Consider the following 112574-nt stretch of genomic DNA (forward strand, 5'->3'; position numbering starts at 1 on the left):
GGACCGTGAAACGACTCCACGCCGATGATAGTGCGGATTCCCGTGTGAAAGTAGGTAATCGTCAGGCTCCCCAGCATGTCCAGAAACCCCACCCCGCAAAGGTGGGGTTTTTGCGTTTACGGCGCTATTTCTTCCCGAGCAAAAACATTGCCGCGATCGGCGGCAGGCCATAGATACCACACAAATGGCCCGCCACTTCGCTATCCGCGTCACCGCCTTGAGCGGGCACGGCCCGTTCTTCAGCTTCAAAATCTGCGTCAGTTCGCAGCGACGTCTCCGTCCCCAATGCCGGACGCGCCCACAGGTGCCACGCCATCTGCTGCATACATCTGGCCGACTTCTGCAAGTAATGCCTCGTCGCGCGCAATCACCTTCGGCAGATGCGTACGTAAGAATTCAACCCACGTCCGCGTCTTCGCATCAATGAATTTGCGTGACGGATACAGCGCATAAACGTTCATCTTCTGCAGCGTATATTCAGGCAACACGCGGATCAGCGTCCCGTCACGCAACCCTGCGATCGCTGCATAGAGCGGCACCATGCCAATGCCCATTCCCTCGCGAATCGCGACGATCAGCGATTCCGCGATATTCACTTGCACGGGGCCGTTCACTTCCATCATCTCGCTGCCGTTGGGGCCGTCGAGCACCCAATCGTGGGGTGGAAATGCTGGCGTGTGCAAGATCAGACACTCGTGATGCGCCAGGTCGCCTGGCTGTTGTGGCGCGCCATGAGCACGCAAGTAAGCAGGCGATGCGCACAAGATGCTGAACGTTGTACCAAGCGGGAGCGATACAAGGTCGGAATTCGGCAGAGTCAAGGCGCCGACAACCGCGACGTCAGAACTGCCTTCGAACAGGTCGGGCATGCGTTGCGACAACGTCAGTTCGACGGTCACCTCGGGATAAAGCGCGCGATAGCGCGAGATGGCCGGCAGCACGTAATGCTGGCCGATGCTGGCAAAGCTGTGCATGCGCAACGCGCCGCTCGGGCGTTCGTGCGCGCAACTTGCTTCTTCTTCCGCCGTATCGACATCCGCAAGGATCTGTTGAGATCGCTTCAGGTAACGCTCACCCGCTGTGGTGAGTGCGAGTCGCCGCGTCGACCGGTTCAGCAAGCGCGTACGCAGATGAGCTTCGAGTTCCGAGACTGCGCGGGACATCGCGCCAGTCGTCGAATTGAGGGACTGCGCGGCAGCGGTAAAACTACCGGCTTCGACCACGCGCACGAACACTCGCATATTTTGTAACGTATCCATCGATCCTTCTATTTCACGGCACAAGCCGTATTGTCCGCCTGTCTCGCAAGCCTATTGTTGTTCGTTCTGGAAGGGACGTTCCGCGCCCTTCCTATTAATGCGCGCAGCGCATGCTCCTACAATCGGCGCCTTGCCAGCCGGTGTGCGCAGCGTTCACCGGTGCCTTTTTCAGCGACAAACCGGGACGCGTTGCTTTCTGATGAAACGCCAACATGCGATCAAACCGACGGCGGATTCCCACCGGCAGTGGAGCGGCATGTTGCCAACGCTCAGTCCGGCCATTCGCGACTGGATGAGCAGCGATGGTCTGATCTGGCTGCATCTGCTGAAGACGGCCACTGCGGGGCTTCTGGCGCTGGGTATTGCCATGTTGCTGGATCTCCAGCAGCCGCGAATCGCAATGACCACGGTGTTTGTGCTGATGCAGCCGTTCAGCGGCATGGTGCTCGCCAAGAGTTTCTATCGGATTCTCGGTACCGTGGTGGGTACGATCGCCGCACTGGTGCTCGGCGCGCTGTTCGTCCAGCAGCCCGAGTTGTACATGCTCGGCATGATCGGCTGGGTGAGTGCCTGCATTGCGGCAGCGGTTCGGTATCGGCATTTCAGATGGTACGGCTTGGTGCTGGCAGGTTATACCGCCGTTCTGATCGGCATTCCGAATGTCATGGTACCTCACGACCTGTTCCTGGCGGCGCTCACGCGCGCAGCGGAGGTGGCGGTCGGCATCGTGTGTTCGAGCGCGGTGAGCGCACTGATCGTGCCGCAGCGTTCCAGCCTTGCACTGCGGCGCGCGCTCCACATTCGATATACAAATATTACTGCGTTCGCTGCCGACGTGCTGGGTCGAGGAATCGAGCGTGGCGAGTTTGAGCGGCGCTTTGCGAATCTCGTCGACGAGATCGTCGGCTTTGAGGCGACGCGAACATTTGCTGCCTTCGAAGATCCGGCTATGCGGTCGCGCAGCCAGCATCTCGGCCGTCTGAACGGCGAGTTCATGGACGTATGCGCGCGGCTGCATGCGCTGCACCAGTTGCTCAAACGTCTGCGCCTGGGCGGACCGAGCCGGATAGTCGACGCCATCACGCCGTACTTCCACGAGCTGTCGGGGCTGCTGGGGGCCACCCAGGACACGAACTCCGATGCATCGCGCGTAGCCGCCGGTTTGCGGCTCTTTCAGGCGAGTTTGCCAAGGCGCGTGCGCGAAACGAGACGACCGCTGGAAGCCGCCCCTGCCGAATCGCTGGCGGACTTCGATACGGCCGCGGAATTACTGTATCGGTTTGTCGACGAATGGATCCGTTATTCCGAGACGTACGTGTCTTTGGCGCGGCGCAAGCCGGAAGCCGAGCGGCGCACCACCGGGCGATACGTGAGTAAGACGAACGGCTTTGCCGTCGCGTTTACCTTTGCGAGGTCGGCGGCGGTCATGGCGATCGTCAGCTGGTTCTGGATCGCCACCGACTGGCCCAGCGGCGGAATGGCGGTAATCGGCGCGGCGCTGGGCTGTGCGTTGACGTCGACTGCACCGAACGCATCGAAAATGGCCGTGCAGATGGCAGTCGGTACGGTGCTGGCGACCATGATGGGCTACCTTTTCACGTGTTACGTGTATCCCAACGTCGACGGATTCCCGCTGCTTGGCGCGATGCTCGCCCCGGTGCTTGCCCTCGGCGCCTTCATCGCGTCGCGCAAGCTCCTGGCAGGGTATGGAATCGGCTTTTCGGTGTTCTTCTGCCTGCTGGCCGGGCCGGACAACGTCGTCACGTATGCGCCCGATTTGCTGATCAACAACGGTATAGCGATCACGGCGTCGCTATTGCTTGCAGCGATCGTTTTCGCAGTGGTGTTTCCTGCGGATATGCCGTGGCTCATCGAGAGAATCAAGGGTGATTTGCGCGCGCAAGTCGTGTCTGCGTGCATGGACGAACTGCCCGGACTCAATCAGCGCTTTCAGTCAAGCACGCACGATCTCGCCTCGCAGTTGCGCATGCTGCTGACGCGGCGTTCCCGACGCCGCCGTGATGCCTTGCGCTGGATGCTCGTCACCCTCGAAGTAGGGCACGCCATGATCGATCTGCGCAATGAAGTGGCGCGTGCCGGCTACGCGCAAGCCCTTCATTCGCGCTGGAGCAGCAGCCTCGTGCGGACTTGCGACGACCTCGCGCGGCTTTTCAAGCAGCCCGACGCGCGTGCTCTCGAACGATCGCTCGTATCCGTGCGCTCGGCCACGTGGGTCGCGCAGGACGTACTGGCAACCGTTCACGCCGACCGCGACAAGCGGCACGACCTGCAGCGCATCCTGAGTTGCCTGCACTTCATCCGCACAGCGTTGCTCGACAAAGACGCGCCTTTCAAGGCGCGTTGACCCATGCACGTTGGATCCCGCGTGCACTTCGATCCTTCTGCCAGATGGAAAGATCACTTCCGTCTAGCCCCGTTTATCTGCGCAGGTGACAGTCATATAGTTTGATCACTGCCCCGCAGTCCCCCCGAGGGGACTTCCTACGGGGAGCCATCGTAAGTATTGGAGAACGAAATGAACGTGTTGAAGATTGCCCTGGTTGTCTGCTCTTTGTCTGCTGCTGTCGCTCATGCGCAAACGGCGCCGGCCGCTCGGGAACAACAGGTCGCGCAAGCGAATGCACCGCGCGCCAACAACGTCGCCGCGCAAGACCGCGTCGTCGCACCGAAGGTCCAGGCTGAAGAGTGCGTCGGACCTGTGAGCTTCTGCAATATCTACTTCGGCAGCTAAGCAGCGCCACGAGCAACACCTGCTGTACCTGCTGTACCTGCTGGACCTGTCGCGGGAATTTTGCGCGCGACGAAACGCCTGGCCGCGACGCCGTTCCATCGAGACGCCGCGGCTGGTGCGACACGCTGGCTACTGAGCGAAACACACCGCAGAAGTGCGCGTCGGTAGACTGAACTAGTGACCATGGAGAGACTCAGTTTCATGTACCAAGACCGGATTCGCTGCTCCGCGCTGCGCGGAAAAATCACTTCAGCCGCCGAAGCGGCGCGTCTGATTCACGACGGCATGCACGTCGGCGCCAGCGGCTTTACGCGCGCGGGCGACGCCAAAGCTGTTCCCATCGCGCTCGCCGAGCGGGTCCGTCAGGAAGGCAAGCCGCTGCAAATTACGTTGATGACCGGCGCGTCGCTCGGTCATGACGTGGATCGCATGCTCACCGAGGCGCATGTGTTGGCGCGCCGCTTGCCGTTTCAGGTCGACAAGACCCTGCGCGAAGCGATCAATCGTGGCGAAGTGATGTTCGTCGATCAGCATCTGTCCGAAACCGTCGAGATGTTGCGCGCCAATCAGCTCGGCAAACTCGATATCGCGATTATCGAAGCCGCCGCGATCACCGAGACTGGCGGCATTGTGCCGAGCACGTCAGTCGGCAACTCGGCCAGCTTCGCGATCCTCGCCGACAAGGTCATCGTCGAAATCAATCTTGCCCAGCCGCTCGCCCTCGAGGGACTGCACGACATCTGGATTCCGGGCCGCAGGCCGAATCGCGAACCGCTGCCGATCGTGCGTCCGCAAGACCGCGTCGGCACGCAGGCCATTGAGATCCCGCTCGACAAAATCGCGGCGATCGTGATCACAGATAAGGCGGACAGCCCGTCCACGGTGCTGCCGGCGGATGCGGAAACCGAGCTGATCGCGCGCCATCTGATTGAGTTTTTCCAGCACGAAGTGTCGCGTGGACGCATGCCACGGCACTTGCCGCCCTTGCAGGCAGGCATCGGCACGATTGCCAATGCAGTGCTGGCCGGCTTTGTCGATTCGCCCTTCGACGCCTTCGAAATTTACTCAGAAGTGCTGCAGGATTCGACCTTCGATCTGATGGACGCTGGCAAGGTGACGTTTGCTTCGGGTGCGTCGATCACGTTGTCGGCCGCGCGTCAGGCGCAAGTGTTCGGTGAACTCGAGCGCTATCGCGATCGCCTCGTGCTGCGTCCGCAGGAGGTCAGCAACCATCCTGAAGTGATTCGCCGGCTCGGTCTGATCGCGTTGAATACCGCATTGGAGTTCGACATTTACGGCAATGTGAATTCCACGCACGTCGGCGGCACGCACATGATGAACGGCATTGGTGGCTCGGGCGATTTCGCGCGCAATGCGTCATGCGCGATCTTCGCGACGAAGTCGATGGCGAAGGGTGGCCGTATTTCGAGCGTGGTGCCGATGGTGCCGCACTGCGATCACAATGAACACGATGTGGATGTGGTCGTGACGGAGCAGGGTCTGGCCGATCTGCGCGGACTGGCGCCGCGGGAACGCGCTACGCTGATCATCGAGAACTGCGCGCATCCGCTCTATCGCGATCTGCTTCGCGACTACTATCGGGACGCCTTGCAATGGGGTGGGCAAACGCCGCATTCGTTGGACCAGGCTTTCGCCTGGCATACGCGGCTGCGTGATACCGGCTCGATGTTGCCGGCAGTGGATGCGTATCTCTAAACACCGGGTAAAGCCGGCGTCAGGTGGCACTCGCCCCTGACGCCATAAGACATCAGGTGCTACGCTCAGGTGCCGCGCCGGACGAGCCGGATAAGAAACAGCAGAATGACTGCGCCGATCACAGCGGTAATGATCGAACCGAGCCAGCCGCCGCCGAGCGAAATGTGCAGCACACCGGCAAGCCAGCCGCCGATGAATGCGCCGACAATCCCGACGATGATGTCGACGATCAGGCCGAAGCCGCCGCCCTTGACGAGCACGCCGGCCAGCCAGCCGGCGATCGCGCCGATGATGAGCCATGCAATGATGCCGTGTTCCATATTCGAGACTCCATGGTTGAGTGTGAAAAAATCACGGTGACAGAGCTTAGTCGAAGGTTATGGGACAGTCCATATTCAGGACGCGGAATTAACATTGTCTAAATCTATTGCAAGCTAAGTGTAGACGATGCGCGCGAATATGGGGAGCTTACACAAGATGACTCACTCCGGTGTCGGCTCCGCATCTGTGGCCGTCCAGCTGACGCTCGATACGCTCTTTTCCATGCTGATGCGGCTCGCCATCTGTTCGAGCTTCGGCTGATCTTTCGGATGCAGCTTTAATGTTGCCGTAACGCGAATGCGTCCCGAGTCGTCTTCGACGTCTTCGCTCGTCAGGCTCTGGAACGACAGCGGTGTCGAATACATCGAGTTGGATACCGCGGTACGAATGTGAATCTCATCGGCCTCCCGGCAAACAATCGTCAGCACATACTCGCGCACGAGGTCGGCGTCCGAAACGGGCGCCGCGTTGATGGCACGGCTTACTTCGCGCAGTACCGTATTGGTCAGCAGCACGACCGCGGTGCCGGCGAGCGCCGGGCCGAAATGCCCCGCACCGCACAATACGCCGACCGCCGCCGAGCACCATAAGGTCGCGGCGGTGTTGATCCCCTGAATCGAGCCCTTGTCGCGCATGATCACACCGCCGCCGAGAAAGCCGACGCCAGACACGACATACGCGGCAATTTGCGTGATGCCGGCGGTGCCGTTGCCGGTCAGCACGCCGAGCGTGACGAACAGGCACGCGCCGCTGGCGACCAGCGTGATGGTGCGCAGGCCGGCGTTGCGCTGGCGCATCTGCCGTTCGAGGCCGATCGCGACGCCGCAGCTGAAGGCGGCAAAGAGCCGCCAGACGAATTCAATGGTCATCGGTAAGAAAGGTTGAGACGCGTGTTCGCACAGTATGAACCCCACGCGTGACAGCATCGCGTATCCGAAGATGGAACGCGGGTGCGCTCAGGCGTGACGAGGCATGCGAGCCGGGGCTCGCGGCGCACAAGTCATGGAGCAAGCGCAAGGCGTCGAGCCGTGCGGCGCTTCACTGGCAGTACGAGGGCATAGACGATGTGCACCGTCGGGCCCGAAGGCAAGACGGCGACAGGCAAAGGCTGGCGCGGAAATCTTGCCGATCAGGCGATCAGGCGATCGGGCGAATCGAAGCTCGACTGGTACGACTGCTGCTGTCCACGATCGTGATTCCGGTTAAATGAACTGGGCGAATTTTAGGCAGCTCTGCAAAGTTAAGTCGAGCCGAGATGAGCCGAGCCGAGCCGAGCCGAGCCGAGATGAGCCGAGATGAGACGGGACGGGACGGCGGAGTGCGGTGTGGGATGCTTGCGGAATTTCCCGTGGCAAGCTCGGAATTTTCCTTATATAAATACGGACTCCGAATATTGACGGCGTTCATCCCGGAAAACACACTGTTTGCACACTTCGAAACACGTCGTGCGGTTTTGGTGCTCTATCCGCGTTTTACATCTCACGGTTTCGCCCAGAAACTTTTTGGTTGTCCTTGTGCCATGTCAGGCGCATCCGATCCGCTCGACACCGTCTCTTTTCCGCTGTTCACCCAATTGAGGAATGTATGAAAGATAAGGCTCTTGGCATCGTTGCCGGTGCGTTGATTGCTGCTGCTCCGCTCGTATCGTTCGCCGCCGGTCTGCCCGCGCCGTTTGAAGGCAGCAGCACGCTGCAGGCAGATGGTGTCGTGAAGTCGGTCGACCAGGCTAAACATTCGGTGACCGTGCTCGATGCGCAGGGTGGCGAAGCGTCGTTCAATATCACTGAGACGAGCAACCTGGCGCAGATCAAGCAGGGTGGCAAGGTCCACATCCGGATGATGCGCAACGCCATGGTCAGCGTGACGCGTGGTGCCGACGGCCACGGTACGGCTGCTCAACCGGTACAGCAGAACACTGCGCAGAACGTGAGCGCCGAAGTTCAGGCCATCGACCACGCGTCCGGCATCATGGCCCTGAAGGGCTCGAATGGCGCGGTGTTTCATATCCAGGGCCGCGAGCCGGCAAAGGTCGCCGGCGTGACGCCGGGTATGCAAGTGTCGGTGGCATACGCACCGCAGGTCAGCGTGGCCGTGGCGCCTGCGCAGTAAGTCTGACTAGCTGAAACGGCGCATCAGCGCCGGGGCGCGGATGTCCTTTATGGACGTCCGCGTTTCTTATTGCGGCGTAATCCAATATGACTTCGGTGGGGCGATGTTTGGCGCGTGCTTTGACGCTTCAGTCGGGCTCGCCGGGCACGAGGCGCAATCGCGTGATCTCCGAGGGCGCCCCCAGGCGCTTCGGCGGTCCCCAATAGCCAGTACCGCGACTCGTGTAGACCCACAAGCCGTTCAGCCGCGCGAGACCCGCTGTGAACGGCTGCTGCAAACGCACAAAGAAGTTCCACGGAAAGAACTGGCCGCCGTGCGTGTGGCCCGATAGCTGCAGCGTAAACCCTGCTGCTGCGGCTGCTTCGGCGGAACGCGGCTGGTGCGCGAGCAGTACTTTGATCAGCACGTCGCCAGGGGCACCTGCGAGGGCCGCAACCGGGTCGCTGCGATGCAGCGGGTCATGATGACCCGCTGAGTAATCAGTCACCCCGGCAATCACGGCGCGCGCGCCGTCGTGTTCCACGATCACATGCTCGTTGAGCAGAACGTTCAACCCCAGGCGCCGGAATTCGTCGATCCAGGCGTTCGCGCCGGCGTAATACTCATGGTTGCCGGTCACAAGGAACGCGCCGTGACGCGCACTGAGCCGCGACAGGGGCTGCGTGTGTCTGGTCAGTTGCGGCACGCTGCCGTCTACCACATCGCCGGTAACGGCAATCAGATCCGGCTTCAGACGATTCACCGCGTCGACGATCGCATCCACATAACGGCCTTTGATGGTCGGGCCGACGTGGATGTCGCTGATCTGGACGATCGTGAAGCCGTCGAGCGCTGCCGGCAAATCGTCGATCGGCACCTCGATCGTCACCACCCTGGCGCGGCGCCGGGCGTTGAACAGACCGACGAGTGTCGAGAGCAACGCCAGCAACGGGACGGCTGCCGCCGAGCCGATGCGCCAGTGCGCGATTGCAATCGTGCTCGGCCAGATTGCATCGACGGTGAGCAGCGAGGCGAGCGCCAGGTCGCGCACGAACGTCAGAACCAGCAGCGACGAGAAGAAGCCCATCGCCAGCAGGCCGACCCACGCGAGGCGGTCGCTGAGCGGCTGCTGTTTGATGGTGCGCGCCAGCATGCCGAGCGGGATCAGAAAGATCGACAGCACCAGCCACAACGCGCACAGCCATCGGCCGGTGGCATTGACCGGCATGTCGGGAATCAGACGAAAGCCGACGTAGATATGCAGCAAGATGCCAATCAAAATGAAGCGAACAAGAAACGATGAGCGGCGCATAGAGAGGATCGAGGCGGGAAGGGGCCGACACGAGCGGAGCAACGGCGGCAGCTCGCCAGGTGCAACCATGAAATAGCGGGCGAGCCCGATCATTCTACCGAGATGTGCTCCCCATTGTGGACAGCGCCAGATGTGCTCCCGCGGGGGCGGCCGAGCATGTTCATGCTTGACGCGGCAAGCGGATATCGCATTGCAGCAATTCCCGTTGCCGCATGCCCCGTCCGAGTTGCTGCGGCACTCTAATTAAATGGGCTTTGAATGGTGTTTTGTGTGCACTATTCTCAAATAGAACCGTGTCGTCTCAGGGCCATCGCGGCCCAGCGGCGGTTCGTTTTGTCGTCGGTTGAGGGCGAGGCAGGAGGCGCATCATGAAACTGCTTGGATCGGGTAATCACGTACGCCACGTACTTCATGGACATCACGTCGGACGAGAGGGCAGCCACGTCATGCTGCCGCTGGTGGGCATGTCGTTGATGGCGCTCGCCTTGTACTTCGGCGTGCGCAACATCGACTTCTCCGAGCTGGGCAAAAGCGCGTTATTCGACGTGGTGATGGTATGCGTTGCGCTCGGCATCGCAGGGCTGTTCGGCGCCGTCGGCGCGTGGTTGCGCTCCAATGGCGACGACGCCGAGGAAGGCTTCTGCTTTGTCGGCGCGGTGATCGGCGCGGTAGTGTTCTACGTGGCGCTCTTCGGATAACCGCACCGGCGCGGCCAAAGCTCTGTCAGGCGATCCGGGCGGCTTCGTCGAAGGTGAAGCGCGGGCTGCGCGGGAACAGTTTCGCCGGGTCGCCGTAGCCCAGATTGATCAGGAAGTTCGACTTCACGGTCGTGCCGGCGAAGAAAGCCTCGTCGACCTTGGCGGCGTCGAATCCCGACATCGCACCCGTGTCCAGACCGAGCGCGCGGGCCGCGAGAATCAGATAGCCGCCTTGCAGCGTCGAATTGCGAAAGGCCGTATCCGCGATCGCCTTGTCGTTGCCCGCAAACCAGCTGCGCGCGTCGGCATGCGGAAACAGTTTCGGCAGATGCTCGTAAAACGCCATGTCCATTCCGACGATCACCGTGACCGGCGCCGCCATCGTCTTCTCGAGATTGCCTGGCGACAAGGCCGGACGCAGCTTCTCTTTGCCTTCGGCCGTTTTCACGTAGACGAAGCGGCCGGGGCTCGAATTGGCCGAGGTCGGCCCGAGCAGTACGAGCTCGGTGAGTTGCTTGAGCACGGCGTCGTCGACCGGTTTGGCCTGCCAGCCGTTATGGGTGCGCGCTTCGCGAAAGAGCTGATCGAGAGCCTGATCGGAAAGAATCATGGTGGAAACCCGTTGAAGTAGGAGAGTGAAAAAAACGGATGACAGCGCAAGCCGCAGGCGTGAGCGTCGTCGTCGTTGCCGCCATAATAGCTAGGTTCTCACTCGCGCACGTATCGCACACGCAATCGCATTCGGGCAATCTTATGACGGACCTTTTCGATGACCTTCCGGCGCCCGACGTCGACTGGTATCCCGAGTGGCTGGCGCCCGAGGCCGCGGCGCGCGCTTTGGCTCAACTCATCGGCGAAGTGGAATGGCGTCAAGACATGATGGGCACGCCTGCCGGCCGTGTGCCGCTGCCGCGGCTGACCGCCTGGCAGGGCGAACCGGACGCGGTCTACGTCTACTCCGGCATTCGCAACGTACCGCAACCATGGACCCCGATCGTCGCGGAACTGCGAGCCGCGGCGGAGGCAAGCTGCCACGCGCGCTTTAACAGCGTGCTGATCAACCGCTATCGCAGCGGCATGGACAGCATGGGGTGGCACGCGGATCGCGAGCCGGAGCTCGGCGTGCGGCCGGTGATTGCGTCGATCAGCCTGGGCGTCGCGCGCACTTTCGACTTGCGGCACAACAGGACTGGCGTCGTGCAGTCGTTTTCGCTGAAGGGCGGCAGCTTGCTTGTGATGAGAGGCAACACGCAGGCCGACTGGCGGCATCGTGTGCCGAAAGAGCCACGCGTGGCGGGCGAGCGAATCAATCTGACGTTTCGCTGGGTGACGCCGCGCGCGGCAGCCCGCTAGCTTGCGGGCTCGCCATCGGCCGCTTTGCTCCTGAGCCGAAACCTGGCGCCCGAAAGCCCGAAAGCGGGTCGCTGCCTGCCCGAAGCCGTGTCGAGAACCTAAGCGCATAAAAAAGCCTCTCCAACGTCGCGCTCCATCGCCGTCCGTGCTCGAGCGAATCTCGCAGCCTGGGCCCATATCGTCTATCCGCGCACGCTACCGATTGCCGTCACCGTCCTGTTGTTTTGCGCGCTGTCCGGCGTCGGCATTCTGGGCACGATTCAGACACTGATTACCTTCGATGGCACGCTCAGTTCATGGTGGACCCGAATCGCGATCGGCGCCCTGCTGTGCGCGTTCTGCTTGCTGCAACGGCTGATCGAACGGCATGCAAGATCGGTGCGAGGTTCCGGCGGCAGCGGCGCTGTTGTGGCGCCAGGCCGTGAGCGCGGGCGGGGCGAAGCGGCGGCGTCCGACTCACATGCGATCGGACGCGCGCCGGAGCAGGCGTTATAGCGCGAACGCGCGGTAGCGCGGCAGGCGGGCAACGAGCACACAAAAATACGTCATTCGTCTTATGCCATTTGCCGTGCTACACTGTAATAACATTGTGTTTACTTTATTGCCTCGACCGCTTAGGATTCCACTTCAGGTTCAGCCATGAAAACAACCATCCGTAGAATGGGTAATTCCCATGGTGTACTGATTCCGAAACCGATCTTGACCCAACTTGGGCTGGAGGACGAAGTGGATATGCAAGTTGAAGGAAACGCTCTGGTGATAAGGCGTCCGCAGAAAAAAGCGCGTGCGGGATGGGCGGACGCGGGCCGTTCGTTGGCAGCATCGAAAGACGACGCACTGGTGATGGGCGAATTTCCCAACGCCGATGACGCGGGGCTCGAGTGGTAGCGCGAGGCGACGTCTGGCTGGTCGCGCTGGATCCAACCGTTGGCAGCGAGATTCAGAAAACGCGTCCTTGCGTGGTTGTGTCGCCGGCCGAATTGCACGATCACCTGCGCACTGTGATTGTGGCGCCCATGAGCACTGCCGGTCGCGCGGCGCCTTTTCGTGTTCCACTCACGTTCTTGCGCAAGAAAGGTTTGATTCTGCTCGACCAGATTCGCACGGTTGACAAGACGCGGCTCGTAAAGCGAGCCGGCGCAGTGTCGGATGCGGCGCTTTCGAATGCGTTGTCGACCTTGCAGGAAATCTTCGTTGAGTGAGCAATAAAGCGTGCGTCGGCTGAACGGCGGCGTGCTTGTGCTCAGTCTGGCTCGAGGCGCCGTCGGGCAGTCGCCACAAGTCTGTCGAACGAGAAGCTGCTCGCAGCGAGCGCGGCGGTATCCGGAAAATTTTCACGCACAATGTCCGTCAACACCTGGCCCGGCGGGGCTTCAATCAGCACGCGCGCGCCCATTTCCTGCATGACGGTGAGCGCGTCGAACCAGCGCACGGTGTAGCGCATATTGGTCGCGAGATCGTCGCGAATGGCGTCCGCTGTGTACAGAGGGCGGCCGCCGCGATTGCCGATATAGGTGCTTTGCGGCGTGTGAAAAGGTACTTCCTGTGCGTATGCAATCAGTTCGTCCGTGGCGTGCGCGAGCAGTTCGCAATGTGACGGCACGCTTACCGCAAGACGGATGGCTTTGCGGGCGCCTGCCGCCAGCGCGCGTTCGATGAACCTGTCCAGCGCACCATTCGCTCCGGCCATGACGATCTGACGCGGCGCATTCACATTGCCAACATAGACGCGTTGATTGCCTGCATTTGCTTGCAGAGCGGCGAGCGTTTCGAGTTGGTGTTCGGTCAAGCCCGACACGGCCGCGAGACCGTAGCCCGACGGGTACGCCGCCTCCATCAATTCAGCGCGCTTTCGAACCATCCGTAACGCGTCGCCAAAGCGAATCGCGCCGCAACTGACCGCCGCTGTATACGCCCCCACCGACAAACCCGCGCTGATCTCCGGCGTGAGCTGTTCATCTGCCAGTGCGCGCGTGATCGCCACGCCCGCGACGGTCAAGCCGACCTGAACCGCTATGGTCGAGCGCAGCGCGTTTGGTGTGTCGAGTGTGAGTACGTTGGTGTCGAGCACCTGAGACGCTTCTTCCAGTGTCTCAGTCACAGCTCGGTGCTGCGGCAGACGGTGCAGGAATCCATCCGACTGCGCGCCCTGGCCGGGAAACAGAAGGGCCAGCATCAGGCATCGCCGTGAGCGGGCGCCCACGGATCGGCAACCAGCTGCGGGCCGCGAGCATGGCGCGCCATCACGCGTGCTTTATCCGCTGCCCACTCGGCCAGCGCAACGCCGCCTGCGGGCGTTTCCAGTTGAGCATCCACGCGAATGCCGGCGCGCTGTGCGATTGCTTGCAGATGGTTCAGCAACTGAATGGCCGCGCCGTGCGAGAGTTTCTCCGGCGCGCGGATCAGCAGATCGAGATCGCTCGAAAAAGTGACGGCGGGTGCCTGAGTTGCCAGTTCGAAGCCCGCGCTGCCGGTTGGTCCCCAGACGAATTCAGCCAACGCGCCGGCGGTGTCGCCTTGTAATGCGGCAAGGGCCGCGAAAGCAGGCAACGCATTGCGCTCCGCAAGAGGGCTGCGTCGCGCTAACGCTTCTGGCGGCACGGCGGTTTCAATATCGTCTCGATGCGCCCATGTGCCGTAACGCTGCGACCGTTCCCTACCGCGCAAGCCGATCGCCACGAAGCCGTCAGCGGCCAGCGCGCGTCTTACGACCGCATACGGGGCGCGCTCGAACGACCCATGAAGCCACACCGGTTCGCCGTCAGACTGCCGCAAACGGTGCAAGCGCAGCAGGTCATGCGGTTGCCAATGCGCGTCGCACGACAACGCGTGATCGCCTGCAAACGGCGGTGCTGCGCAGACCCGCATTACACGGCGTCCCATTGTTCGGCGAGACGACGCCGCACTTCGATCGACGCTGCGCGATTCCTTTGCGCCGCCGCCGATTCGAGACGATGCGACAGACCGCGGCTGCCATCGCGCGCGTTGCGAATCTGCCCGGTCAACACCTGACGCACGCGCTCGATTTGCGCGGCATCCGGCGCATCGGCGTCGACACCTTCGATTAGTTGATCGAGCAGGCCCAATTTGGCAAACGACGCCATCGAGTACGACATCGGCACAATGGTTTCGCCGAGCGCGTCGAGTGCTTCGACGGTGCGCCGCGTGACCCGGGCGGCCGCTTCCTTGCCCATTGCGTGAACCATCGTGCCGGGCGCGTCGAGTGCGACGATCCGGTTGGCCTGATAGCCGTGCGCGAGGAACGCGCCCGACATGGCCGGCCCGACGATCAACGCGATCACCGGATGGCCGGCGTCGCGCGCCGACGCGTATGCATCGACCGCCGCGGCGCAAGCGAGGTGAATGCCGAGCATTTCTTCGCGGTAGCCGTACGCCTGGCTTTTGACATCGACGATCGCGACAATCGGGCGGCGCGTACCGCTCGCTTCGTCCTGCGCGATGGCCTCGCGTACTGTGCGCGCGAGCTGCCAGCCTTGCTCGAGACCGACGACGTTATCGGTCGCACGGGGAAAGCGGTTGTCGGGATCGGGGACGACAGCAATGAAGCGCGCGGTCTCGCTGCCGAGCGGCGCATCGCCGCTCCATACGGGTGCCTTGCCGGACGGTTCGCCAGCTAACGCGTGGAACCAGCGCGCGCCGCGGCTGAGGGGGGTATCGCTCATGCCTGCTCCTTGCGCGCGTTGTTCCGCGCATGTGGGTTGTACACATCGCGCATCGTGTCCGGCGTCACGCTGGCCGGGTCGATCTGCGCGAGGCGGTTGAGGAAGATGTCGACCTGTTCGCTGCGATGCGCAACCGGCACGCCTTGTGTGAATGCTGAGCGCACGGCGGCGCGCACCGCGTGCGCATCGTCGTCGACCAGTTGATCGGCGAGCGCGGTCGCAGCCCGTTGTTCGCCGCCAATCAATTGCCACACTCGGCGCCGATCGCTCGCGTCGAGTTCTTCGATACCGGCTTCCTGTTCGATCACTTCGGGGCCGTTCATGCCGAGCCGCCCCTGCTTCGTCACGACGAGATACGAGCACAAGGCCGCGGCAAGCGACATCCCGCCGAAGCAGCCCACCATCCCCGCAATCACGCCGACTACCGGCACATGCCGGCGCAACGCGACGATCGCGGCCTGAATCTCGGCGATCACCGCGAGGCCGAGGTTAGCTTCCTGCAGCCGCACGCCGCCGGTTTCGAACAACACGACAGGACGCACGATCTTGCCGCGTTCGCAGTCGCGCAAGGCCATGTCCAACGCGGCGGCGATCTTGCTGCCCGACACTTCGCCGATGCTGCCGCCCTGGAATGCGGATTCGATCGCGGCGACCACGGCGGGTTCGCCGTCGATGGTGCCGCGCGCGATCACGCAGCCGTCATCCGCCTGGCAGACGACATCTTGCAGCGGCAGCCACGGCGACTCGATCTTGTCGAACGGTCCGAGCAGTTCGCGGAACGTGCCGGCGTCGAGCAGCGAGCGGGTGCGTTCGCGCGCGGGCAGCTCAATGAAGCTTTCGCGCAGCATGGGCGCAGGGCGTGCGGTAGCGATTGTGTTCACGCGCCGTCTCCCAGTTCCGCCGCTTCGATGGCTTCCGCGAGCCGCAGCGCCACCACGCCGGGTGTCGCGCCAAAGTCGTTGATTTCGATTTGCGCCGCGCCGTCATAACGGGTGAAGAAGCGGTCGAGCACGCTCTTCCAGATGTGGCTGTAGCCGTCGACGCTGGTCCGCACGACCACATGCGCGGTCAGGGCAGGGCCGTTTTCAGCAGGCGACAGCAGCACTTCCAGGTCGCCCGAACCGACCACGCCGACATGCGCGCGGGTCGTGACGGCGCGTTGCGCCGGATAGTCGAAGGTCAGATGTTCCATGAGGCGGAGCTCCCGCTGGCGTCGTGATGTGCCAGCATGTCGAGAAAGAGGGTGGCGGCGAGCAGATCGGCTGCGCCGCCAGGGGATGCGTTGAGCGACAGCAATGCGTGTTCGAGTGCAACGAGGGCGGTGTACCCAGCGGGCGTGGAACTTCCGCCGGCTTGCAGTACAAGGCGCGCGCCTTGTTGCGCCGTCCGCAAACCAGGCAAACCCGCGCGATGCAGCAGGCAGGTGTCGTCGAGCGACACCATGATCGAGAGCAGGGCGTCGATACGCGCGGCGTTTTCGTCGACGCCGTTGGCGCGCGCTGCGAGCAACGCGGGCAAGCCGATATCGATGACGTGCGGGAAACCGTCTTGTGCCTCACGGCGTGCTCCGCCTACCTGATAGCGCCGCCGCGCGCGCTCGCCGTGACTATCGGCGGGGGCGGCGAAGCGATCCGGGAAGCACGCAATCTGCGCGGCGAGCGCGCAGACGCGCGACGCGTTCAGATGCGCGGTGTCGCCCGTCATCGACGCGCCCGCCACGAGCAGGCCGACGATCCAGATCGCGCCGCGATGGGCGTTGCTGCCGCCGGTGGCATGCAACATGTCCTGTTCACCGGCGCGGCCGATTTGCGCGAGTTCGGCACGCAACAGCGCGGATGGTTCACCACGGCGGCACGCTGTGCGTGCGAGCGCCGCGAAGGTCGGTTCGAGCGCGTGTGCCGAGCGCAGCATGGTGGCGAGATCGAGGTCGCGATGCGCGCCGCTGCCGCGCCGGTCGACCAGCGCGGGTTTCGGCGTGAGTTGCGCTTCTTCGATCAGCGCGGTGACGGCATAGCGTGCAAGTTGGGCATCGGACAGCGCCCTGTGCCGCGCCACCGCAGCGCTGATTGCCGTGCTTGCCTTGCTTGCCGCATGCGCCACCGTACCTGTGTAGCGTGCTGGTACGACGGGCCAGCGCAGGACGGCTAGTCCAGCTTCCGCCTCCTGCTGCGGTGCGCCTTCGACGGCACGCTCGAGCAAAGCTTCGCGGGAGCCCATCGTTACCAGCTCCTGAAGCGGGCCGGCGGCGCGTACAGGCCACCCGACCACGTCACCAGATCGTCGATGCTGCGTGCCGCCAGCAACGAACGCTTTGCTTCGCCGCGGCGAATGCCGAGATCTTCCGGATACGCAACGATGCCACGCCGGCGCAACTCAGCCGTTTTCTCCGGCTTGGCGCGCAGCCCGATCGGCGTCACGCCGGCCACCGCGGCCAACGCCGCACGCCGCTCGTCGATCCCTTCGGCCTTGTGTAAATACGCGATGCCTTCCTCGGTGACGACATGGCTCACGTCGTCGCCGTAGATCATCACGGGGGCAATCGGCATGCCGCTTTTCGCGCCGACGGCGACCGCATCGAGTTCGTCGACGAAGGTCGGCTCGCCCCCTTTCTTGTACGTCTCGGCCATCTGCACGACCAGCTTCTGCCCGCGCGAGACCGGACCCTGGTCTTTCAGCAGCTTGAGCCACGCTTCGCTCGAATGACGCCGGCCGCGCGGATCGTGACCCATGTTCGGCGCACCGCCGAAACCGGCAAGACGCCCGCGCGTGACCGTCGACGAATTCGCGTCCGCGTCGATCTGCAAGGTGGAGCCGATAAACAGATCGACACCGTATTGACCCGCCAGTTGGCACAGCACACGGTTCGAGCGCAGGCTGCCGTCGTTGCCCGTGAAAAACACGTCGGGGCGCGCCTCGATATACGCCTCCATGCCGACTTCACTGCCGAAGCAATGGATGCTGTCGACCCAGCCCGACTCGATCGCGGGGATCATGGTGGGGTGCGGATTGAGCGTCCAGTTGCGGCAGATTTTGCCTTTCAGACCGAGCGATTCGCCGTAGGTGGGCAGCAGCAATTCGATCGCCGCCGTATCGAAGCCGATGCCGTGATTCAGCGAACTCACGCCGTACGGTTCGTAGATGCCGCGAATCACCATCATCGCGGTGAGCACCTGCAGGTCGCCGATATGCCGCGGGTCGCGCGTGAACAGCGGCTCGACGGCAAAGGGCCTATCGGCCTCTACGACCACGTCGACCCACGAACCCGGAATGTCGACGCGCGGCAGTTCATCGACGATTTCGTTGACCTGCACGATCACGATGCCATGCCGGAACGCGGCGGCTTCGGCGATGGTCGGCGTGTCTTCCGTGTTCGGTCCGGTGTACAGGTTGCCGTGACGGTCAGCCTTTTCCGCGCACAGCAATGCGACGTGCGGCGTGAGATCGACGAACATCCGCGCGTACAACTCGACGTACGTGTAGATCGCGCCGATTTCCAGTTGGCCGTCTTCGAGCAACTGCGCGACGCGCAAACTTTGCGGTCCGGCAAACGAGAAATCGACCTTATGCGCGATGCCGCGCTCGAACAGCGTCAGATGTTCAGGGCGGCTGATGCTCGAAATCAGCAGATGCACGTCGTGGATCTTTTGCGGATCGACCTTGGCAAGCGAACGGGACAGGAAGTCGGCCTGTTTCTGGTTGTCGCCTTCGAGTGCGACGCGGTCGCCCGGTTGAATCAGTGTTTCGAGCGCATCGACGATGCGGGTGGTCGGCAGGATGCCGTCTTCCAGCCACGGTGCAATGGCCGCGAGGCGACGGTTCTTTTCGTCGCGGCGGGTGGTCCAGGACCGTGCAGTGGTGGAAGCTTCGGCGGCTTCGGCGGGTCGGTTCATCGGCGGATTCAGCTCCCGGTGGTGGTGCGCATGCGTCTGGCGCGCGGCTTGGGTTGGTTTGCAAGCGCGGCTTCCGCCTGCGCGCGTTCGGTCAGGAAACGATGCAGCAAGTCGCCGGTGCCGAGCAGATGCGCGACGACCAGGGACTGTGCAGCAGGAATATCACGGCGTTGTACCGCGTCGAGCAAGGCGGCGTGTTCGTTGTCCGACTCGCCCTTGTACGACGGCAAGCCGAACTTGAGGCGTAAATACCGTTCGCCGCGCCGATGCAGCGTGCCGATCATGTCGTCGAGTTGCGGACGGGCGGCCGGTGCATACAGGCTCATATGGAAGGCCACATTGCGCGCGACATACAGCGACGGATCGGACTCGCGCTCGGCGGCACGGCAGAGGCTGGCGGATTCGCGCAGCGTGGCAGCAGTGTGATTCGGAATCGCCAGGCCGATGGCGAGGCTCTCCAGCGCGGAGCGGATCTCATAGATTTCGCGTGCTTCATCCGCCGACAAGGGCGCGACGGTCGCGCCTTTATGCACGGCGGCTCGCGCCCAGCCTTCGCTTTCGAGCTGGCGCAAGGCCTCGCGCACAGGAATTGCGCTGACCGAAAAATGCCGCGCGATCGCGTCCTGCCGCAGCGGCGCACCAGGTGCCAGGGTGCCTTCGACAATCGCCGCGCGCAGCGCCTCCGCGATGACGTGGGACATGCTCTCACGCGGCGCCGCCGCGGGTAGAAGCGGGGTGCGCGCCGGAGCGTCCAGGGGAAAACCATCTGTTGCATCGTTCATGATATCAAATATTATATATGAAAATGTGCCAGTTAAAGACGGACAAACCCGGAAAGCTTTTCACCACCGGCGGTCTGCGGTGCCCTCTTAATAACGTTATACGAGGCGCATCGGTTCACTAACAGGCGCGCCATCCAGTCGTTCCCTTTATGTCAGCCACGTACGCCACGTACGTCAACCGCAGGGCCGGAGGAGCATGATGAGTTCACTAACCGAGCGCACGTCGGTCGCGCGGCGCCGCACGCCGCTCAATCGTTCGCAGATCGCAGGGTTTTGGGGAGCGTGGGCTGGCTGGACGCTCGATGGGATGGACTCGTTCATCTACGCGCTTGTGTTGACGCCGGCGTTGACCGAGTTGTTGCCGCGCTCGGGGTACGCCGCGACGCCCGCGAATGTCGGCCTCGCCGGTTCGATTCTGTTCGCGCTGTTTCTGGTTGGCTGGGGGCTGTCGTTCATCTGGGGGCCGTTGGCGGACCGCTTCGGCCGCACCAAGGTGTTGGCGGGCACTATTTTCACGTTCGCCATTTTCACGGGACTTGCCGCGACTTCGCACAACGTCTGGGAGCTCGCCATCTACCGTTTCATTGCCGGGGTCGGCATTGGTGGCGAGTGGGCGCTGGCGGGGACGTACGTGGCTGAATCATGGCCGGAAGATCGCCGCAAGATGGGCGCCGGGTATCTGCAAACGGGCTACTACGCCGGATTCTTTCTGGCGGCCGCGCTCAACTACACGATCGGTGTGCATTTCGGCTGGCGCGCGATGTTCCTGACCGGCGCCGTGCCGGTCGTGGTCGCGATTCTGGTGCTGCTGCGCGTGAAGGAGTCGGAGAAGTGGCAGAAGGCGGAGGCGCGCACGGAGCACGTCAAACCGCTGCGCGAAATCCTCGGGCCGGCGTACCGGCGCCGCACGTGGGTCGCGTGCATTCTGCTGACGATCGCGATTATCGGTCTGTGGGCGGGCGCAGTGTACGAGCCATCGGCTGTGATTCAACTGGCGACGAAGGCCGGCATGGCGAAGAACGATGCGATCAGGACGGCTTCGCTGGCAACCGGCTTGCTGTCGATTGCGACGATTCTCGGCTGTCTCGCATTGCCGCCGCTGGCGGAGCGGATCGGCCGCAAGAATACATTGGCGATTTACTTCACCGGCATGGCGGTGGCGATTGTCGGCAGTTTCGGCTGGGCGTTCTATTTGCCGAATGGGCTCGCGCCGTTTATCGCGTGGCTCTTCGTGCTGGGCTTCTTCGGCGGCAATTTTGCACTGTTCAGCTTGTGGCTGCCGGAGCAGTTCGAGACCCGCGTGCGGGCCACGGCGTTCGCGTTTTGTACTTCGTTCGGACGGTTCGTCGGGGCGGGTGTCAACTTTTTGCTCGGCGCGGCGGTGCTGCATATGCATACGCTGGGCGTGCCGGTGGCGCTCACGGCGCTGGCGTTTGTCGTCGGCTTGTTCGTGATTCCGTTTGCACCGGAGACGAAGGGGGAGGTGCTGCCGCAGTGAGACTGGCCGTTTGGCTGAGTGGCGGGCATGGTCGCTAACGGGCATGCTTCCTATCGGTTGGACGACGTGTTCCTACGCAGTTTTGGGTTTGCCGGTATGTACAGTACTCTGTACAATGATTGCGGCGGCTCAGCTTGATTTTTGTTGCTGCGAGCCGCCACCTCATTTGGCAGCCTCCCGGGTACAAGTACTCCGTTTGGCGGTGGAAACGTCTCTAACTTTTTGACAGGAGCGACTGGAGGGAAACCTCTCAGATCGAGAAAACGAATGAACGTCCTTACTTATAGCGAGGCCCGCGCCGGCTTTAAGCAAGCGATGGACGACGTTTGCCGCGATCACACGCCCATGCTGATAACCCGGCAGAGCGGCGAAAATGTGGTCATGGTTTCGCTCGATGATTTCAATGCGATGCAGGAAACCTTGTATCTGTTGAGTTCATCGAAGAACGCCCAGCGGCTTGCCAAATCTATCGCTCAGTTGAATGCCGGCGGTGCGACTTCGCGCGACCTGCTGACCGATGAACAAACAGAAAAGTTGCAACGAGGAGGCCGCAAAGGCTGATAGTGTCTTTATGTTCACGGACGAAGCGTGGGTCGACTACCTGTACTGGCAGGAGACTGATCGAAAGGTCTTACACAAGATCAATACGCTGCTAGAGGAGTGTCGGCGCGATCCCTTTCGCGGTACTGGAAAGCCAGAAGCGCTGGTGGGCAGCTTAAGCGGTTTCTGGTCGCGACGCATCACTCACGCTGATCGACTGGTTTATTTGCCGAGAGACGGAAAGATCTATGTGATCGCTTGCCGTTTCCACTACGACGACTAAAAAAAACGGGCGCGGGTGAATGGGAAATGCACGCGAGGGCAAATCTCAATCCGCGTGATGCCGCACCTGTCCGCGGGGACGCAACATCGACAATAGCGGCCAGCCGAGATTCACGCCGAGGCTCGCAATCACGATCAATGCCATGCCCGCGAGTTGCGGCAGCGACAGCGCCCGCCCATACACAACGGCATCGACCACGATCGCCGTCAGCGGATAGACGAACAGCAGCACGGCGATGATCGGCGTGCTCAGCTTCGGCAGCGCTCCGTAGATCAGCACATACGACAGCCCCGTGTGCAGCACGCCCATGCCGACCAGCCAGAACCATTGCATCGGCCCGATATGCACGGCAGTGAGCGGCGCAATGAAAGGCAGGCACACCACGCCGACCGCGCATTGCGCGAGTGTCAGCAAATGCGGCCGCAAATTGCCGAGTCCTTTGGCGATCAGCGTAACGCTCGCGTATAGCACCGAGCCCGCCAATGCCTCGCCGATGCCGATCAGATAGCTCGCGTGCCCCTGCAGATTCCCGGCCGCCGCAACGCCCGAGGCCAACACAAGCCCGACGAACGCGGTCGCGATCCAGCCAAGCCGGTCGACGCCGAGGCGCTCGTTAAACAGCGCCGCGCCCATCAGCACGACCCAGAACGGCTGCACATGAAACACCACCGTCGCCACCGCAATGCTGGTGCGATGAATCGCATCGAAGAAGCCAACCCACTGCGTGACCATCAACACGCCGGAGATCAGCGCCAGCGCGACGGTGCGCCGCGTGAAATGCGCTCGTGTGAAGAAACCTTTCCACGCGCAATACGCGGCGAGCGAAAGAAAACCGAACAGGCAGCGAAAGAACACCAGCGTCAACGCGCCGAGCCGCGCTTCCTCGACGAAGATGCCGAGCGTGCCCATCAAAAGTCCGCCGCTGGCCAGCGTAATGGCGCCTTGTTGACGTTGGGTGAGGGACATGCGAAGCCGCTCCGAAAATGGGTCACATAAGGTGGAGTCACAAGTATTACGCGGCTTGCGCGGTACCGACAAACGAATTAAATTGAGTAATTCCATAAGCTGGATTGATAAATCATGCACCCGGAATTCGACGTCGATTTGCTGCGCACCTTCGTCGCGGTGGTGGAAACGGGCAGCTTCACGAAGGCCTCGACTACCGTGCACCGCTCGCAGGCGGCGGTCAGCATGCAGATCAAGCGGCTCGAAACCATGCTCGGCACCACGCTGTTTGCCCGCAACACGCGCAATCTCTCGCTCACGCGGCCCGGCAATACGCTGCTCGAATACGCGCGGCGTGTGTTGGCGTTGCATGAGGAGGCGTGGTCGGCGATCGTGCGGCCCGAGGTGACCGGGCGCGTGGTGCTGGGCGCACCGGACGATTACGTGTCGTCGCTGCTGTCGCCGGTGTTGCGGCGCTTTTCGAATCTGTATCCGCACGTGGAGATCGAGATCGTCTGCGCGCAGAGCACGTCGCTCGCGCCAATGCTGGCCGATAACAAGATCGATCTCGCCTTCGTCACGCGCGACCGCAAATTGCGCGGCGAATTCGTGCGCAGCGAGCCGATGGTATGGGTGGGGGCGTCGGTCGATACGCCGGTGCTGGCGGCATCGCCATTGCCGGTCGGACTTTACGAGCCGGGCTGTGTCGCGCGCGAGCATACGCTGGCGGCGCTCGACGGCGCACATATCCGCTATCGGGCGGCATTTAGCAGCGCAAGTCTGATGGGTTTGGTGGCGACCGTGGATGCGGGGCTTTCGGTGATCGCGCTCACGCGCTGCAGCGTGCCGCCGCGGCTGGCGATACTCGGCGAAGCGCAAGGTTTGCCGAAGATCGCGCCGCTGGAAATCGTGGTGGCGCGCAGCGCCAAATCGGACCGGCCGACGTGCGATTATCTGGCCGCGCAGATGGTGCAGGATTTGTCGCTGCGCACGCAAACGCGCGGGGCGGCGGCGCCGGCGTGATGACGCAGCGACGGAAGCGCGCCCCTCAAGGGTGTTGCTTCGATACGCCGCTTACGCTCCGCTCAGCCTTGCGGTTCAACTTTCAGGCTTAACTTGCGCCGCTCAACCCCGCGGATAAGCGGTCACTTCACCATCCACCGCGAGCCGCACGTGTTCGCCCGGCCGCGGCGACAGATACCCCGGCACGCGCGCGCGAACCACCGTCCGCGCGCCGGACTGCAATTCCAGCGCGACGCCCGCATCCTGCCCCTGAAAGATCACCTCCTGCACGATGGCGTCATGAGACACCACGCCGTTCGGCATCGTTTCTTCGGCACGCAGCAGACGGATCTGTTCAGGCCGCACCATGACGTCGACCGCGCCGTTGCCCATCGGCTCGCACAGCGGCAAATCTCCGAGCTCGCAGTTGACGCGATCCCGCTTGACCACGCCCGGCAACAACACCGCTTCACCGACGAACGACGCGAGTTCACGCGTCACCGGCCTGCGGTACAGCGTCTCCGGCGTCGCGGTCTGGATCAGCCGGCCGTTCCACAGCACGGCGACCTCATGGCCGAGCGACAGCGCTTCCGATTGATCGTGCGTGACGAGCACGGCAGTCGCGCCGGCCGCGGCTAACGCACTGGCTACCGCCTGGCGCGTTTCGAGGCGCAATGCGGCGTCGAGCGACGAGAAGGGCTCATCGAGCATCACCAGTGTCGGCGACGGCGCGAGCGCGCGAGCCAGTGCGACACGCTGCTGCTGGCCACCCGACAACTGCTGCGGCGCGCGCGCGCCGAAGTTCGCCGGCAAGCCGACCAGCTCCAGCAATTCGGCTACACGGTGACGCGCGCGGCGCTGCGTACGCGGCAAGCCGAACACAATATTGTCCGCTACGGAAAGATGCGGAAACAGCGCGCCTTCCTGCGGCACATAGCCAATGTGGCGCTGCTCGGAAGGCACATGCAGGTTGTCGCCGGCAACGAGGCGGCCGTCGATTTCGACGCTGCCTCTATCCGCGCGTTCGAAGCCGCACAACAGGCGCAGCAAGGTGGTCTTGCCGCTGCCGGACGGTCCTAGCAGCGCGAGCAGCGTGCCGCGCTCGACGGAGAGATCGATGCCGTGCAGCACCGGATGGCCGTCGAACGATTTTTGCAGTCCGCGGATACGAAGTTCGCTCATGAAAATCCGATGGAAAAAGCGTGCGACAGTGCGCGACGTTCAGCTGCGTTCGCCAAGCAACGCCGATTTGCCGAGCAACGCGAATAGCAGGCCGGAGGCGAACAGCGAGATGCCGGTGAGCAGTGCCGCATAGGGTGCTGCGGCGGCGAACGCCATCGTCGAAGTATCGGCCCAAACTTGGGTGGCGAGTGTTTGCGTGTCGATCGGGGAGAGCAGCAGCGTCGCGTTGAGCTCGGTGACGACCGAGATGAACACCATCGCCGCGGCCGCGCCGAGTCCCGGACCCGCCAGCGGCAACACCACGCGCAGGAGGGTCTGCGACCAGGTCAGGCCGAGCGCGCGTGCTGTCTCTTCGAGGCGCGGCTGTGCCTGCATGAAGGCGGCGCGCACGCTCACCAATGCCACCGGCATGAACAGCATCGCGTAAGCGATCACCAGCAGCGTCGCGCTTTGGTAAAGCGCTTGCAGCGCATGCACCGCGAGCGACACGATGGCCAGCGCGATCACCAGCCCCGGTATGCCTTGCGCCAGAAACACGGTGCGTTCGAACAGCGTCGCGAAACGCGTCGGATAGCGCACCAGCAGGAACGCGAGCGGCACGACCAGCAGCGTGGTCAGCAGCGCGGCGGCGAGCCCGAAGCCGAGCGAAGAGATGGTCGCGTTGAACAGCAGTTCGGGCGACACGTCGGCCGGTGTGACGGCAGCCGCGCCCGGTTGCGTGAGCCAATAGCCGATCATGCCGAGCGGCACGCCGAGCGTTGCGATCGCCAGCGCGGCGAAGCCGGCAACGACGATCCAGCGCCATGCGCCGAGGTCGTAGCGCAACACCGCACGGCGGGTGCCGCGATCGACGCGTTCATAACGCGCCGCGCCGCGCACCCGAAACTCGAACGCCAGCACGATCAGGCAGATCACGATCAGCAGGCACGCGAGCAGCGAAGCGCCACCGCCATCGAAACTGGTGCGGTATTCCGCGTAGATCTGCGTGGTGAAGGTGCGAAAGCGCAGCAGCGTAAACGCGCCGAATTCGGACAGCACGCCGAGCGCCACCAGCAGCATGCCGCCGAGCAGCGCAGGGCGCAGTTGCGGCAGCACGACGCGAACGAACGTGGTCCAACGGTTGCAGCCGAGCGCGCGCGCGCTTTCTTCGAGCGCGGGGTCCATACTGCGCAACGCCGCGGCCACCGGCAGATAAACGAGCGGGAAATAGGCGGAGCTCAGCACCAGCAGCGCGCCGTTGAAGTCCTGCAAATCCAGACTCAGCGACACCCAGGCATAGCTCGAGATGAAGGCCGGCATTGCAAGCGGCGCGGCGGCGAGCACGGCCCAGAGGCGACGCCCCGGCAAATGCGTGCGTTCGACAAACCATGCGGCGGCCGTGCCGACGACCGCGCAGACGAGTGTGGTCGATACGGTGATCAACAGCGTGTTGACCAGCAGTTCGCCTACCAGCGGCCGGAAGATCAGGTCGACGGCCTCGCCGATACCGAAGCTCGCCGCGCGCCAGAAGGTAAACGCAATCGGCAGCAACACCAGCAAAGCGCTGAGTGCTGCTGCCGCGAACAAACCGCGCGGCGCGCGCGAATGGGCGCGCGCCGCGGCGGGGGTTACAGCCGGAGGGCCGGCTGACATGGCATCGCTCATTTACAGCAAACCTGCCTGACGCAGCAGCTTGCCGGCCTGGCTGTCGTCGCCGAGTTGCTGAATGGTCAGCGCCGGCGGGTTCAGTTCAGCGAAAGGTTTGAGGATCGGGTCCGGTGCAACGCCTGCGTGCAGCGGATATTCGAACATGACGTGGCTCTTCGCCATCAACTGCTGTGCGCGTTCGCTCACCAGGTACGCAAGAAACTTCTGCGCGCCGTCCGTGTTATGGGCCGACTTCAGTACCGCTGCGCCCGACACGTTCACCATCGCGCCGACGTCGCCGTTGCCAAAATGATAGATCGCGCTGCGGGTTTTCGCATCGCCGAGTTCAGCGTGCAGACGCGCCCAGTAGTAGTTGTTGATCAGACCGGTCGCGACGCCGCCGCGATTGACGGCGGCCACCACGCCTTCGTCGTCGTCGAAAATCTGGGCGTTGGCTTTCAGGCCCTTCAGCCATTGCACGGTTTGCGCTTCACCCTTCAACGCGAGCACGGCGCTCACCAGCGGCAGGAAGTCGCTGTCGCTCGGTGCGATGCCGACCTTGCCTTTCCATTCCGGCTTGGCCAGATCGAACAGCGATTGCGGCAGTTGCGATGCCTGCAGCCTGGCCGTGTTGTAGGCCAGCACGCTTTCGCGTGCGGTCACGCCCACCCATGCGCCGGTCGGCGAGTTGAAGCGCGCCGGCACGGTTGCGAGCGTCGCACCGTCCACCTTGTTCAGCAGGCCTTTCTCTTCCAGCAGCATCAGCTCAGGCGAATTTTCCGTGAAATACACGTCGGCGGGCGTCGCTGCGCCTTCCGCCACGATTTGCGCAGCCATCGCCGGGCCTTCGCCGTTGCGGATCTTCACCGAAATGCCCGACTGCTTCTCGAAGTCTTTGGCGAGCACATTGACGACCTGTTCGTGCTGTGCGTTGTACAGCGTGATCGAAGCAGCGTGGGCCGTCGACGGCACGGCCGCGAACGCCGCGAGCGTGAGCGCGGCGGCGCTGCTGACGAGGCGCAGGCGGGTGCCAAACCAGGAATGAGCCATGATCCTAAAATCCGTTAAAGATGGTGTTGTTGATCTTCGATGCACCGCCGGCCTCCCGGCCGGCGGCTTGCTTCGCGGCTTGCATTACGTCTCGAACAGCCCCGCGCCGATATACGAACCCGGCTTCGCGCCCGGCGGCACAGCGAATATCGCGCTGCCGACGTGCGTCGTGAACTGGTTCATCATGTCGAACTTCGCGAGCTTTTCGTTGATCGGAATGAAGCCCTTGCGCGGGTCGCTCTGGTGAGCGAGGAAAATCAATCCCGCGTCGTACTCGGTTTCCTGGCGCCACGGCGGCCAGCGCTCGATGTAAAAATTCGTGCCTTCGTTATACGAGTACGAACGGCGCAGAATCTGCGCGCCGTTGTTGCTCGCCTGATTCGACAGACGCACGTGCGAGTTTTCCGGAATGACCGGATTGCCGTCCTTGTCCTCTTCCTTCAGGTCCACCGGATCGAACTCGTTCTTCTTGCCGATCGGCGCGCCGCTGTACTTGTGACGGCCGAACACCTGTTCCTGGAAGCCGACCTCGGTGTTGTCCCAGTGCTCGAGCGTGATGCGGATGCGCCGTACGACGGTGTAGGTGCCGCCTTCCATCCACGGTGCGTCGGCGGTGGCGCCGGCCCAGACGAATTCGTTCATCAGCTGCGGCTTCGCGGTCGACGGATTGTTGGTGCCGTCCTTGAAACCCATCAGATTGCGCGGCGTCTGACCGCGCGGGCCGGACAGGAAACCGGACTGGCCCCAGCGCATCGCTGCGGTGCCGTACGCGAGACGCGCCAATTGCCGGACCGCATGAAACGCGACCTGCTGGTCGTTCGCGCAGGCCTGGATAAACAGGTCGCCGCCGGTTTTTTCGGCGATCAGCTGATCGCCGTTGAAACGCGGCAGATCGACAAGTGCGGCGGGGCGGCGCGAGGCGAGGCCATAGCGGTCCTTGCCGTCCTTCGTGAACAGGCCCGGGCCGAAACCGAACGTGATCGTCAGGCCGCATGGGCCCAAGCCGAGCACATCGCCGGAATCGGGCGCGGCTTTGGCGTTGGTCGGGCTGTAGGCCGTGTCGTTCGCCTTGGCGTCAGCCTTTGTCTCGACCTGCGTATCAATCTTTGTGTCGGCCAGTGCTGTTTTCGCAGCCGCGTCAGTCGGCAGCGGTCCGGCCGTGGCGCCTTGCGTCAGGCGCGCGGCAGCGTCGGTCCAGGCACGCAGCAGCGCGATCACGTCATCGCGTTTCTCAGTCGTGAGATCGAGGGCGGCGACATACGTGTGACTTTGCTGCGGCGTGACGATGCCGCCTTGGTGCAGGCCGTAGAACGGCTCGACCGCCATGGTCGGATCGGCGGCGTGCGCCGGCGTCTTGCCAAGCGCGGCCTGGGCGACGCCGGTCGCGCCGAGGCTCGCGCCCGCCGCGACCGCCGCACTGCCGGCCTTCAGAAAACCGCGCCGTGAGGGCCGCGGGGGTTGATCGTTTGCCATGGTTCCTTCACCTTCGTTTGGCCGTGGGGTGTGCCGGTGTTGCGTCCGGCTCGGTGGCCGGATCTGCGTCCGTCTTTGCTTCTTCTTTTACTTCGCGAGCACCAGGGTGTTCACGTCGTCCTGCACGTAATAGAAACCGTCGCCTTCGGGCGTCATCGCGAGACCGAACAGGTCGCCGTTGCCCGGGGGCGATTGTGCCTTGTCGGTGTCGATCCAGCGAGCGTAGATCTGTTTGCCGCTGGCAGGATCGATTTCGACGATCTGGCCGTTCAGCGCGTTGGTGACGAGCAGGTGGCCGTTCGGTGCGGTGACCATGGCGAGCGGGCGGTGCAGCAGGCCGTCGGCGGTCAGTTGACGGCCTACGCCGGCGCTGGTGTCGCGCGTCATCGGTTCGTCGATTTCGGTGACGCGGTTGCCGATTGCATCGGACACGTAGAGCAGTTTCTGATCGCCCGACAGCGCGAGTCCGGTCGGGCCGACGAGGAACACGCCCTTGTCGGCCTGCGCGCCGAAGCCGCTGCCCACCACGGTTTCCTTCTTCACGACCGGCGGCTTAGCCGTAGGCACGTCGAGGTCCAGACGCAGCACGGTGGCCTGCTTGAACACCGGCGGATTGCCGTCCGCGCCGCCCACGCCGAAGCCGGCGTTGCTGACGAACAGCGTCGCGCTCGTGCCGTTGTCGACGACCGCCATATTGCCCCACGGATCGTTGATGTTCGGGCTGGTGATGGTCGACGCGACCTTGCCGTTCGGATCGATCACGATCAGACAGCCGGCGCCCTTGGTGCCGGTGGTGCCGTCGTTGCTCGGCGTGCTGCCGACGATCACGTAACCCGACTTGAGCATCGTCATCGCGGTCGACAGACCGATGCCGCCCGGACACTCCTTCAGATCGCGCGGCACCGTCGCGAACACCGTCATCTGTTTGGTGTCCGGGTGATAGTTGACGATCGTGCTGCCGGTGCCTTGCAGATTGGTCGAGTTATTGAAGTTGCCGACCAGCACGTCACCTTGCTTGACGGTGCCTGCCGAGACCGGCGCGACCACCACCGCGTACGGATTCTGGTCGCCGTTTTCCGGCACGGTGTTGATCAGCGTGGTGTGATGCTTGACGGTTTCGAGAAAACCTTGCGGCTCGGCGTGCGCGAGGCCAGCGGTCGCGAACGCGGCAGCGCCGACCGAGGCGGCGATCAGGGCCCGCGCGGCACGCGGCGAAAATTTGCGCGTGGGATTGTTCATGAGTGAGCCTCCGTGCCTGCGCACAAAGCGGTGGTTGCGGTCATGATCGAAAGCATGGGATTCGATGTGTCTTGAGCGTGTGTGGTGAGGGCGAACGGCATCAATCAGAACGTAATGTTGGTCCGCACGCCGACGACGAACGTGTTGCGCAGCGGCTGCGTCGGGTCGCTCGGGTTCTGGCCGGCGCCGGCATTGAACGTGTATTGCGCATCGGCTTGCAACTGCCACCACGGGTTGACCTGGTACTGGTAGGTCGCTTCGAGCGTGGTTTCGCTGGTGCGCACGCCGTACGGGCCGCCGCTGAAGGCGAGGTTGTCCTGATCGAGGCCGTTGGCGTGGTTGCCGATCTTGATGTAGGTAAGCGCGATGCCGGCGCTGTCGTTGTCGCGGCCGGCGAACGGGGCTTTCAGTACGACGCCCAGGTTGGCGGCGACGCTCACCAGGTTGCGGTCGCCCGGCGCGCCCATCACACGCGCGAAGACGTTCAGGCTGCGCGGCTCGTCCGGATCCGGGCGCCAGATCATCTGGTCGGCTACCGCGTAGAAGCTGTAGTCGCCATGATGATTCTGCGCAACACCGGTGCTCGCCGGGTTCGCAAGCGAGAGGCCTGTGTTGTCAAAGCGCTGATCGGCGAAGCTGCCGTTGTTGTACCAGACGCCAAGCTTGTACGTGCCCGGCAAACCGCCGCCGCCCGCACCGACCATTTCGCCGTCGGCCGGCTGGTTGATCGCGTACTGCAACTCGCCGATGAACAGCGTGCTGTTATGCAGGTTGAAGTTGGTGCCGCTCTTGTTGTTCGGGTTGTTGCCGAGCGGGTCGCCATCGAAGACGCCGGCGAGTGCCGTCAACGAGGGCGTGATCTGCCCGCGCACGCGCACGCCGAGGTCGGCCAGCGGGTAAGCGGGGCCGCCGGACGGCATGTCGTAGGACGGCAGGGCCGGCCAGCCGAACATCGTATTCACGAACAGTGCCGAATTCGTGCTGGTGATGAATTCCTGGTCGATACTTTGCTGCCCGATCTTGACGTCGATGCGCTTGTTCAGGAACGACTGCTGGTACCACAGTTCCCACAGGCGGGTCGTGTCATCGGCTTCGATGCCGCTCGCCGTATTCAGCGTGCCCAGCTTGTTGGCGCTGAGGTTGGCGCCGTGGATCTGCAAGGCGCTGACGTTGAACAGGCCGCCCGGTAGACCGAACGCCTTTTGCGTATCCATCTGCACGGTCGCGGTCGTCAGGCCGTCGTAGTCCGCGCCGCGCGAGAGGCCGCCGCGGACGTTGGCGAGCACTTCGCTGGTTTCGGTGAGCGCGAACGTCACGCCGTATTTGCCGAGCCAGGGGCGCAGGCCGCCGATGTCGCCGAGCATCGTCGGCCGATTCCAGAAGCCGGTCCATTGGTTCGTTTGCGTCGCCTTGATGTTCAGGTCGGCTTCCGGCGCTTCGGGTGTGGCATCGGGATTGGCTTCGGCCATGGCTGCGCCGGCGGTCAACGAGGCCCAGGCAAATGCCGTGCAGAGCGCGGCGCGCCGCATCGACGGCAAACGCGAACGGCGCGTGGCGCCGATGTACAAAGCGGAGTCGCGAAGCGAACGCGCCTGGCCGGCGGGTTCAGCTGTTTGGGCGAACTTCATCGAAATCCTTGTTGGTGTTGTATCGACTGATCTAACTATCGCGGCGCGACATCACCGTGGGCCTGCGATGTGCTGCATCGGTTCGCGACGCCTGATGCAGCAGATGGCGAGATCGTACGCATACGGAATGGGTGCGTCAATACTAATGAGAACGATTCGCATCAATATTACTGGCGTGTAATTGTGAGCTTTACGTACTGCTGCTAAAGGTTGTTTGCGTGTAGGTTAAATGGAATAAAGGCGTAATGTTTTAGTATGCATTTGTTAATGCCGAACCGGTGCAGTTCGCGTCGAGTCATGGGATTAGTGTTTCGTCGATCGCGACGTCAGTGTTGAAGGGATAGTAGTGAGCGTTCTCCGAAGTTGGCGCCGCCCCGCACAGCGGTGACGCCAATAGATCACCGCCAATAGACCGCAATGGTCCACTACGAAAACAAGGAAGGGCGGCGTGCTGGGCGGACAATAAAAGAAGCTATGATCGTCTTCCAATGCCGCGCTGTAGCACGAAGCCCTGAAGTGCCCAGCCGCCAAACCATACCGGGACGACACCGATGTCACACATAGTGAATCTGGAAAACTACTTCACCCGCATAGGCTACCAAGGGCCCCGCGCGACGACGTTGGAAGTACTCCAGGAACTCCACAAGCTGCACCCCAGATCGATCCCCTTCGAGAACCTGAGCCCGCTCACGCGCCGCGCGGTAAAACTCGATCTCGAATCGGTCGAACACAAGCTGATCACGCAAAAGCGCGGTGGCTACTGCTTCGAACAGAACGCACTCTTCGCGAACGTCCTGATGCAGTTAGGCTTCAACGTAACGCCCCTGCTGGGCCGGGTTCTTTGGGGCCGCGAATCCGACACGATCCCGCCGCGCACGCACATGGTCTTGCGTGTCGACATCAAGAACGAAGCATGGATTGCCGACGTCGGTTTCGGCAGCATGACGCTCACAGCACCGCTGCGCCTGATCGCCGGCACCGCGCAGTCCACGCAGCTAGGCACGTTCCGCCTGGCCGATGCATCGCACGGCGCGCTCTACCTCGAAGTGCAATCTCTCGATGAAACCTGGGCCCGCATCTACCGTTTCGACTTGCATCCGGTCGAATGGATCGACTACGAGACCTCGAACTGGTACACCTCGACCGCGCCAGATTCAGTTTTCCTGAACAACCTGATCGTTTGCCGGATCCTGCCGGAATCGCGCCTGACCTTGCTCAACGACCAACTGAGCGAACGCGCGGCAGATGGCCGGCTCATCAGCGAGCGGCAACTCAAGACCGCGGACGAACTCGCGGCCTGCCTGCACGATCAATTCGGTCTGAACACTGGCGACATCGACATTGCGGACGTATTCGGGCGCGTGCGCTCACCCGCGCTGGCTTCCGCCTGAGGCGAGCGCGTAACGGGCACCACCAACCCCCAGCCCCCACCAACGAGCGCCACGACCCAACCATGATCACGCGACTCATCCTGCAAACGGCGGTCTGGCTGGCATGCATGGGCGCGCTGCTGTTCGGCGCCGCGGGCACGCTCGCGTGGCCTGCGGGGTGGTGGTATCTGATCGAGACTGGCGGACTGAGTTTATGGGTCGGTTTCTGGCTGGCGCGCCACGATCCCGGCCTGCTTGCCGAGCGTCTCGCGCCGATCGTTCAGGCGCAACAAAGCCGCTGGGACCGCTTCTTTATGGTGGGCGTGGCGGTGATGTGGTGCGCCTGGCTCGTCCTGATGGGAGTCGACGCAATGCGCTATCGCTGGTCGGCGCCGTTGCCAGTCTGGCTGGTAAGCCTTGGCTCGCTTTGCATCTTCCTCTGTATTTTCATGTGCCTGATCGTCTTCCGGGCCAATAGCTATGCCGCGCCGGTCGTGAAGATCCAGGCAAGCCGCGGTCATAAAGTCATCGACACCGGCCCGTATGCCCACGTTCGTCATCCGATGTACGCGGCCGCGCTGTTGTTGTTCATCGGCACGCCGTTACTGCTCGGCTCGTGGTGGGGCCTTGCCTGCGTGCCGCTGCTGGTGATCGGTATCGGCTGGCGGGCTGTGCGCGAGGAGCGCGTGCTGGCCGCGCAACTCGAGGGCTATACCGACTACACCACGCGCGTGCGTTATCGCTTCGTGCCGTTCATCTGGTAGGGGGGCAATGCGCCAACTCGAAGCTCGTCAGCGCTTCAGATACCAACCTGTCTAGACAAAGCGCACCACGCTGGCGCACACAGCCGCCACCGCATTCCATCTTTCTCCATTCAAAATTCCCTTAAATTCCCTGTCGCACGGGGGCTTATAGGGGCTTACCCGATGATTCCCGCAATTTCGAATAAATCTTCTTGCGACGGCTTTTTGACTGATGCAGACTTGTCTATACAAATCAAGCGGCGGTTAAAAAATCCAGTTCGACGGTTTCCTCAATCCAAGGAGTTTCGACGTGAAAATGAAGCGCACGACGTTAGCAAAAGCATTGATGGGCGCTGTTCTCGGCGCCGCGACGATTTTCGCGGCACCGGTGCAGGCCAAAGACTGGAAGACGGTGACGATCGCGCTGGAAGGCGGTTACGCACCGTGGAACCTGACCTTGCCGGGCGGCAAGCTGGGCGGCTTCGAACCTGAGCTGGTCGCCAATCTGTGCGAGCGCATCAAGTTGCAGTGCAACCTCGTCGCGCAAGACTGGGACGGCATGATTCCCGGTCTGCAAGCCGGCAAGTTCGACGTTCTGATGGACGCGATCTCAATCACGCCGGAGCGCGAAAAGATTATCGCGTTCTCGAAGCCGTACGCCGCCACGCCGGCCACGTTCGCCGTGACCGACGCGAAAGTGCTGCCCAAGGCCGTGCCGACAGCAGGCGTCGTCAAGCTGTCGGGCGATCCTAAAACCGACCAGCCCACCGTCGACGCCCTGCGCAAGCAACTGAAGGGCAAGACCATCGGCATTCAGTCGGGCACGGTCTACACCAAATTCATCAACGACGGTTTCAAGGACATAGCCACGATCCGGGTCTATAAAACCTCGCCTGAGCGCGACCTCGATCTGGCCAACGGCCGTATCGACGCCTCGTTCGACGACGTGACCTACTACGCCGCCAACATCGACAAGAAAGAGACCGCGTCGATCGTCATGGCAGGCCCGAAGATCGGCGGCCCGATCTGGGGTCCGGGTGAAGGCCTCGCGTTCCGCAAGCAGGACGCCGACCTGAAAGCGAAGTTCGATACCGCGATCAGTGCCGCGCTTGCCGACGGGACCGTCAAGAAACTCTCCACCAAGTGGTTCAAGACCGACGTCACGCCTTGATTCGCCCAAGCGCTCCGCTGTAGCGGTCTGCGCGGTTTCGCGCCGCGCAGGCCGGCTGGTTCGATCCGCCGTAATGGATGAGGGATAGGGAATGGCTCTGATAGAGATGCTCGGCTTCGGGCCGGAAGGCTGGGGCGGCGTGTTGCTGCTCGCGGCATTGATGACGGTCGCGCTCACGCTCGCAGCGCTCGCGGTCGGCGCCGTGTTCGGCGCACTGGTCGCGGCGGCCAAGCTGTCGCGGTTTCGCACGCTGCGCGTGATCGGCGATGTGTACACCACCGTGTTTCGCGGCGTGCCTGAACTGCTCGTCATCTATCTGTTCTACTTCGGCGGCTCGACCCTCGTGACCACGATTGGTCAATGGTTTGGCGCGGACGGTTTTGTCGGCGTGCCGCCGTTCGTGGTCGGCGCGCTCGCGGTCGGCATGATTTCCGGTGCGTATCAGGCCGAGGTGTATCGCTCGGCGGTGCTCGCGGTATCGCGCGGCGAACTCGAGGCGGCACGTTCGATCGGTATGCCCACCCTGACCATGGCGCGCCGCATTCTGATTCCGCAAGTGTTGCGTTTCGCCTTGCCGGGCATCGGCAATGTCTGGCAATTGAGCCTGAAAGACTCGGCGCTGATTTCCGTCACGGGGCTGGCCGAATTGCTGCGCGCCAGCCAGGTGGCGGCGGGTTCGACGCATCAGTACTTCACGTTCTTCGTGGTGGGCGGCGCGCTGTATCTGCTGATGACCAGCATCTCGAACCGGGTCTTCAACCGCGCCGAAGCGCGCGTAGGCCGATCCTTCAAGCGCAATTTCGCGCGCAACTGACGAGGACCGGACATCATGCATTTCGACTTCGATTTTCTGCTCGACACGCTGCGGCAACTGATCGCGGCCGTGCCGACCACGCTCGGGCTGTTCTTCTGCTCGTTGATTCTGGGCGGCCTGCTTTCGCTCGTGATCGTCACGATGCGCGTGTCGCCGCACTGGCTGCCGAATCGCTTCGCGCGTGCTTATATTCTCGTGTTCCGGGGCTCGCCGCTGCTGATCCAGATGTTCCTCGTCTACTACGGGATGGGCCAGTTCGGCGTGATTCGCGAGAGCTTCCTGTGGCCGGTGTTGCGCGAGCCGTACATGTGCGCGGTTTTATCCCTGGCGTTGTGCACCGCCGGATATACCGCCGAGATTATTCGCGGTGGCTTGATGGCGGTGCCGGTCGGTCAGATCGAAGCGGGCTATTCGATCGGCTTGTCGGGTTTCGCGCTGCTGCGCCGCGTGATCGGTCCGATTGCGTTGCGCCAGTGTTTGCCCGCGTACTCGACCGAGGCCGTGCTGCTCGTCAAATCCACCGCGCTCGCGAGTCTCGTCACCGTGTGGGAAGTGACCGGCGTCGCACAGCAGATCATTCAGCAAACGTATCGCACCACTGAAGTATTCATCTGCGCCGCGTTGATCTATCTGTTCCTGAATTTCGTCATCGTGCGTTTGCTCGGTTTCCTCGAGACACGCCTGTCGCGCCATCTGCGTGCGGCGCCCGCGCAGAGCTCGCCGAGCCGGCCGGTTTCAACCACGACCGAAGCACGCCGCGCCGCGCCCTGAACGGTCGCACATCTTGCAGAATCTGGAGAATCCCATGAACGCTACGGCACCTGTTGCACTGTCGGTCAAGAACATCCATAAGTCGTTCGGCGACCACCACGTGCTCAAAGGCATTTCGCTCGACGCCCATCAAGGCGACGTGATTTCGATTCTCGGCGCGAGCGGCTCCGGCAAGAGCACGTTCCTGCGCTGCCTGAATCTGCTCGAAACCCCGGACGACGGCTCGGTGTCGCTCGGCGGCGAAGAGCTGAAAATGAAACGGCGCGGCGACGGCAAGCTGCAACCGAGCGACCGCCGTCAGGTGGATCGGGTGCGCTCGCAACTCGGCATGGTGTTTCAGAACTTCAATCTGTGGTCGCATATGACCGTGCTGGAGAATCTGATCGAAGGGCCCATGCGCGTACAGAAGCGCAGCCGTGCCGAATCGATTGAAGAAGCGGAAGCGCTGCTGGCGAAAGTCGGTCTCTCGGAAAAGCGCGGTCACTATCCGGCGCATCTGTCCGGCGGTCAGCAGCAGCGTGTGGCGATCGCGCGTGCTTTGGCGATGCATCCGAAGGTGATGCTGTTCGATGAACCGACCTCGGCGCTCGACCCCGAACTGGTCGGCGAAGTGCTGCGCGTGATGCGTTCGCTCGCCGAAGAGGGCCGCACGATGCTGGTCGTCACGCACGAGATGGGTTTCGCGCGGCATGTATCGAATCGCGTGATGTTCCTGCATCAAGGTCAGGTGGAAGCCGACGGTACGCCGGACGAAGTGTTCGTCGAATGCAAGTCGGACCGTTTCCGCCAATTCGTGTCGAGCCACCAGGATCGCACCACTAACTAATCGATCAGCCTTGGCTGGTTGCCACTTCGTTACTCCACCGTACAGAGCACTATCATGGCCGTGATCCGTTCCGATCGTCCTCTCGACTGGGTTCAGGTGGCGGCGATCGCCGCCGGCGAACCGCTCGAGCTTTCCGCCGATGCCCGCTCGCGTATCCGTGCGGCACGCGTGCTTGTCGAACAGATCGTCGAGCGCGGGATTCGCGCGTATGGCGTGAATACCGGCGTCGGCGCGTTGTGCGATGTGGTCGTGTCGCCGTCCGAACAGCGCACGCTGTCGCGCAACATTCTGATGAGCCATGCGGTAGGCGTGGGCGCCCCCCTCGGTGTTGCCGAGACGCGCGCGATCATGGCGGCAGCCGTCAACAATTTTGCACACGGGCATTCCGGGATTCGCCTCGAAGTCGCGGATCGGCTGGTCGCGCTGCTCAATGCCGATTGCCTGCCGGAAGTGCCGGCGTTCGGCTCGGTGGGTTATCTGAGCCATATGGCGCATATCGCGCTTGTCTGTATCGGCGAGGGATACGTGCACTATCGCGGCGAACGCCTCAAAGGGCGTGACGCATTGCAACTGCTCGGCCTCGAACCGCTGGTGCTCGAAGCGAAGGAGGGGTTAAGCCTCGTCAACGGCACGCCGTGCGTGACGGGTCTCGCCGCATTGGCCCTGGCGCGTGCCGCCCGTCTGCTGGACTGGACCGACGTGGTCGCCGCAATGAGCTTCGAAAATCTGCGCGGTCAGCTCGTGGCTTTCGATGAAGACTCGCTGGCGCTGCGCATTTCGCCGGGCCTGAACCTGGTCGGCGAACGCATGCGTACCGCACTCGCCGATAGCGGCATTCTCGCCGCGGTGGTCGGCCAGCGCACCCAAGACCCGTTGAGCATGCGGACGATTCCGCACGTGCACGGCGCCGCCCGCGACGTGCTCACCGCGACCGCCGACGTGGTCAATCGCGAACTCGCCTCGATTACCGACAACCCGATCGTCGCTGGCACGCCGGAGGACCCACGCGTCTATTCGCAGGCGCATGCGGTGGGGGCGTCGATCGCACTGGCGATGGACAGTCTCGCCACTGCGATCGCACAAGTCGCGGCGATGGCCGAGCGGCGCCTCGACCGCCTCGTCAATCCGCTCGTGAGCGGCTTGCCGGCGTTTCTCGCGAAGCCGGGCGGCACCTGTTCCGGTTTCATGATCGCGCAGTACACGGCGGCCTCGCTGGTTGCGCAGAACCGGCGCCTCGCGATGCCCGCGAGTCTCGACGGCGGTATCACGTCCGGCCTGCAGGAAGACCACCTGTGCCATGCCACGCCCGCTGCGCTGAAAGCGCTGGAGATCGTCGACAACGCCGGACGCATTGTCGCGATCGAATTGCTGGCGGCGGCACAAGCCTACGATCTGCAAGGCGTCGATGCATCGCGCGCACCGCACACTGACGCGCTCTGGCAACGCGTACGCCGCGTCGTGCCGACCTATCGCGACGACCGGCCGCTTGCGGACGACATGACGATCGCATTTCGCATGATCGCCGATGGAATGCCGCCACCGTTGCCAAACCCGGGTAATATTCGGCCCGGGCCGGATGCTTCAGTCAGCGGCGCGGGTCTTGCCGCATTGGCGAGCGTGACAAGCGTGACTAAGGTTGCCGCCGCGGACAAGCTCGGCGCCGACCCGGCGGCCAACGATGGCCGGGCGGCTGTCCACGCGGGTTGAAGGACTCGGCTGCGGGGCCCGGTTTCCGGGCTTGATTTGATGGACTCGAATAGACGGATCCGAATTGATGGAGACAAAAGCCGGTGAACGGGCTTACCCGCCGGCAAACCGGCCGAATGCCACCCGCGTACCACCCACGAGGTCGACGTGAACACTATTACAAACACAAACGCGCAAACCGTAGACAAGCAGGACCATCCTGGCCGCACCCAGGAGACACCCGCCAAGGCCATGCCCGCCTATGAGCAGATCAAGCGCTATGTGATCAGGCGCATCAGCGAGGGCGACTGGAAGCCGGGCGGCCTGATCCCATCGGAAACGGAGCTGGTCAAGGAATTCGGCGTCGCGCGCATGACGGTGTCGCGCGCACTGCGCGAACTCACCACCGAACGTGTGCTGACGCGCGTGCAAGGTTCCGGCACGTTCGTCGCGCCACAGCGCTACGAATCGACGGTGCTGGAAATCCGCAATATCGCCGACGAAATCGCCGCGCGCGGCCATCGCCATTCAGCGCGTGTATTGACGCTCGAACCCAGCGACGATCCGCACGCGCTCGAAGCGCTCGGCCTCGCCAGCGGCCCGGCGTTTCATTCGTGCATCGTGCACAGCGAAGAGGGTGAGCCGATTCAGTACGAAGATCGCTACGTCAATCCGAAGGTGTTCCCCGACTACCTGCAACAGGACTTCACCGTCGAGACGCCGAATCACTACATGGTTCGGCTCGCGCCGATCCAGCGCGCGGAGTTTCGCATCTATGCGCAGAAGCCCGACGCGTATGTGCGGCGGCATCTGACGATGGATATCGGCGAGCCCTGCTTGCAGCTATGGCGCCGCACATGGGTGGGTGACGATGTGGCGACGTCGGTGCAGCTCTGGCATCCGGCATCGCGTTTCCATCTGGCGGGCAACGTGTGAGCGGCAAGACGAGGGCGAGGGCGCGGCGTTCGCACCGCTAGCCGCTTGCCGCTAGCCCTGGCGCTGCGACAGATCCGGCGTGAACCGGCAACCCAGACGGTACCGCGAGCCCGGATGCACGAAGCGCGCGAACGTGACCGCAACGCCGCTCGTCCATGTGCGGCGCATCAGCGTCAGGCATGGCTCGTCGGCGCGAATTTCCAGCAACTCGGCTTCGGCGCGCGTCGGCAGGCCCGCGTCGACGATATGCTCGACGTCGTGTGCCGGGACGGTCTGGAACAGATACTCGGACGGCTTCGTCGCGGAGAAATCCTGCTTCAGGAAATCGGGTGCCGTTGCCGGATTGACGTAACGGTCTTCGAGCTGCACCGGCAAACCATTCTCGCGATGCACGCAAATCACATGAAATACGGAAGCGCCAGGCGCGAGCCCTAACGCGTTCGATACCGTCACCGGCGCGGTTTCGCGTTGCGACAGGAGCGTGTCGTAGCTGTATTCGTGACCGCGCGAGCGGATCTCGTCGCCGATATGGGCGATCATCAACAGCGTCGATTGCGGCTTGGTTTGCGCGACGAAGGTGCCGACGCCGGACACGCGGGTGACGAGGCCTTCGTCGGCGAGTTCGCGCAGCGCGCGGTTCGCCGTCATGCGCGACACGCCAAGTGCCGCGACCAGGTCCTGCTCGGACGGCAGACGGTCGCCCGCTTGCCGCGCGCCCGATTCGATGATCTGGCGGATATGGTTTTTGACCTGTTCGTAGCGGGCGGCCGGTGCGTCGGTCGACACGCGCGCGGTTTTCATCGCGGCTCTACATCGTCAGGACCGCGCGCCCAGAACGCATTGCGGTCGAAATAGTTTTGCAGGAACTGCCGCAAACGCGGCTGCCCCGCATCGTGAAAGACTTCGCGCGGCTTGCCTTGCACGGCGATGCGCCCCTGGTCGATGAACATGACCTTGTCGGCGACCTGCGCGGCAAAGCCCATTTCGTGCGTGACCACGGCCATCGTCATGCCGTCGCGCGCAAGCTGCTTCATCACCTGCAACACTTCGCCGACCAGCTCGGGATCGAGCGCCGAGGTCGGCTCGTCGAACAGCATGATGTGCGGCTCCATTGCCAGCGCGCGCGCAATGGCCACGCGCTGCTGCTGGCCGCCCGAGAGTTTCGACGGGTAGGCATCGCCCTTATGCGCGAGGCCGACTGTTTCCAGCATCGCATTGGCGCGGCGGCGCGCTTCGTCACGCGACAGATGGCGCACGCGCAACAAGGCTTCCATCACATTGCCGAGCGCCGTCATGTGCGGCCACAGATTGAATTGCTGAAACACCATGCCGACGTTGCGCCGCACGCGATTGATCTCGCCTTGCGACGCTCGCACGCGTTTTCCATTGCGCTCGCTATAGCCGAGCAGTTCGCCTTCGATGCGCACGTCGCCCTGATCGTAGGTTTCGAGCGCGGCGAGGCAGCGCAGCAGCGTGCTCTTGCCCGAACCCGACGGGCCGATGATGCAGACCACTTCGGAGCGGGCGATCTCGAGATCGACGCCGCGCAGCACTTCGACTTCGCCGAAGCGTTTCTTCAGGTCGCGCACTTCGATCAGTGGCGCGCCGGCCGGCGTCTCGAAGGCAGCGGTGGACGCGGAGGAGGGCATGTCGGCGATGGCGTTCATAGAGTGGTCCAGATTCCGTTCAAGCCATGAAGCGCGCGATGCGGGTTTCGGCCCACATGCCCACGCGCGAGGTCAGTTCGACCAGCGCGAGATAGCACACGCACAGCACCAGCAGCGTTTCGACGAAAGCGAAGGTGGCCGAGCCGATGCCGGTCAGCACGAACGTGAGTTCGGGGACGGTGACGATCGACAGCACGGCGGTTTCCTTGCTCAGCACGATAATCAGATTGGTCAGCGCGGGCACGATCAGCACCAGCATTTGCGGCACCTGAATGCGCAGGACGGCTTGCCAGCGGGTCAGTCCGAGACAGGATGCCGCTTCGAGATGGCCCGGCGGCACCGATTGAAAGCCCGAGCGGAATGCTTCCGCGAAATACGCGCTGCCGTAGAGGCCTAAGCCGAGCACGCCGGCCGTCATCGGTTCGAGTGTGAGGCCGAAGGACGGGCCGCCGTAGTACAGCAAAAATAGTTGCACCAGAAACGGCGTGCCGCGAAACAGTTCGATATAGAAGCGCAATGCGCCGCGCACCCAGCGTCCGCAAAAGAGCTGCAGCACCGCGATCAGAAAACCGATCAGGATGCCGATCGCCACGCCCGCGGTCCAGGTGCCGAGCGTGGTCGCGAGACCGGCGGCGATCGGCTGCAGATTGTGCGTGATGACGGTGGGGTCGAGCTTTTGCATGGCTTATCCGATCTCAAGCTCAGCGGCGCTCAGGCGTGCTGTAAACGGTATTCGGCGGCGTGTGCGGCGAGCGCCAGGCTCCCGCAGATCACGAAGTAAATCAGCCCGGCGGCGAGGTAGGCTTCAAGCGGCCGATAGGTGCTGGCCGCAATGTTCTGCGCGGTGCGCGTCAATTCGGCTACCCCCACCACCGAGATCAGCGACGAAGCCTTGATCAGCAACACCATTTCATTGACGAGCGAGGGCAGTGTCAAGCGAAACGCCTGCGGCACCAGAATGCGCCGCAGCATATCGAACGGTGAAAGCCCGAGCATGCGCGCGGCTTCGATATGACCCGGCGGAATGCTGAGGAAACCGCCGCGCAGAATTTCGGCGATATAGGAAGCGGAACACAGCGACACGGCGCTGATTGCCGCGACGATGGGCGATACATTGATCCCGGCGAACGGCAGCAGGTAGTACACCAGCAGCAGTTGCACCAGCATCGGCACGCCGCGAAAAAAGAACACGTAAGCGCCGCCGAACATGCGCGCGGCGCGCTTCGGCGAGAGGCGCGCCGCACACACGCCGATCGCGACGAAGAAACCGATCAGCAGACCGGTCAGCGAAATGCCGACGGTGGCGAGCGCCGCATGCAGCAGCAGCGGCAACCCCTGGACGAAGACGGTCGTGCTGAACATAAACGTCGCACTCGCTAGATCAGTGCATCAATAGTTCGGCGTCGGCATCGTTGTCGGCGCATCCATCGCGACACCGAACCACTTTTTCTGCAAGGCCGCGAGGCGCCCGTCGTTGTGCATTTTCACGAGCGCCGCGTTGAAGGCATCGGCGAGCGGCTTGCTATCCGCGTCTTTACGCAGGCAGTAAGCAAAGTACACTTTCGCGCCGAACGGCGGCTGCACGACAGCGAAGGTTTCGGGGCGTTGTTTGGCGACGTACGCGATGTTGGTCATCGAGTTCGCGACCGCCGCGATTCGGCCGGCAGCGAGGTCGGCGTAGGCCTGATTGTTGTCGACGTATTCGCGGATTTCGGGCGGCTTCGGCAAGGTGGCGACGTACGTCTTCAACTGGTCGAGCTGGGCCGAGCCCTTGCCCGCGCCGACAGTCTTGCCGGCGATATCCGACGATTGCTTGACGGAGGCGTCGTTGGCGCGCTTGAGCAGCGCGTCGGTGGCGTCCGCGATCGGCAGGGTGTACGTGTAGCGTTCCATGCGCGCCTTGGTGACCGTCAGCGGGCCGCCCACCATATCGAACTTGCCGGCTTCGAGACCGGGCAGCACGCTCGGCCACGGCAAGTCGATGAAGCGCACCTTCACGCCCATTTCCTTGCCGACCTCGGCGAACAGATCCTTATTGAAGCCCGCTTGCTGGCCGTTTTCAAGGAAGTCGAAGGGCGCGAACTGCATCTCGGTGCCGACCACCAGTTCGCCGGCTTTCTTCACTTTGGCGAGCTGGTCTTCCGCGTGGGCGGTGACGCTTGCCGCGCACAACGCCAGCATGACCAAACGACACTTCCAGCCTGCAAGGATGCTCATGGGATTCTCCGGTTTGGCAAATGCGGTGTCGCGCGAAAGCGGTTCGTCAGCGGGCCTTGCGCGAGTCATGCGAGGCAGTATATACCGCAGTTTCGGTGCGAAATAAATAAACGCGCGAGTAGAGAAAAGCCCTTATGTGAGGCCCCGAGAAGCAACTTGCGGGTGCGCTTTTGGCGGTATATACAACGAGGATGCACGAAGCGCGCGAGCGTGCCGTGAGTGATTCGCAAGCCTCGATTTTAAAGCTCATTCCTCAGTTGAATTGGCCGGCCTTTCAGGGAGCAGCGCAATGCCCGTGACCCGCATTCCGATCATCGATCTCGCCGGCGTTCGCGCGGGCGACCCGCAGGCTTTGACGCGCGTGGCGCACGAAATCCGCGAAGCGTGTACGACGATCGGCTTCTTCTACATCGTCAATCACGGCGTGCCGCAAACGGCAATCGATTCCGCCGAGCAGGCGGCGCGCACGTTCTTTGCGTTTCCGGTCGAGACGAAGCGGCGCGCGGCGGTCAATCAGCGGCATCGAGGTTTCAACGCGCTCGGCGACGCCACCATGTATCAGGCGAAGCGCCCCGACTACAAGGAGTTCTTCAGCATCGGCCTCGAGTTGCCGGAGGACGATCCCGATGTGCGAGCGGGCCAGGCGCTGCGTGGACCGAACAACTGGCCGGATTTCATGCCAGAGCTGCGGCCCGCGCTTTACGGTTATTACGAAGCGGTGGCCGCATGCGGCGCCGATCTGCTGAGGGCGGTGGCGGTGAGTCTCGGTGTCGGCGAGCATTTCTTCGCGCCGCGCTATACGAAGCGGATGCAGCGCACGCAGATGGTCTACTATCCGCCGCAGCCGCCCCTGTCGGACGCGGATCAGTTCGGCGTCGCGCCGCATACCGACTACGGTTGCATTACCTTGCTGTGGCAGGATCAGGTGGGCGGCCTGCAGGTGCGTGAGATCGCCAACGATACGTGGGTCGATGCGCCGCCGGTCGAAGGCAGCTTCGTGGTGAACGTAGGCGACCTGCTGGCACGCTGGACCAATGACCGCTTCCGCTCTACCTTGCATCGCGTGATCAATGCATCGGGGCGCGAGCGCTATTCGATCGCGACGTTTTATGATCCCACTTACGGCGCGATGGTCGATCCGCGCGAGCTTGGCACGAGCGAGGCCGACCTCAAGTACCAACCGGTCGCCGCGGGTGACTACATCCTCGGGCGGATCAACGATTCGATGGGTTATCGGAAGAAGGCCGCAGTTGAAGGAACGCAAGGGACCACTGCATGACAGATAACAGGTTGGCAAACGGCGTGGCGAGCCGTGCAGGTAGCAGCGCAGGCAGTAACGCAGGCAGCAACGCAATCCACAGCGCCGCGCCGCTTTCCGCAACGCTCGATGCGCTGCGTGCCGCGCTCGGTGCCGACGCGGTGCGCGTCGGCGAGCAGATCGGCGAACGCGCGATGACCGACTGGACCCGCCACGATCCGACGCGGCCCGCCGCGCTGCTGTTGCCGCGGAGCACGGAAGAAGTCTCGCGCGCGCTGGCGATTTGCCATGCAGCGCATCAAGCGGTGGTGCCGCAGGGCGGCATGACCGGCCTCGCAGGCGCCGCGATTGCGCGCGCGACCGATATCGCGCTGTCGCTCGAACGGCTCACCGGCGTTGAAGAGATCGATACCGCCTCGGCCACGCTAACCGTGCGCGCCGGCACCACCTTGCAAAGCGCGCAGGAAGCCGCCGCCGAAGCCGGCTTCGAACTCGCCCTCGATCTCGGCGCACGCGGCTCGTGCCAGATCGGCGGCAATCTGGCGACCAACGCGGGTGGCAATCGCGTGATCCAGTCGGGCACCGCGCGCGACCAGGTGCTCGGCCTCGAAGTCGTGCTCGCCAACGGCGACGTGCTGACTTCGCTCGGCAAGATGGTCAAGAACAATACGGGCTACGATCTGAAACACTGGTTCATCGGTTCGGAAGGCACGCTCGGCGTGATCACGCGCGCGGTGCTGCGGCTTCATCCGCCACGCGCGGCGCGCCATACGGCGCTCGTCGCACTTGACGGTTACGATGCCGCCGTGAACCTGCTGCGCCGCCTGTCGAGGCGCTTTGGCAACGACATTGGCGCGTTCGAGATCATGTGGGCGGATTTCTACGAATTCGGCGTGAAGCTGACGGGCACGCGTTCGCCGTTCGCCGACTCGCACCCGCTCTATGCACTGATCGAACACGCGAGCTTCGACGCAAGCGACGACGGCGAACGCTTCTCCGCCGCGCTGACCGAAGCGCTCGACTCAGAAGCGATCCGCGACGCCGTGATCGCGCAATCGGTGGCCGACGTGCGGGCGTTATGGGCGATTCGAGAATGCACCGCCGAGTTTCCGGTGCGGCTGGATGCGATCAACTTCGACGTGAGCTTGCCCATCGGCGAGATCGGCGCTTTCGTCGAACGTTGCCGCGCGGCGCTCGATCAGCGCTGGCCGGGCAACGCGTCGTATTTCTTCGGCCATATCGGCGATTCGAATCTGCATGTCACCGTCGACGGTCATTCGATTCCCGGCGTCGATCACCACGCGGTTTATGCGTTCGTCTACGAGATGCTTGGGCCCTTGCACGGTTCGGTGTCGGCGGAGCACGGGATCGGTTTGCTCAAGCGCGAGTTCTTGCCGATCTCGCGCTCGCCAGCTGAATTGGCGGCCATGGCCGCCATCAAGCATGCGCTGGACCCGCACGGCATTCTGAATCCGGGCAAGCTCTTTTGAGCGCGGCGGCAATGCCGACTAGCATCAGCGGCGCCGACACGATGAACATCGTGCCGGCGATTTGCCAGAAATGCGTTTTTCAGCAGCGATCGGGCGAGCGTGCCTCAATGCGCATTCAGATACCGCGCAATCACCGGATAGACATCCACCGCCGCGTTCTTGCCGAAGATACAGTCGATATGCCCGTAGCCGGGAATCAGATGCCGCTCATACGGCTGCTCGGGGAAGTGCTTGACCAGCATGTCGTACGTGAGTTCGGTGCTCTTCGGCAGATAGGTTTCGTTTTTCTCGCCGTGGATGAAGCCGATCGGCAGGCGCATGCCCTCCAGACCTTTCATGCCGTCCCTACCCGTCAGGTAAACGTCTTTGCCTTTGGCATCGACAACCTTGCCCGCTCGTACCATGGCGGCCAGATGCTTGAACACCTCGACGTCGTGCACGCCGAGCAACTCCTGCAGATTCGAGTGAAGCGTCTCGTTCAACTGTTCATGTTCGTAGAGCAGGCCGTAAAGAAAGGTCGCCCGGTGGCAGATCGGGCTGCCGCAACCCTGTTGGTGATTGAGCGGGTAGAGCCGCAATGCTTCATCGAGCAGGTTCTGGGGCCATGACCTGTGTTCCGTAAAAGCGGTCAGGTCGAGCACGCCGAGATGCTCCATGATGTCCGGGACGTGCAACCCGCATTTGATCTTTTCCAGCGTGCCCGGCACCGGATGCGCCGAGACCTGCGATATGACCGCCGAGCGCACGCCCTCGAGCCCGAAGAGCAGCGACATGGTCAACGCCAACCCACCCATGCAGTGGCCCAGTACCTGAATGTCCGGCAGCCCGGTCAACTCCCGCACTTTGGCGACCGCGGCCGGAATGTCCTCGCGAGCGACCTTGTCGACATTGGTCGGCACCAGCACGCTCGGCATTTCGATGCTGACGCGCAGATCGACGAGCCACACGTCGTAGCCGGCCGCACAGAGATACTCCACCAGGTTGGTCCCGATCAGATCGGTGGAATAGATCCGGCTCGACACGCCGGAGCCGTGGATCAGCAGCACCGGACGCAGTGGTTTGCTGGTCGGCCCGGCGTAGCGCGTGAGTCGAAGCGTGGTCCCGTCGGGCGTGTCGAAGAAGGCCACTTGCCGCGCGGGTGTGCGCAGCGCGCGCTTCGGGCGCGGCGGCAGCTTCGGATCATAAAACTGCAAGGGCGCAGCCACGCCGCCGTATTCGGCGAACAGCACACCCGCAAAAAACTTGCCGAACTTCAGGGTCCATTCAAGGCGCGTTTTCAGATCGGGTGTGTTAGTGACTTCAAGCGTGCGTTGCTGCTTGAGGAAATTCTCGGGCGTGATGACCAGCGTTGCTTGACCGATCGCCGGCGCGTCCGCTTGCAGCGACTCGCGGATTTCGGCATAGAGCGTGTTGGTCTGTTCCCATAGATTGACCGGCGACGTACGCGTGATGATCTTCTGTCCGCTCAGGTAGTACGTCTTGTCTTCGGTGGAATTGAGCGTCATGCGGTAATTCATGTTGCGCTCGTCCACGTCCGACTCATCGACCACGAACAGGTTGAAGGTGCCGTCAGTGATCGTCATGGCTTGCGCGGAGAGCGCGGGGCAAGTCAGCGTGCCGGTGGTGTGGGCCAGATGTTGCGGATTGCTCAGCATATCGGCCAGGTTGTCCGATTCTACGGTCAGCGTGAATTCGATCGGACTGGTGGCGGCAACGCCCGCGACGGCCGGGGTATAGGTGCCGATCATCGTTTCGGTGAAGCGCAGGCCGATCTGTTGGGGCGCCGGTGCAGCGGCGGTGCCCTTGGCCAGATAGTCGATGTTCCAGCCTCGCGCGTTGGCGAGCAACGCGCAATTGCGTTCCGCTAGCGCCGAAATCGTCAGCAGCGGATTGACGCCGAGCGACATCGGCATGACTGCGCCATCCATTACGTACAGGCCTTCGTGCACCGCAGGTCCTGTCGTGCCGCTGAAAACCCGGCCCTGATGGTCGACGACGCCGCGCTCCGCGTCCTCGCCCATCCCGCAGCCGCCGAGCGGATGCACGGTGACGGTGCGGTTCTTGAGCATTTTGGTCGAAATCGGGTTGCGCACGTATTTGCCGCCGAGTGGCGCCTGCGCTTTTTCTAGCGTTTCTTCGACGGTTTGGAAGATCGACTGCTTGCCGGCGTTCGGCCAGTCGATGCGCGGCCTGCCTTTGTCATTCACGCTAATCTGGCCGTTTTCGTCGTCATGCGCCATCACCAGGTAGGTTTGCGTGTGGTTGAGGGCGCCGTAATAGGGCCCGCGCAGGAAGCTTTCGATCACGCGCGCGTCGTAACCGAGTGGTTCACCAGCGGCGCGCGGGGCGGGAATGTCGACGCCTTCGAGCGGCGCGGCGCCGCCGAGCAGGGCGACCATCGCGGCGCCGACCGGCCCGGCGAGCGAGCCCTCTTCGATCACGAAGCCGTCTTTCACGTTGGGGGTGTTGCGGTGGTCGATGATGCCGGTAATGGTCGGCCCGACCGGCGGGATCTCGCCTTGCTTGTGCGCACCCCAGCCGACGCAGTTGATCACCTCCTCGGTGTTGTACGCGAAGGCCAGGACGTCGCCGTTCCCGGTGAAGTGTTTGCCGAGCATGTCCGAAACGGTGAGCCCCTCCTGGCGCGAGCGCAGCAGCAGAGCGGTCGAACCGATCGTGCCAGCCGACACGATAACGATATCGGCGCTCACGAACAAATCGGGCGCCTGATAACTCTCGCGGCCCAGCTTGACCTCCTGAAAGCGCACGATCCACTTTTGCGTGGCTGTGTCGCGCAACACCGAATGCACCGCTGCGCCCGTGAAAATATCTGCGCCGTGCGAGACCGCGTCGGGCAGATAGTTCATGTGCGTCGAATTTTTGGCATCGTAATTGCAGCCTGAGTTGCAATCGCCGCAACCGACGCAGGCCTTCTGCTCGACGCCCGCGGCGTTGATGCGGTCCTCGAAGGTGACGGTGACCGGCGGGGGGTAAAAGCGATCCGCCATCTCGAGCGCCTGCGCGGATTGTTTGAGCGCCTGCAGTTTCGGCAGCTGCGAAAAATCGCCGGACACCGGCGACGGCTGCAGCATGGCGCGGGCAAGGTCGTAGCCCTTGTCGCGTCCGGCCTTGTCGGCGCGTAACGCCTCGGGCCAGCGGTCGTCGTCCCACAACCGCGGTTCGGCTTCGAGCGCGACGTTCGCGTTGATCAGCGACGTGCCGCCCAGTCCGCAGCCCACCACCGCATTCACGTCTTTATTCAGGTGTACTTCGAGCAGCGCGAGCGGCGAGCCGACTTGCGCGAGGGCGGTGTTGTATTGCACCTGCGCGGCGCCTTCGATCGGCGTGCGCGGAAAATCGCCGGCCATAAATTCGCGCCCACGTTCCAGCACGCACACGCTTCTGCCGGCCCGCGCCATACGGCTCGCGGCAATCGCACCGCCATAACCCGAACCCACCACCACTACATCGTAATGCGGCTGCATTGCTGTCAGGGCGCTCGATAAGCGGTTCATGAGGACCACCTCGTCAGAAAGGGGATGCCGGGTAGGGGAACCCGGACTTCGGAGGGAAGACGGCGTACGGCTGCGGCTTTTTTATCGTAGGTGGTGCGCGATGACAAAAAAAGGCGCATCGTACGTGGCGCGTGGCGCGTGGCGCGTGGCGCGTGGCGCGTGGCGCCTGCGTGAAGTGTGCTCGATTTGCGGGCAGGAGAAAAGAGCGGCCGGCGGCCCACGCGAGTCTGCCAATGCGATATTAGGCGGCCGCTTCATTCATTTCGCTGGCGCTCGATTCGGCAGCGAGCAGATTCAACGCGAGCAGAATCGCCGCGCGGTTGTCGATGTCGATCTCGATGCCGAGCACGTCGCTCAGCCAGCGGCCGATCTTGGTATTGGAAAATTCGTCAGCCCCGGCCGTCTTTTTCATGGTGACGCCAAGTTTGACGGCGCGATAGTGATACGAGGGCACACGATGCTGAGCCGCGACTGCCGACAGGCCGCCTTTTTCTTCCGAGCACCAGCCGAGACTGCCGGCCAGCACGATGCGCTCCGGCTCGTCGAGGCTGTCGATAAAGGCGCGCGCCGCGAGCCGCACGCGTTGCTCGTCCAGACCGTATTGCAGCAACACGCTGTCGACAGGGTCTTCCAGCGCGTGTGCGTGCAGATCGATTTCCTGCGCCATGCCTTCGTTTTCCATCGACACATTGCGTTGATGGCCGGCGCTGCGCAGGCAGTCGATCAGGTAACGGCGAAAATACGCGCACAATGCGTAGCCGTTGGACGGCGCGCTGTCGGCGCAGGCATGAGTCTCCGTGTGGCCGGGCGCAAGGCGCAGCACTTTCGAGTAAATGAATTGCGCGACCAGTTCTTCCTTGTCCTCGCCGAGCGCCTGCAATTCAAGCGGGTGATAGGTGCGCAACGCCCGCTTGACCAGATCGACCATCGACACCATTTCGTCGGCGGACAGCTGGGTACGCCGGCGCCACAGGTCGGGCAGGATCGCATCGTCGAGATTGCGGACGAACGCGTGGCTCGGAACTGCGCCCATGAAAACCTCCATAAGGGGAAAGGCCGGGAGCGCGGGGAGCCTCGACTGCAGGCAAAGAAGGGGGTGTTGGAGCTGTTAAGCCGCGCTGGAATGTGAACTCAGTATGGTTTCCGGCGACGGCTTCGACTATATGGATTAAGTGGTAGCTGATGGGTAAACTGCCGGGTAAACCGTCCGGTCGACAGCTTTGCATGGGACCGGAGTAAGCGCTATGGGACCAGAGTAAGCGCTGAAGCGCTAACTCTGGTCGACACGCTAACTCCGGTCGACAAAGGAGACCGCATGATGCGGGCCGCCCCGATCCAGCGCGCAATCGATGAAGACCTGGTGCGCGTGCTGTACGCGCAAGATCCGATCGCCTTCTTTTCGCACTGGTTCTCGATCGCGGTGCTGGTGGCGATTTACTGGCCGAACGTCCCGTCGCCGCGGCTCTTCATTGCGTGCTTCGGGTTCTATGCGGTGGCCAATTGCGGCGGCCTTGCGCTATGGGTCTGCAATCGCCGCTACCCGCACCTCGTCACGCCGCGCAGCTGGATCAACCTGCATGCGGTGCGCGGCGTGCTGCTGTATAGCGCGCCGGGGTTGGCCGTGTGGTTCGCGTTCCAGAGCCCGCAAACCGATTTGCCGCTGCTGCACACAGTGATGCTCGTCACGCTGGCGGCTGGCGTGTTCATGTCGAACGGCTTCGATCTGCTGAACTTTTCGACCGCGATTCCGTTTCTGCTGTTTCCCACCATCGTGCTGCATTTCGGCACGCATACGTTCGACCGCACGATTCTCGCGATCGTCCTTGCATTCTTCTTCTGCGCGATCAACGTGTATGCGCTGAGCTATCGCAAGCTGTTCCAGCAGGTCGTGCAGGCGCGTGTCGATCAGCAGTACCTGGCGGAGTCGCTGGCGGCGCAAAAGCGGGTCGCCGAAGAGGCCAGTCTCACCAAAACGCGCTTTTTTGCCGCCGCGAGCCACGATTTGCGTCAGCCGCTGCATGCGATCGGCCTGCTGGCGGCTTCGCTCAACGACACGGCGGCGACGCCCGTGCAGCTTGCGAAGACGGCCCAGCACATCGTTTATAACGTCGAGGCGTTGAACCAGCTGTTCAACCAGGTGCTCGATCTCGCCAGGCTCGAAAGCGGCGTGACTCAGGTGATCCGCTTGCATTTCCGGCTGTCGGAGCTGTTCGAGCGGGTCGGCAGCCAGTACCGCCCGCAAGCCGCGGCCAAGGGCCTGGCGTTGCGGATCGCGCCAACCTCGGTGGTCTTGCATGACGATCCGGTGCTGCTCGAACGCGTGCTGAGCAACCTGCTCTCGAACGCGGTGCGCTATACCGAGGAAGGCGCGATCTGGGTAGGCTATCGCCGCGCCGGGCGTCGTTCGGGCGGCTATATCGAGGTGCGCGATTCCGGCATCGGCATTCCGGTGGAGGAGCATGAGCGCATCTTCGAAGAGTTCTATCAGGTCGCCAATCCGCAGCGCGACGCGCGCCAGGGGCACGGTTTGGGCTTGCCGACGGTGAAGCGTCTGATCGAGATGCGCGGCGGCGAGTTGCAGCTGCGCTCGGCGCCGGGCCGCGGCTCGGTGCTCCGCTTTCCGGTGCAGGCGGGCGACGCCGGCGGGATCGTCGCGAGCCTGAACGAGGCGGTGGCGGGCGGGCCGTCGGCGCAAGGGCGGCGCGTACTGTGCATCGACGATGAACCGTCGATTCTCGAAGGCCTGACGAGTCTGCTGGGACGCTGGGGTTGCATCGTGCGTGGCGCGCGCGACGAGGTCGACGCGCTGGTCGCGCTGGAAGACGGCTTCGTGCCGGATGCCGTGTTATGCGACTACCAGTTGGCGAATCACCGAACCGGCGCGCAAGCGCTGTCGGCCGTGCGCAATGTGCTCGCGCGGGCGGGGCACGAAGGCGTGGTGACCTTGCTGATCACGGGCGATATGGCGTCGGCGGAGCTGGCGGCGCTGGCCTTGCAGGGGATTCCGGTGCTGCACAAACCGGTCACGCCGGCGCGCTTGCGGCGTACCCTGGAAATGCTGTGGCAGCAGGCGGAACTGGATAAAGGACGGGCGGCATGAAGGGCGGCATGAGCGCCGCCCGTCAATCCGTTATTACAGCGTTTTCCCGCCCTCGAGCCAGCCGTTGATCACGGCGATCGCCGTGGAGCGGTTGTGCACGCCGAGCGCCCGGAAGATCACCGACAGATGGACCTTGACCGTCCCTTCCGCGACGCCCAGTTCACGCGCGATCATCTTGTTGGTCCAGCCGCGATGCACGAGCCGCATGATGTCCTGCTGTCTGGGCGACAGGTTCTCCAGCAAATGCTGCTGGTGTGGCTGCAGCGCCTGGATTTGGGCGATCGGTTCGGTGAGCGCGGCGCCGCCCTGAGCCGAGGCTTGGGCGGCGCCCTGAGCGGCAAGCTCGGGCGCCGCTTCGGCGCGCGCCGGTGCGGCTTGCGTCTCACGCGAGCCCAGCAGGCTGAGCGCTTCCATCGGCACATAGGCGCCGCCTGACAGAACCAGTTCGATCGCCTTGAGCATGACGCTGGCAGGCTGCCGCTTGGGCACGAAGCCGAGCGCGCCGGCGGCCAGCACCGCGCGCATTTCGTCAGGCGATTCTTCCGCGGAGAGCACCACGACCGGCAACGCAGGGTTCGCCTTCAACAGCGCTTCAAGCGACGAAGCGCCGCTCATGCCCGGCATATGCAGATCCACGATGGCGAGGTCGTGGTCGGCGTCGGGCCGCGCGGCGGCGGCGAGTGTTTCCCAGCTATCGGCTTCGTCGAATTGCGCGTCGGGATCGAGGCCGCGCAGCAGCCCTTTGACGCCTTGCCGGATCAGTTCATGGTCGTCGGCCACAAGAAACTTCATGATGTCTCCGCGAGTCGGGCCTGCGCGTTGTGGACTACCGCCGCCGTGCTGCTGGCTTTACTTCCCGTTTTACTTCTATTCTGGAATCGCGTCATTGCCGGCTACCCCGCGATCATATGCCGATCGGTGGCGCGGCGCGCCTTCCGGTTTGCCGCATAAGTGACTATCTGTTTGTATGATCGCCGGCTGCTTTGCTGCACCAGCATTATGCGTAAGGTAGGTCTCCCGCGCATAGGTTCCAGCATGTTACGAAGACGAGCCGCACACCGCAATTTTTGAAGCCGTCCACGCAGGAATCCGAAGGTTATGCGCACCAGATGAAATCACGCACATGCGCGATTCATTTGACTGCAAATAACGTCGCATTCATCAGAAGCTTGAACGCGAAACCGAGCGACATCGCCGAGGCCACGCCGAAGCACCACAGCGCGACGAACCACAGCCAGCCGGGCAGCCGGCGCACTGGCGTTCGAGACGCGCTGCGGGCGGCGTTGGCGCCCGCGTCCTTAGTGATAGTGATGTTGGTCGTCATGACGCACCTTGCCACGAAATACCCAATAACCCATCGTCGTATAGGCGATGATGACCGGCAGAATCACCGCTGCGCCGACTAGCGTGAACATCTGGCTCGAGCGCGGCGCGGCGGCTTCCCAGAGCGTCATGCTCGACGGAATCGCATACGGCCACAGGCTCACTAGCAGCCCGGCGTAACCGAGCAGCACCAACAGGAGCGCCAGCACGAACGGCGTGTTGTGATGCCGCGCACGCACCGCGCGGTGCATGAAGAATGCGCACACCGCCACGAGGAATGGCACCGGCAGCAGACGGTAGAACAGGTTGTCGTGGAACCAGCGTTGCGCGATATTCGGATCTTGCAGCGGCGTCCACAGGCTGACCATTGCGATGAACCCGAGCAGCATGAGCGTCAGCGGCCACACCACGCGATGCAGGCGGCGTTGCAGATCGCCTTCGGTCTTCGCGACCAGCCAGCAGCAGCCGAGCAGCGCATAGGTGATAACCAGACCGAGGCCTGTCAGCAGACTGAACGGCGTAAGCCAGCCGAAGGCGTCGCCCGCATAGCCGCCGTCGATCACCGGAATGCCTTGCAGGAACGCGCCCAGCACGATGCCCTGAAAGAACGTCGCGCCCGCCGAGCCGCCGATGAACGCCAGATCCCACAGATGTTTCGTGCGTGTGGCCTTGGCGCGAATCTCGAACGACACGCCGCGGAAAATCAGGCACACGAGCATGAAGATCAGCGGCAGATACAGCGCGGACAGCACGGTCGAGTAGACCACCGGAAACACGGCGAACAGCGCGGCGCCACCCAGCACCAGCCAGGTTTCGTTACCGTCCCACACGGGCGCGACGGTGTTCATCATCAGGTCGCGTTCTTTCTCATCGGGGAAGAACGGGAAGACGATGCCGATGCCCAGATCGAAGCCGTCGAGCACCACGTACATGAATAGGCCCAGCGCGATGATCGCGGCCCACGCTACGGTTACGTCCATTTTCTTTCTCGCAGGCAGAGAGGTTAGGCGGCGTCGATCATATGATCGACGGCGGACAGCGGGCGGCGCGCGGTCTGATTCGGCGTGTGTTCAGGCACACCGTGCGGCGTTCGTCCCGGCAATGCCGGACCCGAGCGCATCAGCTTGAGCATGTAGTAGATGCCAGTGCCGAACACGAGGAAGTACACGGCCACAAACGTCATTAGCGAAATGCCGACCTGCTGCGTGGTGAGCGGCGACACCGCCTGCGAGGTGCGCATCACGCCGTACACCACCCACGGCTGACGGCCTGCTTCAGTGGTGACCCAGCCCGCCAGCAACGTGATAAAGCCAGTCGGGCCCATTGCCACGGCGACGCGCTGGAACCACTTCGCTTCGAACAGGCGTTCGCGGCGGCGCAGCGCCCATGCGGCGATAGACATCAGGATCATCAGCACGCCGAGCCCGGCCATGATGCGGAAGCTCCAGAACACCACCGTCGAGTTCGGCCGGTCTTGCGGCGGGAATTCCTTCAGGCCGCGAATTTCGCCGTCCCAGCTATGCGTGAGGATCAGGCTGCCGAGATGCGGAATCGACACGGCATAACGCGTGGTCTCCGCTTGCATATCAGGAATGCCGAACAGATTCAGCGCGGTGCCGCCTTGCTCGGTTTCCCACAGACCTTCGATCGCGGCGATCTTGGCCGGCTGATACTTGCGCGTGTTCAGACCGTGCTGATCGCCGACGAACGCCTGAATCGGCGTGAGGATCAAGAGCAGCCAGAGCGCCATCGAGAACATCTTCTTGACGGCAGGATCGCGCCGGCCGCGCAGCAGATGCCATGCGCCCACCGCGGACACCACCAGCCCCGCAACGATGAATGCCGCCAGCGCCATATGCGCGAGCCGGTACGGGAACGACGGATTGAAAATGATCTTGAACCAGTCGAGCGGCACGACATGGCCGTTTACGACTTCGAACCCTTGCGGCGTTTGCATCCAGCTATTGGACGCGAGAATCCAGAAGGTCGAGATCAGCGTGCCGATCGCCACCATCAGCGTCGCGCCGAAGTGGGCGCGGGGACTTACGCGCTGCCAGCCGAACAGCATGATGCCGAGGAAACCCGCTTCGAGGAAGAACGCGGTCATGACCTCATACATGAGAAGCGGTCCGGTGATCGGCCCGGCGAAACTGGAGAAGCCCGACCAGTTGGTGCCGAACTGATAGCTCATCACGACGCCGGACACGACGCCCATACCGAAGGCGACCGCGAAGATCTTCGACCAGAACAGGCAAAGATCTTTGTAGTACGCCTTGCCGGTTTTCAGCCAGCGCCATTCGAGTACGGCGATGAAGCTGGCGAGGCCAATGCTGAGCGCCGGAAAAACAATGTGAAACGAAACGGTGAACGCAAACTGAATGCGGGCGAGATCGAATGCCGAAATTGCGGAGTTCATGAGCGTGAAGGTCGTGATGCCCGCGAGGGCGGACTACGCGCGTCGACCGTTGTCGGTGCGCACTGCGCTGGGCAGATGTCGCAAGAGTAGGGGAAGGGACGGCTTTTTGCTGCGACGCGACGTGCGTCAAAAAACCACGTTGTTTCGCGCGGATTTCCGTTTTTGAGACGGCAAATGCTTGATAGGTATCAAGTTTTCTTTATTGCGTGCTTAGGTGTGTTTCTCGCGGTCGGCGCGAAACTGCGGCAATAGACCGCGCTGCAACAACGCGGTAGCCGACCTGCCGAACGCATACAGAAAATTCAGAAGACCCATGCAGCCGAATGGATGCGTGTGAAGCAGGCGATCAAGGCGCAGGAACAGCAGGAACAGCAGGAACAGCAGGAAGCGCAGGAAGCGCAGGAAGCGCAGGAAGCGCAGGAAGCGCAGGAATGAGCGACGCGAACGCTCAGCGCTACGGGCACGCGGGCTACGCGATCGAGATAAACAGTTGCTTGCCGCACGCGGCCGCGTATCTGCGCAACGTGTCGATAGAAGGCGAGTGCTGCCCCGAAGCAAGCGCCCGTTCGAGCCGGGTGATAGCGGGCGCTTTCGTGCCCATGCGCTCCGCGACTTGCGCCTGCGTCAAGCCGGCTTCACGCCGCGCGGCGAGCATCTGATCGAGCAGCGCGAATTCTTCACGGTTCAGCCGCTCGTATTCGGCGCGTACTTCGGGATCGGCGAGCGCCCGTTCGCGCATTGCCTTATACGTTGCCATTTCTGATCTCCAGCAGTCTTTTGCGCGCCACGTCCAGCTCGTTAGGCGGCGTTTGTTGTGACTTCTTCACGAAACTGTGAAGCATGACGATTTTGCGTTCCACGATCGTGCAGTAGAACACTCTGGCGATACCCTCCGCGCCTTTGAGGCGCATCTCGAACAGGCCGCCACCCATTGATGCAGTGTGCGGCTCGCCGAGATTCGGGCCGTATTCCTCCATGCGATCGGCCAGCGCGATAAAGCGCGCGAGCAGCGTTTTCGGCAATGAGGCAACGTTCACTTTGACCTTTTCGTTGTAGAAGTCGATCGTAAATGCCATTGGAATCCATAATAACAAATATGTTACTTTTGCGCAAGCGGGCGACCTTGCCAGTTGTTGCTGTAAATCGGCAAAAACCGGGGGGGCGTTGCCTGGCAGGGGATCGAGCGACGGGAAGAGGGCGAAGGCAGGACCGCGATGAGCGGTTACGACGGCGTTGGCGCAACTAGCGGTTCGGCTGGGTTGAGTCGTGCAGGACGCGATTGCGGGCGCTCGGCGAGGTGGCTGGATAACGCATTGCTCACGTCCTTATTCGCACGTCTTGTTATACGATGTCGCATAAATAGAATTGTCGCAGGCGGTTGTCTATAAAAGGCAATTCTCCTGACAGATAGCGAAAATGCGGGTAAATGCCGGGTTGAAATGCGCCTTCCTATCTACGATAGTACGTTATCGTACAACTTCCGGGCGTTCCCGGTTCACTGCCGCCACGGCTCGACTCCCTGCCGTCCCCCGGCTCCCATCGCGCGCGGCGCTGTAAAGGAACCTTATGAAAAAGATTGCCCTGAGTGGGGCCGGTGGCCAGCTCGGCTCGGTAGTGCGCGCGGCGTTGATCGCGCGCGGGATCCCCGTACGTTCGGCCGCGGGCTCGAGAGCCCTGGCGCCGCTGGTGGACGGCGAGGACGTGATGCATGGCGATCTGCGCGATCCTGCCGTCGTCGATCGCCTGCTGGAGGGTGTCGACGTGCTGATTCACTTCGCCGGCACGAGCGTGGAGCGCCCGCTGCCGGAGATCATCGACAACAACCTGCGCGCGCTGGTCGAGGTATACGAAGGCGCGCGCCGGCAAGGGGTTCGGCGCGTGGTGTTCGCCAGCTCCAACCACGCGATCGGCATGTATCCGGTCACCGACCCTCTCGGTCTCGACTGCGCGCCGCGCCCGGACGGTTTCTACGGCCTGAGCAAGGTGTGGGGCGAAGCGCTCGCGCGCATGTATTGGGACAAGCACGGTATCGAGAGTATTTGCGTGCGCATCGGCAGTTGCCTCGAGCGGCCGACCGAGCAGCGGCACCTGAGCACCTGGTTCGGTCATCGCGACCTGATGCATTTCCTTGACTGCTGTGTCGAGGCAGAGGACGTCGGGTTCATCACCGTGTGGGGCGTCTCGGCCAACACACGGAGCTGGTGGGACAACAGCGGCGCCGAGCGTTTGGGTTATCGGCCGACGCAGGACGCCGAGGTCTATGCCGGGGAAATACTTGCGCTGCCGAATCCGCTCGACGCCTTGGGTCAGCGTTACCAGGGCGGCAGCTTCGTCGGCATCGATTACTCACGCGACGACACCGCCAGCCAGCCGTTCTGATTGGTTAAGGAATACGAGGAGACACAGTCATGAAAATCAAGGGCATCCGCTGGTGGATGGTCAGCCTGATCGCGGCCGGGCTCATCATCAATTACCTCGCGCGCAATACGCTGTCAGTGGCGGCGCCGACGCTGATGAAGGACCTCAACATCACGACCGCGCAGTATTCGCACGTGGTGGTGGCATGGCAACTTTGCTATGCATTCATGCAGCCGGTCGCGGGCTACGTGCTCGACACCGTCGGCACCAAGATCGGCTTTGCGGCGTTCGCGATTGCCTGGTCGCTGGCCTGCGCCGCGGCGGCATGGTCGACAGGCTGGCGCAGCCTGGCGTTCTTCCGCGGCGTGCTCGGTATCGCCGAAGCGGCGGGCATCCCGGCCGGCGTCAAGGCGACGAGCGAGTGGTTCCCGGCCAAGGAGCGTTCCGTTGCGATCGGCTGGTTCAATATCGGCTCGTCCATCGGCGCGCTGTTGGCGCCGCCGCTGGTCGTTTGGGCGTTGTTGCACGGTCAATGGCAATGGGCGTTCCTGATCGTCGGCGTGGCGGGGATTGTCTGGAGCGTGCTGTGGATGCTGCTTTACAAGCACCCGCAGAAACAGAAGCTGCTGAGCGACGCCGAGCGCGATTACATCCTCAGCGGACAGGAGGCGAAGCACAGCGAAGCCGGCGCGGTCAAGCGCAGCTGGATTGCCATGCTCGGCAGCCGCGACTTCTGGGCAATCGGCATTCCCCGGATTCTTTCCGAGCCGGCCTGGCAGACCTTCAACGCATGGATCCCGCTGTACATGATGACCGAGCGGCACATGAACCTGAAGGAAGTCGCGCTGTACGCGTGGATGCCTTTTCTGGCCGCGGATATCGGCTGTGTGCTCGGCGGCTACCTCAGCCCGCTGTTTCATAAATACGCGAAGGTCTCGCTGTTCACGTCGCGCAAGATGGTCTTTGTCGTTGGCGCGCTCTGCATGATCGGGCCAGCCTGCGTCGGGCTGGTGGCGAGTCCTTACGCGGCTGTGGCGCTGCTGTGCGTCGGCGGCTTTGCCCACCAGACCCTGTCGGGTGCGCTGTACGCAATCACCTCCGACATGTTCGGCAAGAACGAAGTCGCTACCGCCACCGGCATGGGCGGCATGGCGGGCTACCTGGGCGCGGCGGCGTTTACGGCGCTGTTCGGCGTGCTGGTCACGCAGATCGGATACAGCCCGTTGTTCGTGGTGCTGGCGGTGTTCGACATCATCGCGGCTGCTGTGGTGTGCCTGCTCGCCCGAAGCAGCGACAAGCTGCCCGAGCCGCGCTGGGTGCCGGCGAGTGCTGTGATCAAGTGAGCTATCGCGGGTAACGGTTAGGGCCGGCCGCGAAGCGCGCCGGGTAAATGAAAATGGCGGCGTCCTCGGACGCCGCCATTTTTCTTTCCTTCCCGCTTAACGTTTATCGACGACCATCGTGTTGTAAGTCGTTGAACCGATGATCACGTTATTCAACGTGGTTGCATTGACGTCGTGCGCATCGATCGGCGCCTGGAGCCGGACCTGCTGGCTTAGGTGGTTTGCTGGCCGATTTCGTGATTGGCGAGTATTTCGAGTGCGCGCACCATGGCGGAGTGATCCCATGCCTTGCCGCCATGCGCCACGCAGGCGTTGAAGAGTTGCTGGCAGGTGGCGGTATTCGGCAAGGAGACGCCGAGCGCCTGGGCCGTCGAGAGCGCGAGATTCAGATCCTTCTGGTGAAGCTCGATGCGAAAACCCGGGTCGAAGGCGCGCTTTGTCATCCGTTCACCGTGCACTTCGAGAATGCGCGAGGACGCAAAGCCGCCCATCAGCGCTTCGCGCACGCGCGCCGGATCGACGCCGGCTTTGGAGGCGAGCAGCAACGCTTCGCCGACGGCCTCGATCGTCGCGGCGACGATCACCTGATTGGCCACCTTGCACACCTGGCCCGCGCCGACGGCGCCGATCAGCGTGACGTTCTTGCCCATCATGTCGAAGAGCGGCTTGACCTGCTCGAAGGTTGCTGTTTCGCCCCCCACCATGATGGTCAGCGAACCGGCCTTGGCGCCGACCTCGCCACCTGAAACCGGTGCATCCAGATAGTCCGCGCCGCGCTCGCGCACGCGGGCCGCGAAGTCGCGCGTGGCCATCGGCGAAATCGAGCTCATGTCGACCACGGTTTGTCCCGGACGCAAGGCATCGGCGAGGCCGTGTTCGCCAAACAGCACGCGTTCGACGTCCGGCGTGTCCGGCACCATGACGAAGATCACGTCGGCATGCGCGGCCACGGCGGCCGGGCTGTCACACGCGACGGCACCGGCCTGGATGAGCTCGTCGGGCACGCCGCTGCGCGTAAACGCAGCAAGGGCCACGCCGTTCTTGAGAAGGTTGGCGGCCATGGGCTTGCCCATGATGCCGAGTCCGATAAAGCCTGCTTTTTGCATGGAATTCTCCGTAGATGTCATGGCGGCCGTCTCCACTTCCGGTCCGCTCATTTCTGCATGAAGTGTTTTTGAACCGTCTGCGCGGCGGCTTTCAGCAGCCCCATATCCGCACAGACCGCGATGACGCGGCAGCCCATCGAGAGATAGCGCTCCGCATCGGTCTGCACGGGCGCGAGGATGCCGCTCGGCTTGCCGGCGGCCTGTGCGCGCTCAAACACGCGCGCAATTGCCTGTTGCACGTCGGGATGATTCGGGTTGCCGATGTGGCCATAGGCGGCCGCGAGATCGGACGGTCCGACGAAAACGGCATCGACGCCGTCCACGGCGAGAATCTCGTCAATGTTGTCGACAGCCTTGCGGCTTTCGATCTGAACGATGACGCAGACGTTGTCGTTGGCGATGTCGAAATAATTGGCGACCGTTGCGTAGCGATTGCCTCGCTGGCTCACCGAGACACCGCGAATACCCTGCGGCGGATAACGCGTAGCGGCGACAGCGCGCGCCGCGTCTTCGGCGCTATCGACAAACGGCACCAGAAAATTCGAGAAACCGCTATCCAGGAGCCGCTTGATGAACACGCTGTCGTTGGCCGGCGGGCGCACCACCGGCGCGCTCGGGCTGTCCTTGAGCGCCATCAACTGGGGGATCAGCGTCAGAACGTCGTTCGGCGCGTGTTCCGCATCGAGCAGCATCCAGTCGAAGCCGACCACGCCGAGCAATTCCGTGACAATCGGGCTGGCGAGCGAGGCCCAGCAGCCGATCAGGGTTTCGCCGCCGCAGACGGCGCGGCGAAAGCTATTGGGTAAGGACTGGTAAGGCGTGACGGCTGTCATGGGGATCTCTCCTCGAACTGCAATTGACCGGGCAAGCTCTGACGGGTGCTGAACTCAGTGTTATAGGTCATCGTATATCTTATTGGAGGGTAGCATTGGCGTGCTCGCTTGTAACTGTCACGTAAACCCGAATTCTTCGCGGAGAAAGGGTTTCGGGTTGCGCGTAGGGCGTCCTATGTTATAGGATGACATATATCTTAGACGTCCATTCAAGGAAAGCGAAATGTCTATTACCGGCGCAATGCTGATTGGCCGCAATGCCGTGCGCGGCGAGGAAGAGCCCTTGCGCGCGTTCAATCCCATTACGGGATCCGAGATCGCCGAGCCGGTGTTCGGCAGCGGCTCGGTCGCGAATGTCGAGCTTGCCTGCGAACTCGCGCGGAAAGCGTTCGACCCGTACCGGCATCTGCCGCTCGCGGTGCGCGCCGCGTTTCTGGAGCGTATCGCGGATGGCATCACGGCGCTCGGCGATGCGCTGATCCAGCGTGCGCACGAAGAGTCGGGCCTGCCGAAGGCGCGTCTCGAAGGTGAGCGCGGCCGGACGACTGGCCAGCTCAAACTGTTCGCGCAAGTCGTACGCGCCGGCCAATGGCTCGCTGCAACGCTCGATTCGCCGTTGCCCGAGCGCAAGCCTTTGCCGCGCTCCGATCTGCGGATGCAAAAGATTCCGCTGGGGCCGGTCGCGGTGTTCGGCGCCAGCAATTTCCCGCTCGCGTTTTCGGTGGCGGGTGGCGATACCGCCGCGGCGCTCGCGGCAGGCTGCCCGGTGGTGGTGAAGGCGCATCGCGCGCACCTCGGCACTTCGGAGATGGTCGGCCGGGTGATTCAGCAAGTCGCGCGGGACATGGACTTGCCTGAAGGCGTGTTCTCGATGATCGTCGGCGCCGGCAATTCGGTCGGTGAAGCGCTGGTCGCGCATCCGGCGATCAAGGCGGTGGGCTTCACGGGTTCGCGCGCAGGCGGCACCTCGCTGATGCGCGTCGCGGCCGCCCGGGCCGAGCCGATTCCGGTCTACGCGGAAATGAGCAGCATCAACCCGGTGTTCCTCCTGTCGAATGCGCTGTCGCAACGCGGTGAGACCATCGCGCGTGGCTTCGTCGATTCGCTGGTGCTCGGCGCGGGGCAGTTCTGTACCAACCCGGGGCTCGCGATCGCTGTCGACAGCGACGCACTCAAAGGCTTCGTTGCAACGGCGTCCGAGGCGCTGAGCGGCAAGCCGGCCCAGACCATGCTGACGGCGGGCATTCACGCGGCCTATGAAGCGGGCGAAGGCAAACTGGCGGCAACCAGGGGCGTCGAAACGGTTGCGCAAGGCGTTGACGCGACGGGGCCGACACAGGCTCGCGCGGCCCTGTTCGTGACCGACGCGCCGACCTTCCTGTCCACGCCGGCGTTGGAGGACGAGGTCTTCGGACCGGCATCGACCATTGTGCTTTGCAAGGACGAACAGGAAATGCTCGCAGTCGCCGAGCACTTTGCCGGTCAGTTGACCGCCACGGTGCAAATGGATAGCGCGGATCTGGCGGCCGCAAAGAAGCTGGTGCCGATTCTCGAGCGCAAGGCCGGCCGGATTCTTGTCAACGGATTCCCGACGGGCGTCGAGGTTTCCCACGCGATGGTCCATGGCGGCCCGTTCCCGGCCACCTCCGATAGCCGGGCGACGTCAGTGGGGACGACATCGATCGAGCGTTTCCTGCGCCCGGTGTGCTATCAGGATTTCCCGGCCGATCTGCTGCCGGAATCGCTGGCAGACGGTAATCCGCTGGCCTTGTGGCGCCGTCGCGACGGCGAGATCACGCGCGGATAAGCGATGTATGAGCGGCGCCCAAGCAGGCGCCGCGTAAGAAAAAAATGGCCGGGATATGAACTGCACCCCAAAGGTTGGATCGGTGTCCAACTTTGCGGGGTCAGTTCAATATCCCAGCCATTTCTTTTGCGCCCAGCGTGGCGAATCAGCGCTTGCCCAGCGCAAAGAATCAGCTATTTGCCTCAGCCGATTCGTTGGCGCGCCGCAGCCGTTCGCGGCTATTGGACAGATGCATGCGCATCGCCGCACGCGCGCCTTCGGCATCGTGCCGCGTAATCGCCTCGAGAATGCTTGCATGCTCCAGGTTGACAAGCGACAGATACGCATCGGGCTCGGCACGCGCGATTCCCGCCGAGTCGAGCCGGTTGCGCGGAATCAGCGCGCTGCCCATTTGCGTGAGGATGTCGACGAAATACCGGTTGCCGGTTGCACGCGCCACGGAGATATGGAACTGCAGGTCGGCATCGACGCTATCCAGCCCGTTGTGGCGGGTGGCTTCGATCGCATCGAGCGCGGCGCGCATGCGCGCGAGGTCGTCCGGCTTGGCCCGCTGAGCGGCGAGACCGGCGCATTCCGTTTCGAGGCTGATGCGCAGTTCCAGGATCGACAGCACGTCGCGCAAGGTGGTGGCGGGCACCATGTCGATGCCCAGCTTTTCGCGCTGCGGTTCCAGCACGAAGCTGCCGATGCCGTGGCGCGTCTCGATGACCTTGCCCGCCTGCAAGCGCGAAATTGCTTCGCGAATAACGGTGCGGCTCACGCTCAGCGTGACCATCAGCTGCGATTCGGTCGGTAGTTTGTCGCCGGGCTTCAAGGCGTTAGACGCAATTTGCTCGGTGACGTAGCTGACGACAAACTCGGCAAGATTGCGCGCGCGTCGTGGCGGTGCCGCGGATGCCAGTGGAGTAGCCATCGAAAACGCCCCTCGAATCAGATAGTTGCGGATATTTCCTGCGATCCATTATACCGTCGTCTGACGACTGATTATATAAACGCCGGATCATTTTCGGCGTCGGCATCAGACTCGGCGTCGATGCACGGTTTCAGGCGCGAAGCGGACAAGCCGTGTTGTTTTGCCGGCGCCCCGGGAAGTACGATAACAGCCTGACTGCTAGCCCGCACGCAGTTCGACCCGTTTGATGTCTTTCACGATCACGAGGTAGCTGAACACCGTCAGCAGGGCATTCAGGCCGACGAAAACCAGCGCGCCGTTGAACGACCCGGTCTTCGCGACGAGATAGCCGATCACGATGGGCGTCACGATGCCGGCGACGTTGCCGAACATATTGAAGATCGCGCCCGACAGGCCGAGGGCCTCCTTCGGCGACGTATCCGCCACGACGGCCCAGCCGAGCGCCCCGATGCCTTTGCCGAAGAACGCGAGCGACATGAGCGCGACGACGATCCAGTCGGTCGAAACGTAGTTGCAGCCGATGATGCACACCGACAGCAGCATGCCGCCGACAATCGGCACCTTGCGCGCGATGGTGAGCGAATGCCCGCGCCGGATCAGCCCGTCGGACAGGATGCCGCCGAGCACGCCACCGGAAAATCCGCAAATCGCGGGCAGCGACGCCACCAGACCCGCTTGCAGAATCGTCATGCCGCGCGCCTGCACGAGGTAGATCGGAAACCAGGTCAGGAAGAAGTAGGTCAGCACGTTGATGCAGTACTGGGCGAGATAGACGCCGAGCAGCATGCGGTTGGTCAGCAGTTGACGCACCAGCGACCAGCCGCCGGCGCCGGCGATGTCCTCGGTCCGGGCTGCTTTCCGGTGCCCGTTCACCACGCCGCCGCCCTGTTCGATGTAGTCGAGTTCGGCGCGCGAGACGCGTAGATGGTCGGCGGGGTTCTTCATCACCTTCAGCCAGGTGAGGGCAAGCAACAGTCCAGTCGCGCCCATCACGACATAGACCGTGTGCCAGCCGAAGGCGTGGGTCAGCCATGCCATCAGCGGCGTGAAAATGACTGCCGCGAAGTATTGCGCTGAATTGAAAATGGCGGACGCCGTGCCGCGTTCGTTCGTGGGAAACCAGCTGGCCACGACCTTGGCATTGGCCGGAAACGCCGGCGATTCCGCCGCACCCATTGCGAAGCGCAGCACGAACAGCGCGGTGACGGCGGCGGCTGCGCTGCCCAGCAGACCGATCGAGCTTTGCAGCAGCGTAAACAGCGACCACAGGAAAATGCTCGCCGCGTAGACGCGCCGCGCGCCGAAACGGTCGAGCAGCCAGCCCGCCGGCAATTGCGACAGAACATAGGCCCAACTGAACGCGGAGAAGATGTAACCCATCTTGATCGCGTCGAGGCCGAACTCGGCGCGCATCGCGGACCCGGTTACCGAGAGCGTGGCGCGGTCCGCGTAATTGAATGTCGTGATCAGAAAGATCAGCAGCAGAATCGCGTAGCGGACGTTGGTGCGCTGTGCTGCATGGGCGGGGTTCGCGGTGCGGCTCATTTCCATCGTCATCTCCTGAATCTTTATCAGCGAAAGAGCGCCCTGCGACGTTGCCGTCCCGGGCGCTCTTTCTGGTGCCGTGCGCGCGACCCCGGTTCGCACGGCCTGGCGCCTTACTGCGTCACTGCGCGCCGAGCTTCTTGATCAGCACGTCGAGTTGCGCCATTTCTTCTTCGGTCAGATCGGTCAGCGGTGCGCGCACCGGACCGGCGCTGTGGCCGACCAGCTTCGCGCCGGCCTTCACGATACTCACCGCGTAACCCTGGCGGCGGTTACGGATCGCCAGATAGGGCAGGAAGAATTCGTCGATCAGCTTGCCGACGGTAGCGTGATCGTCCGCGGCAATCGCGCGGTAGAAGTCCATCGCGGTCTTCGGGATGAAGTTGAACACTGCCGACGAGTACACCGGCACGCCCAGCGCCTTGTAGGCCGCGGCATAGACTTCGGCGGTCGGCAGGCCGCCAAGGTACGAGAAGCGCTCGCCGAGGCGGCGGCGGATCGACACCATGTTCTCGATCTCGCCCACACCGTCCTTGAAGCCGATCAGGTTGGGGCAGCGCTCGGCCAGCCCTTCGAGCATGTCGGCGTTAAGCTTGGAGTTCGCGCGGTTGTAGATGATCACGCCCATGTTCGGCACGGACTTGCAGACTTCTTCTGCGTGTGCCGCGATGCCTTCCTGGCAGGCTTCGGTCAGGTAGTGCGGCATTAACAGAATGCCGTTCGCGCCGTGACGTTCGGCTTCCTGGGCATACGCGATCGCTACACGGGTCGGGCCGCCCGCGCCGGCGAGAATCGGCACCTTGCCCTTGCAGACTTCGGTTGCCGTGCGCACGACGTTCGAGTAGTCGTTATGCGTGAGCGAGAAGAATTCGCCCGTGCCGCCAGCGACGAACAGTGCCGAAGCACCGTAAGGAGCGAGCCATTCGAGGCGCTCGGCATACGTATCGGCGCGGAAATCGCCTTGTTCGTCGAAGTCGGTAACGGGGAAGGACAGAAGGCCTTCGGAAACGATCTGCTTCAGTTCCTGCGGTGTCGTCATGATGAGTATCCAGGGCGTTGAATAGGGTCGGTATTGAGAAATGAAGATTTCTTATACGTCATCGTACAACAACGAATCGGCTAACTCAACGGTGTTTTCACGGCATAATGCACGCCCTAGGGTAAATACGGAACATCTGCGCAATCGCTTATGTTGTAGGATGACGTATGAATGGTTGCCGCAGCAGGCGTGAAACCGCCATAAGGATCGATGTGATGGAACAAACTCCGCTCTACATTCGCGTTCACCCCAATGACAACGTCGCGATCGTCGTCAACGACGGCGGTCTGGGTGAGGGCGCCGTGTTTCCCGATGGTCTTGCGCTGCGCGAGCGTGTTCCGCAAGGGCACAAAGTCGCGCTGGCCGATCTTGCGGAAGGCGACGAGGTCATCCGCTATAACGTGGTGATCGGCTACGCGCTCAAGGCCTTGCCGAAGGGCAGCTGGATCAACGAACACGTGATCCGCATGCCGAGTCCTCCCGGACTGGAAGATCTGCCGATCGCCACCATCAAGGCGCCGGACATGCCGCCGCTGGAAGGCTTCACGTTCGAGGGCTATCGCAATGCCGACGGCTCCGTCGGCTCGCGCAACATTCTGGCGATCACGACCACCGTGCAATGCGTGGCCGACGTGGTTCAGCACGCGGTCACGCGCATCAAGGCCGAACTGCTGCCGCGCTACCCGAACGTCGACGATGTCGTGAGTCTCGGCCACACCTATGGCTGCGGCGTCGCGATCGACGCGCCGGACGCGATGGTGCCGATCCGCACCGTGCGCAACATCAGCCTGAATCCGAACTTCGGCGGCGAAGTGATGATGGTCAGCCTCGGTTGCGAGAAGCTGCAGCCCGAGCGCCTGATGCCGCCGGGCACGATTCCGATTGCCGCTGCTGCGAATGTCGCCGAAGTGGCCGACATCGGCGACGTCGAGGCCGACCTGAACGGCGACGTGGTGGTGCTTCAGGACGAAGCGCACGTTGGCTTCCAGTCGATGATCGAGTCGATCATGAGAATGGCCGACGGTCATCTGAGGCGGCTGAACAATCGCCGCCGCGAAACCTGCCCGGCCTCTGATCTGGTGATCGGCGTGCAATGCGGCGGCAGCGACGCATTTTCCGGGCTGACCGCGAATCCCGCCGTGGGCTTCGCCACCGATTTGCTGGTGCGCGCCGGGGCGACCGTGATGTTCTCCGAAGTCACCGAAGTGCGCGACGGTGTCGATCAACTGACGGCGCGCGCGGCCAATGCTGACGTGGCCGCGGCGATCATCCGCGAGATGCGGTGGTACGACGATTATCTGAAGCGCGGCGGCGCGGACCGCAGTGCCAACACCACGCCAGGCAACAAGAAGGGTGGCTTGTCGAACATCGTTGAAAAGGCGATGGGTTCGATCATCAAGTCGGGCAACTCGGCCATCTCCGGCGTGTTGTCGCCCGGTGAAAAGGTCAAGCAGAAAGGCCTGATTTACGCGGCCACGCCGGCCAGCGATTTCATCTGCGGCACGTTGCAGGTCGCCGCGGGCATCAACCTGCATGTGTTCACCACGGGCCGAGGCACGCCGTACAGCCTCGCGGAAGTGCCCGTCATCAAGGTCGCGACGCGCTCCGATCTCGCGCGCCGCTGGCATGATCTGATGGATATCAACGCCGGCACCATTGCAACCGGCGCCGCGACAATCGAAGACGTGGGTTGGGAATTGTTTCGCCTGATGCTCGACGTCGCAAGCGGACGTAAGCAAACCTGCGCGGAGAAACTCAAGCTCCACAATGCGTTGACGCTGTTCAATCCGGCGCCGGTGACCTGATGGCACTGGTCGTAATCACGATAAAGACTGAGACATGACTGACTCGAACCTTGACCGCCCGGCGGCGCGGAAATCTTTCCGCCGTCTTCTGCTCACCGGCGCGGCCGGCAACCTCGGCCAGCAATTGCGCGGTGCGCTCGCCGCATGGGCCGATATCGTGCGCGTCACCGATATCGCGCCGCTGGGCGTCGTAGCGGCGCATGAAGAAGCCTCGATCGTTGACCTTGCGGATGAAGCCGCCGTTCACGCGCTGCTCGAAGGCGTGGATGCGGTCGTTCATCTTGGCGGCATTTCCGTCGAGGCGCCGTTCGAAGATCTGCTCGAAGCGAATATCCGCGGCCTGTACAACCTCTATTCGGCCGCGCAGAAGCAGGGCGTGAAGCGCATCGTGTACGCGAGCTCGAATCATGCCGTGGGTTTTCATCCGACTACCTCGGTGCTCGATATCGACGCGCCGCTGCGTCCCGACAGCCTGTATGGCGTGACAAAGTGCTTCGGCGAATCGCTGTCGCGCTATTACTTCGACCGTTTCGGTCTCGAGACAGTGTGCCTGCGGATCGGCTCGTCGTTCGAGCAGCCGAAGAATCCGCGCATGCTCGTCACCTACCTGAGCTTCCGCGACTTTATCGAACTGGTGCGCTGCTCGCTGTTCACCAACCGGGTCGGACACGCGATCGTTTATGGCGTCTCGGATAACCGGACCAAGTGGGTCGATAACACCAAGGCGGCGTTCCTCGGCTTTCGTCCGCGGGACAGTTCGGTCGAGTTCGAACACCTCTTTCCGGTCACGGCGCCCACCGCCGAGCTCGACGATCCGGCACAGCAGTTCCAGGGCGGCGCGTTCGTGCTGGCCGGTCCAATGGAGCCGAAGCGATGAGCGCCGTGGCGAACCCGCGGGTGGAACGTGTCGAGGCGGCGGGGCAGGCGCCCGCGTCGGTCGGCGAGAGCCCGGTGTGGCGTGCGGCGGAACAGGCGCTCTACTGGGTGGATATTCCGGCGCAAAAGATCGTGCGGCTACGGCTCGAAACGGCCGAGCGCGCCGAGTGGCAATTGCCGGAGAAGGTGGCCTGTATGGCGTTCGATCGCCGCGGCACGGTGTTGGCGGGCTGCGAGACGGGGCTCTTCGCGGTGACGCTGACTGAAGGTGCGCCGCAGGGCGAACCGCTGGCAGTGACCGGAAGGAAACTTGCCGCGCCGGTTTTCCCGTTTGCCGGTATGCGTTTCAACGACGGCCGTTGCGATCGGCAAGGGCGCTTCTGGTCCGGCACGATGGTGCAGGACATGGCCGCGGCAAACCCTGCGGGCGCGCTCTATCGCTTCGACGAGCGCGGCGTATTGTCGGAGCCGGTCGTCGACGCCTTGATCACGCAGAACGGTCTGGCGTGGTCGCCCGATGGGGCCACAATGTATCTGTCGGACTCGCATCCTCTGCGCCGGCAAATCTGGGCGTTCGACTACGACATCAAAGCGGGCGAGCCGCGTAATCGGCGCGTCTTCGCCGATCTGCATCACTATGCTGGCCGGCCGGACGGCGCCGCGGTGGATGCGGATGGCTGCTACTGGATCTGCGCGAACGACGCCGGCCTGTTGCTTCGCTTTACACCGCAAGGCAAGCTCGACCGGCAGATTGCCGTGCCCGCCGTGAAGCCGGCGATGTGCGCATTCGGCGGCAGCAATCTGGATACGCTGTTCGTTACGTCGATTCGCCCCGCGGCTGACGCGAATGAACACGACGGCCATCTGTTTGCGGTTCGTCCGGGCGTGAGCGGTCTGCCTGAGCCGGAATACGCGGGCGAACTCTGAAAAAGCGACGTGCATGAGACGGGGCGTCGGAGGTATTGGCACGTCGGCGTCCAACAGTCGCAACTTTTATTCATCACTCGTCGTACAACATAGTGGCGTAAATGCCACTTTCGGGCCATCTTCCATTCTAAGAAAAGAATAAATCCATGAGCTGTGGATTCCGCTTACTCTCCCTTCTGTCTTGCTTTTTCGCTGGAATTCAATCCGGAAACTCTTACGTCCAATCCGGTGTCGTGCGGGTAAATACCGGCTGTACAATTCAAACCGCGTTTTATAGACTTTATATGTCGTCGTACAACGTATGAGTCCAAACAAATTCCTTTCGAGATAGCTTTGGGCAGCCGGACAAAGAGGGCAGCGTTCTCTGCGCGCATGTTCAATGCGCGAGGGGTTCATGCCGAAGCAGTCGGCGCAAAGAAGTCGAGTTGTCTGACAGGAGTGCTGAGCATCTGCGCCGGGGAAGCAAAGCAGGCCAGCACGGCAAACCGCTCGCTACCCGGGAAGGGCGGCGTGCGTGGAGTCGGGAGACGCATCGAAACCGTGTCGCATCCGAAGGCGGCCTTCCGTAATCGGCCTTCCGCAATCGATTGGATGATTCTAATTTCAAGGAATGTCACGATGAAAAACAAGCTTGCCTCGTCCCGTGTTTCGATGATTGTCGCGGCCTCCGTGCTGGCGTTCAGCACCGTGTCGGCAGACGCTCGCGTGTTCCGTGTGTCGGACGTGCATGGCGACACCTATCCGACCAATATGGCCGTGAAGTACATGGGTGAAGAAATCAGCAAGGCAACCGGTGGCAAGGATTCCGTGAAGGTCTTCGGCAACAGCGCGCTGGGTTCCGAAAACGACACGATCGATCAGGTGCGCATCGGCGCACTGGACATGGCGCGCGCCAACGGTGCCGCGTTCAACGAGATCGTTCCTGAGTCGATGATTCCCTCGCTGCCGTTCCTGTTTCGCGACATCGACCATTTCCGCAAAGTGATGTACGGCCCGGAAGGCCAGAAGATTCTCGACGCCTTCGCGGCGAAGGGCATGATCGCGTTGACGTTCTATGAGAGCGGCGCGCGCTCGATGTATGCGAAGAAGGCCATCCATTCGCCCGCCGACATGAAGGGTCTCAAGGTGCGCGTGCAGCCTTCGGATCTGATGGTCGACGAAATCAAGGCGATGGGCGGTACGCCGACGCCGATGCCGTTCGCCGAAGTCTATACGGGCCTGAAGACGGGGCTGGTGGATGGCGCGGAAAACAACCTGCCGTCGTACGAAGAGACCAAGCACTTCGAAGTCGCGCAGGTCTATTCCGAAACCCAGCATTCGATGACGCCGGAAGTCCTGGTGTTCTCCAGGAAGGTGTGGGACACGCTGACGCCGCAAGAGCAGGGCGTCATCAAAAAGGCTGCGGCTGACTCGGTGCCTTACTACGAGAAGCTGTGGACCGCGCGCGAAGCTGACGCCGCAAAGACGGTCACCAAGGGTGGCGCGACGATTGTCACCGCCTCGCAGATCGACCGTCCTGCTTTCGTGAAGGCGATGCAGCCGGTCTGGGCGAAATATGAAAAGACCCCGCAAATGAAGCAGCTCGTCGACGAAATCCAGGCAGTCAAATAAGTTCGGCAGCAACGCGGTGGCGAGAGGCCTTGCAGCACGCGCTGCGGGTTTTTCGCGCCGCGCGGTTTTCTGAGCTTGTGGTCATTGGCAGGATTCCTGAAGATTAAATATAAGTCCACCGAATGCAAGGATGGGGTCAATGAGATTCATGAAACGCCCAAATGATTTTCTCTTCCGTGCGCTGGTTGTCGTCGCGTCGGCGAGTCTTGCCACGCTGTGCCTGTTGGTGATTTATAGCGTTGTGATGCGCTATGCCTTCAGCGACGCACCGGATTTCGTCGAGCCCATTGCCCTCTTGCTGGTGATTGTGATCGCCATGTTCGGCGCCGCGCTCAAAGTTCGCGAAGGCGGCCACATCGGGCTTGACTCGCTGGTCAAGAAATTGCCGCCGAAAGGTCAGGTGATCGCCCATGCGTTCCAGCATCTTTGCCTGATCGTGTTGGCCGTGGCGATTTTCTTCGGCTGCTGGCAGATGGCGGAGACGACGCTCGACGACAGGATTCCGATCCTGGGCCTCCCGGAGGCGCTTCGTTATTTGATTCCGGTCATTGCCAGCGCCTGCATCGCTCTGTTCTCGTTCGAGAACCTGCTGGCGCTTTTCGCACAGAAACAAAAATAGAAGAATCATGGAACTTGCCATCCTCTCAGTCAGTTTCCTCGTTTTCCTCGTCTTCGGGGTTCCGGTTTCGTTTGCGCTGGGACTCTCGTGCGTCCTGACCTATCTGTATGAAGGCTTGCCGGCGGCCACCGCCATGCAGTCGATGATTTCGGGAATGAACGCGTTTTCATTCCTCGCGGTCCCGTTCTTCATTTTCTCCGGCGAGCTGATGCTGCACGGCGGCATCGCCGACCGTATCCTGCGTTTCGCGCAGGCCACGGTGGGGCATTTCCGCGGCGGGCTTGGCATGGCTAACGTGGTCGCGTGCACGTTGTTCGGCGGCGTGTCCGGTTCGCCGACGGCGGACACGTCCGCCATGGGCGGCGTCGTCATTCCGCTGATGAAGCGCGAAGGCTACAGCGCGGCCTATGCGGTCAATGTGACAACCCATTCGTCGCTGGCGGGTGCGCTGATGCCCACGTCGACGAACATGATCATCTATGCGTTCGCGGCTCAAGGCATCACCGGAACGTTGAACGGTCACCCGATGAGCGGTGTGTCGATAGGGGATCTGTTGTTTTCTGGTCTATTGCCGGTGCTGTGGGTGATGGGTTTCGTGCTCATCGCCGCGTACTGGCAGGCGGTCAAGTTCGGCTATCCGCGCCGCGCTGACGGCTCGACCGAATTGCAGCGCTTTCCTGGCTGGTTCGCGGTGGCCCGCACATTCCTCGGCGCGTTGCCCGGCTTGATGGTGATCGCGATCATTCTGTTCTGCGTGGCGAGAGGCATTGCCACCGCGACGGAAGCGGCAGCCATTGCCGTGGCTTATTCACTGGTGTTGACCATCGTCATCTATCGCACGATGACGATGAAGAAGCTCGTTCATGCATTGTCGAAGGCGGCTAAAACCACCGGCGTGGTGCTGCTGCTGATTGGCGTGTCGAACATGCTGCGCTACCAGATGGCCTATCTGGAGATTCCCGACGCAATCGAACACATGCTCGACGGAGCCACGAGCCTGCCCTGGTTGATGCTGCTTTACATCAACGTCATCCAGATCTTCCTCGGCACGTTCGTCGACATGGCGGCGCACATTCTGATCACTACGCCGTTGTTCCTGCCGATGGCGATGCACGCCGGCGTTGGCCCTGTGCAATTTGGGATCATGATTTTGCTGAACTGTGCATTGGGTCTCGTGCATCCGCCGATCGGTTCGGTGCAGTTCATAGGTTGCGCGATTGGTAATGTGTCGATAGGTGAAACTACCAAGGTGGCGTGGCCTTATTACCTGGCTATCTTCAGCGCGATCAACATTGTGACTTACGTACCGATGTTTTCGACTTGGTTGCCTAGCCTGATCAATGGCCACCCGGTGTTTTGAACGCTTGTTTAAGCGCGGGCGCTGGTGAGGCACTTCCTGCCATAAAGAACAAATTTTTTTACAGAGGAGCAGAAATGAAAAAGGTAATAGCAACCTCGGCCCTTGGGTTGGTCGCCCTCGGCGCGCACGCTCAAACCAGCGTGACGCTATACGGGATCGTCGACACGGGTATCGGTTATCAGAGCAGCTCGACGTCGCTCGGTTCGACGAAGGGCGGCCGCTCGGTGATCAAGATGATCAACGGCATCTGGGCAGGCAGCCGCTTCGGCCTGAAGGGCGCCGAGGACCTGGGTGGCGGCACGAAGGCGATCTTCCAGTTGGAAGAAGGCTTTAACAGCGCAACCGGCGCGCAGTCCGTCTCGGGTCTGGGGTTCAACCGTCAAGCCTATGTCGGCTTGACCAATGCTACCTACGGTTCGTTCACAGCTGGCCGCCAGTACACGTCGTACTACACGCTGCTGTCGCCCTATAGCCCGACCACGTGGCTGACGGGCGCGTACGGCGCACACCCGGGCGATATCGATTCGCTGGATACGGTGTATCGCGTGAATAACTCGCTGGTGTACACGTCGCCGAGCATGTATGGCCTGACGGTGAGCGGTTCGTATGCGCTGGGCGGTGTAGCGGGTAAAACCAATGCCGGTTCGACGTATAGCGCGGCGATCCAGTACCTGAACGGTCCGTTCGGGATCGCAGCAGGCTATCAGCGCATCAATAACTCGACGCTTGGGGGCGGTGCGTGGGGCGCTGATTCCACGACATCGAATAACGGCGCGCAGGCGGGTGTGTCGGGCATCAATAACGGCTATCAGACGGCGCAGGCGCAGCAGCGGGTTGCGGTGACGGGTGGCTATACGTTCAGTTCGCAATGGGACGTCTCGTTCTCGTACTCGAACGTGCAATACATCCCGGGTGTCAACTCGTTCTTCCACGGCGAGGCGATCTTCAACACGGCTGGCGCAGTGCTGCACTTCAAGCCACTGTCGGCGGTGGACCTGGCTGCCGGCTATAGCTATACCCGCGCAACAGAGTCGAATGGCATTTCGAGCGCGGCCAGGTATCAGCAATTCAACCTCTCGCAGTACTACAGCCTCTCCAAGCGCACCGGTCTGTACGCGCTGGAAGCCTATCAGCGTGCGAATGGCCAGACGCTTGGGACGAACGGCAAGAGCATCATCAACGCAACGGCCGATATCGGCGACGGCCAGAACCCCGCGCCGTCCTCGTCACGCAGCCAGTTTGCGGCTGGTGTAGGCATCATTCACCGGTTCTGACCGGCGAGGGTAGCGAGTATCGTGGCGGCGTGTCGTTATGCCGCCATAGCAACGCGTTTCAGATGCGCGTCGCCCAGAAGTATCCGCTGCGCGCGCAACGCGCGCAGCATTTCCAGCGCCGCTCGATCTTCGAGCCAATGCGCACTCAGGCGTCCGCTTCGGACCACAAACGCCCACCCGTTGCCCAGTTTTCGCGTTTGACGTCGGTGAGAATAATGTCGACGGAGTTCGGCTCGACGCCGAGCGAGTCGCAGGTCGCTTTGGTAATGGCTTCGACGAACTGGCGTTTCTGTTCCAGCGTGCGGCCTTCGAAGAGTTCGATATGAAACGTGGGCATTGCATGACTCCGTGATGCGTGACGGTGAGGTGTGAGTTTAATCGCGGTACGTCCGATCGAGCCGGTCGAGCTTGCGTAACAATGCGGGCCATTCCAGCGCGCCTTCGATCGCACCGCCGTCGACCAGCTGGTCGGCTGTGCGTGCGGCTACGGCATCGCTCGGCACGACGAGCTTGCTGCCGCATGCTTGCGCCTGCAACTGGATTTCGCAGGCCTTGATCAGCGTCGCCATCAGTACATAGGCTTCGGCGACGGTGCGGCCGGCGGTCAGCGTGCCGTGATTGCGCAGCAGCATGGCCGGTTTGTCGGCGAGATGCGCGACGAGGCGCTCGCCTTCGGTCGGCGTAAAGGCGAGACCTTCGTAGTCGTGATACGCAAGGTGGCCGTAAAAACGCAGCGCGTGTTGCGAGGCCGGCAGCAAACCGGCCGGTTGAGCGGAAACCGCAACGCCTGCCGTATTGTGCAAGTGCATTACACAGAAGGCATCGGCGCGGGCCGCGTGCACGGCGGCATGCAGCGCGAAGCCGGTGGCGTTGACAGGATGCTCGCTCGCGCCGACGACATTGCCTTCGATATCGATCTTCACCAGGTTCGATGCGCATACTTCGTCGAACGCGAGACCGAACGGATTAATCAGGAAGTGGCCGGGTTCGCCGGGAACGCTGGCTGAGATATGCGTGTAGATCAGATCGTCCCAGCCGTTGAGCGCCGCGAGCCGATAGGCGGCAGCCAGGTCGACGCGGGTCTGTTGTTCGGCTTCGGACATCGGCCCCGCTTCGGCGACACGGCCGGCGGGCGTGTGGGTGAACGACATGTCTGTCTCCTGAGATGGCCTGGTGGGCTGTGACTGCGGCCGGAGTTTGCGCACTCAACCTACGGGCTGAGTTTATGGCCTGGAGCTACGGCCTGAAGCTACGGCATGAAGCTACGGCATGAAGCTATGGTCTGAAGCTATGGCCTGAAGCTACCCCCTGAAGCTACCCCCAATCCTACGGCTTAAGTCCGCGGCCCAAACCCGCCGCCTGACCCGCGTGCCTGACCGATGCCGACGACCTGGCCGAGCTTGGCGACGTGAGACGCCGTTCGGCTTCGGCACGCTGCGCCGGTTCGGGCACCGCCGCACCACGGGTAAGTCGGGCGGTGAGCCGCTGCATGCTCCACGTCGCGAGTACGAACGGCGCCGTCATGGCCGGTAACGCATAATAAGTCGCCGCCGCTTGCAGCGCGGCCGAAAGCACAACACCGCCGAGCGTCACCGCGATGCCGCAATCGGCCAGCGCGATCGCGGTCAGCGCGCCGTTGAATCCTAACAGGCCCGCGTCGAACGAGCTTGCACTCGCACCCAGCAGCAGGTGCGCGACGCTCGCGAGGCCCGCGCCGACCAAAGCCCATAGCGCATGCCGCCGTGACGCCACAGCGATTCCGATTAACACGAGCAAACCCGGCAGCGCGCCGGACGCAAAGCCGGTTTGCGCGAATCCGGCGAGTACGCCGCTAGTCAATTGCGCCGCGCCGAGCGTGTGTTCCGTGATGAGGCTCGCTTGCTGAGTGACGCGCGTCACCAGCGGCAGCCAAAGCCACGTGACGATCAGGCAGGGGCTTGAGAAATAGCCGAGGCCACGCGCGCGCAGCCAGCGCGACCATGGTTCAAGCAGCCACGCAGTTCCCGTGGCGGCCAGAATCGCCACGGCGGCGGCCGTCGCGTTGTCGGCGATGAAGCTGAACGCGGCGAGACCGGCTAGTGCGCCGTTAAAGCCGTGCAGGCCGGCCCGCGTGTGGTCCTCCCGGCAGCCGGCCAAAACCGCGCTCACGTTGGCCGCGACCGCACCCATCAGCGCCGCGCAGGCGAGGCGCGGATCGCATAGCAGCCACGCGGCGAGCAGGCACGCGCCGGTGAAAGCGTTCGGCTGCAGCACGATCTGGCCGAGACTGCGCAACAAGGTGCACAAGGCGGCGGATTGGGCTTCGGTTGCGGCGGCGTGCATGGTCTGAGGGCGGCGAATTCGATGCGGCGCGACTTTGCCGCGTGCAAGTCAGGCGCGCGCAGCGGGTCAGGTTGAGTGTGAACCGCGAGCATAGGCCACTTGCCCCGCGCCGGGCATCGTGAGGCGTTGATAGTGGCTATTTGCGACACATGCGCGTCATGGAGCCATCGAGCCATGAGCCATGAGCCACGAGCCGAAACGCGGAAACGCGGAAACGCGGAAACGCCGAAACGCCGAAACGCCGAAACGCCGAAACGCAGTGTGTCGGCGACCCGAAAGCTTTCGCGCTACGATAACAATCCGGCGCATTTGCCGCGCCGTTCCACGAGGAGACAGCCTGATGCGTGAATTACGGTGGGCATCGGAAGAGGGTGACGGTTTCGAACATCTGGCGTTCGACGCGAGCGCGGACGGCTTTGCGGTGGAAAGCGTCGTGGTCGGGCAGCGTTACGGCAAAGCGTACGGCCTGCACTATAAGGTGCGCTGCGATCCGCAATGGCGCACCACCTATGCGTGGCTGAAGATTGTCGGCGGCGGTGAGCTGGAATTGCATGGCGATGGCGCCGGCCATTGGCACGATGGCCATGGTCTCGTGCTGAAAGCAATTGAAGGGTGCATCGATATCGATATCGCCGCCACGCCCTATACGAACACGTTGCCGATCCGTCGTCTGCAACTGGCGGAAGGCGAGCGTCAGCCGATTTCAGTGGCCTATATTTCGACGCCCGATTTGCAGGTGACGCGTGCCGAGCAGGCGTATTCGTGCATCGAGTTGAATCGCGTTTATCGCTACGAAGGCATCTTCCGCGATTTCACCGCGGACTTGACGGTAGATGAAGACGGCCTCGTGATCGACTATCCGACGTTGTTCACGCGCCTGCCGCGTGGGCGTTGATCGGCGAGGCGCCGGGGCCGCGTACCGCATAGCTGATCACGCGGCAGCGCGTACGCCGCGTCGCGCGGTGTTGCGCGCGTTCGGCGTGGCCGCGTTGGTGGCGTCGACCGCGGCGACCGCGGCGACGAGGCTGTCGATGCGCGATAGTTGCGCGCGATTGTCGTGATCCCACGGATGGAAGCCCGGCCGGAAAAAGCTCAGCCATTCACCGGCAATACGCGGAAATACGCCGTGACGCGGGCCGTACAGATACTTCACGACGCGCCACATGCCGCGGATATGGCCGCCGCGTTTGCGGTCGGCGATCAGCAAACGCACGTGGTAGTCGAACACGATCAGCCAGAACGTCAGCGTGGTGGCGAGCATCGTGCCGGTGCGCAGCAGATAGCGGCCGAGACCGGGCTTGAGCACGGCATTCCATACGTCGTACGAAACCGACTTGTGTTCGGTTTCTTCCAGCGCATGCCACGTCCACATCTGCGTATAGCCTTCGACCGAACCGCTGATACGCGATGCGTCCTCCAGCAGCAAGCCGGCCAGCATCGCCGTGTAATGCTCGAGACAGACCGTTACCGCGAGTTGATACGAATGCGGCAGGATCTTGCGGCCGAAGTTGAGAATCGCCCACAGCCGCTTGTCGAGCTTATGCGCGGGTAAACCGGCTTCCTGCAGCAGGTCGTTGTATTCGATGTGCTCGCGCGTATGCATCGCTTCCTGACCGATGAAGCCGAGCACCTGCTTCTTCAGCACGGGGTCGTCGATCTGGTCCCGGTAGCTGCGCAAGCTGTCCATGAAGAAACGCTCGCCGGCTGGGAACAGCAGCGAAAGCGCGTTGAAGAAGTGTGTCACATGCGAGCCCTGCACATGCCAATCGCAGGCGCGTTCCTGCGGTAAGTTGAAACGGAGGTCTCGGCGAACCGGCATCATGGCCTTTCTCCTTGTGATCCTGTATGTGCTGCTGATTGTGCTGACCGGGTGCTTTGCATTGCACGCCGTATGGCATCAGGTGATTGGCATCAGGTGACCCGCGCCGCATTACGCACGCTGGCCGTCCACCTGCGCGGCGCGGCGCGCGCGCTTTTCCGCAATGCGTTTCATGCGGCGCGTCTGCATCACGACCAGCGCCTGATAGGCTGCCGGCAACGTACGCGCCAGCCAGTCGGCGGCGCGCGCATCGCGGCCGATCAGCACGCGCCGCCTGTTCTTGCGCACGCCGTCGAGAATCACGCGTGCGGCTTCGTCGGCGGTGGTGATGAAAAACTTCTCGAAGTCGTCCTTGCCTTGCTGTTCGTTTTCCAGCATGAAGCCGACCATGTTCGACGAGACCCGGCTCGACTGCGCGATGCTTGTGCGAATGCCGCCCGGATGCACGCAGGTCGCCGACACGCCGCACTTCATCAGATCGAGCTCCTGGCGCAACGCTTCGGTAAAGCCGCGCACGGCGAATTTGGTCGCGTTGTAGCCGCTCATGCCGGGCTGCGAGAAAAGGCCGAATACGCTCGACGTATTGACGATGTGTCCCGCACCGGAGGCCTTGATATACGGCAGAAACGCCTTCGTGCCGTGCACCACGCCCCAGAAATTGATGCCGACGATCCACTCCAGATCGGCGTACTCCATCCCTTCGATGGTGCTCGACAGCGCCACGCCCGCGTTGTTGAACACGAGGTTCACGCGCTGGTGCTGCGCGGCCGTTTCGTCGGCCCATTCGAACATCGCGGCGCGGTCCGACACGTCGAGCACACGCGTGGTGATATGCAGCGGCGAGCCGACGATATGCGGCGCGGCGGCCTGCGCAAGTTGCGCGGTTTCGGCGAGGCTCGTGGCATTGCGGTCGGCGAGCGCGAGGTGGCAGCCTTCGCGCGCCAGCCGGATCGCGAGCGAACGGCCCATGCCCGAGCCTGCGCCGGTAATCGCGGCCACTCTATTGGTGAAGTTCTTCATTGGCTTATCTCCTGTCCTCTCTGAACGGTGCCGTGTCGTTATGTTTTTCAGGTTGTGCTTTTTCAGGTTGCTTCCGCGGATCTCGCGGCCGCCGTCGTGGCGGCATTGCCATGCGCATGCACCGGCTGCAGCAGGCCCGCATGCCCGCTCAGCGGCTGCGCCGTGGGCGAATACGCGAGGTAGTCGTCCATGCTGAAGGTGCGGGTCGCCTGGCGGAATTTGTAGGCGAATCCTGGCCACAGCGTGGTGTTCCTGCCGGTCTTCGGATCGAGATACCAGCTCTTGCAACCACCCGTCGACCAGATTGCGCGGCCGAGTTTATGCTGGATCTGTTGGTTGTAGGCAAGCTCGACATGCGGACGCACTTCGATCGCATCGGCACGTTCTGCATTCATCGTCTTCAGTGCGCGCAGGACATATTCGACCTGCGACTCGATCATGAACACCATCGAGTTGTGACCGAGGCCGGTGTTCGGTCCGACGATCATGAAGAAGTTCGGATAACCAGGCAGTGTCGTACCGAGATACGCATGCGCGCCATCGCGCCACGTATCGACGATGTCGACGCCGCCGCGGCCACGCACCACGCCCGCCGGAAACGGATCGGCCACCTGAAAGCCGGTGCCGAAGATCAGGCAATCGGCCGGATGGCGCGCGCCGTCGGTCGTGATCACCGCGTCTTCTTCCACGCGGGCGATACCGGTGGTCGTGACCGACACATTCTGGCGGGACAGCGCGGGGAAGTAGTCGTTCGAGATCAGGATGCGCTTGCAGCCCATCGTGTAGTTCGGCGTGAGCGTGGCGCGCAATTGCGGATCGGGCACCTGGCGGCGCAGATGCCGCACCGCGACTTTCTGCGCGGTCTTCATGAGCGAAGGATGAATCGCGAAACCGAAGGCGCGCGATTCGAGCATGCAGTAGAGCGCCGAACGCATGATCTTCTGCGTGAACGGCAGATGCTTGAACAGCCATTGTTCGAACGGCTTCACCGCGCGGTCGGCCTTCGGCATGATCCACGGCGGCGTGCGCTGGAACAGGTTCAGATGCGAGACGCGCGGTGCGATCTGCGGCACGAACTGAATCGCGCTCGCACCGGTGCCGATCACCGCGACGCGTTTGCCTTCGAGCGGATACGTATGGTCCCAATGCTGCGAGTGGAACGCCTTGCCCTTGAATTGCTCGATGCCCGGAATGTTCGGTATGGCCGCACGCGAGAGTCCGCCCATTCCCGAGATCAGCACGCGCGCCGACCATTGCTGGCCGTTTGCGAACGTCAGTTGCCAGCGGTGGCGGGTCTCGTCGTAGATCGCGGAGGCAAGTTCATGAGCGAAGCGCAGGTGACGCTGAATGCCGAACCGTTGCGTGCAAGCTTCCAGATACGCGCGAATTTCCGGCTGACGCGCGAACATACGGGTCCAGCGCGGATTCGGAGCGAAGGAGAACGAATAGACGTGGGATTGCACGTCGCAGGCACAACCGGGGTAGTGGTTGTCGCGCCAGGTGCCGCCGACCGACTCGGCCTTTTCGGCGATGATGAAATCGGTCATGCCGGCTTGCCGCAGCCGGATCGCCATGCCGAGGCCCGCAAAGCCGGAGCCGATGATGGCGATATCCGTATCGATGGGCGCAGATGCGTTGGGCGCCGCGTCGTCGGGGGGCATCATGCGTGCGTTCATCCGATCCGTCTCCCTTTTGTTCGCTCTCAACTGTTACATTGATTGATGTAACAATAGGGGCTGTCAACGGATGGCGCAAGCAGCGGGTTAGACGGGAAACTCTACGGAGCGAAGAAGGTTGTGGCGCAAGGCCCAAGCGGCGGCGTCGGCCCGGCAGGGCTTCGAGACTGATGCGGAAGTGTGTGTCGTTCAGCGATATGAAAAATGCCGGGCGGACTCGGATATCCGGGAAATGACGCGCGCGAACGCCCAAGGGAGCATGAAAGCGCCGGCATATGCGGCGACAGGAACGGCGCGCTTATCGTGACGCGGGGCAACGCGGGTCGCCGCGAGTGGCCGCTTGCAAGGCTATTTTTTGGGTTTATCTTTCTTTGCCACAGCGCGCTCTGCCGTTGCGCCTTCGGCCGGATGGCCCAGCTTCTTTGCCATGATTGCCGTGACGCGGTCGCCGAGATAGTCGCCGGAGGCTTCTTCCAGCGCGCGGTTCATTTCGCTTTCGACCAGCACCATTGCCAGCGGCCGCACGTGCCAGATTGCGTCGACCAGGGCGGGCACGTCGGCAGGCGGCGGCAGCGCGTCGGCATCGTAGCGGTCCAACTGGCGGACCACCAGGTCGACCAGCGCCTTGGCGACCGCATTGAAATGCGGCCTTGCGATGCCTACGGTGTCGAGCAGGTCGGCGAGCGGAATGCCTTCCTTGGCCATGGTCGCGCCGGCGGCGAGCGCCGTGGGGCTGCCGGACACGAAGGAGAGGCCGTTGCGCTCCAGCAAACCCAGATCGACCGCTTTGCCGAGCGCGCTCGGCGAGGCTTTGTCGCCGAACATTTGCAGCAGTTCGAGCAGCGAGTATTTTTTCGGCCGTTCGCGCGACCAGCGGCCGCCGATCGCGGTCTCAAGGCCGAGGATCGAACGCAGATCATGGCCTTCGTCCACGGCCATGATCAGGTCCTGAATGTTCGCGAGCGTGTAGCCGCGCGTAAGCAGGTGATTGATCAGCTTCAGACGCGACACGTGTGTATCGTCATACACGCCGACGCGGCCGCGCTTTTCCGGCGGCGCGAGCAGGCCGCGGTCCTGATAGGCGCGCACGTTGCGCACGGTGGTGTCGGTGACGCGCGCGAGTTCGTCGACTGTGTATTCGTTGCGCTGCGTGTTGCTTGCCGGGACGCTTGAGGCGGCGGGTAAGGGCGGAAGGGGGGGCGGCGTTTTGGGCATGGGGGGATTTTAACGCGGCGGCTAGTGCTGCGGCCAAGTTGCCGGTCAACGCGGCGGTTCGAAGGGTGGGGCTGCGGGGAACGACGGGGCCAGGCCGCTTCGCGATAAGCAGCCTTCCCGAGACCGGGGTGACGCTCGGCGTCTTATCCGCGTCCTTGCGCCACGTCGTCCGGCGCGCTCGAGTCGCCCACGCCCAAGGTCCGCTGCATCAGCGTGGTGTCCAGCCAGCGGCCGTGCTTGAACCCGACTGCCTTCAACGTGCCGGTCAATTCGAAACCCAGTTGTGTATGGAGAGACAGCGAACCGCCGCTGCCGCCGTCGGCGATCACGGCGACCATCTGGCGCCACGGTCCGGTTTCGCAGCGTTCGATCAGCGCCTGCAATAGCACGCCCCCCAAGCCTCGCCCGCGATACGCGTCGCTCACATAGATCGAATCTTCGATCGTGTTGCGATAAGCGGCGCGCGGCCGGTAGGGTGTGGCGTAGCAATAGCCGGCGACTTCACCGTCGATCTCGGCGACCATGTAAGGCAGCCCGTGACTTCGCACCGACGCGAGCCGCGTGCGCAGGTCGTCGACGGAAGGCGGGATTTCTTCGAACGAAGCGACCCCGGTCAGCACATGATGCGCATAAATCGCCTGGATCGCGGGCAGATCGGCCTCGGTGGCGTCGCGGATCAAGGGTGCGGTAGCAACTGAGTCCGCTGAATGGGGCGTGGAGGGCGCGGGGCGGGTGGTGCTCATTCGTGTTCCTGTCGAGGCCAGCGAGTCTGCGGATACGTTTTACTATGCCCGCCGCTCGCGCGAATTTGAAGCACGATCAAAAATCGCCGCGATTGATAGGCGGTATTGGCGCATGCATAGGCGACTGGCTCGATCCAGGTTTGGCGTGGAGCGCCCGGCCATGCGACTGCGCCGAGCGCTGCAGTTTTTCCGGACGAAAACACATGCATGCGGCAAGCGTTTCGCCGATCAACTATGCGAGTACGTTTCCGGCTGCTTCACATGCCCGCGATGATGCCGACGATGCTTTGCCTTGTGCTTCGGCTTGGCCGTGGCCGGGGCAGGTTCGGCGGGTTGGGGTTGCTGCTGGGCTTGCATCGGTTGCGGCTGTTGAGCCTGCGCGCCCGGGGAGGGCGCCGGATGGGCATTGCCGGACGGCAGCGTGGTCTGGCCTTCGCCGAAGCGAAAGGTTTGCGAGGTTTGCGCATACGCGGTGGCGGACAGTGTCAGGGCGGCAAGCGCCACGCAAATCGAAAACTTCATGTATCCATGCTCCTTCTGAACGAGCCCGTGAGGATACCGCAATGCGGCTGGCGGCTCATTCCGCACGCTCAGGCGGGCACGATCAGCGAATTGAACAGGCATGTGAGCGGCGCCAGCGAATCCCAGCTGCGCACGCGCGGGCGAGACACCGTTCAGACTGCCGGCCGCGCCGGCGCGGTCCGCGAGAAGCGCCGCGCGCCCGCTACACACGCCACTACCACAACGGTCACCAGGATCATCGCGGGCGGCACCTGTTCGTGCAGCAGCAAGCCGGCGAGCAGCAGGCCGAAAAACGGCTGCAGCAACTGCAGTTGCCCGACTCCCGCGATGCCGCCGAGCGCCAGTCCGCGATACCAGAACACGAAGCCGATCAGCATGCTGAAGAGCGACACGTACGCGAGTCCCCAAAGCGCCGCGTGGCTCACGCCTTCAAACGATGCCGGCCGCGCCCACCAGGCGAGCGGCAGCATCACCGGCAGCGACAGCACCAGCGCCCACGAAATCACCTGCCAGCCGCCGAGATGGCGCGACAGCCGCGCGCCTTCGGCATAACCCAGGCCGCAGACGACGATCGCCGCCAGCATCAGCGCATCGCCGAGCGGCGACGCGTCGAGGCCGTGGCGCAAGGCGAACGCGACCACTGCGCCGCTGCCGAGCGCCGAGAACAGCCAGAACGCCGGCTGTGGGCGCTCGCCGCCGCGCAGCACGCCGAAGATCGCAGTGGACAGCGGCAGGAGCCCGACGAACACCACCGCGTGTGCGGAGCTGACGTGGCGCAACGCGAAAGCGGTCAGCAGCGGAAAGCCGACCACCACGCCGAGCGCGACCACCACCAGCGGAATGAGATCGCGCCTTGCGGGCCGGGCCTGGCGAAATGCCAGCAGTAGCAACAGACCCAGCGTGCCCGCGATGGTCGCGCGGGCGACCGTCAGAAACACCGGATCGAGGCCCTGCACGGCGATGCGGGTGGCGGGTAGCGAGCCGCTGAAAATCAACACCCCCACCATGCCGCTCGCCCAGCCGTTCGTTGTCTTGTCCATCGAAAGAGTCCGTGCGCATTGAAAATAGAACGCATAGCATCAGCCTTCAGGCTGCAAAGGGTAAGCTACGGATCAGTACAATTCGTACAAACTGTACCGAACATGGAGCAGTACAGATGGCGGAAAGTGAGAGCAGCCGGGTAACCTCGGGCGCGCCAACCGGCACGCGGGTCGGCACCGTGATGGACAGCTTGCGCGAGCGCATCGCGAGCCGTTCGCTGATGCCGGGCGCGCGCGTGCCGTCGATCCGCGTGATGACCGAGACACTCGGCGTGTCGAAGTCGACGGTAGTGGAAGCGTACGACCGGCTGGTCGCGGAAGGGGTGATCGTGGCGCGGCGCGGGTCCGGCTTTTTCGTGTCCGGCCATGCGCCGCCGCTCGCGCTCGCCGATCTCGGGCCGCAGCTGGATCGCGAGGTCGATCCGCTGTGGCTCACGCGGCAGTCGCTGGAGGCCGCTGCGAAGGTGTTCAAGCCGGGCTGCGGCTGGATGCCGCCATCATGGCTGCCGGAAGACGGCGTGCGCCGCGCGTTGCGTGCGGTAGCGCGCGATCCGCAGTCGCCGCTCGCCGACTACGCGAGCCCGCTCGGTCTGCCCGCGCTGCGTCAGCAACTCGCCTGGCGGCTCGCACAGCATGGCGTGGAAGCGCCGCCCGAGCAGATCGTGCTGACCGACGGCGGCACGCACGCACTCGATCTCGTCTGCCGTTTTCTGCTCGAACCCGGCGACACAGTCCTGATCGACGATCCGTGCTACTTCAACTTTCAGGCGCTGCTGCGCGCGCATCGCGCCCGCGTCGTCGGTGTGCCCTATACGCCGTCCGGGCCCAATTTGCCGGCATTCGAGCGAGCGCTGATCGAGCATCGCCCGCGGCTCTACGTGACCAATTCCGCGATCCACAATCCGACCGGCGCCACGCTCGCGCCCGCCGTCGCGCATCGGCTGCTGAAACTGGCGGGCGAACACAATCTGCTGATCGTCGAGGACGATATCTTCGCCGACTTCGAGGACGAACCCGCGCCGCGTCTCGCGGCGTTCGACGGTCTCGCGCGGGTGGTCTCGATCGGCAGCTTTTCGAAGACCTTGTCCGCGGCCGTGCGCTGCGGCTACATCGCGGCGCGCAGCGAATGGGTCGAGCCGCTGGTCGATCTGAAGCTGGCCACCTCGTTCGGCAACAGCCAGCTCGCGGCGAGCGTCGTGCATCGTCTGCTGGTGGACGGCACCTATCGGCGGCATCTGGAATCGATGCGGGCGAAGCTCGCGGACGCCATGGGAGAGACGATCAGGCGGCTGGGCTATGCCGGCCTTGAAGTGTGGACGCGGCCACGCGCCGGTATTTTCGTGTGGGCGCGCCTGCCGGATGCGCTCGACGCCGCCGACATCGCGCGTCATGCGTTAGCCGAGAGCGTGGTGTTCGCGCCGGGCAATGTGTTCAGCGCATCGCAATCGGCGGCGGGCTTCCTGCGCTTTAACGTGTCGCAATGCAACCGGCCGAAGGTGTACGAGGCGCTGCAACGGGCGATGGACGTGTCGGCCGCATCGAAACAGCACGCCTGAACGCGCGCGCCGGGCCACGCGGCGTTACTTGCACAGCAACAGCAGACGCTCCTGATCCGTGCAGGTGGGGCGGGGTTTCTGCGCGGCTTGCGCCGCCGTCGCGCTGATCGCCGCGCTCCTGTTCGCAAGACACGCGCGCAAATGTTTCTCCACTGGGCCGTAGTATTTCCATCCGCGCACGAGCGTCGGCAATTCGAGTTTCACCTGCTTCCACTTCGGATGCCCGTGCTCCTGCAGATTGTCGAAGTTGGCGCACAGCGAGTCGGCGAAGTGATTCAGATTGCCGACGGTATCGCGCAGACCGTAGTCATAGGTGACGAGAAAGGCCTTCACCGTCAGTGTGGGGACGTCTTCCTTCAGCCAGTTCGGATAGCTGGTCGCGCGGAGCGTGGCGGGAAAATACGTCTGCTTCGCACGTGCGGTTTCGGGCGCGTTGGGATCAACCCTCAGAGGGCGGATCTGTTGCAGCAACTCGGGGTTCATGTCGGTGAACAGTTTCGCCGGCTGCCCGACCACGATGATCGCAACGTCCACCTTCTTGACGATCAACGCGGCCAGCGCGTCTTCGTTATTCAGGTGCTGGACGTTCTGCTCGGGAATCGCCTGTCCAAACATCAGGTGATAGAGGGTCGTGGCCGATTGAGCGGTACCGCTGCCGATCAGGCCCACGCTGATGCTCTTGTCTTTGATGTCGGCGAAGGTTTTCATCGGCGAGTCCGCGCGCACCACGACGTTAATTTCCTCGTCGTAGAGCGGCATGATGAGCCGTAGCGGCCGGATTGTCGTGCCCGCGTCGGCATTGCCCGCGTTGGCCATGTCGATGTAGGCCTGATACACGTCGGATTGCACCAGCGCGAGCTTCACGCCCGGCTCGAAGCGCATGCGCTGCACGTTTTCGGCCGAGCCCTTCGACGCCATCACTTCCAGATCGATGCCCGCCGGCTGCGCCACCCATTTCGACAAATCCTGGCCGATCTGGATATACGTGCCCCGTTCCGGACCGGTGACGATCTTGTAGTGCGCGGGCTCGGCGCAAGCAAACGAAAACATGACCATTAGCACCAGCCCTAGCCATCCCGCCAGAAGTCTCTTCAGCATGGTCTACTTACCTATCGGTCAGGGTTGAACGGCCTCTCGCGTCGGCACGCGCGAAGCACCGGTGAGACGGCTTGCCATCGCATGTTCAATGCGTTGCGGGGGTCATGTCCGTCTGTTGCCGCGCAGAGTACACGCGAAACGTCAGTGCAATCTGGCTTGCCATGATTCATGCAGTCAGCCATGAGAATCGGTCTCGCGGACGGCTATGAAATTCGGTCTCCAAACGACTTATCGCTGACCGGACTGTCTAGCGCGGCATGCGGCTTGAGCGGCGCCCACCCTGTCTCGCGAATCACGCTTTCGAGGATCGTCTTCGCGGTGTCGTTGCCGGTGTCGATCGCGAGCGCCTCGTTGGCGTGCTGACGTGCGCAGCTCCACGACTGCTGCGCGGCACACGCTTGCGCCGCCTGCAACGCGGCATCGCGGCGCGCGGCGAGCGGCCTCAATTCTGTCAGCAGACTTTGCGCGTCGCTATTGCCTGGCTGCAGCGTTTGCGCTGCGCCAAGCGCCGCTTGTGCCGCGGACAGATCGTTGGCGCGCAAGGCGAGACGCGCTGCCTGCAGCGCTTGCGCGGTATCGCGGAACCGCGGCGCCGCCGGCTTTGCAGGCGCTGTGGCCAACGGCGGCACGATGGGCGTAAATGAGATCACCGGACCGGCTTTGGCGGACGTGGTGGGGGTAGCGGGCTTGCTTGCGGTAGCGCGGTTCGTCGCCTGAGCCGGTGCGTACGGCGCAATCGTGCCGGTCGCGGTTCTTGCGTCCTGCGGGGTGTCTGCCGTTTGCTCGGTGTTGTCGTTCTGCGATTCGTGGTTGTCGCTGAATAGTGCATAGGCGACATACGCTAGTCCGATTGCGCCAATGGCCGCGATCGCGAGCAGCACCCGGTGCAGCGGGAGCACGCTGCGGCCGTCAGAACGAGGCGGTTCGGCAAGCGGAGGATCCGCGAGCGGCGGATCAGCGCGTGACGGAACTGTCGCGAGTACCGGCACTTGCATCGGGGGCTCGATTGGGGCGGCTTCGTCGGGGAACGCAGTCTGCTCTGCGAGCTTGGTTTCGTTCGGCTGTGCCGGGGCCGAGCCGCTGTTCTGCGCGGTCTTGCTCATGGCGCTGGCGCGGCTGCCGGGAATCACGGTGCGTTTGTGTGGGCCGGCGTCGAGTGGATGCACCGCGCCGCAATACGGACAATAGTCGACTTGCCGGTACAGCGCACCGCCACAGCGTTTGCAGGGCATCGGGAAACTATGGCCGAGTATTGTCTGGGTGGACATGCTGTGGACCCACCTGTGTAAAACAACGCTGTTACGGCATGTTCCAGATCGTGTCGAGGCAGGAGTGATGTCCGCGGAAAGCACGATCCACATGCGCTGGAGACCCTTGGGGCGCAAGTCTTCGCTTGCGGCGCCGCAGCTTGAAATATGTGGTGTTTCATTTAAAACGTCAATCGACGTTCTCACCTACTTCAGGTGCGGGAGAGCACATTCTTAGGTACGACGAAACACTGCATATGCCGGCAGAACGAGCAGGCGAAGTGTTTTTTCACACGCGCTCGCGTAGTCACGGCGCGCCGGCAATGACGCGCTGGCGGAATCGGCAGAACGGAAGGGTGGCGATGAAAACAGAACGAGGTCGAAGCCTACGGCGTTCGACCCCGTTATCAAGCGCTTGCCGAAAACGCTCGCAGGAAACGTAATACGGAATCAGTGCTTGCGCAGTGGATGATCCTTCAGAAGCCACGCGAGTGCGAAGGCCAGGACGACCACGCAGGCCGCCGACAGATACACCGTGTGCAACGCGCCGGCAAACGCCTGCAGATAATCGTCGCGCAACGCTTCAGGCAACTGGCGGATGGCCGCTGGCCCGAGCGCGTGCGGCAATTCGGTGTCGGGCGGAATCAGATTGTCCAGACGCGCGGCAAGGCCGTTCGAAAACACCGCACCAAAACTGGCCACGCCGATCGAGCCGCCGATCGAACGGAACAGCGTCGCGCCCGAAGTGGCGACGCCCATGTGCTTGAACTCGACCGTATTCTGCACGGCGAGGATCAGCACCTGCATCACCATGCCGAGGCCGCAACCGAGAATGCCCATGTCGATATACATCACATGAATCGGCGTGCCGATCTGCAGGCGCGCGAGCAGCAGCATCGCCACGCCCACGAGGAACGTGCCGGCGATCGGGAACATGCGGTACTTGCCGATCTTGCTGATCAGGCGGCCGGTCGCCATCGACATCACGAACAGGCCGCCCATCATCGGCAGCATTTGCATACCGGCTTCGGTAGGTGTCGAACCTTTGACCACTTGCAAATACAGCGGCAGGAAAGTGACCGAGCCGAACATCGACACGCCGATGATGAAGCCAATCAGACTGCTCAGCAAAAACGTGCGCTGTCTGAAGAGTTCGAGCGGCATGATCGGTTCGACGGCAGTGCGCTCTTCGTGGATGAAACCCCAGATCGCCACGAGCCCCATCCCTAACGTGAACCACAACTGCGGCGACGACCACGGCAGGATCGTGCCGCCCTGGCTGGTGAACAGGATGATGCAGGTGAGAGCGCCGGCGAGAAATGCGGCGCCCATGTAATCGATGGTGTGCTTCACATGGCGCACGTGCGGTTTGAAGACCGCGCCGATCACAGCCAGCGAAATGATGCCGAGCGGCAGGTTGATGTAGAAAATCCAGCGCCATGACAGGTGCTCGACAAGGAAGCCGCCGAGCAGCGGCCCGACCACGGTTGCGAGACCGAACACGCCGCCGAATACGCCCTGGAAGCGGCCCCGTTCAGCCGGCGGAATCACGTCCGCGATAGCGGCCATCGTCACGACTAGCAGACCGCCGCCGCCGAGCCCTTGCAGCGCGCGCAGCACGATCAACTGGGTCATGTTCTGGGCGACGCCGCATAGCGCGGAGCCGACCAGAAACACGACGATCGCCGTCTGCAGCACGATCTTGCGGCCGAACAGATCGCCGAATTTGCCGTACAGCGGCACGACGATGGTCGAGCTGAGCAGGTAGGCGGTCACCACCCATGACAGGTTGTTGAGCCCGCCGAGTTCGCCGACGATGGTCGGCAGCGCGGTCGAGACGATTGTCTGATCGAGCGCGGCGAGCAGCATGACCAGCAGGAGTGCCGGAAACAGCAGACGGATCGGCGGGTGGTCGGTGGCCTGGGCGCCGGGCTGCGTAACGGGCTGCATGAAGGGCTGCATAACGGGTTGCGCGCCGGGCTGCACATCCGGCTGCATGAGGCCGGCGGGTTGAGTCGTTGTCGATTGGTCCATGGTGCCACGGCGTTGAAATTAATTAATTCGGAGATTAATATATGCGACATCGCGTCACCCGTCAAATTGAATGCAATGGCAAGGATTCCCGCACCCGCACCCGCACCCGCACCCGCACCCGCACCCGCTCGGCGCCCCGGCAGGCCTTCAGGGCCGGCGCGCGGCACGGAGCAACGCAGCCGCCTGCTGGACGCCGCGCTCGCTTTGTTTGCGCGGCAGGGCATCGTCGACACGACGCTCGGGGAGATTGCCCGCGAAGCGGGTTTCACGCCGGCGATGATGCATTACTACTTCAAGACGCGCGATCAACTGCTCGACGTGCTGATCGACGAGCGTTTCGCTCCGCTGCGCGCGGGGCTCGGCGCGCCGTTTCAGGAAAATCCCGATGACCCGGTGGCGGCAATCACGCAGCTCGCGCAGCGTTTGGTGCAGACGGCGAGCGACCATCCGTGGTTTCCGTCGCTGTGGGTGCGCGAAGTAATCAGCGACGGCGGCCTGCTGCGCCAGCGCATGCATGAACGGTTCGGCGACGCGAATCAGAAGGCGTCGCTGTTAGCCATCGCGCGCTGGCAAAAGGAAGGGCGCCTGAATGCGGGGCTGGAGCCGTCGCTGGTGTTCGTCACGCTGCTGGGTATGACGATTCTGCCGCTGGCCGCCTCGAAGCTGTGGCGTAACGATCCCGTGCGGCGCAATATCGGCGGCGAGGAGATCGCCCGGCATGCGGTGGCTTTGCTGGTGCAGGGCATCGGCCCCCGCAAAGCGGACTGACACGCCAACTGACTCACTCGCTATTTCGTTTCTGCCGCCACGCCTCGCCGCTGCGGTCCCGCGCACACGATGATAGCGCCGCCGTGGATCGTACGGCCGGCTGGCGCAACCATGCGGACGCAACGGCAACATTGGCGAAAGCGCCGAGGCACGCTGTGTGCTACCTGAGGGGTGGATGAGAACGCCGCGCGGGAAGCACAACAGCGGCGGCGTCGCAAAAGAACATGAATGCTCAGGGAAGATGCCGTGCGGAAAAGGCGCTGCGTACGGGTTTGCACCAGCCGCCACGGCGAATCGGGTGTCGGCATCGGTGTGCCGGGGCAGCGGCGCCGAGGGCCGGATTTTCATCGGCGTGCAATTTTGGCGCGTTACTGTGCGCACGCGTTGCGCTCAGGCCATGTTTTACAATCGCGGGCCTGCATGCAACTCGACGCATGAAATCGAGTCGGAACCATGAACAGCCTGAACAGCCATACCGCAGCCGCGCAAATCGGCGGCACACAGCAGGACGAAACGTTGGCCGCGTCTGACGGCCTAACCGGTTTTTTAGAGCAGCAACAGCACATGAACGGAGCATTGAGACTCGATCAGGCCACGATCGTGCTCGTCGAAGACGACCCGGATAGCCGGGAATCACTGACCTTGTTACTCGAGGCGGAAGGGGCACATGTCGTCGCAGTGGCGGATGCGGAAGAGGGCGTCGAAGCGGCGGTGCGGCTGTTGCCTGACGCCGTGGTGTGCGACCTCGAATTGCCGGCCATGGACGGTTTTTATCTGATCCAGCGGCTGCGCGATCACGAGATTCGCGGCGACCACGCACCTTCGGTAGCCGTGGCGCTCACGGGCCATACCGACGACGCTTACCGCTTGCGCAGCATCGGCGAAGGCTTCCAGCATTTCATGACCAAGCCGGCGCTGCCGGAAGACCTCGTGACGCTATTGCACGACGCGATCGATGCCCGCTCGGCAGGTTGATGGATCTCGTGGGCGGGCGGCGGTTGCTTGCCGCCGCATCTTAGGCGGCAAGCAACCGTGCAGCGAAACTGTCTGCCATCAGGTTGCAAATCTGCTGGCTGGCGCCGCTGTCATTTGGCGGCAGCGACCGGTGTTGCGGCACTGGCGCCGGCTGCTTCCACAGCCTGACAGGCGGAACACAATCCCTTCAATTCGATTTCGTCGCTGGCAAGCCGGTAGCCCGCATCTTCGATTTGCGCGACGAGCGCCTGGCGCAGCTTGGGCTGATGCAGTTCGGTGACATTGCCGCATTGCTGGCAGACCACCAGAATGCCGTGCTGGCATTGCGTCAGATCGTGGCAGACGGTGAACGCATTGATCGATTCGATGCGGTGGACGAGCCCGGCCGAGAGCAGAAAGTCGAGCGCCCGGTAAACCGTGGGCGGCGCCGAGCCGGGATGGATCTGGCGCATGTCGTCGAGCAACGAATATGCCTTGGTGGCGCGCCCGGAATTCAGCAGCAATTCGAGCACTTTGCGGCGGATTGGCGTGAGTTTTTCGCCGCGTTCGCGGCAATATTCTTCCGCGAGAATCAGTGCGGGTTCCTGCGATTCACTGCGCTCAGCGTGCATGTGCCCCGGCTCGTGATGATGAGCGGAGGCGGCAAGGGTGGCTTTGTCGGCGGTCGCGGCGGGCTTGGCGGTCTTCATGCGTCGATTATAAAGGCCATCGTGCTTCGCTGTGCCGGTGTCCGGTGCGCCTGCCGGCCGCGGCCGGTCGCCGTTGTCAGGCACGAGGCCGCCGGATGGCTGCCGGGATGGTTCAAGTCAGCGGTAAATCGACGTATTTCTTGAAACCCGGGCGCGTCGCAAGCCGCGAATACCAACGCTCCAGATTCGGCAGCGGGGGACGTTCGACGCCGTCCAGCCCGAACCAGCGTTTCGCGTACGCGCCGATCACGATATCGGCGAGCGTGAAATTCTCGCCTTCGAGGAAGAAGCGGCCTTGCAGATGGTTATCCAAAAGGCGCCACAGCAGCGTGAGCGCGCCGAAATCGCTGGCGAGCTTGTTGGCGTCGCGCTCGGCGGCCGGCGTACGCACGAGGGCCCAGAACACCGGCTTTTCCGCAGGTTGCAGCGTGGTGAGCGACCAGTCGAGCCAGCGCTCGATGCTCGCGCGCAGTTTCGGTCCGGATGGGTACAGGAGGCTCGATTCGCCGTATTGCAGCACCAGATAGCGCAGTATGGAGTTCGATTCCCAGAGCACGAAACCGTCGTCGACCAGCGTCGGAATCTTGCCGGTCGGGTTCATTGTCAGATAGTCGGGCTCGTTGTTGCGGCCGAATTGCAGGCCCGCGTCGATGCGTTCGTACGGCAGCACCAGTTCGTCGCAGCACCACAAGACTTTCTGTACGTTGACCGAGTTGGTGCGTCCCCAGATCATAATCATCCGGTAAATCCCTTTTTTACATTGACAGGTGGCAAGCCGCGCGCGGCGCGCGGCGTTCAGCCAGCAACGATACACGATGCGGGATTTTCGCGTGCCGGCAACGGGCGGGCCTTGCGTACAATGGGCGCATCCGAATAGCACGAGGAGCCGCATGGCCCGCATTGTCCCCGACGACTGGAAGAGCCTCGCCGCCACCGGCGCGGCGGCACGCGAACGCGAAACCCTCGCGCTGCTGGAAGAAGCGCTTCCTGATGGCTACACCGTCTATCACGGTGTGCACTGGACTCGCCTGAACCAGAATTTTTCGGTGTTCGGCGAGGCCGACTTCGTGATCGTCAGCCCGGCCGGGCGCGTGATGATCGTCGAACAGAAAACCGGTTTCCTGCGCGAAACGCCAAAGGGGCTCGTCAAGGTCTATCTTCAGACGGAACGCAATGTGGCGATCGCGCTCGCGCACACCGTCGAGACGCTGCATCGGCGCTTCACCGCGGCGTTCGGCGCGGGTACTTATTTCATTGAAGAGCTGCTGTATTGCCCGGACCACGTCGTCAAGGACGCGGCGATTGCCGGCGTGAATCCCGCGCGGATCGTCGACGCGAAGCGCAAGGAGCGGCTTGCCGCGATTATTCGCGAAGCCTTGCCGGCCGACGAACCGCGCCTCGCCTGCGCACCGAAAATCCACCACTTTCTCGCCGACGAACTTGCGCTCACGCCCGACGCCAGCGCGCTGGTCGGCCAGGCAGGCACGCTCGTGACGCGTCTGGCGGGTGGCCTCGCGACCTGGGCGCGGCGGCTCGCGTTTTCGCCGTTCCGGCTGCGCGTGATCGGCACGGCCGGTTCCGGTAAAACACAACTGGCCTTGCAGGTGATGAAAGACGCGGTGGCGCGCGGGCAGCGGCCTTTGTACGTGTGTTTCAACCGGCCGCTCGCGGATCACATCGCGCGGGTTGCGCCACCCGAGGCGAAGGTGGCGAACTATCACCAGCTCTGCGACTGGATCGCGCGCGACGCGGGCCGTGAGCCGGATTTCCAGTCTGGCGACGTGTCCCCCAATCCTCCTGGGGGACTTCCTTCGGGGCGGGGGACTTCCTCTGCGGCGTTCGATCAGCTTGAAACGATTTTCGCGGAAACGCCGATCGACGCGCGCTGGCAATTCGACGTGCTGATCGTCGACGAAGGGCAGGATTTCGAACAGCCGTGGGTAGCCGCCCTCGAGCGCCTGTTGCGGCCGGGCGCCGCGTGGTGGTGGCTCGAAGACCCGCTGCAGAATCTGTATATGCGTGAGCCGGTCGAGCTGCCCGGCTGGACCATGCTGAAAGAAACCACCAACTATCGCAGTCCGCGCGACATTCTCGATTATGTGCGCGACGTGGTCGGCGCTTCGGTGCCGGTCGCGGCGGGTCTGGCGTCGGGCAGTCCGTTCGACGGCTCCGATATTTCGCTCTCCGTCTACGACGAAGCGAATGCCGCCGAAGGCAGCATCGAGGCGACCAAGCGGGCGATCACGCAGGCGTTGTCGCTCGGCTTTCGCAAACAGGACATTGCTGTGCTCTCGTTCCGCGGCCGCGAAGGCTCGGCGATGACCGCGCTGGATCATCTTGGCCCGCATCGGTTGCGCAGTTTTACGGGCAAGTACGATCTGTTCGGCAACCCGGCGTACCGCGAAGGGGATGTGCTGTTCGAGTCGATCTATCGCTTCAAGGGGCAGGCGGCGCCGTGCGTGATTCTCACCGAGGTCGACTTCGAATCATTCGACGAGCGTATTGCGCGCAAACTGTTTGTCGGCGCCACGCGAGCGACGATGAAGCTGATCATCGTCGCCTCGCAGCGGGCCGCGCGGCATCTGCATCTGCGTGACGGTAAAGAGGTGAAAGAGGTGAGGGAGGCGAAAGAAGCCTAGCGCTTCATGAAGTCCACGCGCGCGCCCCGACCAGCATCCCCGTTTGCGTGAGCGCGTCCCACCAGATCACGCGCAGCAACGGCGCCTGCTGGGCAATCAGCAGCGCCTGCACCGGATCGCTCTCGACAAAATGCGTGACGCCGCCGCGCAATGCCGCCGCAGCCTTGTGAGCGGCTGCGCCGGCGGCACTTTCATCATGCGTGCCCGGCGTGCGCATCACCAGTTGCAGATGACCGAAGCCGTGCCGCGCGAGCCACGCTTCGGTGCGCGCGCGATCCAGTTCCGGCCGGCCGGTGATGATCGTGCGCACGCGTTGCAGATCGATGTCCGGCAGCACCTCGAACGGCAACAGCGCGTCGCGTTCGGCGAGTGCAGCGGCCAGATCCTCGTCGTAGCGCGCGAGCGGCACGTCGGGTAGCAGAATGCCGTCGAGATCGATCGCATAGGTGGCGTATTCGTGATCGTCGGCCATGGCGGGCGCAGCGCCCGCTTCAACGCGCTCCCAGTCCTCGCGATAGCGCTCGGTGTAGGCCTGGCGCTCCCACGGAAACAGCGCGAAGTAACCACGGGCGTCGATTGCATAATCGGGTTGCGTGCGGCTCAGGTCGTCGACCGCGGCGGTCAGTGTCCTGACGTCGAGGCCATGCTGCTGAAGAAATGCAATGCAATCGGTCAGCGTAAAGCCGCGCCCCGCGATGTCTTCGCATAGCAGCACTTTCGAACCCGCGGGCGGGATCGGCAGCGTCGAATCCCAGGCGACCGTGCGCGACTGGCGGTCGTAGCGCAGAAATGCGACCGGCGTGCCGGCCGCATGCGAAACCATCAGCGCAAGCGGCGCGCCGCCGCGCAGAATACCGATCGCCATCGTGAAGCGCTCCGCCAGCAACGCGGGCTGCAGCGATTCGATCCAGTGATCGAGTTGTTCGTACGTCAGGGGCAAAACCGGCTTGTTCATGACTCGTATGGCGTCGCGTCGAGCGTAGGGCGGGTGTCCCGTAGACGGAGAGCGGCGGGCGGCGCAACGCAGCGGCAGGTCCTCGTTTTTGAGACGGAGAAATTTGGCGATATTATGCCTGCGGTTCAATGTCGCGCGTCGGGGGTGACGCGCGTCGCTGGACGGGGTGGGCCGCAAAGACCGGCGCCGCGGCCGGTAAAGGGCGCTGCAGGCTGAGCCGGTGCAGCGTAGAACCGCCCGCAAAATAACAGGCGATGGAAAAAACAAGCAGATGACCAAGGTGAGTGTAGCGGTGAATGACAGGAAGGGCGCGTACAGGGGCGCCTGGTGGGGGCTGGGTCTGCTCCTCGCTTTCGTCGCGTGGAGCATGCAGGCACAGGCACAGGCACAGGCACAGGCACAGGCACAGGTACAGGTACAGGTACAGGTACAGGTACAGGCACAGGCAGAGTCGTTGCCGTTATCGCTCGACGTGACAGGCAAAATCAGCAAGACCAACGATGCGGCGCACCAGCGGTATCACTTCACCGAGGCGCAACTGCTGGCGCTGCCGGTCCATTCGATTACGACCGCCACCACCTGGACGCCGCGTTCCACCTTCACAGGACCGCTGCTCGCGGATATCCTGAAGAGCGTCGGTGCATCCGGCAGCGCGGTCGAGATCCATACGCTCGACGACTATACCTACACCATCCCGGTGTCGGACTGCGATCGCTACGGCGTGGTCGTTGCGTACAGCATGAACGGCCGGCGCCTGAAGATCAGCGACTTCGGGCCGCTGTTTCTTATCTATCCGCGCGACGCGTTCCCCGGTGAACTCATGGGCGCGGCGGGCGACGCGAAATTCGTATGGCAGATCAAGGCACTCATCATCAAATAACGCGCCGCCCATGGCGTCGTGTCCTCTATGTGCTGATCTGGCTAACCGCGCTCGCGGCGCCGGCCGGCGCGATCGGCTATCTGTTGTACGCGAACCTGCTTAATCCGCGCGCCACCGAACCGCTGACCGGTCAATACGACGGTTTCTACTGGGACGCCGCGCAACTGCAGATCGCCTACGCGCGGTTCGAGAACCAGCTGCTGCTGTATCAATCCGGCGTCGACGACGATTATCAGCGGCTCACGCTGCGCTACCAGTTGCTGGAATCGAAGCTGCATGTGATGGCCGGTTCGACACGCCGGCTGACCACGAAGCTTGCGCTGCTGCAACGGCAAATGGACGAGATCCAGTCGATCGATCATTTGCTGGGCGAGATTCAGCCTGAGGTGGATGCGTTGCCGAAGGACCGCAGCCGCGCCAATCAGATCGTCGTGGAGCTGCGTCAGCATTGGAATGAGGTCAACGATCTCGCGTTGAGCCGCCGGTTCGCCGATGTGGCCGACCGTGAGGCGATGAACCGCGATTTCATCGACAAGCGCCGCATGCTGTTCGCGGGCGGCCTGTTGCTGCTGTTACTGTCGGCGGCCGCGACCACGCTGCTGGTGTTCAACGGCCGGCGCCGCACGCGCCTGATGCACCAGCAGCACGCGGCGCTCGAAGCGGAGCATCAGGCGAGCCGCGCGGCGCGCGAGGCCAGTCTCGCGAAGGACGCGTTTCTCGGCATGATCAGCCACGAACTGCGCACGCCCTTGCATGCGATCGTGTCGTCGATTGAATTGCTGGGCTTCAACTATCACTCCGAGGCTGACCGCAAGGTCATCCAGCGGCTCGAAACCGCAGGGCGGCATCTGGAAGCACAGATGAAAGACCTGACCGACTACGCGCGTCTCGGCGCCGGCAAGCTCGAGCTGCGTCACGAGCATTTCGGGCCGCGCGAACTGCTGGCTTCGATCGTCGACGAACACGCGATGTCGGCCGCCGCGCGCGGCCTCAAGCTGGAAAGCGAGGCGAGCGGCATGAGCGGCCTCGTCGATTCCGATCCGCACCGCATCCGCCAGATCGTCAACAACCTGGTTACCAACGCGATCCGTTACACCGAAACCGGCACGGTGCGCGTGCAATTGAGACAGCGGCCGGCAGTGCTGATCTTCGTCGTCAGCGATACGGGGCCGGGCGTGCCGCATGCGCAGATTCCGCTGATCTTCCAGGAGTTCACGCAGCTGGACGCATCGCGCACGCGCCGCTTCGAGGGCGCGGGGATGGGGCTCACGATCGTGCAGGGGCTGGTCAGGCTGTTTGGCGGCTCCGTCGAGGTGGCGAGCACGGTGGGCAAGGGCACCGCGTTTACGGTGACGATCCCTGTCACGCCCGTTGCGGCAACCGCGCCTCCCGGCGTGGCGGCGCACGCCAAACCGGGCGGCGCGCGCCCGTGCGTGTTGATCGTCGACGACAACCGGCTGATTCGCGAGTCGCTCAGCGAAATGATTACGCACATGGATTTCGACACGCACGCCGTCTCCAATGCCGACGATGCGCTCGCGTGGCTCGATGCGCATCGCTGTGATGTGGTGCTGCTCGATCTGCACATGCCGGATCGCGACGGTTATGCGTTCCTTGCGGATTTCGCGGCACGCGGGGGGCCGTCGTCGGGTGTTCCAGTGATCGTGGTGAGCGCGTATGCGCCGCAGCCGGATAGCGTGGTGGGCAATGCAGACGGCAAAGCGGCAGAGGAAGCGGGCGAAGCCGCCTTGCAGCCGTTTTTCGAGGCGTTATTAAAGCCAGTACATTACGAGGAGCTGCGCAGCGTGTTGCAGCGTGCTTTGGCTTCGCGGCATACGGTGTGACGTGACGCCTGGGAAGACGCAGATGGAGGAGGGCTCAACCTGAGCGCACCTTCAGCCGCTTGCCGGCGCGTGCAACATCAAGGCCGGTTGAGGCGCTTGGACAGATCGGCGACCAGGATCGCCATACGCGCGGGCTTTTCATAGCACGCGACGTCGTAATTGCGGATGACCTGGCTGATCTCCGATTCGCTGGCCTTGCCGGTCAGCAATTCGCCGGTCAGCACGAAAACCGGCGCGTCCGGATTTTCCGAGGCCCGCACCGCGCGGATCGCCTCTGCCGAGGTCTGCGAGCCGAACAGCCAGTCGATCACAATGCCGTCGAAGATCTGCGTTTGCAGTTGTTCGGCGAACGCGGCGAGGCCGTAGATCGCCACCGCCGCGAAGCCGCTGCGCTCGAGATAGTCGCGCAGGTTGTCGGCGGAGGCCTGATCGTCGTCGACCACGGCGATGGTCGGCTTGTCGGTTTCAGCGCGGCGCGGATAGATCTCGATCTTGTGGACTTCGTACGCGCCTTGATAAAGCGTGCCGTCGTGACGCGCAACGCGCCATTGGCCGAGCTTCGGGTACGCGACAAATTCGGGGCGGCTGCCCGGTTCGAGCGCGGCGCCGACCCATGCGGTGCAGGCCAGTTCGATCGCGCCGATGCAGAACACCGCCTCCTGGGCGATGGCGCCGACCATGCCCGGATCGAGCGACTGTGCGCCGAATAGCTGAGCGGCAGGTTCGCCGAACACCTCGGCAACCTTCTTGATCTGCGAGAGGGTCCATGGGCTGTTGCCGCGCAGCTTGCGGTGTCCCTGCGAAAAACTCAGATCGAGGATGCGGCACAGCTCAGTGGTTTGCTGGCGCTTGCCGATTCCATGCCGGCTCATCAACTCGCGCACGCGCTCGGCGACTGCGATGGAGTCAGGTGAGTGTGTTTCGTTGGTCATGCTGCGTGAGGATCCGCCTTCTTGTAGGTTGGCTGTGGAGCGTGCGTACGACACGCGCAGCGCCGCCATGCACATTGAATGCGCATCGACGCGGCTACGCAGGGGACAGCAAATGTACCGTAAAAAGTATCGCGGTCTGTGTTTTTATATGACCGCCGCCGAGCCTGTCGGTGCGAGGTGCGAACGGACAGATCCGGCGATCTGTTTATGCTGTTGGCATTGACCGCATTTTACCGATGAAAGCGCGCGGCATCTGTAAAGAAATAATGCCGGCTGGTGTATTCCTTACGCGCCACTATGCTGGCGGCATGGCGTGAAGTTTCGCCGCCGAGCTTTTCAGGCCTTTGAAAATCCGCTCGGCGACCTTGCCCGGAAACCGCTCGGGCAATTCGGCCGAGACCCGCGCGATGACCTCCGGCGTCTGTTCGATCAGCCGCTGGATCAATGGCTCGGCGTTCGCGCCGTACGAGCATCGCAGCGCCATTGCGTTGAAGTGGCGCCGCTGCACATCGCGAAAGGCGTCGTGTTTGCTGCGCGACCACATCGCCATGGCGAGCCTGGCCTTGAACCATGACCATTGATTCGGGCCGTTGCCTTCCACCGGCCAGATCGACATCACGTCGTAAAGCGGTGTCAGGCGGTACTGGCCGCCCGCCAGCAGGCGAATGCTAAAGTTCTTGGCGTGGCCGTCCGGCGCCGCCAGCATCCAGAACAGGATCTGGCTGGCCAGCAGCGTCTCGATGTCCTGTTGCGCCGACACCGATTGCTGGAGAATCCGCGCGAGGTCCAGCACGCCCGGACCGCCTTCGTTTTCATACTTGCGATGCGACGGCACGCCGTAGACCTGGCAGAAGTCTTCCTGCGGCAGGCGCAGCAGCCATTGCCCGCTCGAATGCGGTTGCCGGTCGAAGCGTTCGACGCCCAGCACCCGCTGCTTGCCGAACGTCATGATCTCGGTGTTGGCCACCGGCAGGCCATAGGCGTGCAGGATCCGCAGACACAGCCATTCGTTTTCGACCGAGGTGCTGAGGTCGGCGAGCTTGTTGCCGACCAGTCCAAGCGGCAGCTTGAAAATATGCGTGGTAGGCGTGGCGCCATGTGGACGCTGCCACTTGCCGTCGTGCCACAACAGGGCGGTTTTCTCCTGCGCGCCGGCGAGCGAGATGCGGAAATCGTCTGCTTCGTCGGGTGTGCCGGGGGCGGAGTTGCTGACGGTGCGTGCCAGCATGGTTTCGATCTCGCTGTCGGAGAGCGGCGTGCCTTCAATGCGTTCGACGCCGGTCGGCGCATCGTCAACGGCCAGCAACTGAACGGCGCCTACGCAATCGCGGCCGATGGCTTGCAGCAGGTCGAACGCATCGAGCGTATCGGTCTGGTAGCGCTGGGCGATGCGCTTTCTGATTGCCTCGCTGTCAGGCAGCAGATTGTCGAAATAGTTGAGCACCCGTGGCCCTTTGTGCGCCACGTTGCCCGGCGCAAACGGCAGCGAGAGGGAAAGCGGCCGGCCCACGGGCGAGGCGACCCACGCGGGGTCGTAAGCGAACTCCATGGGGCCACGGGTGGGCAGGCGCCAGACGCCGACGCGCTCGCCGTTGGCCCACACCGAAAGCGCCCGCGAATGCGTCTGGCGGCCCATGCTTACCACTCGATCAGAGGCGCCGGCTCAGGCGCCGGCTGGTTCTTGTCGCGTACCTGCAATTGCAGGCCATAGGCGCCGCACAGCGCCAGCAATTGTGTGAGGGTGAGGGCGGTGGCGTCGGTTTCCAGCGCCGAGATGCGGCTTTGACTGACGCCGATGCGCACGGCGGCATCGGCCTGGGTGAGTCCGGCCTGGCGCCGGCCGGCAGCCAGCAGTTGGGCCATCTGGCCCGGCGTGGCGACGAGGTGGATCATGGCAAATTATCCGTGAAACGAATAAATGCACTTTATGCGTCACACAGATATTTGTCAAATATTCGTGGGACGCATAAAGTGAAAATATCTGTCTGGCGAATAAACGGCAAATATCTGCTTCGCGAATAAATTCCATTCGCCTGCGTCGCTGCCGGAATGGCCGTCCAGCAGACGGTGAGAACTCGATCCGGCCCCACGGCGCACCGGGCGTCGTAGAATCGCTTGTTCTCGACTCCCGGAGCAGCCGCGTGTCTGATCAGCCACACCCGCAGCCACGCCCGCCACGCTTTCGCCTGCCGCACCGTGCCCGCACACGCTTCACGTGTTCCGCAGCGTCACCGCAGTGCGTACCGATGCAGCGTATCTAATTCCCACACACAGGAAGGCCGCAAGCATGAAACTGAACCGTATGATCAGCACGGTCGAAGTGCACACCGCCGGCGAACCGTTCAGAAAAAGCCCGCTTATGAGCCGCCCGACCACGCAGATTTTCGACGCCGCCGCCACCGCTCGGCTGATCCCGTACGCGACGCTCGTCGACGCCTTGAAGTGCGCGAGCATCGACTATGCGCAGCACCGCATCGCGAGTCCTGAACGGCTCGTCGTGCCGCTCAACGAAGGCGGCATCATGCTGTCGATGCCGGCTACCGCGCCCGATCTCGCGATCCACAAGCTGGTCAATGTATGCGCGAGCAATGGACCGCGCGGCATCCCCACGATCCACGGCCAGGTGATGGCCTTCGACGCCGACACCGGCGAGACGCTCTTCATTCTCGACGGCCCGACGGTGACCGGACGGCGCACGGCGGCGATGTCGATGCTCGGCGTACACACTTTCGCGCCGGCCCGGCCGCACGAATTCCTGCTGATTGGCACGGGCACGCAGGCAGCGAACCATCTGGAGGCGATGGGCGAACTGTTTCCCGACGCGCGTGTATGGGTGAAGGGCAGTGCGCCCGCGCGGGCCGAAGCGTTTTGCGCCGCACATCGCGCGCATCGCGGCAAGACGCGCGAACTGCAACCGCTGGCCGACCCTGGCGCGGCCATCCCCGATTCGATCGACGTGGTGATCGCGCTGACCACCAGCAAGCAGGCCGTCTACGACGAAGCGGCGCGCGCGGACCGGCTCGTGATCGGCGTGGGCGCGTTCACGCCGGCCATGGTCGAGATCGGCGCGCGCACGATCGCGGGCAGCGCGCTGTTCGTCGACGACGAAGCCGGCGCGAGGCATGAAGCCGGTGATTTTATCCAGGCCGGCGTCGATTGGTCGCGGGTCGGCGGAATTGCGGCGGTGCTGGACACTGCCGCGTCGTTGCCGCCTGAAAAACCGGTTGTGTTCAAGAGCGTCGGCTGCGCGGCATGGGATCTGGCGGCCTGCCGGGTAGCGCGCGAGGCATTGTCCGGCGGCTGAGCAGGGGCAGTCCGGATGGTTCAAAAAAGACTCGGCAAAAGGCCGCCAAAGGTCCAGAAAAGGTTCGGCAAACGGTTCGGCAAACGCTGGCTTTGCTAGTCGGTTGGCATCTTGCGCCAACCCGCGGCACATCTTGCCGTGCAAACAATCTCAAAACGTTGCAACATAGACGTTTGCCAAAAAAGTGCCGGTCCGCCGGCGCTTTTTGCCCCCTTGTCATTTGACTTGACGCCTATCACGACGCTGCGACCGCGCTATGACGACCCAACACGCTTTAGCCACTCCTGCCCTGCCGCTGGATATGATCATCTTCGGCGGCACCGGCGACCTGTCGTTTCGCAAGCTGCTGCCCGCGCTCTACATGGCGCATCTGCACTGCAATCTGCCGCCGGATACCCGCATTCTCACGATTGGCCGCAAGCCGTGGTCGCGTGAGCAGTACATCAACGAATTCATGGAAGCGAAGGCGAAGCCCTTCATCGAAAAGAAGGCATTCGATTCCGCCGCCTGGGACAAATTCCTGGCGCTGTTCGAGTACGTGCGCATGGACGTCGATTCGGTCGAGGACTACCACAGTCTGAAGGAGGCGTCGCGCGAAGGTGTGCGGCGCGTGTTCTATCTCGCGACCTCGCCTGATCTGTTCACGAATATTTGCGAGCATCTTTCGGCGGCGGGACTAGTCGACGAGAATTCACGGGTCGTGCTCGAGAAACCGCTGGGCCACGATCTGGCGTCGGCGCAGGAGATCAACACCGCGGTCGGCAAGCATTTCGGCGAAGCGCAGATCTACCGGATCGACCACTACCTCGGCAAGGAAACGGTGCAGAACCTGATGGTGCTGCGCTTTGGCAACGCGATTTTCGGCCCGCTGTGGCAGGCGCCGTATATCAAGCGCGTGCAGATCACGGTGGCCGAAGAGGTCGGCGTGGGGAGCCGCGCGGGCTTCTACGATAAAACCGGCGCGCTGCGCGACATGGTGCAGAACCACTTGCTGCAACTGCTGTGCATCGTCGCGATGGAGCCACCGGTGTCGCTCAATCCGGATGCAGTGCGCGACGAAAAGCTCAAGGTACTGCGCTCGCTGCGGCCCATGACGCCCGAAGATATCGCTCGCGATACCGTGCGCGGCCAGTACACGGCCGGCGCGGTGAATGGCGAGCCGGTGAAGGGCTATCTCGAGGAAGACAATGTGCCGGCAAATAGCCGCGCCGAGACGTTCGTCGCCTTGCGTGCGCATATCAACAATTGGCGCTGGGCCAACGTGCCGTTCTTCCTGCGCACCGGCAAGCGCATGCAGAAGAAGGTGTCGGAGATCGTTATCGAGTTTTCCGAATTGCCGTTCTCGATCATTCCGAGCGGTGGGCGCAACTACGGCAATCGTCTCGTGATCCAGCTGCAGCCGGAAGAGTCGATCCAGTTGCAGATGCTCGCGAAGGAGCCGGGCAGCGGCATGCACATGCTGCCGGTGAATTTGAACCTCGACTTGCAGCAGGCTTTCACCGAGCGTCGCGCGGAAGCGTACGAGCGTTTGCTGATCGACGTGATTCGCGGACGCCTCACGCACTTCATGCGCCGCGACGAACTCGAAGCCGCATGGGCGTGGGCCGAGCCGATTCTGGAAGGCTGGGCCAAGTCGGGTGACAAGCCGCGTGGCTATACGGCAGGCACGTTCGGACCGGCTGCGTCGACGGCGCTGATGGCGCGCGAAAACGCTGTGTGGGCGGAAGAATCGCAGTAAGCAGGCAATCAGGCATCGGCGGTGCGCCGACGCAGCCTTGCGAGGTCGCGCGTGCATATCTGGAGCGGCTTTGCGTCGCTCGCATATTTGCTGCGGCCGTGGCAGGTGGTGCGAGACCGGCGGTTAAACGTGCCTGCGGGGCAGAATACGCCGCAGCGGCGTTCGTGAATACGGTGTTGCGTGGCCTGCATCCCGCCTTAGGCGGGATGCAGGCCACGCAACAATTGCCGGACTCGCGACAGGTCCTGATCGACGTGTTCGGCTTGTTCGAACAATTCAGCGAGCCAGTCGACGAAGGCCCGCACGCGTGGCGAGACCCGGCGGTTCTTTACATACGCGACGGAGACCGGCATCGGCACGGGTTTCCATTGCGGCAGCACTTCGCGCAACCGTCCCGAATCGAGGTAGGGCTGTGCGGCGATTCGCGCCGGTTGGATCAGGCCCAGACCTTGCAATCCGCAGCTGAGGTAAGCCTGCTCGTCGCTGACTTTGACAAAGCCTTTGACCTTGACGTTTTGCGCTTCGCCGTCCACTTCAAAGTCGAAGTCGACTTCGCGGCCGTTATGCGGCGACATGCAATTGACGGCGGTGTGTCCGCGCAGATCGTCGAGGTCGGCGGGTGTGCCGTTGCGGCTCAGGTAGGCCGGGCTTGCGCATGTCACGTGCTCGAGGGTGCCCAATTGCCGCGCGATCAGATTTGAATCCGGCAATTCACCTAGTTGGATACTGCAGTCGATGGCTTCCGAGATCAGATCGACTGTTCGGTTGCTGACGCCGATGGCCAGATCGAGGTTCGGATAGCGGGCGTGGAAGTCCTCCAGGGCTGGCAGGACGATGGCGCTCGCTACCGCGCCGGGCATTTCGATGCGCAGGCGGCCGGTCAGGTTATCCGTTGAGTGACGGAGGCTGGCTTCCATTTCGTCGATGTCAGCGAGGATTTGCGCGCAGCGCTCATAATAGGCCGCGCCCTCTGGCGTGATGCTCAGACGCCGCGTCGTGCGGGTTAGGAGGGCGGTGCCTAGCAGGGCCTCCAGGTTCTGGACGATGGTTGTCGCTGTCGCGCGAGGGATGTTGAGCGACTCCGCTGCGCGGGTGAAGCTGTTTGTGTCCACGATTCGGATGAATGTCCGCATTGCAGTTATTCTGTCAATCACGATTCGGACTCCAGTTAGTACTTCCGCAAGGAATCCAGATCAATAACAAACCGATACTTAACATCACTCTTAAGCATCCGTTCATAAGCCTCATTAATCCCCTGCATAGGAATCACTTCAATATCCGAAGTAATTCCGTGCTCGCCACAGAAATCGAGCATCTCCTGTGTCTCGGCAATCCCGCCAATCAGCGAACCAGCCAGCCGGCGACGCTTGAAGATCAGATTGAACACCTGCGGCGACGGATGATCGCGCTCCGGCGCACCGACCAGCGTCATCGTCCCATCGCGCTTCAGCAGATTCAAAAACGGATTCAAATCATGCTGCGCAGCCACGGTATTCAGAATGAAATCGAAGCTGTTGGCATGCACGCCCATCTCTTCAGCATTCTTCGAGATGACAACCTCATGCGCACCAAGCCGCCTGGCATCTTCAATCTTCGACGGCGACGTCGTAAACAACACCACATGCGCACCCATCGCACGGGCCAATTTCACGCCCATGTGACCCAGGCCACCAAGACCGACAATCCCGACCTTCTTGCTAGGACCGGCACCCCACGTGCGCAGCGGCGAATACGTCGTGATACCCGCGCACAGCAACGGCGCCACACCCGCCGGATCGAGATTCTCCGGCACCCGCAGCGTGAATGCCTCATCCACCACCAGTTGCGTCGAATAACCGCCGTAGGTGATCTGACCGTCAACCCGGTCCACACCGTTGTACGTGCCGACAAAACCGTTTTCGCAATACTGCTCGAGACCTTCCTCGCAACTCGCACACGTACGGCATGAGTCGACGAGGCATCCCACGCCCACCAGGTCGCCTGCCTTGTACTTCGTCACGTCCGGACCCACCGCCGTCACGCGGCCGACAATTTCATGGCCCGGCACCACAGGAAAAGCCGTGTTCTTCCATTCGTTACGTGCCTGGTGCAAGTCGGAATGGCACACGCCGCAAAAAAGGACTTCCATCTGCACGTCATGAGCGCGCAGTTCGCGGCGCTGGATTTCGAACGGGGCGAGCGGCGCGGTAGCGTCGGTCGCTGCATAGGCATAAGTCGTGCTCATGGGTAGCTCCAGCAAAGAGGGTAATGTCGCAAGGCGCCAACGATGGGCGATGCGCGTCGCCGATGCGGCCAAACCTTGTTGTAGACCAGGATCGCGGCGCAGATGGAGGCCGACGTATTCACCGAAACGGTGAATAGGTGAACAGGCGACCGAGCCCGGCGCAGCGCGGAAAAAGATGATCCGGCAGGGTTCCCATAGTAGGAGCCGGGCGCGAACCGGGGAATACCTGAACGTCTTGAAAATTTGCCTAAAACTCCTGGCGGCGAGCGCAGTTGGTCGTTCGGTGCTAAATTTCAAGCATTATTCTCTTGCGCGTCACTATACCGTCATGCCAACCCGTTCCGTTGAACCCGCGTCGGTCGAGAGCGACCCTGTCGATAGCGACCCCGTCGAGCGCGCCCCGCTCACTCGCGCCCCGGCCGCTGGCGGCCCTGCCGACCCTGCCCAGCAGCGTCTGGTCGAATTGTTCGACATGCTTGCGCCCGATCCGGGCATTACGCGTTCGAGCGTGGAAGGGGTCAGTCTGATGCGCGCGAATACCCCGATGCCGCGCAGACCCGTGATGTACGAGCCGAGCATCGTGATCGTCTGCCAGGGGCGCAAGCGCGGTTTTCTCGGCGATCAGGTATTCCAGTACGATGCGCAGCAATACCTGGTGCTCTCGGTGCCGCTGCCGTTCGAGTGTGAAACCGAGGCGAGCCCGGAACAGCCGTTCCTCGCCATCTCGGTGCGTGTCGATCTGACCATGGTAGCCGAGCTGCTCATGGCGCTGAATGAAGCGCAGGGCGCCGCGCAGAACGAGCCGCTCGGCATCTATTCGACGCCGCTCGATCCGGCCTTGAACAATGCCGTGCAGCGTTTGTTGGACGCCTTAGCCTCGCCGCTAGACGCGCGCATTCTCGCACCTGGCGTGGTTCGCGAAATCTGTTATCGCGTGTTGACGGGCGAGCAGGGCGACGCGATTCGCGCGGCGCTTACGCATCAGAATCATTTCGGCCGCATCGCCAAGGCGCTACGGCGAATCCATGCCGACTACCACGGGCAACTCGATGTCGATACGCTTGCTTCTGAAGCGGGCATGAGCCTCGCCGTTTTTCATGCGCAATTCAAGGCCGTGACGGCGACCTCGCCGATGCAATACGTGAAGACCACGCGTTTGCATCACGCGCGTTTGCTGATGGTGCAGGATGGCTTGAATGCCGGCGCCGCCGCGGCGCGCGTCGGTTACGAGAGCGCGTCGCAGTTCAGCCGCGAGTTCAAGCGTCTGTTCGGCCTGAGCCCGGTCGATGAAGTCAAGCGCATGCGCACCGTGCACGATGCGCCACCGCCGCGCGTGGTCAAGCCGGTCGCGCGTTATGTGACCGCGGTTTAGACGCGCGGTTGCCGGAATCGTTATAGCCCGCTGAACCAGTTGTACCCCTGGTCCTCCCAATAGCCGCCGGGGTTCGTGTTGGTCACGAAGATCGCAGCGATGTGCTTCGGATTCTTGAAGCCCAGTTTGGTCGGTACGCGCAGCTTCAGCGGGTAGCCGTATTTGGCCGGCAGCGGCGCGTCGCGGAAATCGAGTGTCAGTTGGGTTTGCGGATGCAAGGCCGTCGCCATGTCGAGGCTCGAGTAATACCGATCGGCGCATTTGAAGCCGACATAGCGAGCGCTCAGATCGGCGCCGATGCGCTCGAGGAACGTGCGAAACGGCACGCCTCGCCATTGCCCGATCGCGCTCCATCCTTCAATGCAGATGTGCCGTGTAATCTGCGAAGCCTGCGGCAACGCGCGCAGCTGCTCGAGCGTCCACGTGCGCTTGTCCGACACCAAACCCGACACTTCCAGCTGGTACGTCGAACCATCGATATCCGGCGCATCGAACTCCGGATAGAACGCGTTGAACGGGAATGGGTCGGTGATCTCGCTCGCCGAATAGGTCGGCGCGAGCTTGTTGCGATCGAACAGCCATCCTTGCACGCGATCGTTCCAGCGCGACATGGCCCACAACACTTTGTCGACCGAATCGCCGTCCTGCATGTTGCAGCCCGAGAGCATCGCCAGCGCGCCGATCGAAAGCGATGAGCGCAGGAACAACCGTCGTTGCAATCGTTCGATTTGCGGTTTGTGGTCGGCGAGGACAATACGCGTGCCGCGCGAGTCCTTGCGTTCTGATTCACTCATGCTTCGCTCCTCTCGTGCGTGGCGAGCCGCGCGCGGCCCGTCAACATCGGCAGCAACGTGCGCGGCACCAGCAGCACCAGTGCCAGATGCACGACGACAAAACCGACCACACCCGCCATCGCGACAAAA

The 112574-nt window shown here is 62.9% G+C and carries 105 protein-coding genes and 2 pseudogenes (1 of these 107 running past the window's edge); 46 read left to right on the forward strand and 61 right to left on the reverse strand.

Translation table 11 applies throughout. The features are described 5' to 3' along the window. Nucleotides 1-257: 257 nt before the first annotated feature. Nucleotides 258-1259, reverse strand: coding sequence for a LysR family transcriptional regulator (locus P3T22_RS21880; protein WP_429326088.1), 1002 nt, complete (start codon nucleotides 1257-1259; stop codon nucleotides 258-260). A gap of 199 nt (nucleotides 1260-1458) precedes the next feature. Here P3T22_RS21880 and P3T22_RS21885 point away from each other — a divergent pair, with 199 nt between their 5' ends. From P3T22_RS21885 to P3T22_RS21895, 3 genes are all read left to right on the forward strand, one after another. Continuing rightward, entirely contained in the window at nucleotides 1459-3624 is a 2166-nt protein-coding gene (locus P3T22_RS21885; protein WP_429326089.1) for an FUSC family protein, read from the forward strand. 171 nt (nucleotides 3625-3795) lie between these two features. Next, nucleotides 3796-4011 (forward strand): hypothetical protein, encoded by a 216-nt coding sequence (locus tag P3T22_RS21890; protein ID WP_429326090.1) that lies wholly within the window; start codon nucleotides 3796-3798, stop codon nucleotides 4009-4011. Nucleotides 4012-4212: 201 nt separating this feature from the next. After that, nucleotides 4213-5727, forward strand: a complete 1515-nt coding sequence (locus P3T22_RS21895; RefSeq protein WP_429326091.1) for an acetyl-CoA hydrolase/transferase family protein — start codon at nucleotides 4213-4215, stop codon at nucleotides 5725-5727. Between the two features lie 65 nt (nucleotides 5728-5792). Here P3T22_RS21895 and P3T22_RS21900 read toward each other — a convergent pair whose 3' ends face one another. Next, nucleotides 5793-6047: a GlsB/YeaQ/YmgE family stress response membrane protein gene (locus P3T22_RS21900; protein ID WP_063498742.1), complete on the reverse strand. Its 255-nt coding sequence runs from the start codon at nucleotides 6045-6047 to the stop codon at nucleotides 5793-5795. A 162-nt stretch (nucleotides 6048-6209) separates the two neighbouring features. Further along, entirely contained in the window at nucleotides 6210-6917 is a 708-nt protein-coding gene (locus P3T22_RS21905) for an MgtC/SapB family protein (protein ID WP_063498743.1), read from the reverse strand. 479 nt (nucleotides 6918-7396) lie between these two features. Here P3T22_RS21905 and P3T22_RS21910 point away from each other — a divergent pair, with 479 nt between their 5' ends. Further along, a complete protein-coding gene (locus tag P3T22_RS21910; protein ID WP_429326092.1) occupies nucleotides 7397-7636 on the forward strand; it encodes a hypothetical protein in 240 nt (79 codons plus the stop codon). Further along, nucleotides 7633-8157 (forward strand): hypothetical protein, encoded by a 525-nt coding sequence (locus P3T22_RS21915; protein WP_063498744.1) that lies wholly within the window; start codon nucleotides 7633-7635, stop codon nucleotides 8155-8157. The genes P3T22_RS21910 and P3T22_RS21915 overlap by 4 nt, the downstream gene beginning before the upstream one ends. A 127-nt stretch (nucleotides 8158-8284) precedes the next feature. Here the strand turns inward: P3T22_RS21915 and P3T22_RS21920 are convergent, their stop codons facing one another. Next, entirely contained in the window at nucleotides 8285-9448 is a 1164-nt protein-coding gene (locus tag P3T22_RS21920) for a metallophosphoesterase (RefSeq protein WP_063498745.1), read from the reverse strand. Nucleotides 9449-9816: 368 nt separating this feature from the next. On the opposite strand from P3T22_RS21920, the gene P3T22_RS21925 reads away from it, so the two are divergent. Continuing rightward, nucleotides 9817-10146 carry a hypothetical protein gene (locus tag P3T22_RS21925; protein WP_429326093.1) on the forward strand — a complete coding sequence of 110 codons (330 nt, stop codon included), beginning with the start codon at nucleotides 9817-9819 and terminating at the stop codon, nucleotides 10144-10146. Nucleotides 10147-10171: 25 nt separating this feature from the next. Here the strand turns inward: P3T22_RS21925 and P3T22_RS21930 are convergent, their stop codons facing one another. Continuing rightward, on the reverse strand, nucleotides 10172-10756 hold the full coding sequence (locus tag P3T22_RS21930) for a malonic semialdehyde reductase (RefSeq protein ID WP_063498747.1): 585 nt from the start codon (nucleotides 10754-10756) through the stop codon (nucleotides 10172-10174). Between the two features lie 143 nt (nucleotides 10757-10899). Here P3T22_RS21930 and P3T22_RS21935 point away from each other — a divergent pair, with 143 nt between their 5' ends. The 4 genes and pseudogenes from P3T22_RS21935 (at nucleotide 10900) to P3T22_RS21950 (ending at nucleotide 12701) form a co-directional block, all read left to right on the forward strand. Further along, nucleotides 10900-11499 (forward strand): alpha-ketoglutarate-dependent dioxygenase AlkB family protein, encoded by a 600-nt coding sequence (locus P3T22_RS21935; protein WP_429326094.1) that lies wholly within the window; start codon nucleotides 10900-10902, stop codon nucleotides 11497-11499. A 237-nt stretch (nucleotides 11500-11736) separates the two neighbouring features. Further along, a pseudogene (locus tag P3T22_RS21940) lies at nucleotides 11737-11994 on the forward strand (sugar ABC transporter permease YjfF); the annotation flags it as partial. 144 nt (nucleotides 11995-12138) lie between these two features. Continuing rightward, nucleotides 12139-12387, forward strand: coding sequence for an AbrB/MazE/SpoVT family DNA-binding domain-containing protein (locus P3T22_RS21945; RefSeq protein ID WP_429326095.1), 249 nt, complete (start codon nucleotides 12139-12141; stop codon nucleotides 12385-12387). After that, nucleotides 12381-12701, forward strand: coding sequence for a type II toxin-antitoxin system PemK/MazF family toxin (locus tag P3T22_RS21950; RefSeq protein WP_063498749.1), 321 nt, complete (start codon nucleotides 12381-12383; stop codon nucleotides 12699-12701). Before P3T22_RS21945 ends, P3T22_RS21950 begins: the two co-directional genes overlap by 7 nt. A 41-nt stretch (nucleotides 12702-12742) precedes the next feature. Here P3T22_RS21950 and mdcH read toward each other — a convergent pair whose 3' ends face one another. From mdcH to P3T22_RS21990, 8 genes are read right to left on the reverse strand one after another with little or no spacing between them, the layout of a single operon-like run. Next, nucleotides 12743-13675, reverse strand: a complete 933-nt coding sequence (gene mdcH, locus P3T22_RS21955) for a malonate decarboxylase subunit epsilon (RefSeq protein ID WP_429326096.1) — start codon at nucleotides 13673-13675, stop codon at nucleotides 12743-12745. Further along, nucleotides 13675-14367 carry a malonate decarboxylase holo-ACP synthase gene (locus P3T22_RS21960; protein ID WP_063500660.1) on the reverse strand — a complete coding sequence of 231 codons (693 nt, stop codon included), beginning with the start codon at nucleotides 14365-14367 and terminating at the stop codon, nucleotides 13675-13677. Before P3T22_RS21960 ends, mdcH begins: the two co-directional genes overlap by 1 nt. Continuing rightward, nucleotides 14367-15182, reverse strand: coding sequence for a biotin-independent malonate decarboxylase subunit gamma (gene mdcE / locus P3T22_RS21965; RefSeq protein WP_429326097.1), 816 nt, complete (start codon nucleotides 15180-15182; stop codon nucleotides 14367-14369). The genes P3T22_RS21960 and mdcE overlap by 1 nt, the downstream gene beginning before the upstream one ends. Next, the gene (locus tag P3T22_RS21970; RefSeq protein WP_429326098.1) at nucleotides 15179-16063 is read right to left on the reverse strand and encodes a biotin-independent malonate decarboxylase subunit beta; all 885 of its coding nucleotides are present in this window, start codon (nucleotides 16061-16063) and stop codon (nucleotides 15179-15181) included. Before P3T22_RS21970 ends, mdcE begins: the two co-directional genes overlap by 4 nt. Further along, nucleotides 16060-16374: a malonate decarboxylase subunit delta gene (locus P3T22_RS21975; protein ID WP_429326099.1), complete on the reverse strand. Its 315-nt coding sequence runs from the start codon at nucleotides 16372-16374 to the stop codon at nucleotides 16060-16062. The genes P3T22_RS21970 and P3T22_RS21975 overlap by 4 nt, the downstream gene beginning before the upstream one ends. Continuing rightward, nucleotides 16362-17399, reverse strand: a complete 1038-nt coding sequence (locus tag P3T22_RS21980; RefSeq protein ID WP_429326100.1) for a triphosphoribosyl-dephospho-CoA synthase — start codon at nucleotides 17397-17399, stop codon at nucleotides 16362-16364. Before P3T22_RS21980 ends, P3T22_RS21975 begins: the two co-directional genes overlap by 13 nt. 2 nt (nucleotides 17400-17401) lie before the next feature. Then, a complete protein-coding gene (gene mdcA, locus P3T22_RS21985) occupies nucleotides 17402-19072 on the reverse strand; it encodes a malonate decarboxylase subunit alpha (protein ID WP_429326101.1) in 1671 nt (556 codons plus the stop codon). 8 nt (nucleotides 19073-19080) lie between these two features. Then, nucleotides 19081-19854 carry a GntR family transcriptional regulator gene (locus tag P3T22_RS21990; RefSeq protein WP_429326102.1) on the reverse strand — a complete coding sequence of 258 codons (774 nt, stop codon included), beginning with the start codon at nucleotides 19852-19854 and terminating at the stop codon, nucleotides 19081-19083. A 199-nt stretch (nucleotides 19855-20053) separates the two neighbouring features. On the opposite strand from P3T22_RS21990, the gene P3T22_RS21995 reads away from it, so the two are divergent. From P3T22_RS21995 to P3T22_RS22005, 3 genes are all read left to right on the forward strand, one after another. Further along, the gene (locus tag P3T22_RS21995) at nucleotides 20054-21352 is read left to right on the forward strand and encodes an MFS transporter (RefSeq protein ID WP_063498756.1); all 1299 of its coding nucleotides are present in this window, start codon (nucleotides 20054-20056) and stop codon (nucleotides 21350-21352) included. A gap of 267 nt (nucleotides 21353-21619) precedes the next feature. Then, on the forward strand, nucleotides 21620-21913 hold the full coding sequence (locus P3T22_RS22000) for a type II toxin-antitoxin system Phd/YefM family antitoxin (RefSeq protein ID WP_429326103.1): 294 nt from the start codon (nucleotides 21620-21622) through the stop codon (nucleotides 21911-21913). Nucleotides 21914-21923: 10 nt separating this feature from the next. Continuing rightward, nucleotides 21924-22175: a Txe/YoeB family addiction module toxin gene (locus P3T22_RS22005; protein ID WP_429326104.1), complete on the forward strand. Its 252-nt coding sequence runs from the start codon at nucleotides 21924-21926 to the stop codon at nucleotides 22173-22175. Nucleotides 22176-22220: 45 nt separating this feature from the next. Here the strand turns inward: P3T22_RS22005 and P3T22_RS22010 are convergent, their stop codons facing one another. Beyond that, nucleotides 22221-23141 carry a DMT family transporter gene (locus P3T22_RS22010; RefSeq protein WP_429326105.1) on the reverse strand — a complete coding sequence of 307 codons (921 nt, stop codon included), beginning with the start codon at nucleotides 23139-23141 and terminating at the stop codon, nucleotides 22221-22223. A gap of 114 nt (nucleotides 23142-23255) precedes the next feature. Between P3T22_RS22010 and P3T22_RS22015 the strand changes: the two genes are divergently transcribed. Continuing rightward, on the forward strand, nucleotides 23256-24143 hold the full coding sequence (locus P3T22_RS22015) for a LysR family transcriptional regulator (protein ID WP_429326106.1): 888 nt from the start codon (nucleotides 23256-23258) through the stop codon (nucleotides 24141-24143). A gap of 102 nt (nucleotides 24144-24245) precedes the next feature. Here the strand turns inward: P3T22_RS22015 and P3T22_RS22020 are convergent, their stop codons facing one another. The 6 genes from P3T22_RS22020 to P3T22_RS22045 all read right to left on the reverse strand — a co-directional run bounded on the left by P3T22_RS22020 (nucleotide 24246) and on the right by P3T22_RS22045 (nucleotide 32320). After that, a complete protein-coding gene (locus tag P3T22_RS22020; protein ID WP_063498761.1) occupies nucleotides 24246-25304 on the reverse strand; it encodes an ABC transporter ATP-binding protein in 1059 nt (352 codons plus the stop codon). A gap of 39 nt (nucleotides 25305-25343) precedes the next feature. Then, entirely contained in the window at nucleotides 25344-26948 is a 1605-nt protein-coding gene (locus P3T22_RS22025) for an ABC transporter permease (RefSeq protein ID WP_063498762.1), read from the reverse strand. Then, a complete protein-coding gene (locus tag P3T22_RS22030) occupies nucleotides 26949-27980 on the reverse strand; it encodes an iron ABC transporter substrate-binding protein (RefSeq protein ID WP_063498763.1) in 1032 nt (343 codons plus the stop codon). An 84-nt stretch (nucleotides 27981-28064) separates the two neighbouring features. Next, on the reverse strand, nucleotides 28065-29453 hold the full coding sequence (locus tag P3T22_RS22035; protein WP_429326107.1) for a Dyp-type peroxidase: 1389 nt from the start codon (nucleotides 29451-29453) through the stop codon (nucleotides 28065-28067). An 87-nt stretch (nucleotides 29454-29540) separates the two neighbouring features. Continuing rightward, nucleotides 29541-30692 carry a hypothetical protein gene (locus P3T22_RS22040; protein ID WP_429326108.1) on the reverse strand — a complete coding sequence of 384 codons (1152 nt, stop codon included), beginning with the start codon at nucleotides 30690-30692 and terminating at the stop codon, nucleotides 29541-29543. Between the two features lie 104 nt (nucleotides 30693-30796). Then, complete coding sequence (locus tag P3T22_RS22045; RefSeq protein WP_429326109.1) at nucleotides 30797-32320, reverse strand: carbohydrate porin; 1524 nt, start codon at nucleotides 32318-32320, stop codon at nucleotides 30797-30799. A gap of 551 nt (nucleotides 32321-32871) precedes the next feature. On the opposite strand from P3T22_RS22045, the gene P3T22_RS22050 reads away from it, so the two are divergent. The 8 genes from P3T22_RS22050 (at nucleotide 32872) to hutC (P3T22_RS22085) (ending at nucleotide 40637) form a co-directional block, all read left to right on the forward strand. Then, nucleotides 32872-33711: an arylamine N-acetyltransferase family protein gene (locus tag P3T22_RS22050; protein WP_429326110.1), complete on the forward strand. Its 840-nt coding sequence runs from the start codon at nucleotides 32872-32874 to the stop codon at nucleotides 33709-33711. A 62-nt stretch (nucleotides 33712-33773) separates the two neighbouring features. Next, nucleotides 33774-34454 (forward strand): methyltransferase family protein, encoded by a 681-nt coding sequence (locus P3T22_RS22055; protein ID WP_429326111.1) that lies wholly within the window; start codon nucleotides 33774-33776, stop codon nucleotides 34452-34454. Between the two features lie 295 nt (nucleotides 34455-34749). Next, nucleotides 34750-35604 (forward strand): transporter substrate-binding domain-containing protein, encoded by an 855-nt coding sequence (locus P3T22_RS22060; protein WP_429326191.1) that lies wholly within the window; start codon nucleotides 34750-34752, stop codon nucleotides 35602-35604. 91 nt (nucleotides 35605-35695) lie between these two features. Then, nucleotides 35696-36418 carry an ABC transporter permease gene (locus P3T22_RS22065; protein WP_063498770.1) on the forward strand — a complete coding sequence of 241 codons (723 nt, stop codon included), beginning with the start codon at nucleotides 35696-35698 and terminating at the stop codon, nucleotides 36416-36418. Nucleotides 36419-36433: 15 nt separating this feature from the next. Then, nucleotides 36434-37189, forward strand: a complete 756-nt coding sequence (locus tag P3T22_RS22070; RefSeq protein ID WP_063498771.1) for an ABC transporter permease — start codon at nucleotides 36434-36436, stop codon at nucleotides 37187-37189. Between the two features lie 34 nt (nucleotides 37190-37223). Further along, entirely contained in the window at nucleotides 37224-38015 is a 792-nt protein-coding gene (locus P3T22_RS22075; RefSeq protein WP_063498772.1) for an ABC transporter ATP-binding protein, read from the forward strand. A gap of 54 nt (nucleotides 38016-38069) precedes the next feature. Continuing rightward, nucleotides 38070-39722 carry an HAL/PAL/TAL family ammonia-lyase gene (locus tag P3T22_RS22080; RefSeq protein ID WP_429326112.1) on the forward strand — a complete coding sequence of 551 codons (1653 nt, stop codon included), beginning with the start codon at nucleotides 38070-38072 and terminating at the stop codon, nucleotides 39720-39722. A gap of 231 nt (nucleotides 39723-39953) precedes the next feature. After that, on the forward strand, nucleotides 39954-40637 hold the full coding sequence (gene hutC, locus P3T22_RS22085; protein WP_429326192.1) for a histidine utilization repressor: 684 nt from the start codon (nucleotides 39954-39956) through the stop codon (nucleotides 40635-40637). A 51-nt stretch (nucleotides 40638-40688) separates the two neighbouring features. Here the strand turns inward: hutC (P3T22_RS22085) and hutC (P3T22_RS22090) are convergent, their stop codons facing one another. The 5 genes from hutC (P3T22_RS22090) to P3T22_RS22110 are packed head-to-tail and all read right to left on the reverse strand — an operon-like array spanning nucleotide 40689 to nucleotide 44521. After that, complete coding sequence (hutC, locus tag P3T22_RS22090) at nucleotides 40689-41438, reverse strand: histidine utilization repressor (protein ID WP_063498775.1); 750 nt, start codon at nucleotides 41436-41438, stop codon at nucleotides 40689-40691. Next, nucleotides 41435-42304, reverse strand: a complete 870-nt coding sequence (locus P3T22_RS22095; RefSeq protein WP_429326113.1) for an amino acid ABC transporter ATP-binding protein — start codon at nucleotides 42302-42304, stop codon at nucleotides 41435-41437. Before P3T22_RS22095 ends, hutC (P3T22_RS22090) begins: the two co-directional genes overlap by 4 nt. A 19-nt stretch (nucleotides 42305-42323) precedes the next feature. After that, on the reverse strand, nucleotides 42324-42986 hold the full coding sequence (locus tag P3T22_RS22100) for an amino acid ABC transporter permease (protein WP_063498777.1): 663 nt from the start codon (nucleotides 42984-42986) through the stop codon (nucleotides 42324-42326). Nucleotides 42987-43015: 29 nt separating this feature from the next. Then, complete coding sequence (locus P3T22_RS22105) at nucleotides 43016-43666, reverse strand: amino acid ABC transporter permease (protein ID WP_429326114.1); 651 nt, start codon at nucleotides 43664-43666, stop codon at nucleotides 43016-43018. A gap of 27 nt (nucleotides 43667-43693) precedes the next feature. Beyond that, nucleotides 43694-44521 (reverse strand): transporter substrate-binding domain-containing protein, encoded by an 828-nt coding sequence (locus P3T22_RS22110; protein ID WP_063498779.1) that lies wholly within the window; start codon nucleotides 44519-44521, stop codon nucleotides 43694-43696. 289 nt (nucleotides 44522-44810) lie between these two features. Here P3T22_RS22110 and P3T22_RS22115 point away from each other — a divergent pair, with 289 nt between their 5' ends. Together P3T22_RS22115 and P3T22_RS22120 are read left to right on the forward strand one after the other, a co-directional pair. Then, nucleotides 44811-45800, forward strand: coding sequence for an isopenicillin N synthase family dioxygenase (locus P3T22_RS22115; protein ID WP_429326115.1), 990 nt, complete (start codon nucleotides 44811-44813; stop codon nucleotides 45798-45800). Next, nucleotides 45797-47269: an FAD-binding oxidoreductase gene (locus tag P3T22_RS22120; RefSeq protein WP_429326116.1), complete on the forward strand. Its 1473-nt coding sequence runs from the start codon at nucleotides 45797-45799 to the stop codon at nucleotides 47267-47269. Before P3T22_RS22115 ends, P3T22_RS22120 begins: the two co-directional genes overlap by 4 nt. Nucleotides 47270-47373: 104 nt before the next feature. Here P3T22_RS22120 and P3T22_RS22125 read toward each other — a convergent pair whose 3' ends face one another. Continuing rightward, entirely contained in the window at nucleotides 47374-50784 is a 3411-nt protein-coding gene (locus P3T22_RS22125) for an alpha/beta fold hydrolase (RefSeq protein ID WP_429326117.1), read from the reverse strand. Between the two features lie 241 nt (nucleotides 50785-51025). Next, nucleotides 51026-51817 (reverse strand): hypothetical protein, encoded by a 792-nt coding sequence (locus P3T22_RS22130; RefSeq protein WP_429326118.1) that lies wholly within the window; start codon nucleotides 51815-51817, stop codon nucleotides 51026-51028. Between the two features lie 285 nt (nucleotides 51818-52102). Here P3T22_RS22130 and P3T22_RS22135 point away from each other — a divergent pair, with 285 nt between their 5' ends. After that, on the forward strand, nucleotides 52103-53884 hold the full coding sequence (locus P3T22_RS22135; protein ID WP_429326193.1) for an ATP-binding response regulator: 1782 nt from the start codon (nucleotides 52103-52105) through the stop codon (nucleotides 53882-53884). 33 nt (nucleotides 53885-53917) lie between these two features. On the opposite strand, the gene P3T22_RS22140 is transcribed toward P3T22_RS22135, so the two are convergent. From P3T22_RS22140 to P3T22_RS22165, 6 genes are all read right to left on the reverse strand, one after another. Next, nucleotides 53918-54676: a response regulator transcription factor gene (locus P3T22_RS22140; RefSeq protein WP_429326119.1), complete on the reverse strand. Its 759-nt coding sequence runs from the start codon at nucleotides 54674-54676 to the stop codon at nucleotides 53918-53920. 340 nt (nucleotides 54677-55016) lie between these two features. Beyond that, entirely contained in the window at nucleotides 55017-55208 is a 192-nt protein-coding gene (locus P3T22_RS22145) for a hypothetical protein (RefSeq protein WP_429326120.1), read from the reverse strand. Then, nucleotides 55183-56187, reverse strand: a complete 1005-nt coding sequence (gene cydB, locus P3T22_RS22150) for a cytochrome d ubiquinol oxidase subunit II (protein WP_429326121.1) — start codon at nucleotides 56185-56187, stop codon at nucleotides 55183-55185. The genes P3T22_RS22145 and cydB overlap by 26 nt, the downstream gene beginning before the upstream one ends. Before the next feature lie 23 nt (nucleotides 56188-56210). After that, the gene (locus tag P3T22_RS22155) at nucleotides 56211-57623 is read right to left on the reverse strand and encodes a cytochrome ubiquinol oxidase subunit I (RefSeq protein ID WP_429326122.1); all 1413 of its coding nucleotides are present in this window, start codon (nucleotides 57621-57623) and stop codon (nucleotides 56211-56213) included. Nucleotides 57624-58092: 469 nt separating this feature from the next. Continuing rightward, on the reverse strand, nucleotides 58093-58380 hold the full coding sequence (locus P3T22_RS22160; protein ID WP_063498788.1) for a helix-turn-helix domain-containing protein: 288 nt from the start codon (nucleotides 58378-58380) through the stop codon (nucleotides 58093-58095). Next, entirely contained in the window at nucleotides 58367-58699 is a 333-nt protein-coding gene (locus tag P3T22_RS22165) for a type II toxin-antitoxin system RelE/ParE family toxin (protein ID WP_429326123.1), read from the reverse strand. Before P3T22_RS22165 ends, P3T22_RS22160 begins: the two co-directional genes overlap by 14 nt. A gap of 490 nt (nucleotides 58700-59189) precedes the next feature. On the opposite strand from P3T22_RS22165, the gene P3T22_RS22170 reads away from it, so the two are divergent. Both P3T22_RS22170 and P3T22_RS22175 read left to right on the forward strand, forming a co-directional pair. Further along, complete coding sequence (locus tag P3T22_RS22170) at nucleotides 59190-60002, forward strand: NAD-dependent epimerase/dehydratase family protein (RefSeq protein WP_429326124.1); 813 nt, start codon at nucleotides 59190-59192, stop codon at nucleotides 60000-60002. A gap of 29 nt (nucleotides 60003-60031) precedes the next feature. Further along, a complete protein-coding gene (locus P3T22_RS22175; protein WP_429326125.1) occupies nucleotides 60032-61324 on the forward strand; it encodes an MFS transporter in 1293 nt (430 codons plus the stop codon). Nucleotides 61325-61536: 212 nt separating this feature from the next. Here P3T22_RS22175 and P3T22_RS22180 read toward each other — a convergent pair whose 3' ends face one another. Together P3T22_RS22180 and garL are read right to left on the reverse strand one after the other, a co-directional pair. Next, the gene (locus P3T22_RS22180) at nucleotides 61537-62430 is read right to left on the reverse strand and encodes a 2-hydroxy-3-oxopropionate reductase (RefSeq protein WP_429326126.1); all 894 of its coding nucleotides are present in this window, start codon (nucleotides 62428-62430) and stop codon (nucleotides 61537-61539) included. A gap of 47 nt (nucleotides 62431-62477) precedes the next feature. After that, a complete protein-coding gene (garL, locus tag P3T22_RS22185) occupies nucleotides 62478-63263 on the reverse strand; it encodes a 2-dehydro-3-deoxyglucarate aldolase (RefSeq protein ID WP_429326127.1) in 786 nt (261 codons plus the stop codon). 223 nt (nucleotides 63264-63486) lie between these two features. Here garL and P3T22_RS22190 point away from each other — a divergent pair, with 223 nt between their 5' ends. Next, nucleotides 63487-65070: an aldehyde dehydrogenase (NADP(+)) gene (locus P3T22_RS22190; RefSeq protein WP_429326128.1), complete on the forward strand. Its 1584-nt coding sequence runs from the start codon at nucleotides 63487-63489 to the stop codon at nucleotides 65068-65070. A 169-nt stretch (nucleotides 65071-65239) separates the two neighbouring features. Here P3T22_RS22190 and P3T22_RS22195 read toward each other — a convergent pair whose 3' ends face one another. From P3T22_RS22195 to kdgD, 3 genes are all read right to left on the reverse strand, one after another. Next, complete coding sequence (locus P3T22_RS22195; RefSeq protein ID WP_063498795.1) at nucleotides 65240-65983, reverse strand: FadR/GntR family transcriptional regulator; 744 nt, start codon at nucleotides 65981-65983, stop codon at nucleotides 65240-65242. A gap of 198 nt (nucleotides 65984-66181) precedes the next feature. Further along, a complete protein-coding gene (locus P3T22_RS22200; protein WP_429326129.1) occupies nucleotides 66182-67534 on the reverse strand; it encodes an MFS transporter in 1353 nt (450 codons plus the stop codon). A gap of 115 nt (nucleotides 67535-67649) precedes the next feature. Further along, a complete protein-coding gene (gene kdgD, locus P3T22_RS22205) occupies nucleotides 67650-68567 on the reverse strand; it encodes a 5-dehydro-4-deoxyglucarate dehydratase (RefSeq protein ID WP_063498797.1) in 918 nt (305 codons plus the stop codon). Between the two features lie 215 nt (nucleotides 68568-68782). Here kdgD and garD point away from each other — a divergent pair, with 215 nt between their 5' ends. From garD to P3T22_RS22240, 7 genes are all read left to right on the forward strand, one after another. Beyond that, nucleotides 68783-70372 (forward strand): galactarate dehydratase, encoded by a 1590-nt coding sequence (gene garD / locus P3T22_RS22210; RefSeq protein WP_063498798.1) that lies wholly within the window; start codon nucleotides 68783-68785, stop codon nucleotides 70370-70372. Between the two features lie 34 nt (nucleotides 70373-70406). After that, the gene (locus P3T22_RS22215) at nucleotides 70407-71249 is read left to right on the forward strand and encodes an NAD-dependent epimerase/dehydratase family protein (RefSeq protein WP_429326130.1); all 843 of its coding nucleotides are present in this window, start codon (nucleotides 70407-70409) and stop codon (nucleotides 71247-71249) included. Beyond that, nucleotides 71246-72175: an SMP-30/gluconolactonase/LRE family protein gene (locus tag P3T22_RS22220; protein ID WP_429326131.1), complete on the forward strand. Its 930-nt coding sequence runs from the start codon at nucleotides 71246-71248 to the stop codon at nucleotides 72173-72175. Before P3T22_RS22215 ends, P3T22_RS22220 begins: the two co-directional genes overlap by 4 nt. 618 nt (nucleotides 72176-72793) lie before the next feature. Continuing rightward, nucleotides 72794-73786, forward strand: coding sequence for a TRAP transporter substrate-binding protein (locus tag P3T22_RS22225; RefSeq protein ID WP_429326132.1), 993 nt, complete (start codon nucleotides 72794-72796; stop codon nucleotides 73784-73786). 244 nt (nucleotides 73787-74030) lie between these two features. Next, entirely contained in the window at nucleotides 74031-74405 is a 375-nt protein-coding gene (locus P3T22_RS22230) for a TRAP transporter small permease (protein ID WP_429326133.1), read from the forward strand. A gap of 7 nt (nucleotides 74406-74412) precedes the next feature. Then, on the forward strand, nucleotides 74413-75765 hold the full coding sequence (locus P3T22_RS22235) for a TRAP transporter large permease (RefSeq protein ID WP_429326134.1): 1353 nt from the start codon (nucleotides 74413-74415) through the stop codon (nucleotides 75763-75765). 74 nt (nucleotides 75766-75839) lie between these two features. Next, the gene (locus tag P3T22_RS22240) at nucleotides 75840-77039 is read left to right on the forward strand and encodes a porin (protein ID WP_429326135.1); all 1200 of its coding nucleotides are present in this window, start codon (nucleotides 75840-75842) and stop codon (nucleotides 77037-77039) included. A gap of 145 nt (nucleotides 77040-77184) precedes the next feature. Here the strand turns inward: P3T22_RS22240 and P3T22_RS22245 are convergent, their stop codons facing one another. The 3 genes from P3T22_RS22245 to P3T22_RS22255 form a co-directional block, all read right to left on the reverse strand. Beyond that, nucleotides 77185-77418 (reverse strand): 4-oxalocrotonate tautomerase, encoded by a 234-nt coding sequence (locus P3T22_RS22245; RefSeq protein WP_256390499.1) that lies wholly within the window; start codon nucleotides 77416-77418, stop codon nucleotides 77185-77187. Then, nucleotides 77414-78190, reverse strand: a complete 777-nt coding sequence (locus P3T22_RS22250; RefSeq protein ID WP_063498806.1) for a class II aldolase/adducin family protein — start codon at nucleotides 78188-78190, stop codon at nucleotides 77414-77416. The genes P3T22_RS22245 and P3T22_RS22250 overlap by 5 nt, the downstream gene beginning before the upstream one ends. Before the next feature lie 175 nt (nucleotides 78191-78365). Beyond that, nucleotides 78366-79361 carry an urea transporter gene (locus P3T22_RS22255; protein WP_429326136.1) on the reverse strand — a complete coding sequence of 332 codons (996 nt, stop codon included), beginning with the start codon at nucleotides 79359-79361 and terminating at the stop codon, nucleotides 78366-78368. Nucleotides 79362-79701: 340 nt separating this feature from the next. Here P3T22_RS22255 and P3T22_RS22260 point away from each other — a divergent pair, with 340 nt between their 5' ends. Then, nucleotides 79702-80256, forward strand: coding sequence for a putative glycolipid-binding domain-containing protein (locus P3T22_RS22260; RefSeq protein ID WP_429326137.1), 555 nt, complete (start codon nucleotides 79702-79704; stop codon nucleotides 80254-80256). 36 nt (nucleotides 80257-80292) lie between these two features. Here P3T22_RS22260 and P3T22_RS22265 read toward each other — a convergent pair whose 3' ends face one another. From P3T22_RS22265 to P3T22_RS22295, 7 genes are all read right to left on the reverse strand, one after another. Then, the gene (locus P3T22_RS22265) at nucleotides 80293-81183 is read right to left on the reverse strand and encodes a metal-dependent hydrolase (protein WP_429326138.1); all 891 of its coding nucleotides are present in this window, start codon (nucleotides 81181-81183) and stop codon (nucleotides 80293-80295) included. A gap of 108 nt (nucleotides 81184-81291) precedes the next feature. After that, on the reverse strand, nucleotides 81292-82200 hold the full coding sequence (locus tag P3T22_RS22270) for an SDR family NAD(P)-dependent oxidoreductase (RefSeq protein WP_429326139.1): 909 nt from the start codon (nucleotides 82198-82200) through the stop codon (nucleotides 81292-81294). A gap of 62 nt (nucleotides 82201-82262) precedes the next feature. Further along, nucleotides 82263-83876: a flavin-containing monooxygenase gene (locus P3T22_RS22275; protein ID WP_429326140.1), complete on the reverse strand. Its 1614-nt coding sequence runs from the start codon at nucleotides 83874-83876 to the stop codon at nucleotides 82263-82265. Nucleotides 83877-84224: 348 nt separating this feature from the next. Then, entirely contained in the window at nucleotides 84225-85091 is an 867-nt protein-coding gene (locus tag P3T22_RS22280) for a MerR family transcriptional regulator (RefSeq protein ID WP_429326141.1), read from the reverse strand. Nucleotides 85092-85234: 143 nt separating this feature from the next. Beyond that, the gene (locus P3T22_RS22285; RefSeq protein WP_429326142.1) at nucleotides 85235-85834 is read right to left on the reverse strand and encodes an N-acetyltransferase family protein; all 600 of its coding nucleotides are present in this window, start codon (nucleotides 85832-85834) and stop codon (nucleotides 85235-85237) included. 228 nt (nucleotides 85835-86062) lie between these two features. Then, a complete protein-coding gene (locus tag P3T22_RS22290) occupies nucleotides 86063-86356 on the reverse strand; it encodes a hypothetical protein (protein WP_429326143.1) in 294 nt (97 codons plus the stop codon). Nucleotides 86357-86508: 152 nt separating this feature from the next. Next, nucleotides 86509-87396: a DMT family transporter gene (locus tag P3T22_RS22295; protein ID WP_429326144.1), complete on the reverse strand. Its 888-nt coding sequence runs from the start codon at nucleotides 87394-87396 to the stop codon at nucleotides 86509-86511. A gap of 116 nt (nucleotides 87397-87512) precedes the next feature. On the opposite strand from P3T22_RS22295, the gene P3T22_RS22300 reads away from it, so the two are divergent. Further along, on the forward strand, nucleotides 87513-88952 hold the full coding sequence (locus P3T22_RS22300) for a PLP-dependent aminotransferase family protein (RefSeq protein ID WP_429326145.1): 1440 nt from the start codon (nucleotides 87513-87515) through the stop codon (nucleotides 88950-88952). A gap of 24 nt (nucleotides 88953-88976) precedes the next feature. On the opposite strand, the gene P3T22_RS22305 is transcribed toward P3T22_RS22300, so the two are convergent. The 3 genes from P3T22_RS22305 to P3T22_RS22315 form a co-directional block, all read right to left on the reverse strand. Beyond that, a complete protein-coding gene (locus P3T22_RS22305; protein ID WP_063498816.1) occupies nucleotides 88977-90050 on the reverse strand; it encodes a TAXI family TRAP transporter solute-binding subunit in 1074 nt (357 codons plus the stop codon). 203 nt (nucleotides 90051-90253) lie between these two features. Continuing rightward, nucleotides 90254-91318 (reverse strand): hypothetical protein, encoded by a 1065-nt coding sequence (locus P3T22_RS22310; RefSeq protein ID WP_429326146.1) that lies wholly within the window; start codon nucleotides 91316-91318, stop codon nucleotides 90254-90256. Between the two features lie 429 nt (nucleotides 91319-91747). Next, nucleotides 91748-93247 (reverse strand): MDR family MFS transporter, encoded by a 1500-nt coding sequence (locus P3T22_RS22315; RefSeq protein WP_429326194.1) that lies wholly within the window; start codon nucleotides 93245-93247, stop codon nucleotides 91748-91750. A 159-nt stretch (nucleotides 93248-93406) separates the two neighbouring features. On the opposite strand from P3T22_RS22315, the gene P3T22_RS22320 reads away from it, so the two are divergent. Beyond that, complete coding sequence (locus tag P3T22_RS22320; protein WP_429326147.1) at nucleotides 93407-94099, forward strand: TetR/AcrR family transcriptional regulator; 693 nt, start codon at nucleotides 93407-93409, stop codon at nucleotides 94097-94099. 462 nt (nucleotides 94100-94561) lie between these two features. Beyond that, nucleotides 94562-95074 carry a response regulator gene (locus tag P3T22_RS22325; protein ID WP_429326195.1) on the forward strand — a complete coding sequence of 171 codons (513 nt, stop codon included), beginning with the start codon at nucleotides 94562-94564 and terminating at the stop codon, nucleotides 95072-95074. Nucleotides 95075-95184: 110 nt separating this feature from the next. Here the strand turns inward: P3T22_RS22325 and P3T22_RS22330 are convergent, their stop codons facing one another. Further along, nucleotides 95185-95763 (reverse strand): Fur family transcriptional regulator, encoded by a 579-nt coding sequence (locus P3T22_RS22330; protein ID WP_429326148.1) that lies wholly within the window; start codon nucleotides 95761-95763, stop codon nucleotides 95185-95187. Nucleotides 95764-95875: 112 nt separating this feature from the next. Continuing rightward, entirely contained in the window at nucleotides 95876-96502 is a 627-nt protein-coding gene (locus P3T22_RS22335; RefSeq protein WP_429326149.1) for a glutathione S-transferase family protein, read from the reverse strand. Nucleotides 96503-96653: 151 nt separating this feature from the next. On the opposite strand from P3T22_RS22335, the gene P3T22_RS22340 reads away from it, so the two are divergent. Further along, nucleotides 96654-98402 (forward strand): ATP-binding domain-containing protein, encoded by a 1749-nt coding sequence (locus tag P3T22_RS22340; protein ID WP_429326150.1) that lies wholly within the window; start codon nucleotides 96654-96656, stop codon nucleotides 98400-98402. Nucleotides 98403-98406: 4 nt separating this feature from the next. Here the strand turns inward: P3T22_RS22340 and P3T22_RS22345 are convergent, their stop codons facing one another. Continuing rightward, the gene (locus tag P3T22_RS22345) at nucleotides 98407-99357 is read right to left on the reverse strand and encodes a phosphoribosyltransferase (RefSeq protein ID WP_063498820.1); all 951 of its coding nucleotides are present in this window, start codon (nucleotides 99355-99357) and stop codon (nucleotides 98407-98409) included. Between the two features lie 271 nt (nucleotides 99358-99628). Between P3T22_RS22345 and P3T22_RS22350 the strand changes: the two genes are divergently transcribed. Together P3T22_RS22350 and P3T22_RS22355 are read left to right on the forward strand one after the other, a co-directional pair. Beyond that, nucleotides 99629-100237, forward strand: a complete 609-nt coding sequence (locus tag P3T22_RS22350) for a molybdopterin-dependent oxidoreductase (protein ID WP_429326151.1) — start codon at nucleotides 99629-99631, stop codon at nucleotides 100235-100237. Continuing rightward, nucleotides 100207-102081 carry an ATP-binding response regulator gene (locus P3T22_RS22355; RefSeq protein ID WP_429326152.1) on the forward strand — a complete coding sequence of 625 codons (1875 nt, stop codon included), beginning with the start codon at nucleotides 100207-100209 and terminating at the stop codon, nucleotides 102079-102081. The genes P3T22_RS22350 and P3T22_RS22355 overlap by 31 nt, the downstream gene beginning before the upstream one ends. 77 nt (nucleotides 102082-102158) lie before the next feature. On the opposite strand, the gene P3T22_RS22360 is transcribed toward P3T22_RS22355, so the two are convergent. From P3T22_RS22360 to P3T22_RS22370, 3 genes are all read right to left on the reverse strand, one after another. Next, nucleotides 102159-103013, reverse strand: a complete 855-nt coding sequence (locus P3T22_RS22360; protein WP_429326153.1) for a helix-turn-helix domain-containing protein — start codon at nucleotides 103011-103013, stop codon at nucleotides 102159-102161. A gap of 295 nt (nucleotides 103014-103308) precedes the next feature. Beyond that, nucleotides 103309-104649 (reverse strand): type II toxin-antitoxin system HipA family toxin, encoded by a 1341-nt coding sequence (locus P3T22_RS22365; RefSeq protein ID WP_429326154.1) that lies wholly within the window; start codon nucleotides 104647-104649, stop codon nucleotides 103309-103311. Nucleotides 104650-104651: 2 nt separating this feature from the next. Continuing rightward, the gene (locus P3T22_RS22370) at nucleotides 104652-104906 is read right to left on the reverse strand and encodes a helix-turn-helix transcriptional regulator (RefSeq protein ID WP_429326155.1); all 255 of its coding nucleotides are present in this window, start codon (nucleotides 104904-104906) and stop codon (nucleotides 104652-104654) included. A 466-nt stretch (nucleotides 104907-105372) separates the two neighbouring features. Here P3T22_RS22370 and lhpI point away from each other — a divergent pair, with 466 nt between their 5' ends. The 3 genes and pseudogenes from lhpI to P3T22_RS22385 all read left to right on the forward strand — a co-directional run. Next, nucleotides 105373-106317, forward strand: a complete 945-nt coding sequence (gene lhpI / locus P3T22_RS22375) for a bifunctional Delta(1)-pyrroline-2-carboxylate/Delta(1)-piperideine-2-carboxylate reductase (protein ID WP_429326196.1) — start codon at nucleotides 105373-105375, stop codon at nucleotides 106315-106317. Between the two features lie 256 nt (nucleotides 106318-106573). Continuing rightward, nucleotides 106574-108055 carry a glucose-6-phosphate dehydrogenase gene (zwf, locus tag P3T22_RS22380; protein WP_063498826.1) on the forward strand — a complete coding sequence of 494 codons (1482 nt, stop codon included), beginning with the start codon at nucleotides 106574-106576 and terminating at the stop codon, nucleotides 108053-108055. A 51-nt stretch (nucleotides 108056-108106) separates the two neighbouring features. Next, nucleotides 108107-108223 (forward strand): annotated as a pseudogene (locus P3T22_RS22385) (respiratory nitrate reductase subunit gamma); the annotation flags it as partial. Between the two features lie 29 nt (nucleotides 108224-108252). Here P3T22_RS22385 and P3T22_RS22390 read toward each other — a convergent pair. After that, the gene (locus P3T22_RS22390) at nucleotides 108253-109209 is read right to left on the reverse strand and encodes a LysR family transcriptional regulator (RefSeq protein ID WP_429326156.1); all 957 of its coding nucleotides are present in this window, start codon (nucleotides 109207-109209) and stop codon (nucleotides 108253-108255) included. A gap of 14 nt (nucleotides 109210-109223) precedes the next feature. Continuing rightward, a complete protein-coding gene (locus P3T22_RS22395) occupies nucleotides 109224-110279 on the reverse strand; it encodes an NAD(P)-dependent alcohol dehydrogenase (protein ID WP_429326157.1) in 1056 nt (351 codons plus the stop codon). A 328-nt stretch (nucleotides 110280-110607) separates the two neighbouring features. Between P3T22_RS22395 and P3T22_RS22400 the strand changes: the two genes are divergently transcribed. Further along, complete coding sequence (locus P3T22_RS22400) at nucleotides 110608-111651, forward strand: AraC family transcriptional regulator (protein ID WP_429326158.1); 1044 nt, start codon at nucleotides 110608-110610, stop codon at nucleotides 111649-111651. 20 nt (nucleotides 111652-111671) lie between these two features. Here P3T22_RS22400 and P3T22_RS22405 read toward each other — a convergent pair whose 3' ends face one another. Both P3T22_RS22405 and P3T22_RS22410 read right to left on the reverse strand, forming a co-directional pair. Beyond that, nucleotides 111672-112445 (reverse strand): molybdopterin-dependent oxidoreductase, encoded by a 774-nt coding sequence (locus P3T22_RS22405; RefSeq protein ID WP_063498829.1) that lies wholly within the window; start codon nucleotides 112443-112445, stop codon nucleotides 111672-111674. Continuing rightward, nucleotides 112442-112574, reverse strand: the final stretch of a protein-coding gene (locus P3T22_RS22410; RefSeq protein WP_429326159.1) for a cytochrome b/b6 domain-containing protein. The gene runs 500 nt beyond the window's last position; the window shows 133 of its 633 coding nt (coding positions 501-633); its start codon lies off the right edge, out of view; it ends in the stop codon at nucleotides 112442-112444. The genes P3T22_RS22405 and P3T22_RS22410 overlap by 4 nt, the downstream gene beginning before the upstream one ends.

It is taken from the genome of Paraburkholderia sp. GAS348 (genome assembly GCF_050434205.1).
Classification (GTDB): Bacteria; Pseudomonadota; Gammaproteobacteria; order Burkholderiales; family Burkholderiaceae; genus Paraburkholderia.

Excerpts from the sequence above, each read along its gene's own strand:
- P3T22_RS21905 (WP_063498743.1), bottom strand. The coding sequence starts at position 6,917 with ATGACCATTGAATTCGTCTGGCGGCTCTTTGCCGCCTTCAGCTGCGGC.
- P3T22_RS22295 (WP_429326144.1), bottom strand. The coding sequence starts at position 87,396 with ATGGACAAGACAACGAACGGCTGGGCGAGCGGCATGGTGGGGGTGTTG.
- P3T22_RS22235 (WP_429326134.1), top strand. The coding sequence starts at position 74,413 with ATGGAACTTGCCATCCTCTCAGTCAGTTTCCTCGTTTTCCTCGTCTTC.
- P3T22_RS22230 (WP_429326133.1), top strand. The coding sequence starts at position 74,031 with ATGCGCTATGCCTTCAGCGACGCACCGGATTTCGTCGAGCCCATTGCC.
- cydB (WP_429326121.1), bottom strand. The coding sequence starts at position 56,187 with ATGGACGTAACCGTAGCGTGGGCCGCGATCATCGCGCTGGGCCTATTC.
- P3T22_RS22270 (WP_429326139.1), bottom strand. The coding sequence starts at position 82,200 with ATGAAGAACTTCACCAATAGAGTGGCCGCGATTACCGGCGCAGGCTCG.
- P3T22_RS22305 (WP_063498816.1), bottom strand. The coding sequence starts at position 90,050 with ATGCTGAAGAGACTTCTGGCGGGATGGCTAGGGCTGGTGCTAATGGTC.
- P3T22_RS22265 (WP_429326138.1), bottom strand. The coding sequence starts at position 81,183 with ATGATGCCGGTTCGCCGAGACCTCCGTTTCAACTTACCGCAGGAACGC.
- P3T22_RS22025 (WP_063498762.1), bottom strand. The coding sequence starts at position 26,948 with ATGAGCGATGCCATGTCAGCCGGCCCTCCGGCTGTAACCCCCGCCGCG.
- P3T22_RS22065 (WP_063498770.1), top strand. The coding sequence starts at position 35,696 with ATGGCTCTGATAGAGATGCTCGGCTTCGGGCCGGAAGGCTGGGGCGGC.
- P3T22_RS22080 (WP_429326112.1), top strand. The coding sequence starts at position 38,070 with ATGGCCGTGATCCGTTCCGATCGTCCTCTCGACTGGGTTCAGGTGGCG.
- P3T22_RS22135 (WP_429326193.1), top strand. The coding sequence starts at position 52,103 with ATGCGGGCCGCCCCGATCCAGCGCGCAATCGATGAAGACCTGGTGCGC.
- P3T22_RS22240 (WP_429326135.1), top strand. The coding sequence starts at position 75,840 with ATGAAAAAGGTAATAGCAACCTCGGCCCTTGGGTTGGTCGCCCTCGGC.
- P3T22_RS22105 (WP_429326114.1), bottom strand. The coding sequence starts at position 43,666 with ATGTTCAGCACGACCGTCTTCGTCCAGGGGTTGCCGCTGCTGCTGCAT.
- P3T22_RS22250 (WP_063498806.1), bottom strand. The coding sequence starts at position 78,190 with ATGTCGTTCACCCACACGCCCGCCGGCCGTGTCGCCGAAGCGGGGCCG.
- P3T22_RS22275 (WP_429326140.1), bottom strand. The coding sequence starts at position 83,876 with ATGAACGCACGCATGATGCCCCCCGACGACGCGGCGCCCAACGCATCT.
- P3T22_RS22355 (WP_429326152.1), top strand. The coding sequence starts at position 100,207 with ATGGCAGATCAAGGCACTCATCATCAAATAACGCGCCGCCCATGGCGT.
- P3T22_RS22020 (WP_063498761.1), bottom strand. The coding sequence starts at position 25,304 with ATGAGCGAACTTCGTATCCGCGGACTGCAAAAATCGTTCGACGGCCAT.
- P3T22_RS21890 (WP_429326090.1), top strand. The coding sequence starts at position 3,796 with ATGAACGTGTTGAAGATTGCCCTGGTTGTCTGCTCTTTGTCTGCTGCT.
- P3T22_RS21980 (WP_429326100.1), bottom strand. The coding sequence starts at position 17,399 with ATGGGCTCCCGCGAAGCTTTGCTCGAGCGTGCCGTCGAAGGCGCACCG.
- P3T22_RS22220 (WP_429326131.1), top strand. The coding sequence starts at position 71,246 with ATGAGCGCCGTGGCGAACCCGCGGGTGGAACGTGTCGAGGCGGCGGGG.
- P3T22_RS22335 (WP_429326149.1), bottom strand. The coding sequence starts at position 96,502 with ATGATTATGATCTGGGGACGCACCAACTCGGTCAACGTACAGAAAGTC.
- P3T22_RS22060 (WP_429326191.1), top strand. The coding sequence starts at position 34,750 with ATGAAGCGCACGACGTTAGCAAAAGCATTGATGGGCGCTGTTCTCGGC.
- lhpI (WP_429326196.1), top strand. The coding sequence starts at position 105,373 with ATGAGCCGCCCGACCACGCAGATTTTCGACGCCGCCGCCACCGCTCGG.
- P3T22_RS22120 (WP_429326116.1), top strand. The coding sequence starts at position 45,797 with ATGACAGATAACAGGTTGGCAAACGGCGTGGCGAGCCGTGCAGGTAGC.
- P3T22_RS22190 (WP_429326128.1), top strand. The coding sequence starts at position 63,487 with ATGTCTATTACCGGCGCAATGCTGATTGGCCGCAATGCCGTGCGCGGC.
- P3T22_RS22170 (WP_429326124.1), top strand. The coding sequence starts at position 59,190 with ATGAAAAAGATTGCCCTGAGTGGGGCCGGTGGCCAGCTCGGCTCGGTA.
- P3T22_RS21945 (WP_429326095.1), top strand. The coding sequence starts at position 12,139 with ATGAAAACAACCATCCGTAGAATGGGTAATTCCCATGGTGTACTGATT.
- P3T22_RS22005 (WP_429326104.1), top strand. The coding sequence starts at position 21,924 with ATGTTCACGGACGAAGCGTGGGTCGACTACCTGTACTGGCAGGAGACT.
- P3T22_RS22045 (WP_429326109.1), bottom strand. The coding sequence starts at position 32,320 with ATGAAGTTCGCCCAAACAGCTGAACCCGCCGGCCAGGCGCGTTCGCTT.
- P3T22_RS22215 (WP_429326130.1), top strand. The coding sequence starts at position 70,407 with ATGACTGACTCGAACCTTGACCGCCCGGCGGCGCGGAAATCTTTCCGC.
- P3T22_RS21960 (WP_063500660.1), bottom strand. The coding sequence starts at position 14,367 with ATGCGGGTCTGCGCAGCACCGCCGTTTGCAGGCGATCACGCGTTGTCG.
- P3T22_RS22130 (WP_429326118.1), bottom strand. The coding sequence starts at position 51,817 with ATGGGCGCAGTTCCGAGCCACGCGTTCGTCCGCAATCTCGACGATGCG.
- P3T22_RS22360 (WP_429326153.1), bottom strand. The coding sequence starts at position 103,013 with ATGACCAACGAAACACACTCACCTGACTCCATCGCAGTCGCCGAGCGC.
- P3T22_RS22070 (WP_063498771.1), top strand. The coding sequence starts at position 36,434 with ATGCATTTCGACTTCGATTTTCTGCTCGACACGCTGCGGCAACTGATC.
- hutC (WP_063498775.1), bottom strand. The coding sequence starts at position 41,438 with ATGAAAACCGCGCGCGTGTCGACCGACGCACCGGCCGCCCGCTACGAA.
- P3T22_RS22200 (WP_429326129.1), bottom strand. The coding sequence starts at position 67,534 with ATGGAAATGAGCCGCACCGCGAACCCCGCCCATGCAGCACAGCGCACC.
- P3T22_RS22115 (WP_429326115.1), top strand. The coding sequence starts at position 44,811 with ATGCCCGTGACCCGCATTCCGATCATCGATCTCGCCGGCGTTCGCGCG.
- P3T22_RS22315 (WP_429326194.1), bottom strand. The coding sequence starts at position 93,247 with ATGCAGCCCGTTACGCAGCCCGGCGCCCAGGCCACCGACCACCCGCCG.
- P3T22_RS22180 (WP_429326126.1), bottom strand. The coding sequence starts at position 62,430 with ATGCAAAAAGCAGGCTTTATCGGACTCGGCATCATGGGCAAGCCCATG.
- P3T22_RS21915 (WP_063498744.1), top strand. The coding sequence starts at position 7,633 with ATGAAAGATAAGGCTCTTGGCATCGTTGCCGGTGCGTTGATTGCTGCT.
- P3T22_RS21975 (WP_429326099.1), bottom strand. The coding sequence starts at position 16,374 with ATGGAACATCTGACCTTCGACTATCCGGCGCAACGCGCCGTCACGACC.
- P3T22_RS22155 (WP_429326122.1), bottom strand. The coding sequence starts at position 57,623 with ATGAACTCCGCAATTTCGGCATTCGATCTCGCCCGCATTCAGTTTGCG.
- P3T22_RS22145 (WP_429326120.1), bottom strand. The coding sequence starts at position 55,208 with ATGACGACCAACATCACTATCACTAAGGACGCGGGCGCCAACGCCGCC.
- P3T22_RS22225 (WP_429326132.1), top strand. The coding sequence starts at position 72,794 with ATGAAAAACAAGCTTGCCTCGTCCCGTGTTTCGATGATTGTCGCGGCC.
- P3T22_RS22055 (WP_429326111.1), top strand. The coding sequence starts at position 33,774 with ATGATCACGCGACTCATCCTGCAAACGGCGGTCTGGCTGGCATGCATG.
- P3T22_RS22310 (WP_429326146.1), bottom strand. The coding sequence starts at position 91,318 with ATGTCCACCCAGACAATACTCGGCCATAGTTTCCCGATGCCCTGCAAA.
- P3T22_RS21930 (WP_063498747.1), bottom strand. The coding sequence starts at position 10,756 with ATGATTCTTTCCGATCAGGCTCTCGATCAGCTCTTTCGCGAAGCGCGC.
- P3T22_RS22300 (WP_429326145.1), top strand. The coding sequence starts at position 87,513 with ATGGCGGAAAGTGAGAGCAGCCGGGTAACCTCGGGCGCGCCAACCGGC.
- P3T22_RS22095 (WP_429326113.1), bottom strand. The coding sequence starts at position 42,304 with ATGAACGCCATCGCCGACATGCCCTCCTCCGCGTCCACCGCTGCCTTC.
- P3T22_RS22165 (WP_429326123.1), bottom strand. The coding sequence starts at position 58,699 with ATGGCATTTACGATCGACTTCTACAACGAAAAGGTCAAAGTGAACGTT.
- P3T22_RS22280 (WP_429326141.1), bottom strand. The coding sequence starts at position 85,091 with ATGCCCAAAACGCCGCCCCCCCTTCCGCCCTTACCCGCCGCCTCAAGC.
- P3T22_RS22175 (WP_429326125.1), top strand. The coding sequence starts at position 60,032 with ATGAAAATCAAGGGCATCCGCTGGTGGATGGTCAGCCTGATCGCGGCC.
- mdcE (WP_429326097.1), bottom strand. The coding sequence starts at position 15,182 with ATGAGCGATACCCCCCTCAGCCGCGGCGCGCGCTGGTTCCACGCGTTA.
- P3T22_RS22125 (WP_429326117.1), bottom strand. The coding sequence starts at position 50,784 with ATGAACCGCTTATCGAGCGCCCTGACAGCAATGCAGCCGCATTACGAT.
- hutC (WP_429326192.1), top strand. The coding sequence starts at position 39,954 with ATGCCCGCCTATGAGCAGATCAAGCGCTATGTGATCAGGCGCATCAGC.
- P3T22_RS22050 (WP_429326110.1), top strand. The coding sequence starts at position 32,872 with ATGTCACACATAGTGAATCTGGAAAACTACTTCACCCGCATAGGCTAC.
- P3T22_RS22365 (WP_429326154.1), bottom strand. The coding sequence starts at position 104,649 with ATGGGCCGCCAGACGCATTCGCGGGCGCTTTCGGTGTGGGCCAACGGC.
- P3T22_RS21880 (WP_429326088.1), bottom strand. The coding sequence starts at position 1,259 with ATGGATACGTTACAAAATATGCGAGTGTTCGTGCGCGTGGTCGAAGCC.
- P3T22_RS22260 (WP_429326137.1), top strand. The coding sequence starts at position 79,702 with ATGCGTGAATTACGGTGGGCATCGGAAGAGGGTGACGGTTTCGAACAT.
- P3T22_RS22015 (WP_429326106.1), top strand. The coding sequence starts at position 23,256 with ATGCACCCGGAATTCGACGTCGATTTGCTGCGCACCTTCGTCGCGGTG.
- P3T22_RS22330 (WP_429326148.1), bottom strand. The coding sequence starts at position 95,763 with ATGAAGACCGCCAAGCCCGCCGCGACCGCCGACAAAGCCACCCTTGCC.
- P3T22_RS22030 (WP_063498763.1), bottom strand. The coding sequence starts at position 27,980 with ATGGCTCATTCCTGGTTTGGCACCCGCCTGCGCCTCGTCAGCAGCGCC.
- P3T22_RS21990 (WP_429326102.1), bottom strand. The coding sequence starts at position 19,854 with ATGAACGATGCAACAGATGGTTTTCCCCTGGACGCTCCGGCGCGCACC.
- P3T22_RS22285 (WP_429326142.1), bottom strand. The coding sequence starts at position 85,834 with ATGAGCACCACCCGCCCCGCGCCCTCCACGCCCCATTCAGCGGACTCA.
- zwf (WP_063498826.1), top strand. The coding sequence starts at position 106,574 with ATGACGACCCAACACGCTTTAGCCACTCCTGCCCTGCCGCTGGATATG.
- P3T22_RS22040 (WP_429326108.1), bottom strand. The coding sequence starts at position 30,692 with ATGAACAATCCCACGCGCAAATTTTCGCCGCGTGCCGCGCGGGCCCTG.
- P3T22_RS22100 (WP_063498777.1), bottom strand. The coding sequence starts at position 42,986 with ATGCAAAAGCTCGACCCCACCGTCATCACGCACAATCTGCAGCCGATC.
- P3T22_RS21895 (WP_429326091.1), top strand. The coding sequence starts at position 4,213 with ATGTACCAAGACCGGATTCGCTGCTCCGCGCTGCGCGGAAAAATCACT.
- P3T22_RS22320 (WP_429326147.1), top strand. The coding sequence starts at position 93,407 with ATGGCAAGGATTCCCGCACCCGCACCCGCACCCGCACCCGCACCCGCA.
- P3T22_RS22400 (WP_429326158.1), top strand. The coding sequence starts at position 110,608 with ATGCCAACCCGTTCCGTTGAACCCGCGTCGGTCGAGAGCGACCCTGTC.
- garL (WP_429326127.1), bottom strand. The coding sequence starts at position 63,263 with ATGACAGCCGTCACGCCTTACCAGTCCTTACCCAATAGCTTTCGCCGC.
- P3T22_RS22345 (WP_063498820.1), bottom strand. The coding sequence starts at position 99,357 with ATGAACAAGCCGGTTTTGCCCCTGACGTACGAACAACTCGATCACTGG.
- mdcH (WP_429326096.1), bottom strand. The coding sequence starts at position 13,675 with ATGCTGGCCCTTCTGTTTCCCGGCCAGGGCGCGCAGTCGGATGGATTC.
- P3T22_RS22405 (WP_063498829.1), bottom strand. The coding sequence starts at position 112,445 with ATGAGTGAATCAGAACGCAAGGACTCGCGCGGCACGCGTATTGTCCTC.
- kdgD (WP_063498797.1), bottom strand. The coding sequence starts at position 68,567 with ATGACGACACCGCAGGAACTGAAGCAGATCGTTTCCGAAGGCCTTCTG.
- P3T22_RS22195 (WP_063498795.1), bottom strand. The coding sequence starts at position 65,983 with ATGGCTACTCCACTGGCATCCGCGGCACCGCCACGACGCGCGCGCAAT.
- P3T22_RS22075 (WP_063498772.1), top strand. The coding sequence starts at position 37,224 with ATGAACGCTACGGCACCTGTTGCACTGTCGGTCAAGAACATCCATAAG.
- P3T22_RS21925 (WP_429326093.1), top strand. The coding sequence starts at position 9,817 with ATGAAACTGCTTGGATCGGGTAATCACGTACGCCACGTACTTCATGGA.
- mdcA (WP_429326101.1), bottom strand. The coding sequence starts at position 19,072 with ATGAACCGACCCGCCGAAGCCGCCGAAGCTTCCACCACTGCACGGTCC.
- P3T22_RS21995 (WP_063498756.1), top strand. The coding sequence starts at position 20,054 with ATGAGTTCACTAACCGAGCGCACGTCGGTCGCGCGGCGCCGCACGCCG.
- P3T22_RS22350 (WP_429326151.1), top strand. The coding sequence starts at position 99,629 with ATGACCAAGGTGAGTGTAGCGGTGAATGACAGGAAGGGCGCGTACAGG.
- P3T22_RS22255 (WP_429326136.1), bottom strand. The coding sequence starts at position 79,361 with ATGCACGCCGCCGCAACCGAAGCCCAATCCGCCGCCTTGTGCACCTTG.
- P3T22_RS21885 (WP_429326089.1), top strand. The coding sequence starts at position 1,459 with ATGAAACGCCAACATGCGATCAAACCGACGGCGGATTCCCACCGGCAG.
- P3T22_RS22140 (WP_429326119.1), bottom strand. The coding sequence starts at position 54,676 with ATGAAGTTTCTTGTGGCCGACGACCATGAACTGATCCGGCAAGGCGTC.
- P3T22_RS22395 (WP_429326157.1), bottom strand. The coding sequence starts at position 110,279 with ATGAGCACGACTTATGCCTATGCAGCGACCGACGCTACCGCGCCGCTC.
- P3T22_RS22000 (WP_429326103.1), top strand. The coding sequence starts at position 21,620 with ATGAACGTCCTTACTTATAGCGAGGCCCGCGCCGGCTTTAAGCAAGCG.
- P3T22_RS22160 (WP_063498788.1), bottom strand. The coding sequence starts at position 58,380 with ATGGCAACGTATAAGGCAATGCGCGAACGGGCGCTCGCCGATCCCGAA.
- garD (WP_063498798.1), top strand. The coding sequence starts at position 68,783 with ATGGAACAAACTCCGCTCTACATTCGCGTTCACCCCAATGACAACGTC.
- P3T22_RS22340 (WP_429326150.1), top strand. The coding sequence starts at position 96,654 with ATGGCCCGCATTGTCCCCGACGACTGGAAGAGCCTCGCCGCCACCGGC.
- P3T22_RS21900 (WP_063498742.1), bottom strand. The coding sequence starts at position 6,047 with ATGGAACACGGCATCATTGCATGGCTCATCATCGGCGCGATCGCCGGC.
- P3T22_RS22370 (WP_429326155.1), bottom strand. The coding sequence starts at position 104,906 with ATGATCCACCTCGTCGCCACGCCGGGCCAGATGGCCCAACTGCTGGCT.
- P3T22_RS22035 (WP_429326107.1), bottom strand. The coding sequence starts at position 29,453 with ATGGCAAACGATCAACCCCCGCGGCCCTCACGGCGCGGTTTTCTGAAG.
- P3T22_RS21935 (WP_429326094.1), top strand. The coding sequence starts at position 10,900 with ATGACGGACCTTTTCGATGACCTTCCGGCGCCCGACGTCGACTGGTAT.
- P3T22_RS21920 (WP_063498745.1), bottom strand. The coding sequence starts at position 9,448 with ATGCGCCGCTCATCGTTTCTTGTTCGCTTCATTTTGATTGGCATCTTG.
- P3T22_RS22010 (WP_429326105.1), bottom strand. The coding sequence starts at position 23,141 with ATGTCCCTCACCCAACGTCAACAAGGCGCCATTACGCTGGCCAGCGGC.
- P3T22_RS22290 (WP_429326143.1), bottom strand. The coding sequence starts at position 86,356 with ATGAAGTTTTCGATTTGCGTGGCGCTTGCCGCCCTGACACTGTCCGCC.
- P3T22_RS22110 (WP_063498779.1), bottom strand. The coding sequence starts at position 44,521 with ATGAGCATCCTTGCAGGCTGGAAGTGTCGTTTGGTCATGCTGGCGTTG.